The organism is Streptomyces sp. NPDC088147, from assembly GCF_044741565.1.
GTDB lineage: Bacteria > Actinomycetota > Actinomycetes > Streptomycetales > Streptomycetaceae > Streptomyces.
The window spans coordinates 227,385-342,727 of sequence record NZ_JBIUSY010000002.1 but is presented as its reverse complement, the minus strand read 5'-3'; the positions used below and the strand labels follow the sequence as shown (position 1 = coordinate 342,727).

Sequence of the window (115,343 nt, the reverse complement as noted above, 5' to 3'; positions counted from 1 at the left end):
ACACGGCGTCGGGCAAGCGCCACCAGGTGCGCTGTCTGGCGTCCCGGCCGTCGGCCGCCGTCAAGGCGCAGGCATGGGCGCAGGTCGTCGAGTCCGACGCGCTGTCGAACGCGCTGGCCGAGGCGACGATCGCCGGTTTTTCCCGGCCGGGCCAGCGGGAGTTGCTCGCGCCGTACGCCGCGAAGTACTTCGCGGTGATCGAGCGGGTGTGGGCCGAGCGCTCGATCCAGATCGGCATGGATGTGGTGCGCGGGCTGTTCCCCGGGCTCCAGGGAGACCGCAGGACCCTGGACGCGGCGACGGCCTGGCTGGACACGCACCAGGACGCGGCCCCCGCCCTGCGCAGGCTGGTGCTGGAGGCGACGGACGATCTGGCGCGCGCGCTGCGCGGTCAGGAATGCGACGCGGCGTGCGGCCCGGCGGCGGCCGGCTGACGGCATATGAGCGTATGGGCGGGCCCCTGATCGGCAGTCGAACGCCCTTACTTTAGGACGATCTTGTCCTGTTTTGCCGACAAACGGGTCACAGGGGTTAGAGGGACGCCTGAGTAGGGGGAGACACCGGGACATGAACAACAACACCCCGGTCTCCCCCCGCCCCCTCAGCCACCTCTCCGACGACGCCCGGAGTCGTGTGCTCTCGCTCGCGCAGCTGCGTGAGCGCGGTGTCCCCGGTGGGCGGGCCACCGCTCAGTGCCGGCCCGGCGGCCCCTGGCAGCAACCGCTGCCGGGGGTCTTCCTGTTGCACGCCGGGCCGCCGACCGCCGACGAGCGGCTCCGGGCTGTACTGCTGTACGCGGGGCGGCCGAGCGCGGAGAGCTCACGGGGTGTACCGGCCCAGCCCACCTCCGCGCCCTCGCCCTCGTCCGGGTCCGGATCGGGGTCCGCGTCGGCGGCTTCCGTGTCCCCGTACGGCGCGGTGATGCTCACGGGGCTGGCGGCGCTGGCGCTGTACGGATTCTCGTCCACTCCCCCGGTGCTCTCGCTGGACCGGATCGATGTGCTCGTACCGCGCACCCGGCGGCTGCGGTCCACGGGGTATGCCCAGTTGATCCGGGCGCACTCCCTGCCGCGCCCCGAGCGGATCGACGGGATGCCGGTGGCGCCCGTGGGACGCGCGCTGGCCGACGCGGTGGCGGAACTGTCCGACGCGGATGCCGTCGTCGCGCTGCTGACCGAGGCGGTCCGCGCCGGGCACTGCGAACCGGCCCTGGTGGTACGGGAGCTGAGCCAGTCCGGGCTGCTCGCGCGGCGGCATGTGGTGGACGCGGTGGACTCCCTGCTCGCCGAGGGGCGGACGCTGGCCGAGGGCCGGCTGTACGAACTGGTGCGGGTGTACGGGCTCCAGGAGCCGCTGTGGAACGTGGATCTGCGGCTGCCCGGCGGGCCGTACCTGGGCGCCGTGGACGCCTACTGGCCGGACCAGGCGGTCGCCGTCGAACTGGACACCAGGGCGCCGAGGCCGGGCGGCCGGGACGAGGACCGGACGGACGACGAGGACGAGTTGTGGTCGGCGGCCGTCCGTAAGCGCGAGCATCTGGAGCGGCTCGGGATCACGGTCGTCCATCTCACGCCCAGGAAGCTGCGGGAGGCGCTGGATCAGCAGGCGACGGTGGTCCGTACGGCCCTGATGGCGGCGAACGACCGGGATCCGGCCGCCCAGGTGGTCATCCTGCCGAGATGAACGACGCGGCGAGGGGGCGGGCGCGCCGGAGTCGGCTCCGGCGCGCGGCCCTCAGCCCCGGCCCGGCCCTCCGGCTCCCCGGTATCGGCGCGGATTTCGCCCCATTGGTCCCCGGTGGCGCAGGCGCACCACTGGCGGGTGTCCGCCATGACTGAAACTCGCCCCTGACAACCCTCCACAAAACCCTGTCTCTTACGAAAAGCTGAGCGGTCATCCGGTACCGAATTCCGGACTGTCTCTTTCACGACGCAGGGATGCTGATGACCTCCGAATCCGAGAGCTCCATATCCGGGCCGAGACGCGTGGCCAGGGTCGCGGCGGCCGCCGGTCTGGTGGCCGCGCTGATAGCCACCGGCGCGGTGCCCGCCTTCTCCGCGACGGGCGCCGATGACCCGGCCGCCCCCGTCAAGTCGTCCTCCGGTTCCGGCGCCTCCGACAAGCTCGGGGCGGCCGACGCCGGTCTGCTCGCCAAGGCGAAGGCCAAGGGCGAGAAGAACATCACCATGATGGTCGCCACCGCACCGGGGGCGACCGAGCAGGTCGCCGGTCAACTGGACGCCGTCGCGGGCGCCGTGGTCGGCAACACGAACGACAAGCTCGGCTACGTACGGGCCACGCTCCCCACCGCCAAGGCGGACGCCGCGATCAGGGCGGCCCAGAAGCTCTCCTCCGTCCATGGCATCGATCTCAACCAGGAGATCGCGCTGGACGACCCGAGGCCCGCCGCGGACACGGCGAAGGCCGCGAAGGGCGCGAGCGGTTCGGCCGCCAAGAAGTACCCGGCGCCGAGCAGCGAGACCCCGGCGAAGAACCCGTACAACCCGTCCTTCGAGACCGGCGCGGTGGACTTCGTCAAGAAGAACCCGAAGGCCGACGGCCGCGGGGTCACCATCGGCATCCTGGACTCGGGTGTCGACCTGGGCCACCCCGCGCTCCAGAAGACCACCACCGGCGAGCGCAAGATCGTCGACTGGGTGACCGCCACGGACCCGGTGTCCGACGGCGACGGCACCTGGCGCCGGATGGACACCGCGGTGTCGGGTCCGTCCTTCACGGCCGACGGCCGTACCTGGAAGGCTCCGGCGGGCTCGTTCAAGTACCGCGCGTTCCGCGAGGACGCCACCCTCGGCGGCGAGATGGCGGGCGACCTCAACCGTGACGGTGACACCACCGACACCTGGGGCGTGCTCTACGACCCGGCCAAGGGGACCGTACGCGTCGACCTCAACAACGACGGCAACTTCACCAACGACACCGCCATGAAGCCGTACAAGAACGGCTTCCAGGTCGGCTACTTCGGCACGGACGACCCGGCCACCTCGGTGGTCGAGCGCATCCCGTTCGTGGTCGAGATCCGCAAGGACGTCGTCTACAACGCCGCGGGCGCGAAGTCCGACTTCGTCAACATCGGTGTCATCGAGGGCGCGCACGGCTCGCACGTCGCCGGGATCACCGCCGCCAACGGCCTGTTCGGCGGCAAGATGAACGGCGCCGCCCCCGGCGCCAAGCTGGTGTCCTCGCGCGCCTGCTCCTGGAGCGGCGGCTGCACCAGCGTCGCGCTGACCGAGGGCATGATCGACCTCGTCGCCAACCGCGGTGTGGACATCGTCAATATGTCGATCGGCGGTCTGCCGCCGCTCAACGACGGCAACAACGCCCGTGCCCAGCTGTACACGCGGCTCATCGACACGTACGGCGTGCAGATCGTGATCTCGGCCGGCAACGACGGTCCGGGCACCAACACCATCAGTGACCCGGCCCTGGCCGACAAGGTCATCTCCGTCGCCGCGTCGATCTCCAAGGAGACCTGGGCCGCCAACTACGGCTCCGGTGTGACGACGAAGTACGCGCTGCTGCCGTTCTCGGCCCGCGGCCCCCGCGAGGACGGCGGCTTCACGCCGACCCTCACCGCTCCGGGCGCGGCCATCAACAGCACCCAGACCTGGGCCCCCGGCGGCCCGGTCGCCGAGGCGGGCTACCAGCTGCCGCCCGGCTACTCCATGCTCCAGGGCACCTCGATGGCCTCCCCGCAGGCCGCGGGCGCGAGCGCGCTGCTGCTCTCCGCCGCCAAGCAGAAGCGGATCAGCCTCACCCCCGCCACCCTGCGGACGGCGCTCACCAGCAGCGCCACCAAGATCGCCGGTCTCCAGGCACATGAGCAGGGCGCCGGTCTGATCGACGTCGAGGGCGCGTGGAAGTCCATCCAGAAGGGCGCCACCGCCCATGAGTACACGGTCAAGGCCCCCGTCGACACGGCCCTCGACCAGCTCCTGAAGACCCCGGGCTTCGGCACCGGTCTGTACGACCGCGAGGGCGGCCTGAAGGCCGGCAAGAGCCGGACGTACGACATCACCCTCACCCGGACCACCGGCGCCAAGGGCGCGCTGGAGCACCGGCTGAAGTGGAAGTACGACGACAAGACCTTCCGGCTGCTCGGCAGCGACCGGATCAAGCTGCCGCTGAACCAGCCGGTGACCGTGACCGTGCAGGCCAGGCCCGGTTCCGCCGGGGTGCACAGCGCGATCCTGGAGGTCGACGACCGCCGTACGGAGGGCGTGGACAAGCAGGTCCTCACCACCGTGGTCGTCTCGAAGGAGCTGGCCAAGCCCGCGTACGCGTTCTCGGCGTCGGGCTCGGTGCAGCGCAACGCGTCGAAGTCGTACTTCGTGACGGTGCCCGAGGGCGCGAAGACCCTGGAGGTGGCGCTCGGCGGACTGGCCAAGGACAGCCAGACCCGGTTCATCGCCATCAGCCCGTACGGCGTGCAGATGGAGGACAGCTCCACGATCTTCTGCTACCCGAACTACCCGAACCCGGCCAACACCTGCCGCCCGGACGTGCGGTCGTACCAGGACCCGCAGCCCGGCGTCTGGGAGATCGAGGTCGAGTCGCGCCGTACGTCGCCGCTGCTCGACAACACGTACACGCTCGACACGACGCTGATGGGCACGGTCTTCGACCCGGCGGTCACCACGATCCCCGAGGCGAAGATCGGCACCCCGGCCCCGGTGTCCTGGAAGGTCACCAACGGCTACGCGGCCCTCGACGGCACGCTCGGCGGCGGCTCGCTGGGCTCGGCGAAGGTCTCCCGTCCGACGATCGCGGACGGCGAGCAGCAGGTGACGACCGTCACCATCGGTGCGGGCGTCGAGCGGCTCGACGTGGCGATCGGCGGCACGACCGACACGGGGGCCGACCTCGACCTCTATGTCGAGAAGGACGGCCGGACCCTCGGCCAGTCCACGACGGCCGGCTCGGCGGAGTCCGTCAGCCTGGCCAACCCGGCGGCCGGTACGTACACGATCAGCGTCGACGCCTACGCGGTCCCGGCCGGGTCCACGGCGTACGACTACCGCGACGTGTACTACTCGGACTCGCTCGGCTCGGTCGAGGCGGACGGTCCCGTCAAGCTCGCCAGTGGTGCTTCGGCGCAGGTCGCGGCCGAGGTGCTGGTGAAGAGCGCGGCCCCGGCGGGCCGGCAGTTCTTCGGTGAGGTCCAGCTGCTCAACGCGCGCGGCACGGCCGCGGGCACCGGCAGTGTGATCATCGAGAGCGTCACCCCGTAACGGGACGTACCGTAGGAAGCCGAGAGGCAGCACCAGGGGGCGGGCGTCCGTACGCGGGCGCCCGCCCTTTCTGCCCGCCTCTCCTGTGTCCTCCGCCCGTACGCCCCGTCTTGTCCGCCCCCTGGACAATGGATTGGACAAGCCGCCCCGGGACAGACGCATGATGAAGCGGGACATGTGCCCGGGACAGTCGCGAATGAAGGAGCCCCAGTGAAGGTCGGAATCGTCGGAGCCACCGGTCAGGTCGGCACAGTCATGCGCAGGGTCCTGGCCGAGCGGAGCTTCCCGGTCACCGAGCTGCGGCTCTTCGCGTCCGCGCGGTCCGCGGGGTCCGTCGTCGAGTGGCAGGGCACGGCGATCACGGTCGAGGACGCGTCCGGCGCCGACTACTCCGGGCTCGACATCGTGCTCTTCTCCGCCGGCGGCGCCACCTCGAAGGCGCTCGCGGAGAAGGTCGCCGGCCAGGGCGCCGTCGTGATCGACAACTCCTCCGCCTGGCGGCGTGACCCCGAGGTCCCGCTGGTCGTCTCCGAGGTCAACCCGCACGCGATCAAGAACCGGCCCAAGGGCATCATCGCGAACCCGAACTGCACCACGATGGCCGCCATGCCCGTGCTGCGCCCGCTGCACGCCGAGGCCGGGCTGACGGCGCTGGTCGCCACCACTTACCAGGCCGTGTCCGGCTCCGGCCTCTCCGGTGTGGCCGAGCTGCACGGCCAGGCGCAGAAGGTCATCGCCGAGGCCGACCGGCTCACCCACGACGGCGGGGCCGTCGACTTCCCCGAGCCCGGCGTCTACCAGCGCCCCATCGCCTTCAACGTGCTCCCGCTCGCGGGCTCCGTCGTGGACGACGGCTCCTTCGAGACCGACGAGGAGCAGAAGCTCCGCAACGAGTCCCGCAAGATCCTGGAGATCCCGGAGCTGAAGGTCTCCGGGACCTGTGTCCGGGTGCCGGTCTTCACCGGCCACTCCCTCCAGGTCAACGCCCGCTTCACCCGCCCGATCAGCGTGGAGCGCGCCTATGAGCTGCTGAAGGACGCGCCGGGGGTGGAGCTGTCCGAGATCCCCACGCCCCTCCAGGCGGCCGGCAAGGACGCCTCGTACGTGGGCAGGATCCGGAACGACGAGACCGCGGAGAACGGTCTGGCGCTGTTCCTCTCCAACGACAATCTGCGCAAGGGCGCGGCGCTCAACGCCGTCCAGATCGCGGAGCTGGTCGCGGCCGAGCTCAAGGGCTGAGCGGTCCGCTCACCCCAGCGGTACAGGCGGGGCGGGATGCCCCGCGGACGAGCCGTGCCGCCCGTACGAGCCGTACGGGCGGCACAGGCGGTACAGGCGGTACGGGGATCCCGCCGTGCCGGATCCGGCGCCGGGGACGGCGCGGCGCCGCTCAGCCGGTGCGGCGATCAGGCGGTGGTCAGGCGGTCAGGGTCAGGCGCGGCGAACCTCGAAATGGAAGCAGCCGAACTCCACCGCGCGCACATGCACCAGCGCGACCTCGGGATCGGCGAAAGCCTCGTCGAACGCGTCGTCGAATGCCGTGTCGACCGCCGTGCCGGCTGCCGTGCCGACCCCCGCGGCGGCGTTCTCCGGAAGCTCCAGAAGCCGGCCACCGAGGATCCGGCCCTCGGCGCTGTAGCGCCGCACGGTGCGCAGCGCGCCGGGCCTGGCATACGGATAGCCCCCGTCGGCCGGTCCCCCGCACTCCTCGGCGTGGATGAAGACCGGCCCCTGTTCGTCGTACGCGCCCGGCTGGGCCCAGCTCTCGGCGGCCCAGCGGCGCAGCGGGGCGTACGAGACGAGCAGCAGCCTCTCCCCGCTCCGGCTCGGCCGCAGACAGCAGCGCAGCGGCGCGCCGCCCTCCTCGTCGGTGAACGGGGCACGGGTGTGGCCCGAGTCGTCGGTGTCGCGCAGTTCCTTGAGCGCGGCGGGGGTGATGGGGCGTGCGAGATGGTTCGTCATGGGTTCAGCGTCGCGTGGCCACCCGCCCGTGACCGGCGGTTTCCGGACCTCGCGCTGACCTGCCGCGCACGCCGGTTTACTGCCGGGCGTCGAGCCCCGTCCGCGTGGAAGGATGGGCCCAAACGTCACGAACCGAGGAGATGACCCGGGTGCCTGGCACAAATCTGACCCGCGAAGAGGCGCAGCTGCGCGCACGCCTCCTCACCGTGGACTCGTACGAGATCGATCTCGATCTCAGCGGCGCACAGGAGGGCGGCACCTACCGGTCCGTGACCACGGTGCGCTTCCGGAGCGCGGAGGCCGGGGCGGAGACCTTCATCGATCTGGTGGCGCCCGCGGTGCACGAGGTCGTGCTGAACGGCACATCCCTGGACGTCGCCGCCGTCTTCCGGGACTCGCGGATCGCGCTGACGCATCTGCACGAGGGCCCCAACGAGCTGACGGTCGTCGCGGACTGCGCCTACACCAACACCGGCGAGGGGCTGCACCGCTTCGTCGACCCGGTCGACGAGCAGGCGTATCTGTACACGCAGTTCGAGGTGCCGGACGCGCGGCGGGTGTTCGCCTCGTTCGAGCAGCCCGACCTGAAGGCGACCTTCCAGTTCACCGTGAAGGCGCCCGAGGGCTGGACCGTCGTCTCCAACTCGCCGACGCCGGAGCCCAGGGACCACACCTGGGTCTTCGAGCCGACGCCGCGCATCTCGTCGTACATCACCGCGCTGATCGTCGGTCCGTACCACTCGGTGCACAGCTCGTACGAGAAGGACGGGCAGTCCGTGCCGCTGGGCATCTACTGCCGGCCCTCGCTCGCCGAGTATCTGGACTCGGACGCGATCTTCGAGGTCACCCGGCAGGGCTTCGACTGGTTCCAGGAGAAGTTCGCCTACGACTACCCCTTCGCCAAGTACGACCAGCTGTTCGTGCCGGAGTTCAACGCGGGCGCGATGGAGAACGCGGGCGCGGTGACGATCCGCGACCAGTACGTCTTCCGCTCGAAGGTGACGGACGCGGCGTACGAGACGCGGGCCGAGACGATCCTGCACGAGCTGGCGCACATGTGGTTCGGCGATCTGGTCACCATGGAGTGGTGGAACGATCTGTGGCTGAACGAGTCGTTCGCCACGTACACCTCGATCGCCTGCCAGGCGTACGCGCCGGGTTCGAGGTGGCCGCACTCCTGGACCACGTTCGCCAACTCCATGAAGACCTGGGCCTACCGGCAGGATCAGCTGCCCTCCACGCACCCGATCATGGCGGACATCCGCGATCTGGACGATGTGCTGGTCAACTTCGACGGCATCACGTACGCCAAGGGCGCGTCCGTGCTGAAGCAGCTGGTCGCGTACGTCGGCCAGGACGAGTTCTTCAGCGGCGTGCAGGCGTACTTCAAGGCGCACGCGTTCGGGAACACCCGGCTGTCCGATCTGCTGGGCGCGCTGGAGGAGACGTCCGGGCGCGATCTGAAGACCTGGTCGACGGCGTGGCTGGAGACGGCCGGCATCAATGTCCTGCGCCCGGAGATCGAGCTGGACGCCTCGGGCCGGGTGACCTCGCTCGCCGTACGGCAGGAGGCGCCGGCGCTGCCGGCCGGGGCCAAGGGCGAGCCTGTGCTGCGCCCGCACCGGATCGCGATCGGCTGCTACGACCTGGACGGGAACGGCAAGCTGGTCCGTACGAGCCGGATCGAGCTGGACGTGGAGGGCGAGCGCACGGAGGTGCCGTTCCCGGCGGACACGCCGCGCCCGGCCGTCATCCTGCTCAACGACGACGACCTGTCGTACGCGAAGGTCCGCCTCGACGAGGAGTCGCTGCGGGTCGTCACCGAGCACCTCGGCGACTTCCAGGAGTCGCTGCCGCGCGCGCTGTGCTGGGCGTCGGCCTGGGACATGACCCGCGACGGCGAGCTGGCCACGCGCGACTATCTGGAGCTGGTGCTCTCGGGCATCACGAAGGAGTCGGACATCGGGGTGGTGCAGTCGCTGCACCGCCAGGTGAAGCTGGCGCTCGACCTGTACGCGGCGCCCGCGTGGCGCGAGGCGGGACTGACCCGGTGGACGGACGCCACGCTGGCGCATCTGCGGGCGGCCGAGCCGGGCAGCGACCACCAGCTGGCGTGGGCACGCGCGTTCGCGGCGACGGCGCGTACGCCGCACCAGCTCGACCTGTTGCAGGGCCTGCTCGACGGTACGGAGACGATCGAGGGCCTGGCCGTCGACACCGAGCTGCGCTGGGCGTTCGTCCAGCGGCTCGCGGCGGTGGGGCTGCACGACGAGGAGGAGATCTCGGCGGAGTACGACCGCGACCGTACGGCGGCGGGCGAACGCCACGCCGCCGCGGCCCGTTCGGCGCGTCCGCTGGCCGAGGCGAAGGCGGAGGCATGGGCGTCGGTGGTGGAGAGCGACAAGCTGCCGAACGCCCTCCAGGAGGCGGTGATCAGCGGGTTCGTCCAGACCGACCAGCGTGAGCTGCTGGCCCCGTACGCGGAGAAGTTCTTCGCGGTGGTCGGAGAGGTCTGGGAGTCGCGCTCGCACGAGATGGCCCAGCAGATCGCGGTCGGTCTGTACCCGGCGCTCCAGGTCTCCCGCGCCACGCTGGACGCGACGGACGCCTGGCTCGCCTCGGCGGGCCCGAACGCGGCGCTGCACCGGCTGGTCTCGGAGTCGAGGTCGGGCGTCGAGCGCGCGCTGAAGGCGCAGGAGGCGGACGCGGCGGCGGCCGTCGCGTAGCCGAGCGGGTCCGGAGGCGGGCGGGGCCGGGGCGGGCTTGCGGGGCCGTTCCCCGGCCCCGCCCGGCTCCGGCTCCGTCTCCGGCCGCTTCCGTCGGACGCCGGCCGATCGGCCGGTCACGCCACGCACAGAAGCGCCGTCCGGCACACGAGGTGCCGGACGACGCCCAGGAAGTCCCGGTGGGTCAGGCCTGCTTGCGCGACTTGTCGAGCACCATCACCAGACCGGCGATGATGCCGAAGATCACCAGCGGCGCGACCACGAACAGGCCGAGGGTCTCGCCCACACTCAGGCCGGGACCCGGGTCGTCGCCGTCGTCACGGGTCAGCGCGAGCGCCGGGGACGACATGAGCAGCATCATCAGCGTCGTACCGGTCGCCAGGGCGCCGGCGCGCAGAGCGTTCTTCTTGTCCACGGTGCAAACGTAGCGAACCCGTCCGCGGGCCGCGCGCCCGGGGTGCCGTAGGGCCTGTCTTCAAAGGAACGCCGTCCGCCCGGAGGGCGGGCCCGGCGGCGTCCGGTGCGTGCGATCGCACGGCGGAGGGTCGCCCCCGTACTGGACGTACTGGGGTGATCCCGACAATGCCGCGAGCGTGCGTGCCGGGCGTCGCCGGGCAGCCGGGACTTCGACGACAGGGCCTACGTCTCAGTGGTCGCGCAGGGTCTCCATCAGTCCGTGCAGCCGGGGCGAGGCGGCCAGTTCCTCCAGGCTCATCGGGCGGCCCTCGGCATCGGCCACCGGCAGCCGCCAGTTCGGGTACTGGTTCCAGGTGCCCGGCAGGTTCTGCGGCCGGCGGTCACCGACCGCGTCCGGCAGCCAGACGCCGATCATCCGCGCCGGTGTGAGCGTCAGGAAGCGGTAGAAGGCACGGATCTCCTCCTCCTCGTCCCCGTCGCCCCCGGGCAGGAGTCCCAGGCGCGCGAGCGCGCCCAGCCACTCCGCGATCTCCGCCTGCTCCTCCGACCGCTCCTGCTCCAGCGGGCGGGTGAGCAGACCGAGCCGGTGGCGCAGCTCCGCGTACTCGCCGGTGAGCCGGGCCGCCGTGGGCGGCAGATCGTGGGTGGTGACCGTGGCCACACAGCCCTCGCGCCAGCTCTCGGGCGGCAGCGGCCGTCCCGTACCGTCCCAGTCGCGCTCGAACCAGAGCACGGATGTGCCGAGCACCCCGCGCCGCTGGAGCGCCTCGCGTACGCCGGGCTCGACCGTGCCCAGGTCCTCCCCTATGACGACGGCGCCCGCGCGGTGCGCCTCCAGGGCGAGGACCGCGAGCATCGCCTCCGCGTCGTAACGGACATACGTTCCCCGGGTGGGGTCCTGCCCCTGGGGCACCCACCAGAGCCGGAACAGCCCCATCACATGGTCGATCCGCAAGGCCCCCGCGTGCCGCAGCAGGCCCTGGAGCAGCCCGCGGAACGGGGCGTACCCGGACGCGGCCAGCACATCGGGGCGCCACGGCGGCAGGCCCCAGTCCTGGCCGAGCGCGTTGAAGGCGTCCGGCGGCGCGCCGATCGAGATGCCCGCGGCGAAGGCGTCCTGCTGGGCCCAGGCGTCGGCGCCGCCCGGGTGCACCCCGACGGCGAGGTCGTGGACGATCCCGACGGACATCCCGGCGTCCCGTGCCGCCTGGGACGCCGCCGCCAGCTGCTCGTCCGTCAGCCAGGCCAGCCGGCAGTGGTAGTCGATCCGGTCGAGCAGCTCCCGGCGGGCCGCGGCCGTCTCGGCGGAACGCGGATCCCGCAGCGCCTCCGGCCAGTCGTGCCACTCCGGGCCGTGCACCTCGGCGAGGGCGTACCAGGTGGCGTGGTCCTCCAGGGCGCGGCCCTGCGCGGCCAGGAAGTCCCAGTAGGCGGCGCGCCGCCCGGGGCCGAGCGGGACCGTGTCCAGGATGTCCAGGGCCGCGCGCTTGAGCGCCCACACGGCGTCGCGGTCGATCAGCGCGCCCGCGTCCGGGGTCTTGTCGAGGACGGACTCCCGCAGGGCCGCGGCCCGTTCCCCCAGCGCGTCGAGGCGCGCGCGGTCGGATCCCCGCACATACGCGTACTCCGGGACGTCCTCGATCCGCAGATGCACCGGGTCCGGGAAGCGGCGCGAGGAGGGGCGGTACGGGGAGGGGTCGGTCGGATCGCCCGGTACGGCGGCGTGCAGCGGGTTGATCTGGACGAATCCGGCCCCCAGGGTCCGGCCCGACCAGCCGGCCAGCTCGGCAAGGTCGCCCAGGTCGCCCATGCCCCAGGAGCGGGCGGAGAGCAGGGAGTAGAGCTGCACCAGGAAGCCGTGGGTACGGGCGGGCGGGCGCGGCACCAGGGCGGGGGCGACGATCAGCACCACCCAGGCCGTACGCCCGTCGGGTGCCTCGACGGCCAGCCGGTGCACCCCGAGCGGCAGCTCCGCCCAGGCGGCGGGCTCCGCGGGGGCGGAGTGCGGCAGCTCCACCGACTCGCCCTCCTCCGTCTCCACCCGGAGCACCGAGCCCGGCGGAAGCGCGGTCAGGGCGGGCGGCAGCTCGGGCGGCGGCGGGGCGGCGGCATGAAGGGGGCTCGCGGGCTCTCCGGGGGCGTCCGGGGCATCCGGAGCGCTCGGGGCGTCGTCCCGGGTGGTCCACAGCACCAGCGTCGCGGGCAGCAGCCGTCTCGCCTCGGCGGACTCGGCGTCCCCGAGCGCGTCGTCCACCGCTTCGGGCGTGGACGCGTCGACGCCCAGCGCGGCGAGCACCGAGACCACGGTGTCGTCGGGGACCGGGACGGTGACGCCCGGGGAAGGTGAGTACGCGGTGGCGACACCGTGCAGCTCGGCGAGCCTGGCCAGACCCATACGCACTCCGTTCGGAAGGTCAGACTCCGGGGTACTCCGTGCCACCCGCCGTGCCGGGAGCGGTCGGCTCGCTGGTCAGCGGGGCGACGCCGGCGAGCGGGGGCTCGCTGGTGAGGGGTGCCGCGTCGGCGAGCGGGGGCTCGCTGGTCAGGGGTCCCGCACCGACGCCGCCGAGCGGGGGCTCGCTGGTCAGCGGGGCGGGCTCCGCCTGTTTGGAGAGGGCGGAGAGCAGAAGCTGTGCGGATGCGGCCATGACGGCGCCTCCAAGGAACAGGGAACAGGTCACAGCAGCCCTACCCAGCGGGCGGAGCCGCAGACGTGTACGCCCTGTAAACGTGTGTCGAGTCACGATCCGTTCCCCGTGCGGCAGTTGAAGGTCCTGCCTATCACAAACGGGCATTTGCGACACAACGGCCACGCGCATTGACACCTTCACCACGGGGTGGTGGGCTCGGTGCCGCTCGACGGCTCGCTTGTCGGGACTCCGGCGGGACGTGGGCGGTGCCAAGAAGCGAAACCAGTGAGCATGAGGGGACGAGGCATGCAGCTCGGGCGCAGGAAGCGGACCGCGACCGCTGTCACGGTCGCCGTGATCGGCGGACTCCTCGGCACCGCGCCGAGCGCGCTCGCCGCCCCTCAGGACCCCCGGTCGCCCACGGCCACCACCCCGGACCGCGAGGCCGGGACGGCGGTGCCCGCGGTCTGGCCACGGCCCCAGACGATCAGGGCGGCCGGGAGCGCGGTCACGCTCGGGGACGAGGTGACCGTCGTCGCCGGCGCGGAAGCCGACACCTACGCCGTACAGGCACTGGCGGATCTCCTGCGCGCGGCCGGCGTCCGTACCGTCCGCGTCACCGCGCCCGCCGGGCCCTCCGGAGAGCCGCCCGCCGGGCGCGGGCCCGTGGTGCTCGCCGGGGGCAGCGGCGCGCGGAACGCGTTGCGCGCCCTCCGCGCACCCGAACGCGCCGACCTTCCGTCCGGCGGCTACCGGATCGCCGTGGGCACCGTCGCGGGCCGCGGGACGGTCGCTCTGGACGGCGTCGGCGAGGACGGCCTCTTCCACGCGGCGCAGACCCTGCGCCAGTTGATCGTGCGCCGGACGGCGGACCGGCCGGCCGTGCCCGGCGTGGTCGTGCGCGACTGGCCCGGCACCGCCTTACGCGGCACGACGGAAGGGTTCTACGGGCGGCCCTGGGACCACGGGCAGCGGCTGGCGCAGCTCGACTTCATGGGGCGCACCAAGCAGAACCGGTACCTCTACGCGCCGGGCGACGACCCGTACCGCCAGGCGCGCTGGCGTGATCCCTATCCGGCGGCGCAGCGCGCGGAGTTCCGCGAGCTGGCGGAGCGCGCCCGGCGCAACCACGTGACGCTCGCCTGGGCCGTCTCCCCCGCCCAGTCGATGTGCATGACCTCGGACACGGACCTCAAGGCGCTCATCCGCAAGATCGACGCGATGTGGGCGCTGGGCGTGCGCGCGTTCCAGCTCCAGTTCCAGGACGTCAGCTACAGCGAGTGGCACTGCGGCCAGGACGCGGAGACCTTCGGCTCGGGGCCGGGCGCCGCGGCCGCGGCCCAGACCCGGGTCGCGAACGCGGTGGCCGGGCATCTGGCGGACCGGTACGGCGGCGCGGAACCGCTCACGGTCATGCCGACCGAGTACTACCAGGACGGCGCCACGGACTACCGCACGGCGCTCGCCGACGCGCTCGACGCGCGGGTGCGGGTGGCGTGGACGGGCGTCGGGGTCGTGCCGCGCACCATCACGGGCCGCGAACTGATGGGCGCGCGTGCCGCGTTCAGGCACCCGCTGGTCACCATGGACAACTACCCGGTCAACGACTACGAACAGGGCCGGCTCTTCCTCGGCCCGTACACCGGCAGGCAACCCGCCGTGGCGAGCGGCTCCGTCGGGCTGCTCGCCAACGCGATGGAGCAGGCGTCGGCGTCCCGTATCCCGCTGTTCACGGCGGCCGACTACGCCTGGAACCCGCGCGGCTACCAACCGCAGGAGTCCTGGCGTGCCGCGATCGACGATCTCGCGGGCGAGGACGAGGAAGCCCGCGAGGCGCTGGGCGTGCTCGCGGGCAATGACGCCTCGTCGATCCTCAGCCCGTCGGAGTCGGCGTATCTGAAGCCGCTGCTGGACGCGTTCTGGCGGTCCCGTACGGCCACGGACGCGACGGCCGGGACCGCCGCGGCGAGCAGGCTGAGGGCCGCGTTCTCGGCGATGCGCGAGGCCCCGCGGCGCCTCTCGGGGACCGCGGACGGCCGGCTGGACGACGAGGTGCGGCCCTGGCTCGACCAGCTCGCGCGGTACGGCACCGCGGGCGAACTGGCCGTCGACATGCTCCGGGCCCAGGACCGCGGCGACGGCGCGGCGGCGTGGCGGGCCTCGGTGGCCCTGGAGCCACTGCGCGAGGCCGCGGAGGCGAGCCGCGTGACGGTCGGCGAGGGCGTGCTGGGGCCGTTCCTGGAGCGGGCGGCCAAGGAGTCGTCGGCCTGGACGGGAGCGGACCGCGCGGCGGGACGCACCGAGGCGACAGGCGGTACGGGCGGAGGCGTCGCCCAGGACTCGCGGACCTACACCGTCGAGCTGGGGCGGGCCAGGCCCCTGGAGGCGGTCAACACGATGGCCGAGCCCGGCACGGGCGCCGGAGCGACCGTCGAGGCCCGGATCCCCGGCCAGGGCTGGCGCGCCCTGGGGCCGCTCTCGACGAGCGGCTGGACCGAGTCGGACGCGAAGGGGCTGAAGGGGCAGCGGGTCGACGCGGTACGGATCGCCTGGTCCGGTGCGGGCGCCGGGCCCGGAGGACCCGGCGGCTCCACGCCGTCCATACGGCATGTCGTGCCCTGGTTCGCCGACGAACCGCGGGCCAGCCTCGACCTGCCGCGCGGCGAGGCGAACGCCCAGATCGGCGGGGAGCCGAAGACGGTCGAGGCGCGTGTCGCCGCGCAGCGCCCCGGCGAGGTGCGCGGCGCGCTCACGGCGAAGCCGCCTTCCGGCATTCGGGTGACGGTGCCCGAGGAGACGACGGTTCCGCGCGGCTCCCGCAGGAAGATCCCCGTCCAGGTGAGTGTCCCCGCGGGCACCCCGGCCGGTACGTACGAGGTGCCGCTCGCCTTCGCCGGCGAGGAGCGCACGCTCACGGTGCGCGCCTCCCCCGTCACCGGCGGCCCGGATCTGGCGCGTACGGGCACGGCCTCGTCGTCCGGGGACGAGACCCCCGACTTCCCGGCCGCCGCCGCGGCCGACGGCGATCCGGCCAGCCGCTGGTCCTCCCCCGTGGAGGACGGCGCCTGGTGGCAGGTGGAACTGGCACGGCCGGCCAGGGTGGGCCAGGTGGTGCTGCACTGGCAGGAGGCGTACGCGACCCGCTACCGGATCCAGGTCTCGGCGGACGGGCGCACGTGGCGGACGGCGGCGGTGGTGACGGACGGCGGGGGCGGGCGGGAGGCGCTCGGGATGGACGCGAGGGACGCGCGGTTCGTGCGGGTGCAGGGGGAGGGACGGGCGACGCGGTTCGGGTACTCGCTGTTCGCGGTGGAGGTCTACGCGGTGGCGCCTCCCGGCTAGGGATCGTGGGTGCGGTGCGCCGTCCGGCGGGGGTGCGGGGTGGTGCGGTACGCCGTTGTGGTGCCGGGGGCCGCCAACCCGCCGCACGGCTGGAGGTCGGGGGTGGGGTGCCGATTCGTTCCGGGTGCTGTCTTTCCGGCGGCGAGTGAGCCGAAGGGCGCGCCGCTGTCGAAAGGGAGAGCGCGCGGAGGTTCCCGAGGTACGAGGGAATCGAGCACGGTCGACCGTCGACAGGGGCTCAAAGCGCCCGGAGGCGAACCGAGCCCTCAAAAAAGAGGCCGCGCGGCGGTGCGGAAACGTCCGCGCTCACGTCTGTCTTGTGCGGGCTGCCCCGCCTCCCGCGCCCCGGGGGACGGGGCAGCCCTAAGAAACCCTGGGCGCGTCGATGCGGGCCACCGCGTCCTCCGCGCCGTACGGCTGGAGGTAGGGCATCCAGCGTGGGTCGCGGTGGCCCGTGCCGATGATGCGCCAGGCCAGGCCCGACGGCGGGGCGGGCTGGTGGTTGAGGCGCCAGCCCAGTTCCCGCAGGTGGCGGTCCGCCTTGACGTGGTTGCAGCGGCGGCAGGCCGCCACCACGTTGTCCCACCGGTGCTGTCCGCCGCGGCTGCGCGGGATGACGTGGTCGACGCTGGTTGCGACGCCACCGCAGTACATACAGCGACCGCCGTCACGGGCGAAGAGCGCGCGGCGGGTCAGCGGAACGGGCCCCCGGTAGGGGACCCGCACGAAACGCTTCAGCCGTACGACGCTGGGAGCCGGGATGACGCGGGTTTCGCTGTGCATGAAGGCGCCGGATTCCTCGAGGCAGAGTGCCTTGTTCTCCAGGACGAGGACGAGCGCGCGGCGGAGCGGTACGACGCCGAGCGGCTCGTACGACGCGTTGAGGACCAGGACATGCGGCACGGATGCCTCCTTGTACGCCGGCGGCACGTGGCTCGCGCCGGGACGATCTGTTCTCAGTCTCTCCTCATGCCTGGTCGAAACGCCACCACGTGCAGGTAACGGGCCATGAGTGTTTTCGACCACAAGACGGCCCCCGCCCCGCGCACAGGCCCGCGCGGGGCGGCTGGGCGGGCCGTGGGCGGCATACGTGAGGCGCGTCTCTCCGGCCGCCGGAGCACCGGTCGGGCCGGACTGCCCCGTTAGTGTGGTGGGACCGCCCCGGCAACACCTGGAGGTTTCCGCCGTGTCCTGGTCCGCCCCGTTGGCCGCCGGCCCGTCGTCCGACTCCGTCACGCTCGACGAGGCCGCGGACCGCGCCAACAACGCCGCGAGCTGGGTGCAGGAGAACTGGGCCACCTGGCTGGGCACCGGGCTGCGGATCGTGCTGATCCTGGTCATCGCGCTCGTGCTGCGTCATGTGATCCGCCGGGCGCTGACCAAGCTGATAGACCGCATGAACCGCAGCGTGCAGGCGGTGGAGGGCAGCGCGCTCGGCGGGCTGCTGGTGAACGCGGAGCGGCGCCGGCAGCGTTCCGAGGCGATCGGGTCGGTGCTCCGTTCCGTCACGTCGTTCCTGATCCTGGGCACGGCGGCGCTGATGATGCTGGGCGCGCTCAACATCAATCTGGCCCCGCTGCTTGCCTCGGCGGGCGTCGCGGGCGTGGCGCTGGGGTTCGGTGCGCGCAATCTTGTGACGGACTTCCTGTCGGGGGTCTTCATGATCCTTGAGGACCAGTACGGCGTCGGGGACACCATCGACGCGGGGGTGGCGTCCGGCGAGGTGATCGAGGTCGGTCTGCGGGTCACCAAGCTGCGGGGCGACAACGGCGAGATCTGGTACGTGCGCAACGGCGAGGTGAAGCGGATCGGCAACCTCAGCCAGGGCTGGGCGACGGCGGGTGTCGATGTGATGGTGCGGCCGACGGAGGACCTGGAGAACGTCCGTACGGTCATCGCGGGGGTCGCGGAGAAGATGGCCAAGGACGACCCGTGGAACGAGCGGCTGTGGGGCCCGGTCGAGGTGCTGGGGCTGGACGCCGTCCTGCTGGACTCGATGACGGTGCGGCTCTCGGCGAAGACGATGCCGGGCCAGGCGCTGGGGGTGGAGCGCGAGCTGCGCTGGCGGATCAAGCGCGCGTTCGACGAGGCGGGCATCCAGATCGTCGGCGGCCTTCTCCCGGCGGCGGAGACTCCTGCCGCGACGGCGGACCCCGCCGCGGGGGTCTCCGCCCCCTCGGCGCTGGCGAGCCCGACGTCCCCGCAGTCCCTGGCGGCGGCCCCGATCACGCCGCCCGCGAACCTCGCGAAGTAGCGCCTTTCCCCTCCGCCCCCGCAGGTAACGCTTTGGTTGCCGCGGGGGTGTCTTGTGCCGGAGAGTATTGACGCCTTCGTGGCGTCCGGCCTACTTTCCTCCCACCCGATAGGAAACTTTCCTAACAGTATCGGGAGTGAGCAGGGGAAGGGCAGGTGTCGAGTCCGTGACCGATGTGACCGGATCACCCACTCCATCGCCGGGGACACCCCGTGTGCTGCGGGCCATGAACGACCGGGCCGCGCTCGATCTGCTGCTGGCCCACGGCCCGCTCTCGCGGACCCGGATAGGCAAGCTCACCGGCCTCTCGAAGCCGACCGCCTCCCAGCTGCTCGCCCGTCTCGAAGCGGCCGGTCTGGTCGTCGCCACCGGGACCACCGAGGGGCGGCCGGGGCCCAACGCCCAGCTGTACGCGGTCAACGCGCGCGCCGCGTACGCCGCCGGGCTCGATGTGAGCCCGCGGCGGATCCTGGCCGCCGTCGCCGATATCACCGGAACGACCGTCGGGGAGTTCGAACTGCCCACCCCGGGGCGCCGCGCCGACAGTGTCGTCCGTCAGGTCACGGACGCACTGGAGGGGGCCGTGAAGGCCGCCGGTCTCGCCGTGGCCGACGTGCGCCGGGTGGTGATCGGTACGCCCGGCGCGTTCGATCCGTCCACCGGCCGGCTGCGCTACGCGTCCCATCTGCCCGGCTGGCACTCCACCACGCTCCTCGACGAGCTGGCCGCGGCCCTGCCGATGCCCGTCGAGTACGAGAACGACGTGAACCTCGCGGCCGTCGCCGAGCAGCGCCTCGGAGTGGCCCGCGGCGACGAGGACTTCGTCCTGCTGTGGAACGAGGACGGCCTCGGCGCCGCCCTGTTCATCGGCGGGCGGCTGCACCGCGGCTTCACCGGCGGCGCCGGCGAGGTCGGCTTCCTGCCGGTCCCCGGCACCCCGCTGGTACGCCAGGTGGTCCGGGCGAACAGCGGTGGTTTCCAGGAGCTCGCGGGCGCCCAGTCCGTGCCGCGGCTCGCGAAGTCCCTCGGCATCGACACCCCGGAGACGCCGTACGCCGAGGTCGCGGCCGGGCTGCTGACCCGGGCCGCCGCCGGGCACGAACGGGACGACCGGCTGGCCGAGCTGCTGCGGCTGTACGCCCAGCGGCTCGCCACCGGTCTCGCCTCGGTGACCGCCGTACTCGACCCCGAGCTGATCGTCCTCGCGGGCGGGGTGACCGCCGCCGGCGGTGAGCCGCTGCGCGCCCTCGTCCAGGCGGAGCTGGCCGAACTGGCCGCGTCCCGCCCCCGGCTCCTCATCGGTGGGGTCCAGCACCGTCCCGTCCTGCGGGGCGCGCTGGAGAGCGCCTTGTCGACCACGCGCGACGAGGTCTTCGACACCGCCCGCTGAACGCCAACCGCCGAAGATCGCCCGTCCGTCCCCTTCCGCCGCCCCCCGCACCCCCCGTATCTCCCTTACCGACCCCCGTACCCACCACCGGGAGTACCGCCATGCTCAGAAACCGTCGTCTCGCCGTCTCCGCCGTCGCGGTGGCCGCGATATCCGTTCTCGCCACCTCGTGTACCGGGCAGTCCGGCGCCGACGCGTCCGACGATCCGAACGCCAAGACCTCCATCACCTTCTGGCACGGCTGGAGCGCGCCCGCCGAGGTGAAGGCCATCCAGGCGAACATCGACCGGTTCGAGAAGGCCCATCCGAACATCACGGTGAACGTCGTCGGCAACATCAATGACGACAAGCTCAACCAGGCGCTGCGCGCGGGCGGTTCCAAGGGGCCGGATGTGGTGTCCTCCTTCACCACCTCGAACGTCGGCAAGTTCTGCTCGTCGGGCGCCTTCGCCGACCTGGACCCGTTCATCCAGAAGTCCGGGCTGGACCTGGAGAAGACGTTCCCCAAGGTGCTGCTGGAGTACACGCAGTTCGAGGGCAAGCGCTGCGCGCTGCCGCTGCTCAGCGACGCGTACGGGCTCTACTACAACAAGGACGCCTTCGAGAAGGCCGGGATCGCCTCCCCGCCGAAGACGATGTCGGAGCTGGCCGCCGTCGCCAAGAAGCTGACGAAGCCCAAGGGCGACAGCTACGAGCAGGTCGGTCTGATGCCGACCTACCACGGCTACGAGACGGTCGTCGACCACTACATGTCGAGCTGGGACCACGCGTACTTCGACAAGGACGGCAAGTCCAACATCGCGAAGGACCCGGCCTTCGCCAAGATGTTCACGTACCAGAAGAAGCTGGTCGAGGACCTCGGCGGCTACGGCAAGCTGGAGAAGTTCCGCTCCACGTTCGGTGACGAGTGGGGCGCCAAGCACCCGTTCCACACCGGCCAGGTCGCCATGCAGCTGGACGGCGAGTGGCGGCTCGGCATGGCCGAGGACGCCAAGGTGCCGTTCGAGATCGGTGTCGCGCCGATGCCGGTGGCGGACGACGAGGCGGACAGCTACGGCAAGGGCTTCCTCTCCGGCACGATCATGGGGATCGCGCCGCAGAGCAAGAAGCAGAACGCCGCGTGGGAGCTGGTGAAGTACATGACGACCGACACCGAGGCGGTCGTCCAGTTCGCCAACGGCATCCGCAATGTGCCCTCGACGCTGGAGGCGCTGAAGTCCCCGGGCCTGAAGTTCGACCCGCGCTTCAAGACCTTCCTCGACATCGCGCAGCACCCGAAGTCCAACACCCCGCCGGCCGCCATCAACGGCTCGACGTACCAGCAGACGCTTCAGGACTTCGGGTACCAGTACGAGCAGGGCAAGGTGAAGGATCTTCAGGCGGGTCTGGAGAAGACCGCCCAGCAGATCGACCGTGACATCGAGCAGGCCAAGTAGCGGGCCGGGACGCCACCGATGTCCACGCACACGCTCCGTTCGAAGCGCCGCAGGTCGGCGCTTCGGACGGCGGCGTTCATGTCGCCCTGGTTGATCGGCTTCACCGTCTTCTTCGCGTATCCGCTGATCTCGACCGTCTACTTCTCCTTCATGAAGTACGACGGCTTCAACTCGCCCGTCTGGAACGGTCTGGGGAACTGGTCGTACGTCTTCGACGACTACCCGATGTTCTGGCCGTCCCTGCGCAACACCCTCTGGCTCGTCGTGATCATGGTGACGTGCCGGGTGGTCTTCGGACTCGGCGTCGGCCTGCTGATCACGAAGATCAAGACGGGGACGGGGATCTTCCGCACCCTCTTCTATCTGCCGTATCTGGCGCCGCCGGTCGCCGCGACGCTCGCGTTCGTCTTCCTGCTCAACCCGGGTACGGGACCGGTCAACACCATTCTCGGGGACCTCGGCCTGCCGACCCCCGGCTGGTTCAACGACCCCGGCTGGTCCAAGCCCGCGCTCACCCTGCTGGCCGTCTGGGGCATCGGCGACCTGATGGTGATCTTCATGGCCGCGCTGCTCGACGTGCCGAAGGAGCAGTACGAGGCGGCCGAGCTGGACGGCGCGTCGGCCTGGCACCGCTTCCGGTACGTGACCCTGCCGAACATCTCGCCGATCGTGATGTTCGCCGTGGTCACCGGCGTCATCTCGGCGATGCAGTACTACTCCCAGCCGCTGGTCGCGGGCAAGGTCGCCTCCGGCGTCATCGGCGGCTCCGGGCAGCAGTTCGAGCCCGGGTACCCGGACAAGTCCACGCTGACCCTGCCGCAGCTGGTCTACAACCTGGGCTTCCAGCGCTTCGACTACGGCGCCGCGTGTGTGGTCGCGCTCGTGCTGTTCGCGCTGGCCATGGCCTTCACGGCGCTGCTGATGCGGCGGCGCGGCGGACTGATCGGATCGGGTGACTGAGATGACACAACTCCTCGGCCGCCCCGGCTCGCCGACGACGACCGCGCCCGGCGCGCCCGACCGCACGCCGGCCGCCCGCGCCGCGCGCCGCAAGGCGCTGCTGCACTGGATCGCCGTGCACTCACTGGGGGTCGCGGCCGCGCTCTTCTTCGTGCTGCCGTTCGTCTTCCTCTTCCTGACCTCGGTGATGAGCGACCAGCAGGCGCTCACCCGCGATCTGACCCCCAACTCCTGGGAGTGGGGCAACTACGCGAAGGTGTTCCACACCCCGGGCTTTCTGACCTGGTGGAAGAACACCCTGCTGTACGCGGGGCTCGGCACCGTCCTGTCGGTGCTCTCCTCGATCCCGGTGGCGTACGCGCTCGCGAAGTTCCGCTTCCGCGGCCGGCGGTTGTCGCTGATGCTCGTCATCTCGATGATGATGCTGCCGCCCCAGGTGATCATCATCCCGATGTATCTGTTCTGGGCGAAGCAGCTCGATCTGTCGGGCTCGCTCTGGCCGCTGATCATCCCGATGGCGTTCGGTGACGCGTTCTCGATCTTCCTGCTGCGCCAGTTCCTGCTGACGATCCCCAACGAGTACCTGGACGCGGCGAAGGTCGACGGCTGCGGCGAGTTCCGTACGCTGATCAGGGTCGTCCTGCCGATGGCCAGGCCCGGGATCGCGGCCGTCGCGCTGTTCCAGTTCTTCTACGCCTGGAACGACTACTTCGGCCCGCAGATCTACGCCTCGGAGAACCCGGCCGCCTGGACGCTCAGTTACGGCCTGGAGTCCTTCAAGGGCGCGCACCATACCGACTGGAATCTGACCATGGCCGCGACCGTACTGGTCATGGCCCCTGTGATCCTCGTGTTCTTCTTCGCCCAGAAGGCGTTCGTCGAGGGAGTCACACTGACCGGAGTGAAGGGCTGAGAACCATGAAGCTCGCCGTGGTAGGCGGAGGATCGACCTACACACCCGAACTCATCGACGGATTCTCTCGGTTGAGGGACACCCTGCCGATCGAGGAACTCGTCCTGGTCGACCCCGCGGCCGACCGTCTGGAACTGGTCGGGGGGCTGGCCCGGCGCATCTTCGCCAAGCAGGGCCATCCCGGCCGTATCACCACCACCTCGGACGTGGACGCGGGCGTCGCCGGCGCCGACGCGGTACTGCTCCAGCTGCGGGTCGGCGGACAGGCCGCGCGCAACCAGGACGAGACCTGGCCGCTGGAGTGCGGCTGCGTCGGACAGGAGACGACGGGCGCGGGCGGTCTCGCCAAGGCGCTGCGCACGGTCCCGGTGGTCCTCGACATCGCCGAGCGGGTGCGGCGCGCCAACCCCGACGCGTGGATCATCGACTTCACCAACCCGGTGGGGATCGTGACCCGGGCGCTGCTCCAGGCCGGTCACAAGGCCGTGGGACTGTGCAATGTGGCGATCGGTTTCCAGCGCAGGTTCGCGAAGCTGCTGGACGTCGCGCCCTCCGACGTCTACTTGGAGCATGTGGGGCTGAACCATCTGACCTGGGAGCGCGGTGTACGGCTCGGCGGCCCCGACGGCGCCGATCTGCTGCCCAAGCTGCTGGCGGAGCACGGCGACTCGCTCGCCGCCGATCTGCGGCTGCCGCGCGCGGTGCTGGACCGGCTCGGGGTCGTGCCCTCGTACTATCTGCGCTACTTCTACGCGCACGACGAGGTCGTACGGGAGCTGCGGACCAAGCCGTCCCGCGCCGCCGAGGTGGCCGAGATGGAGAAGCAGCTGCTGGAGATGTACGGCGACCCCACGCTGGACGAGAAGCCCGAGCTGCTGTCCAAGCGCGGCGGCGCCTTCTATTCGGAGGCGGCGGTGGATCTGGCCGCCTCGCTGCTGCGCGGCGGCGGCAGCCCCGTCCAGGTGGTGAACACGTACAACAACGGCACGCTGCCGTTCCTGGCGGACGACGCGGTGATCGAGGTCCAGGCGCGGGTGGACACCTCGGGCGCGGCGCCGCTCCCGGTGTCCGAGCTGGATCCGCTGTACGCGGGCCTGATCGCGAATGTCACGGCGTACGAGGACCTGGCGCTGGAGGCCGCGCTGCACGGCGGCCGGGACCGGGTCTTCAAGGCGCTGCTCGCACACCCGCTGATCGGTCAGTACGAGTACGCCGAGGCGCTCACCGACCAGCTGATCGCCCACAACCGGGAGCATCTCGCGTGGGTGTGAGCGTGGCGGTGAGCACAGCCGGCGAGACGGTGGGGCGCGCGAGCGTCCTGGCCGTCGACGCCGGGAACAGCAAGACCGATGTGGCCGTGATCGGCGCCGACGGCTCGGTGCTCGGCACGGCCCGCGGGGGCGGCTTCCAGCCGCCGGTCGTCGGGATCGAGGCGGCGGTCGACGCGCTGGCGGTGACGGTCGCCGAGGCCGCCTCGGCGGCGGGGCTGCCGGAGCGCGATCTCGTCGGCCATGTGTCGGCCTGTCTCGCCAACGCCGACCTCCCGGTCGAGGAGCGGGAGTTGGCCGAGGCCGTGCAGGCGCGCGGCTGGGGGCGTACGACAGAGGTGCGCAACGACACCTTCGCGATACTGCGCGCCGGGCTGCCGAGCGGCGCGGAGCCGCGGGGCGTGGCCGTCGTCTGTGGCGCGGGCATCAACTGCGTGGGCATGCTGCCGGACGGCCGTACCGCGCGGTTCCCCGCGATCGGACGGATCTCCGGTGACTGGGGCGGCGGTTCGGGTCTCGCGGAGGAGGCCCTGTGGTTCGCGGCGCGGGCCGAGGACGGCCGCGGCGAGCCGACGGAGCTGGTGCGGACGCTGCCCGGCCATTTCGGGCTCGGCTCGATGTACGAGCTGATCGAGGCGCTGCATCTGGGTCATATCCCGTTCACGCGCAGGCATGAGCTGACGCCGGTGCTGTTCGCGACGAGCGCGGCGGGCGACGCGGTGGCCCACTCCGTGGTCGACCGGCTGGCCGAGGAGGTCGTCGTCCTGGCCGCGGTGGCGCTCGGCAAGCTCGGGCTGCTCGACGAGGAGGTGCCGGTGCTGCTGGGCGGGAGTGTCCTGGCGGCCCGTCATCCGCAACTGGACGACCGGATCGCGGAGTTGCTCGCGGCCAGGGCGCCCAAGGCGGTCATCGGCGTGGTGACGGCGCCGCCGGTGCTGGGGGCCGCGCTGCTCGGTCTCGACCAGGTGGGGGCGGGCGCGGAGGCGCACGCCAGGCTCGGGGCGCATTACGCCTGACCCGGGCCGCCCCATGAGGCGCGGACGGCCACGCGGACTCCGGGCCGTCGCACCCGTACGAAAGCCCCGTGAACGGGAACCGCTCACGGGGCTCCGGCGTATTCATGAGGGGGAGACGGCGGGAAGACGGCGGGGGACCGGCCCGCCGCGGCCGACGCGGGAAGGACAAGATCCAGTCAATCCTGGTGTAGTTGTCAGTACCTCCGGCCATACTGCTGACCTGGAGTTGTCCCCCGGCCCGCAGGGGGCGGGCCGCCGTCGTCCATGACCAAGGGGGAGGTCACGTGACAAACCCGTCGAATGTGCGCTCCGCGCCACCGTCGGCTCCGCCGCACGCGCCCACGCGGCCGCCGATGCCGCCGTCGGCCGCGCCGCCCGGCCAGGTGCCCGCGCGCCGGGCGGCGTGGGCCGAGACCGCGGAGCGGCTGCGCGCCGCCGCGACGACCGAGCCCGGCCGGCTGCGGATCATCGGCGCGGCCCTGGCCCTGCTGGTCGTGGCCTTCGGGGCGGTGACGGCCTGGGAGGCGTCGGACCGGTTCACCGCCGCCGATGACGTGGTGAACCGCAGTCAGCCGCTGAGCGTGGACGCGGCGGACATCTACCGCTCGCTGGCCGACGCCGACACGGCCGCGGCGAGCGGCTTCCTGGCGGGCGCGCCGGAGCCCGCGGATGTGCGCGAGACGTACAGCACGGACATCACGACGGCGTCGGGGCTGCTGATCACGGCCGCCACGCACACGGACGACAGCGGTGAGTCGGGCCGCCAGATCGCCACGCTCAACGAGGGACTGCCGCGCTACACCGGCCTGATCGAGCAGGCCCGCGCCTACAACCGGCAGGGGCTGCCGCTGGGCGGCGCCTATCTGCGGTACGCGAACCAGCTGATGAGCAACGAACTGCTGCCCGCCGCCGAGAAGCTGTACGCGGCGGAGACCGACCGGCTCGCGACGGACAACGACGACGCGCGGCTGTGGCCGTTCGTCTCCACGGCGCTGGGGGTGCTGGCGTTCGGCGCTCTCTTCTGGGCGCAACGGCGCAACTACCTGCGGACGAACCGCGTGTTCAACCACGGCCTGCTCGCCGCCACCGCCGCCGCCACGGTCCTGCTGCTCTGGCTGGCCGCCGCGCAGACCGTCGCGCGCGCGGAGCTGGACAACGCGAAGACGCACGGCCAGGCGTCGTTGGAGGTCCTCAACGACGCGCGGATCAACTCGCTCAAGGCCCGCGCGAATGAGAACCTCACCCTGGTCGCGAGGGGCGCCGTCCTCAACGAGGACAACAAGGACAAGTACGAGACGGATTACAACACGGGCATGGACAAGCTCAGCGTCGCGCTCGGCAGGGCCGAGGGGCTCGCCGACAACAGCGACGGCCGTACGCCGGTGAAGGACGCGATCGCCTCGGTCGCGGAATGGCGCGAGCGCCACGCCCTGGCCAGCAAGGCCGACAAGACCGGTGACTACAAGACCGCGCTGGCGCTGGTGATCGGGTCGAAGGACCCCACGGCGGCCGGGGCGAAGGGCTCCACCGGCGAGTCCTTCCGCCAGGTGGACTCGTCGCTGAAGCTGGCGATCGATCTGGAGCAGAAGGAGTTCGACACCTACGCCTCGGACGGTCTCGGCGCGCTGAACGGTCTGGCGATCGGGGCCGGCGCGCTGGCGCTGGTGGCCGCGGCGGGCGCGATCCTGGGGATCGGCCGCAGGCTTTCGGAGTACCGGTGAGAGGGGGAGGGATGACCTCGACGGACAGGCCGCGCCGGTCCCGCGGCCCCGGCCCGTTCCGCGGGCTCCGCGGCTGGGGCGGAGTCTCGGCCATGGCGGGCGCCTGTGTGCTGACGGCCTCGGTCACCCTGCTGCCGCTGACCCGTACGACCTCGGAGGAGACGGAGCGCTCCGAGCAGCGCATCGCCACGGCCGTGCCCGCGAAGGCCGACGACTGCCCCTCCCCGGAGGCCAGTCTCCGGCCCGTCGACGACAACAACGCCCCCGGCGTCAAGGCGATCAGAGACCGTACGGGTGATGACCGCAAGCTGATCGTGGGAGTCGACCAGAACAGCTACCGCTGGGGTGCCCGCAACCCCGACACCGGCGATCTGGAGGGCTTCGACATCGATCTGGCGAAGGCCATAGCGGCGGACATACTGGGCAGTCCGGACGCCATCGTGTTCCGTACCATCCCCACCAACCAGCGGACCGAGGCGCTGAAGAGTGGCACGGTGGACCTGGTCGTCCGGACGATGACGATCACCTGCGACCGGCTCGAGGACGTCTCCTTCTCCACCGCCTACTTCCAGACGGGCCAGCAGATACTGGTCCCGAAGGGGTCGGCCATCAAGGGATACGACACATCCCTGGCCGGGAAGCGGGTCTGCACGGCCGAGGGTTCGATCGCGAACGAGACACTGAAGAGCGAGTCGTTCGGCGCGATATACGAGGACGCGAATGAGGGGAAGCCTTCGGACAAGGACCAGTTGACGGTGCCCAACCAGCTCGACTGCCTGGTCCGGCTCCAGTTGGGCGAGGTCGACGCGCTGATGACGGACAACGCCCTCGCGGCCGGCCAGGCGGCCCAGGACCCGGCGGTCGAGCTGCGCGGGAAGCCGCTCAAGCCGGAGTACTACGGTGTCGCCGCCAAGCTCGGCAACGACGATCTGGTGCGCCGGGTGAACCACGTGCTGGAGGAGTACCGCGCGGGCGGGCCCAACAGCCCCTGGATGACGTCGTACAAGCGGTGGCTGGCGGCGGGGCTGCCGGGCATCACGAAGCCGCCCACAGCCGCCTACAAGGACTGACGGGCCGAGAACCGAGGTCCGAGGCCGAGGGCCGACGACCCGCGGACACGCGGTGCGCCGGCCGGCGTTCCGGCAGGGCCGAAGATGACGAGCGGAGAGGTGAGCGATGAGCGTCACGGGTTCCTTCCCCGACTCGACGGGGAGGCCACCGGGACCGGTGATGGACCGGGACGAGGTGGACCGCGCCCTGTCACGCCTCGAAGCGGAGTACGAGGCGATCGAGACCTCGCTGCTCGCCCTCCAGGACCACGCGGGCCGCAGACTCCTCGAAGGCGCCGACCTGACCGGTGTCACCAAGGACCGCTGGGCCGCCGCCGAACTGTCGATCACGCTCCTGTGGACGTACTTCGACAGCTACACCGCGGCGCTGAACAGGGCCCGTGAGGCACGCGCCAGACGGCGCTGGCCCCATCGCGACGACCTGCTGGAGCTGACGGAGACGCTGCGCGGCCGCGGTGTCGTGGTCGCGGGCGCCGCGGGACAGCTGCCCGCGTCCCTCACCGGCCCGGCGAAGCTCTCCGAGCGCTTCACGCTCGCGGAGCTGGTGGCCAGGATGAACGAGCTGTACGCGTCGTCCCTGGACATGGTCGTGGCCGCGGACTCGGTGTGGTCCGCGCTGCCCGCACGCATCGATCTGCTCTCCGCGGAGCTGCGGCGCACCCGCTCGCTGGCGCACTCCGTCGGCGTACGGCCCGGCGAGCATCCGGCCGGCGACGATCTGGAGTCGATCACTCAGGAACTGAGCACGCTGCGCGACCAGGTGATCTCCGATCCGCTGGCGTTCTGGCGGCCCGGCCCCGGCAGTTCGGCGCCCGGCGGCGGCCGTCCCGACACCGAGCGCTACGACCGGGCCGCCCGCGCGCTGGAGGACGTACGGCGCGAGATCGAGGCGGTCCTGCGGGTGCGCCAGGACTCCGAGGAACGGCTGATGCGGCTGCGGGACGTACTGTCGCGCGCGGACCGTACGCTCACCGAGGCCCGGTCGGCCCGCGGCGAGGTGCTGGCGAAGATCGCCGCCACCGAGGTGCCCGCGGTGAGCGGTCCGCCGACGGCCCTCCAGGAACGGCTCTCGACCGCCGCCGAGTACCGCAGACACGCGCAGTGGCACCGGCTCTCGCCGCTCCTGGAGTCACTGGAGCGGGACGCCGAGGACGAGCTGCTGCGGGCCCGCGAGTCCTTGACGGCGGTCACGGCACCGCTCGCGGTCCGCGCGGAGCTGCGCGGCCGGCTGGACGCGTACAAGGCGAAGGTCGCCCGGCACGGACTGGCCGAGGATCCGGTGCTGATCGAGCGGTACGACGCGGCGCGCCGGATGCTGTGGAGCGCGCCCTGTGATCTGCGCGTGGCCGAGGAGGCGGTGCTGCGCTATCAGCGGGCGGCGGCGGACGTGCTGGTCCCCCGCGGGCCCGGCTCCGCCGGCCACAGGGGGGACACATGACGGAGCGGTGCGCGGTGACGGGCCTGACCTGCGGGCGGTCAGGACCCGGGGGACGGACGAGGGAGCGGGACGCGACGGAGATGCCGGCGTCCACGGGTCGACGGGGGGACAGATGAGCGGGACGAACGCATGCCAGCGCCCCGGCTGCGAGGGTTCGTACGAGGACATGGGCGGCGGTGAGCTGTACTGCGACACCTGTGGTCTGGCGCCCGTCGTCTCGCCCAACGGCTCGCTGTCCTCGCCGCCCACCGGCATCACGGGCGGCGGCCGGAGCAGCGGTTCCGGCCGTGGCGCGTCCTCGCGCTCGTCGTCCGGCTCCTCCGCACGGGCCTCCTCGCGGAGCTCCTCACGCTCGTCCACGTCCCGGCGCTCGGTCTCGGGCCGCCTCTCGCGCACGCTGTCCGGGCGGCTGTCGACCCAGTCGGTGTCGGTCCGCAGCTCCGGCTCGTCCACGGCCGCGTCGGGCCGTAACCGCCTCGGCGCGGGCCTCGTCTCCGTACCGGACGTGCCGCGCCCCGACCCGCGCTCCGCGGTGATGGACCATCCGGAAGTGCCCGAGCGCAAGCGGTTCTGCTCGCGCTCGGACTGCGGTGCGCCGGTGGGCCGTGCGCGCGGGGACCGGCCGGGGCGGACGGAAGGGTTCTGCACCAAGTGCGGGCACCCGTACTCGTTCGTGCCGAAGCTGCACGAGGGCAATATCGTGCACGGCCAGTACGAGGTGGTGGGGTGTCTGGCCCACGGCGGTCTCGGCTGGGTCTATCTCGCGATCGACCGCGCGGTCTCGGACCGCTGGGTGGTGCTCAAGGGCCTGCTGGACACCGGCGACCAGGACGCCATGGAAGCGGCGATCTCCGAGCGCCGCTTCCTCGCGGAGATCGAGCACTCCAACATCGTCCGTATCTACAACTTCGTGGAGCATCTCGACCAGCGGACCGGCTCCATGGACGGCTACATAGTCATGGAGTACGTCGGCGGCAAATCGCTGAAGGAGATCGCCAACGAGCGGCGCACCGCGGCGGGCAGGCGCGATCCGCTGCCGGTGGAGCAGGCGTGCGCGTACGGGATCGAGGCGCTGGAGGCGCTCGGCCATCTGCACAGCCGCAATCTGCTCTACTGCGACTTCAAGGTCGACAACGCGATCCAGACCGAGGACCAGCTCAAGCTCATCGACATGGGCGCGGTCCGCAGGACGGACGACAACGAGTCGGCGATCTACGGCACCGTCGGCTACCAGGCGCCCGAGGTCGCGGAGGTCGGCCCGTCGGTGGCCTCCGATCTCTACACGGTCGCCCGCACCCTGGCGGTGCTGACCTTCGATTTCCAGGGCTACACCAACGTGTTCGCGGACTCGCTTCCGGACCCGGAGCACATCGAGGTCTTCCGGACGTACGAGTCCTTCTACCGGCTGCTGGTCCGCGCGACGGACCCGGATCCGGCGCGCCGGTTCTCGTCGGCGCAGGAGATGGCGGAGCAGCTGACGGGCGTGCTGCGGGAGGTGGTGGCGCTACAGACGGGGCGTCCGCGTCCGTCGCTGTCGACGCTGTTCGGTCCCGAGCTGCGGGTCACGGACACGGAGCTGTTCGCGGAGCTGACCGAGGAGGTCTCACGGCTGGGGGCGCGTCCCGAACGGGCCCGGGGAGGCGGTCTGTTCGGCCGACGCGCCAGAACGGAGGCGGCGGGGCCCGCTCTCGCGGGCGGCGACGGGACGGGAGCCGCGCCGGTCCTGCCGCCGGGCGCCGGGGCCGGGGCGGTCGCGCTCCCCGCGCCGGGCGCACGGCCCGGCGTTCCAGGGGCCGGTGGGCTCGCCCCGGCGGCCCCGCCGTATCTGCCGGCGCCCCGCGCGGAGGCGGCCCCGGGCACGGCGGGCGTCCTCGGTACGAGCACCCCGGGTACGAGCGCCGCGGGTACGACGACGGGATCTGCGGGCGCCGCGGGCCCCGGTGTGCCCCGGCTCGCGCCGCTCGACACCCGGGCGATCGCGCTGGCGCTGCCCGTACCGAGAGTCGATCCGAACGATCCGAACGCCGGATTCCTCGCCGGTCTGCTGGCCTCGGCCCCCGCCGAGCTGATCACCGCGCTGGCCGCCGCCCCCGCCGACTCCGTCGAGCGCGGACTGCGCGAGCTGCGCGCCCGGCTGGAGATGGGGGAACTGGCCACGGCCGCCGCGTCGTTGGCCGCTCTGGAGGAGCGGCGTCCGGATGACTGGCGGGTCGTCTGGTACCGGGGCGTCGCCTCGCTCTCCACGGGCGACCACGAGACCGCGGCGCTCTCCTTCGACGCGATATACGACGCGTTCCCCGGCGAGCCGGCCCCGAAGCTGGCGCTGGGCGTCTGCGCCGAGGTGCTCGGCCAGCTGGACAACGCCGCCGAGTACTACCGTCTCGTCTGGACGACCGACCCGAGCTATGTCAGCGCGGCGTTCGGTCTCGCCCGGGTGCAGCTGGCCGCCGGTGACCGGGCCGGTGCCGTACGGTCCCTGGAGTCCGTGCCCGAGGCATCGATCCACTACACGGCGGCGCGGGTCGCGGCCGTACGGGCCAGACTGCGGGAGCGCGGCGCGCGGGCGGCGGCCGTCGGCACCGGCCAGGAGCCCCCGCTGATCGACGATCTGACGGCGGCCGCCCATCAGGTCTCCGCGCTCCAGCAGTTCGGTCTGGACGCGGTGCGGCGCGAGCGGTTGTCGACAGAGGTACTGGGGACGGCCCTGGACTGGGTACTCTCCGGTAGTCCCGGCTCCCGTCCGGTGCGGGCCGTACTGCTCGGCAGCGAACTGGACGAGCGTGGGCTGCGTTTCGGACTGGAACGCTCCTACCGGGTACTCGCCCGGCTCGCTCAGCGCGGCGAGGAAAGGATCGAACTGGTGGAGCGGGCCAACCGTTTCCGCCCCCGGACGTGGGTGTGATTGATGTCCCAGAAACCCAAGTCGGCGCAGCTGCCGACCTGCCCCAGCTGCGAGGAGCCGCTGGAGTCCGGCGACCTGTTCTGCGGCGCGTGCGGTTACGACCTGTCGGTCGTGCCACCGCGCCCGGACGACAGACCCACCCTCGTGATGAAGGGCGTGGGACCGGCGGAGCCCGAGGCCAGGGTGCCCGACAGCACGGTGCCCGACGCCGCGGCGGGCGCTCCGGCGGCGGGCGCTCCGGCGGCCGGTGCTCCGGCGGCCGGTGCTCCGGCGGCCGGTGCTCCGGCGGCCGGTGTGGAGTGGCCCACGGTCACCGGGACCGACAGTTCCGGCACACCCGCGCCTCTGCATCTGCCGGAGGAACTGGTGGGGCTGGAGTCGAGCGGCTCACGGCTGCCCGCCCATCCAGGTGACTTCGAGCTGCCCGCGCCCGCCGCGCCCGCGGCCGTGGTCTGGGACAGCGCGGCGCGCGACTACGCGAACCAGGAGAGTGCGGGCCAGGAGAACACGAACCAGGGGACCGCGGGCCCGGAGGGCACGAACGAGGAGAGCGCCCGCCCGGAGAGCCCGAACCCGGACGCCGCCGATCCGCGCACCGTGGACCCCGGCGCCGTACTGTCGCCCGGCGGCAAGCTCTGTGTCGCCTGCCGGGCCGGACGGGTCGACACGGACGGCTACTGCGAGAACTGCGGACACGCCCAGCCGCGTGAACGCGACCATGTGGAGCAGGAGTTGGGCGCGGTGGCGGCCGTCAGCGACCGCGGGCTGCGTCATCACCGCAACGAGGACGCGTTCGCCGTGTCGTCGGCCGCTCTGCCGGACGGCTCCCCCGCCGTGGTCGCGGTCGTCTGCGACGGCGTGTCGTCCGCGACCCGCCCCGACGAGGCCTCGGCCGCGGCGGCCTCCTCGGCGAACGAGTCCCTGCTGGCCGCGCTGGAGCGCGGGACGCATCCGCAGCAGTCGATGCACGACGCGATCGTCGTCGCGGCCGAGGCGGTCAACGCCCTCGCCACGACCCCGGGCGGCGGGATGGAGCACGACCCGCACCGCCACCAGAACGCCCCCGCGTGCACCATCGTCGGCGCGGTGGTCGCGGGCGGCCTGCTGGTCGTCGGCTGGATCGGCGACAGCAGGGCGTACTGGATCCCGGACGACCGCGGCGGCCCGCCCGCCCGGCTCACCGAGGACGACTCCTGGGCCGCGCAGATGGTCGCGGCGGGCCTGATGAACGAGGCGGAGGCGTACGCGGACGCCCGCGCCCACGCCATCACCGGCTGGCTCGGCGCCGACGCGTACGAACTGGAGCCGCACACCGCCTCGTTCAAGCCGGACCGCCCCGGTGTGGTGGTGGTCTGCACGGACGGTCTGTGGAACTACGCGGAGGGCGCCGACGAGATGGCCAGGGCCCTGCCGGCCGACGCGGCGCGACGGCCGCTGCACGCCGCCCAGGTACTGGTCGGGCACGCGCTCGACGGCGGGGGCCACGACAACGTAACAGTGGCGGTGCTGCCGTTCGCCCTGCCACCGCAAGGGGCAGGATCCGCCTACAACTCGGCGTGATTCCCGCTCTGCCCGCTCTCGATCACGCATGCCCCAGAACTGACCGATTACTGATCAATTGAAGATCTTTTACTGCCCCTTTCACTGACTTGTCTCTGCTGTGTGGAGCGTCAAGGAGCCGATACAGATGGCGAACTTCTCCAAGTCGAACGTGCCGCAGTTCTCCGTCGACGTGTACCAGAACGAATACCTGCCGGAAGGCGGGCGCGAGGTCAGCGCGATCGTCACGGTCACCTCGACAGGGGGCGGCACCACCGGCGGAGTGCCACTGGCGGGAGCCTCGTCCACACCCTCCGTCCTTCCCGGGTACAGCCCGAACGCGGCCGTGGTGATCATGGTCGACTGTTCGGGGTCCATGGACTATCCGCCGACGAAGATGCGCAACGCGCGCGACGCCACGGCCGCGGCCGTCGACACCCTGCGCGACGGCGTCGCCTTCGCGATCGTCGGCGGTACGCATGTGGCGAAGGAGGTCTACCCGGGCAACGGCAGACTCGCGGTCGCCGACAGACAGACCAGAGCCCAGGCCAAGGAGGCGCTGCGCCGGCTGAGCGCGGGCGGCGGTACGGCGATCGGGACCTGGCTCCGGCTCGCCGACCGGCTGCTGGCCACGGCCGATGTCCCCATCCGGCACGGCATCCTGCTCACCGACGGGCGCAACGAGCACGAGGCGCCGGAGGATCTGAGGGCCGCGCTCGACTCCTGCGCGGGACGGTTCACCTGTGACGCCCGCGGTGTCGGCACGGACTGGGAGGTCAAGGAGGTCACGGGCATCGCCTCCGCGCTGCTCGGGAGCGCCGACATCGTCGCCGATCCGGCCGGCCTGGCCGCGGATTTCACCACCATGATGGAGAACGCGATGGGCAAGGAGATCGCGGATGTGGCGCTGCGGATGTGGACACCCGTCGGCGTGGAGATCACCTTCGTCAAGCAGGTGGCGCCCACGGTCGAGGACCTGACCGGCCGGCGCACGGAGGCGGGGCCGCGGGCCGGGGACTATCCCACCGGGTCCTGGGGCGACGAATCGCGCGATTACCACGTGTCTGTACGGGTTCCGGAGGCCGGTATCGGCCAGGAGATGCTGGCCGCGCGGGTCTCGCTGATCCTCCCCTCGCAGGGCGGCGGAGCCCCCGAGGTGCTGTCGCAGGGGCTGGTACGGGCGGTGTGGACGGACGACATGGCGGCCTCCACCTCGATAAACCCCCAGGTCGCGCACTACACGGGTCAAGCCGAACTGGCGCAAGTCATCCAACAGGGTCTGGATGCGCGTAAGTCGGGCGATTTCGACGGCGCGACCGCGAAACTGGGACGTGCGGTGCAGCTCGCCGCGTCGTCGGGCAACGCCGATACCGCGAAATTGCTTTCGAAGGTGGTGGACGTCGTCGACGCGGCGACAGGTACTGTGCGACTGAAGGCGAAGGTCGCGGACGCGGACGAGATGACACTCGAAACGCGTTCCACCAAGACCGTTCGCGTCAAGAGGTAACCGCTTAACGAAGCACCCGCGTCACGAAGTACCCGCGTCACGAAGCATCCGCGTAGCGAAGAGTCCGCGGCACGGAGACACAGAGAACGGCGGCCTGCGGGCCGGACGAGGAGAGGGGGAAGCGCCGACATGCCGACCTGCCCGAACGGACACCAGTCGGGTTCCGACGACTGGTGCGAGGTCTGCGGCCATCGCATGGCCGGTCCTGGCGCTCCCACGGGTGCCGTACCACCGCCGCCTCCCCCGCCGCCGCCCGCGCCCGGCTACGGCTATCCGCCGGGGCCCGGCCCCGGCGCCACCGCCCAGGCCGAACTGTGCCCGCAGTGCCGCACTCCACGCGAGCCGATGGCTCCGTTCTGCGAGGAGTGCCGCTGGAACTTCCTGACGAACACGGCGACGTCGTACACCCCGCTGGCCCCGCAGCCGGGCCCCGGTGGCCCCGGTGGCACCAGCAGTCCCATTCCCGGGCTGAACCTGCCGCCGGGCTTCCAGGCCCAGCAGCCGCCCCGGCCGCACGATCCGTACGAGTACCAGAGTTCGCGGCCCTCGCAGCTGAACCGGCCCGCCGAACCGCTGTCGTCCGAGCCGGCGTCGCCGCACTCGCCGCCTCCGCCTCCGCCGTCGCCCTCGCCGCAGAGCCCGCACCACCAGCAGGGACCGCCGCCCCCGCCGCCGTATCAGCAGCAGGGGCCGCCGCCTCCGCCCGCCTTCCAGCAGCAGTCCGCCGCCCCGCGGTCGCCCTCGCCCGCGCGGCCGGCCGGTGACGACGACTGGATGCTGCCGCCGCCCTCGGGCATGTCGGCCCCGGCCCAGCCTCACGCTCCCCAGGTCCCTCAGGCTCCTCAGGCCCCCCAGGCTCCGCACTCACAGCAACAGTCGCATTCGTCACAGCAGTCGCAGCAGTCGCAGCCGCACGCACCGGCGCAGGTGCCCCAGCAGCACGACCCGATGCGGCAGTACCAGCAGGCGCCGGCCGGCTGGACGGCGGTCATCGGCCCCGACCGTGAGTACTTCATGGCGATGATGCAGCGCAGCGGCCCCGAGGCCACCGGGCTGAATCTGCCGGCGTACTCCCCCGAGCAGCGTCTGCCGCTGGCCGGGAACCAGGTCTCGATCGGCCGCCGCAGGCACTCCACAGGCGAGTCGCCGGAGATCGACCTGTCCGTCCCGCCGGAGGACCCGGGCGTCTCGCACCAGCACGCGATCCTGGTCCACCAGCCGGACGGCAGCTGGGCCGTGGTCGACCAGAACTCGACCAACGGCACCACGCTCAACGGAGCCGAGGATCCGATACAGCCCTATGTCCCCGTCCCGCTCAAGGACGGCGACCGGGTACATGTCGGCGCCTGGACGACGATCACGATCCGCCGGGGCTGACGCCACCCGGGCTCAGGGGCCATACGTACGGCCCCGCCGGGTCGTCCAGCCAGGCCCACTGGCGGCCGGCGGTGAGGGTGACGCCGAACCGTTCCCGCTCCGGGTGGCGCTCACGCTCCCACAGGGAGAGCGCCTCGTGCGGATCCAGGCTGCCCGAGGTCAGGGTCAGCAGGAAGCGGAAGAGTTCGTTCTCGCTCGCGCGCCTCGGCAGTCCGCCGAGGGGCCGGCGTGCCAGGGCCGTGCTCCCCGGCACGCCCCGCAGCGGTACGAAGTAGGCGGCGGTGTTCAGGAAGTGCCCCTCCGCGCAGGTGCCGCGCTCTCCTTCGCCGCGCCCTCTCCCGCCACCCCCCTGTGCGCCGTTCCCGTGGGCAGCCTTCCCGACCCGGAGGCTGATCAGCCCGGTGGCGAGCGGCGCCAGGATCCGCGCCCCCGGCCGGCACTGCGACAACCAGGCCGTCGGCACCGACGGCAGGGTGCAGGTCGCGATGATCCGGTCGAACGGAGCGCGCTCCGGGCAGCCGCGCCCGCCGTCACCGGTGATGACGGCGGGCCGGTAGCCGGCCGCCGCGAGATGGCTGCGGGCGGACTCGGTGATCTCCGGGTCGACATCGACGGTGGTGACGAGTTCGTCGCCCAGCCGGTGACAGAGCAGGGCCGCGTTGTAGCCGCTGCCCGCGCCGATCTCCAGGACGCGGTCCCCGTCCCGTACGTCCAGCTCCACCAGCATCCGGGCCATCAGCGAGGGCTGGCTGCTGGACGAGATCAGCTCGCCGTCGCGCACCCGGGTCGCGAGAGGCCCGTCCACGTACGCCCCGCGCAGCCAGCGCCGGCGCCGCACCGGGTCGGGGTCGCCCCTCCACAGCCGGTCGTAGCCACCGGGGCGGCCGACGAAGTAGTACGGCACGAAGAGATGGCGCGGAACCGCCTCGAACGCCTCCCGCCAGGCCGGGTCGTCGAGCGCCCCGGTCACCGCGATCTCCCGGATCAGCCCGGCGCGTGCGTCGGCGACATCCGCCTCGTCCGGCCCGTACACGTCCTCCCGGTGTGCACCCATCCCTCCACTGTCCTGGGTGAGCGGCCGGGAAGCGAGTGGGCCTTGGCATCTGCGCGCCAGTATTCGGACAGCCGCTGTAAGGGGGTCGTGGCGGGTGGTCCTAGGGCCGAGGTCCTCCGCCGGTCCGTCTGAGACCATGGACAGGTGAACGAGATTCCGCGGGGCACGCTTCAGGAGCAGACCTTCTACGAGCAGGTCGGCGGCGAGGAGACCTTCCGGCGCCTGGTCCACCGGTTCTACCAGGGGGTGGCCGAGGATCCGCTGCTGCGGCCGATGTACCCGGAGGAGGATCTGGGCCCCGCCGAGGAGCGGCTCGCGCTCTTCCTGATGCAGTACTGGGGCGGCCCCCGCACCTACAGCGACAACCGGGGCCACCCCCGGCTGCGGATGCGCCACGCTCCGTTCACGGTGGACAGCGCCGCGCACGACGCCTGGCTCAAGCACATGCGGGTGGCCGTCGAGGAGCTGGGGCTCTCCGAGGCGCACCAGCGGCAGCTGTGGGACTACCTCACCTACGCCGCCGCCTCCATGGTGAACGCCGCGGGCTGACCTCCTCCGCGATGTCCTGACGTCGATGTCCTGACGTCGATGTCCTTACGCCGTTGTCCTGACGCCGGTCCCTCCACGCCGGTCCCCCGAGGCCCGGTCCCGTTCCGGTCCCCGGGCGTGCGGTTCAGACCGGGGTGACGGTGAGACCGCCGATCCCCGCGCGCCGTAGCGCGATCGAGCCGTACGGCGTGCGGAGCCGGAGCCAGCCGCCCGACTCCAGCAGCGCCACCGGCTGTTCCTCGGCGGGCGCGGCGGCCGGCACCATGGCGCGGACGGGCCGCAGGAACCCCAGTGACTGCGCGGCGTGCACGGCCCGCAGTGGCAGAGGCGTGTCGCCGAGGGTCCGGGACCAGATCTCCCGGCCGATCCGGTCCCGTTCCGTACGGGTCCTGTCCCCGGGCGTCAACCGCTCGTCGCGGGAGCGGAATTCGGCGACGGCGACGGCCAGCGCACCGCGCATGGCGTCCGTGCCCGGCAGCCCCGGCACCTGCCGCCAGCCGCCGCGCGGTGGCAGCACCCCGGCCCACGGCGGGCCGGTGACAGCCGCCGGGACGGCCGCGCTGCCCGCCGCCTCGTCGATCGACTCGAGGAATTCCCCGGCGGAGACGGTGACATCGAGCGTGTACGGCGCGGCGAGCCTGGCCGTACGGATCGCGAGCACCTCGAAGGACGCCGGCCGGCCGAAGACGGCGAGCGCGCCGCCCCCGGCCTGGAGCCGTACGGCGGCGGCGCGGTCGTAGTGGATCAGCCGGGCGAGGAAGGCGCCGAGATCGGCCGCCTCCCGCGCGTCGGCGAACTCCACTGTCCGCTCGGGCGTCGTCATGCCGCGAGCGCGTCCTTGTCCCCGGCGTCCCGCGGGCTCTCGGCCCTGCCGGTGGCGGCCTCGTCGTCGAGGTACTTCCGGAGATACATCTTCTCCTCCTCGGTGATCCGCCGGGGCCGCCCTGCCGCCAGGTCGTACGGCACGACGACCGTCGAGGCCCGTACGTAGACCTGGCCCTCGTCCTTGATCTCGTACGCGATCGTCAGCGACGCGGCGTTGATCTTCGTCACCCACGACTCGATGGTCACCGGCTCGTGCCGGTGGACCAGCGGCCGCTTGTAGTCGATCTCGTGCCGGGCCACCACGGACCCGCCGGAGAAGGACGGCGAGCCGTCCCCCGGCGCCAGCCGGAACATGAAGTCGATACGGGCCTCTTCCAGATAACTGATGAAGACCGCGTTGTTGACGTGCCCGAAGGCGTCCATGTCCGACCAGCGCAGCGGGCAGCTGTAGTAGTGGCGGGCCATCTCAGCCTCGCGTCAGCTTCTTGTAGGTGGCGCGGTGCGGACGGGCGGCGTCCGCGCCGAGCCGCTCGACCTTGTTCTTCTCGTACGACTCGAAGTTGCCCTCGAACCAGAACCACTTGGACTCGCCCTCGTACGCCAGGATGTGCGTGGCGACCCTGTCCAGGAACCACCGGTCGTGGGAGACGACCACGGCCGCGCCGGGGAACTCCAGCAGCGCGTTCTCCAGCGAGGACAGCGTCTCGACGTCCAGGTCGTTCGTCGGTTCGTCGAGGAGCAGCAGGTTGCCGCCCTGCTTGAGGGTCAGCGCCAGGTTCAGCCGGTTGCGCTCACCGCCGGAGAGCACACCGGCCGGCTTCTGCTGGTCCGGGCCCTTGAAGCCGAACGCGGAGACGTAGGCGCGCGAGGGCATCTCGACCTGGCCGACGTTGATGTAGTCCAGCTCGTCGGAGACGACCGCCCACAGCGTCTTCTTCGGGTCGATGTTGTCACGGCCCTGGTCGGCATAGCTGATCTTGACGGTGTCGCCGACCTTGATGGAGCCGGAGTCCGGCTCCTCCAAGCCCTGGATCATCTTGAAGAGCGTGGTCTTGCCGGCGCCGTTCGGGCCGATGACCCCGACGATGCCGTTGCGCGGGAGCGAGAACGACAGGTCGTCGATCAGGACCTTCTCGCCGAACGCCTTGGAGAGGTTCTCCACCTCGACGACGACGCTGCCGAGCCGGGGGCCCGGCGGGATCTGGATCTCCTCGAAGTCCAGCTTCCGCATCTTGTCGGCCTCGGCGGCCATCTCCTCGTAACGGGCCAGTCGGGCCTTGGACTTGGCCTGGCGCCCCTTGGCGTTCGACCGCACCCACTCCAGCTCGTCCTTGAGCCGCTTGGCGCGCTTGGCGTCCTTCTGGCCCTCGACCTTGAGACGGGCCTGCTTGGTCTCCAGGTACTTGGAGTAGTTGCCCTCGTAGCCGTGGAGACGGCCGCGGTCGACCTCGCAGATCCACCCGGCGACGTTGTCGAGGAAGTACCGGTCGTGGGTGACGGCGACGACGGTGCCGGGGTACTTGGCGAGGTGCTGCTCCAGCCACTGCACGGACTCGGCGTCCAGGTGGTTGGTGGGCTCGTCGAGGAGCAGCAGGTCGGGGGCTTCGAGCAGCAGCTTGCAGAGCGCGACGCGACGGCGCTCACCACCGGAGAGGTTGGTGACGGGCCAGTCGCCGGGCGGGCAGCCGAGCGCGTCCATGGCCTGTTCGAGCTGGGTGTCCAGGTCCCACGCGTTGGCGTGGTCGAGGTCCTCCTGGAGCTTGCCCATCTCCTCCATCAGCGCGTCGGAGTAGTCGGTCGCCATCAGCTCGGCCACTTCGTTGAAGCGGTTGAGCTTGCCCATGATCTCGGCGGCGCCGTCCTGGACGTTCTGCAGCACGGTCTTGGACTCGTCGAGCGGCGGCTCCTGGAGGAGCATGCCGACGGTGTATCCCGGGGAGAGGAACGCGTCGCCGTTGGACGGCTGCTCCAGACCCGCCATGATCTTCAGCACGGTGGACTTACCGGCGCCGTTCGGACCCACCACACCGATCTTCGCGCCCGGCAGGAAGCTCAGCGTCACATCATCGAGGATGACCTTGTCGCCGTGCGCCTTACGCGTCTTGCGCATCGTGTAGATGTACTCAGCCAAGAGAAACCGTCCGGCAATCGAGAAGGGCCAATGTGCGGCTCCGCCGCGTGAGGGCAGATACACGCCATCTTGCCGCATGTCCATCCCCCGATGGAAACCAGTACCGCTCCCCGGACCGCTCCCGGGCCGTTCTCACGGCCGTGGCCCCCGGCACGCGGGTGCGTGCCGGGGGCCACGGGCTGCGAGGTCTCACTCAGCGCGAGACGTCCCTCACTCTCCGGGAGCCGAGGGCGTGGCGGCGTTCTTCTTACGAAGAAGGAACACGGCACCGCCGCCGAGCACCACGAGCGCGATCGCGACGCCCGCGATGACCGGGGTCGCACTGGAGGAGCCGGTCGCCGCGAGGTTGTCCGTGGCGGCCGCGGAGGAGCCGCCGGCCGAGGCCGGGAGCGGCTGCGAGGACTCCTGCTGGGTCACGGGGCCCGAGTCGCTGGTGGTCAGGCAGTCCAGGACGCCCTTGAAGTTCTGTGTGAACCCCGCGGGCCCGGTGATGGTGAAGTCGTACGCCTCGTCCTCGCCGACCGGGACGGTGACGGTCTTGGACTCACCCGCCGGGACCGAGTACTCGGTGCCCTTGAGGTCGAAGACGAACGGTTCGTCGCCCTTGTTGGCGGCGGTGATGTCGACGCCGCCCGCGGCGCAGTTCTTCTGAGCGGTGACGGCGGGGATCGCGCCCTGCTCCGCCCAGGTCCCGGTCGCCGTCGCCGAGACCGTGGACTCGCTGGACCCGGCCAGGATCTGCGTCTGGCTCTTGGTCACCCCGGCGAAGGCGCGGCCGACCGGTACGGAGGTGGTGGCCTGCACGCCGAGCGAGGCGGTGCCGTCGGAGGCGTCGGACGGGACGTCGAAGTACAGCTGCGTCCCGTTGGCGGCGGTGGTGACCGGGGCGCCGTCCTTGTCGGTGATCCTGACGCCGCTGGCGGCGGCGTCGGCGGGCGGCGTGACGGTGACACCGGCGGCGTCGGTGCGGACCGTGATCGGGCCGAGCTTCTCACCGGCCTTGCCGGAGACGGCGCCGGGCTCGAGTGTGAGGGACGCCTTGGGCTCGGCGGCGTCCTGGGCGCTCTTCTCCAGCCAGTCGGCGAGCTTCTCGGCCGCCGGGTCGCTGGCGTCGACATCGGCGCTGTCCGAGTAGCGCCAGATCGCGACCTGGGTGCCCGCCGCCGCCGTCTTCTCGGTGAGGGGCCCGGTCTTCGCGCTCTGGGCGAGTGCCGAGAGGTCGTCTATCTGCGGGTAGGAGTGCTCCAGGATCCAGCGGATCTTGCCGGCGTTCTTGTTGGCGCCCAGCGAGGTCTGGTTCCAGGGGGTCTCCAGGTATTTCGCCTGGTCCTGTGTGGGGTTGTGGATATCGATGCAGTACGTCTTGAGCTTGCCGCCGCCGTCCACGGTCATCTCGAACAGTCCGGCGGGGAGTTGCTGGTCCTTGCCGTCGCTGTGGAGCACGGCGCCGTCGTAGGTCTTCAGTCCGTCGAGGGTGGCCGCGGCGCCGCCCTGGTGCTGGGGGACCTCGTCGGCGGTGGCCGCGCCGGCGCCGGCCACCGAGCCCATGGCCACCAGTCCCGAGACGAGTACCGCGGCGGCGAGACGGGCGGCGCCCCGCTTCCGTACGGATGACGCTGATATCGCAGAAAACACAGAATTCCCCTTCGGGCGAGATTCTTCCGCGTTGAACGCGTGGGGGGATGCCTCGCCAGCAGACTCAAGTGCCCCGTGGGTACTCGCGAATCCTATGGACGGCACGAACCGCCGGAGTCCACTCAAGCACTCTGATAACCGTTCCGAATCGGAATCGTTATCGACACTCCGGCAGAACTATGCAATGCACACGAGTATATCGACATGTCTCCACAACCCACGCTCAGGGAACGGCAGTCGACGCCGCGACGAGCGGGCGGGCGGGTGCCGCGCCCGGCGCGCGAAGAGGTGCCGCCCCCGGCGCCCGAGCGGGTGGCGCGTCCGGCGTCGCCTCCACCGTCCCGTCCGCCGTCGCCTCCGGCACGGGGAACCGCCCCTGCTCCGGCCCCCGGATCCGTCCCCGCCCCTCCCCCTCCGTCGCCGGACTGTGACGCTCCGTCAGGGACGGAGTCGCCCTGGTCACACGTCTGAACGCGGCGGTCCCACGCGTCAGATCGTGACCGACCGCGACCGCGTCGATCTCCGCGGACGTCCGGCGCTGCCCTTCCCGTTCGTCCTCCCGCACCCGCAATCGGCCGTGCACGACGAGCGGCTCACCGACGGAGACCGAGGCGGCCAGATTCGCTCCCAGCGTCCGCCACGCCCATACCGTGTAGAAGCTCGTGGGCCCGTCCGTCCAGCTGTTCTTCTGCCGGTCCCAACGGCGCCCGGTCACCGCGAATCGGAACCGGGCCACCCCGCCCGTGACCGTCTCCCTGAATTCCACGCCTGTCGCGACGTTCCCCACCACGGTTACCACGGTGTCGCTCATAACGTCCCTCCCCGTCCGGCTGCATTGACTGATCCCATGCTGGACCGGATGGAAAGAATGCGCTGAGGGCTGTGGATTACCCGCCGGTTGTGGAAAACCCCGTCATCCGTTTCATCCGCCCGTACGCGACACGGTCACGTACTGCTCCCGCACCTCCCGGTAGCGCATCAGCTCCCCCGAGATCGGATCCAGCACCCTCGCCCTCCCGCAGGCCGCCGCCGCCTCGCGCAGCCGCCGCTCGGCGTCCTGCCCGTACCGTCGCGCCGGCCCCATCGCGGCCGCCCCGCACGCCCACTCCACGAACGGCCCGCCGATGATCCCGGCCAGCATCACCAGCACCGGCGGCAGCAGCCCCGGTTCCAGCACGCCGACGATCTGCCCCACCAGCCACAGCGCGCCGTAGATCTGGAGCAGCGTCATGGACGCCTGCGCCAGCACGGCGGCGGGCCACCAGGCGGGCCGCGGCGGCCGGCTGCTCGGGGTAGCCGCCGTCACCGCCAGCTCGTCCAGCGCCTCCGGCAGCCCCTCCGCGCCCCGCGCCGCCGCCTCGCGCACGGAGTGCGCCCAGGGCGCGGGCAGTCCGGCGGACGCCTCCTCCGCCACCGTACGTACGGCCTGTTCGACCCGCTGCCGTGCCGTCAGCTCCTCCTCCACGACCTCCGGGGGCCGCTGCGTCTGGCCGCCGGGCATCCGCGTCGACTCGTACCACCGCCACAGCCGCAGCCAGGGCGTTCCGCACGCGCGCCCCGCGTTCCTGCGCCAGGCGCGCTCCGCCGCCTCGCCCGCGGCCACCGCGCCGACCGCCCAGGCCAGCCGGTCGGCGAACTGCTCACGGGAACGCTCGCCGAGTCCGGCACGCCCCTCGGCGACATACGCGGACCGCAGCCGCCACGCCGCCGCGTCCACATCGGCGGAGAGCCGCCGTTCCGCCGCGCTCCGCTCCTGTACGAACCGCCCCAGCAGCTCGCGCAGTTCGCCCACGCCGTGCCCGCTGAGCGCCGAGACCGCGAGGACGGTGGCGCCGGGCTCGCCGTGTTCGCCCAGGGCCATCCCGTCCTCGTCGAGCAGCCGGCGCAGATCGTCGAGCACCTGGTCGGCGGCGTCGCCGGGGAGCCGGTCGATCTGGTTGAGCACGACGAAGGTGATCTCCGCGTGGCCGGCGAGCGGCCGCAGATAGCGCTCGTGCAGCGCGGCGTCCGCGTACTTCTCGGGATCGACGACCCAGATCACCGCGTCCACGAGCGCGAGCACCCGGTCCACCTGCTCGCGGTGGCGGACGACGGCCGAGTCGTGGTCGGGGAGGTCGACGAGGACCAGGCCGTGCAGTTCCTCGTCGCCGTCCCCGCCCGCCAGCGGCTTGCGCCGCAGCCGCCCCGGGATGGCCAGCCGGTCGAGCAGCCCCGCGGCGCCGTCGGACCAGACGCAGGCGATGGGGGCGGAGGTGGTGGGCCTGCGCAGGCCCGTCTCCGAGATCGGCACCTCGGCCAGGGCGTTGAACAGCGTCGATTTGCCGCTGCCCGTCGCTCCCGCGATGGCGACGACGGTATGGCGCGAGGAGAGCCGCTGACGGGCGGACGCCTCGTCCAGGACGCGCCCGGCCTCGGCGAGTACGGACCCTTCGAGCCGCGTCCTCGACAAGCCCACCAGCTCGCCCAGGGCGTCGAGACGTACCCGCAGAGAGCCGCCGTACGCGCCCCCGATCGGGGTGTGGACCTCGGAGTCGTCGGAACCGGCCCCCAGCGTGCCGTCGAGGCCGTCCAGCCCGCCGAAGCCGTCCAGGCCGCCGAGGCCGTCCGGGGAGCCCTTCCCGTTGGCACGGCGGGCGATCAGCCCGTCGTCCCAGCTGCCGGCGGAGGGGCCGGTTCCGTCGGAGCCGGTCCCGTCGGGGGCGGACACGAAGACATCGGACTCGAAGGCGTCGGACGGGGAGGCGGCGGCCGGGGAGGCGGCGGACTCGGAGGCGGCGAACGCGAACCCCTCGTCGGCCCTTCGTGGCTCCAGGGTCTCGTCGTCGGGCTCCAGGATCTCGACGGGCTCCCCCGCCCCATCAGGCTCCCCGGATTCGCCGGATTCCCTGGATTCACCGGATTCCATCGATTTAGCTGATTTCATGAATTTCACGGGCTTCATGAATTTCGCGAGCTTCGCGGACTTCCCTGGCTCGGTGACTTTCTCGGCTCCCTCCGCCCCATTCTCAGGAGTCCTGGAAGCCTTATCCGTCTTAACGGCCCTTTCAGCCTCATCAACCTCATTGGCTTCGCTGGCCTCACCAGCAACACCAGTCACCTGAGACACGTCGCTCACCTTTTTTCCCTCTGGAGTACGGACAGCGCGGCGATCAACTCGGACTGCGGCTCGGGGGTGACCTCAAGCGCGTCGAGGGGCGCCAGCCGCCGGTCGCGCTCCCCGTGCAGCACGCGATCGATGTACGTCGTCACCAGCTCGCCGCCCCGGTCGCGCAGCCGCAGCGCCGCGTGCGCCCCGACCCGTTCCGCGAGCCGCTCCCCCGCGAGCCGGGCCCGTCTGCCGCCCAGCAGGGCCGCCGCGAGCAGCGCCGCGACCGTCTCGGCGTCGGGCGCGGGCGTCCGTTCGAGCTGGCGCACCTCCTCCTCGGCCAGTTCCTCGAGGACGCGGCGCCAGCGGCGTACGGCCATCCCGACCCGTTCCGCCGCCTCCCCGTCCGGGCCCGGCACCGGCAGCGCCCCGGCGGCCGGCTCGCGCTGCCACGCCTCCCCCACCCGCTCCTCGGCGGCGGCCACCGCGCACTGGAGGAGGGCGCCCAGGCTCTCCACCAGCGAGTCGAGCAGCTCCCGCGCCGAGCTGTCCCGGGGATAGCCGCGCCAGCGCGTGCGCGCGTCCCCGGCGAGCACGGCCCCGCGCTGGAGCTGTCTGCGTACCCGCTCGCCCTCGGCCGCGTAGGCGTCCTCCACCGCGCCCGTCAGCCGCACGGCGGCGGCGTACTGCGCGGCCACCGCCCCCGCCAGCTCCGGCATCCGCGCGTTCAGGGAGTCGATGACCCCGGCCGCCGTACGCACCAGGGCCTGCTGACGGGCCGCCGGGTCCTGCACCCGGTGCGCGAGCCAGGCGAGCAGCGGCGCGACGGCGGTGGTGGGCAGCAGGCCCCGTCCCGCGCCCGCGGACTCGGGCAGTTCGGGGATGGTGAAGCGCGGTACGTCACCGAGCCCGGCCCGGGTCAGCAGCGCCGCGTACTGCCGCGAGACCTCGTCGATCACCTGGTGCGGCACCCGATCGAGGACGGTCACCAGCGACGCGTCGTACTCCTTCGCGGTACGAAGCAGATGCCAGGGCACGGCGTCCGCGTACCGGGAGGCGGTGGTCACCATGACCCACACGTCCGCGGCGCAGATCAACTCGGCGGCCAGCAGCCGGTTGTCCACCACGAGCGAGTCGATGTCGGGCGCGTCGAGCAGCGCGAGCCCGCGGGGCAGAGCGGCGGCGGTGTCGATACGCAGCGCGCTCTGCTCCACGGGCACCGTCCCGTCCGCGCCGACTCCCGCGTCGTCCTCCTGCTGCGGCAGCCATACGCGTGTCAGATGCGGCAACACCCGCATCCCGGCGAACCAGTGGTGGTCCTCGGGGTGGCAGACCAGTACGGGGGTGCGTGTGGTGGGCCGCAGCACCCCCGCCTCACTGACCCGCCGCCCCACAAGGGAGTTGACGAGCGTGGACTTCCCGGCGCCTGTGGACCCCCCGACGACCACGAGCAGGGGTGCTTCGGGGTCCCTGAGCCTGGGCAGCAGGTAGTCGTCGAGCTGCGCGAGCAGCTCGGCCCTGGTCTGCCGGGCACGCGGCGCCCCGGTGAGAGGCAGTGGAAGACGCACGGCGGCGACACGGTCGCGCAGTGCGGAAAGTGCGTCGAGCAGCTGGGGCCGTACGTCCAAGGTCACCACATGCGAAGAATGCCCAATTTTGGAGCCTTTTTGAAGCGTATGGACATCTCTGCGCGCCGATCACATACTCGGGACAGACGGGACGAGTGGGGCACAGGCATAACGACTGCACAACACCCGGGGCGCCGAGGGCCAAAAGCGATGCGTGAATCGCACCTGCCTGCGATTATCGGTTCGCTTCACTGAACCTCCACAACGTGCCACGGGCGTGAAGCAACCGGGTCAAGGGGATCGGAGCCCTATCCTTGTCCCGGCAACGTCATGGAACTACCCAACCGGGGCTCCAGGTCACCGAGGCCACCACCCGGCCCCCGTAGCTCAGTGGATAGAGCAGGTGCCTTCTAAGCACTTGGCCGCAGGTTCGAGTCCTGCCGGGGGCGCTTTTCTACGCGCGGTGCACGGCCCTCCCTCAGGGAGGGCCTTTGCGCAGGTCAGCGCAAATCTAGCGGGCACGCTGTAGCGACGCCGTAAACGTCGACAGCGCAGGTGCGGGGCACCGGCGCGGGCGACACGGCGTTCGGGGCGCACCGCGCGCCGCTGTCAATTGCTCCCGGCGGGCAGGGTGCTTGGCATGGCCGGCAGGTCGCTGTGGAGCCGGGAGAAGATCCGTTCGTGGGCCGGGGTGAAATGCCGGCGCCAGACACCCACCTCCAGGTCGTCGCCGTCGCCGGAGCGCGGGGAGGGCAGATCCGGGGAGAGGGAATCCGGGGAGAGGGAGGGGTGTCCGGTGGCGTGCAGCAGGCGGGTCACGGCCTCTTCGCGGGCTTCGGCGGTTCCGCCGTGGGCGGGGCCCGCGAGTTCCTCATGACTGATCACGGTCACCGCCGGGTGGCGCGCCAGCCATTGGCAGCGGCGGGCCTCCTCCATGCCGGGGAAGGCGGGGTCGGTCAGCGCGAGGGTGATTCTGGCGTCCATGGTGGGCAGGGCGCTGACGATGTCCCGGTAGATGAGGTGGTCGGGGAGGGATCCGACGCGCTCCGCGGGCCCGGAGAGCAGCCGGATCTGGCTGATGATCCGGTCCCGCACATCGCGGTGATGAAAGATGACCGGCGGCTGCTTGTCCGCGTGCCAGGCGCGCAGGAAGCCGGCCTCGGCCCGCTGGAGGTCGAGGCTCGTGACGTACCAGCAGCCCCGGCCCGGCAGAAGACGGTGCAGTTCGCCGTCCGGTACCCGGCCCAGACGTCCTTCGAGCGCGGGATCCATGGGGGAGACGAGGGTGACCGGCTGGCCCAGGCGCGTCCACCACACCCGCCACAGCGCGCTGACCGCTTCCTGGAAGGCCGACTTCAGCTCGTCCCGCTCTTCGTCCCGCCGCCGCAGCAGCCGTACGGCCCGGTCCTGTCCGTAGGAGGCCACCAGCAGGGGATAGACCTCACCGGGACCGGGACCGGGACCCGAACCGGGCTCGTCGCCCGCGGGCCGGACACCGCTCATCGTCCCGTAGGAGGAGTAGCCGAGAGCGGCCGTGAACTCCGTCAGCAGTGGAGTCCCGCTGCCACGCGGTGAGACGACGATCAGTTGGGGCGCGGCCATGGAACATCTCCTCCGGGGAAGGACGAGGGCGGAAGTCTCAGGCGACCGTGAGCACGGCCGCGGGTGCCTTGCGGGCGAGCAGGAGGTCCTCGTAGGCGTGGTGCGCCCGCGTGCTGATACGAGGGTGCAGGAGCGTGGCCGCTCGGGCGTGCTCGCCGGTGTCCACGAGGGCGCGTGCGAGGGTGTCCTGAACGATCTCGCGCTCCACCCGGACGCCGCCGAGCCGTTCCGTCCGCTCGCTCAGGCCGGTCAGGAGGTCCACGGCCGCCGCCGTCCGGCCGGCGGTGATCTCGGCCAGCGCCCGGACGACCGGGGCCAGTACGTACTGGTAGTCAGGCCGTTCGTCGCGCGCCGCCCGGTGGGCCAGGGCGCGCAGATCGTCGGTGGCCGCCTCGACCGCAAGCGCCAGGGCGAGGTTGAACGTATGGAAGACCTCGGCCATCCCGCCGGGAGCCGCCAGCAACTCCCGTACGTGCGCGAGGTCGCAGCGGCCGGCGGGCGTCTGCCCGGCCAGCAGCAGCCGCCAGTTGGTCGCCGAGCGCATGCCCACGTCGGCGCGGCCCAGCACCTCGTCCGCCCGACGGCGTGCGTCCGCGAAATCGCCGCAGGCCAGCGACTGCAACGCGGCATGCCAGTTGAGGTGTTTGAACTGCATGGCCTCCGGGTCGGCCGCCAGCCACGTGTCGAGGAAAGCGGTGGAGGCGGGACCGGCGCCCTGTTCGTGTTCGGCGTGGGCGCGGGCATGGGCCGCCGGCCCCGAGCGCGGGAACAGGGCCAGCGCCCGGTCGGCGAGTTCATGGGCTTCCTCGGCGCGGCCCTGCTCCGCCCGTACCCAGGCCAGCCGGCTCGTCCACGTCCAACTCTCCGGGCCTGACAGCGTGTACTGCTCCTCGGCCAGCGCATCGCCCCGCGCGCGGTATCCGTCCTCGCCGTAGGCGTGGAAGGCGTCGAGCATCAGTCCGGCCACCTCGTCACCGGGCCACCGCGCGAAGTGCGCGAGCAGGTGATCGGCCGTCATCCGGTACTGGCGATGCGTGTGGAGGAACACGCCGTACACCAGGCTCATCGACCGCGCGTCCGCACTCCGCGCGTCCTCGTGGGCGACCGTCAGTTCGTCCCGCGGTTCCGCGTCGCTCAGCGCGTCGCCGGTGGCCAGCACCAGCAACGCCCGTGCCACACCGAGCCGGGGGCGTTCGGCCACCCACCGCCGCAGCGACGGCACGGCGCGCCCGCTGAGCGCCGCCAACTCCCGCACCGGAACGTCCCGCATCGATACGCCTGCCACCGAACGCCTCACGATCGCCCCTCCTCATTCGGTCAGGAGTCAGTAGGCTGCCCGGATCAGAACGGTGCAGATGATGCCGCTGTTACCGCAGTGGTTACGCGGCAGATCCAGCGGAAGAGCGGCGTGATTCCCGCTCACCGCACCGGCCCCGGCCACCGTGCCGCCTGCCGTGTGCGCCCCGCCGCCCTGGTTGGCGCACGTATTGCCGAACGTCGCGTTCCCGATACCGACCACATTGGCGTGCGCCGCCCCGGCCGGCACCAGCGCGGCCCCCAGCACCGTTCCCACCGCGGCCGCCCGCCGTCCTGCTCGCCGGGCACCGCCGTTTCCGTCCCCCACGCCCTCGTTCACCGGACGCTCTTCGATCAATCGCGTATGCACAGCGCTCCGTCCTCGCGGCAGCGTTCGGCCACGGCCGACACCTGCTCAGATCACACCCGGGGGTCAACCGGGCCTCTCCCGGTAAACGAGGTCCCATCCTTCAGGGCACGTAACGCGGAAGGCTCTTCTCGGGACGTACGGGATGGACGGGACGCCACCGAAGAGGCCCCTCCCGGACCCGTCGGCCCAGGGCCCGTCCACTGACGCGGCACGACCCCGTAGCCCGCTGCCTGGCTGACAGCGGGCTACGAGGAACGGTCCAGTGCGCCGAGCCGACGCGGGTGGGGGGAGCCGGGCTCGCGCACTGTCGCGGGTCGTCAGGGACTCAGCGGCCGGGGGCCACTAGAGACCGACGTTGAAGCTCCCCTTGGCCTCGGTCGAGTAGTAGGTGCGGCTGCCCTTGAACTCGGCGATGTAGCCGGACGCCGCCGCGGTGGCCATGAGCTGGGGGTCGCTGATCTGGGTGCCGGTGTCGAACGACGCCTTGCCCTGGTCATTGGTCCGCGCGGAGCCGAGCTCCTGTCCGCCGGTGGCGACATAGAAGTGGATCAGCTGATCCGGGACTCCCTGGCCGTCACCGTCGGTGAGGACCGCCTCGACCTTCGCCCTCGCCTTGCCCTGGAGCGCACTGCCCTTCACCGTGTGCGCTTCGAGGAACGTGGACTTCTTGGGCCGCGGGGCCTCGGGGTCGACCGGCTGCTGCGGGGGGTAGTACCCCTGCTGCGGCGGGTAGTAGCCGGGCGGCGGCTGCTGGGGCGGGTAGTACCCGGGCTGCGGCTGGTAGTAGCCGGGGGGCGGCGGCTGCTGCGGCTGGTAGTAGCCGGGCGGCGGGGGCTGCGGCGGGTAGTACCCGGCCGGCGGCGGCTGCTGGGGAGGGTAGTAGCCGGGCGTCGGCTGTGACATGGGAAAACTCCTCATGATCAAGTGCGATGGAACGTCAGCTGAGCTGTCACACGAAGGCCGGTTTCGGCCTGCCCGCACAGACTGCCCTCAAAAATCCGCCACCAGCCGCAAACCGTCACGCACCCCTCGGACGAGTGGCGTCGTTCGATTGCGTGCGCGGAACGCCCGCGAGGATGATCGGCGATCGTGGACCATATCTCGTTGAATGTTCATGAACTAACCGAAAACTGGACGCTGTTGGAGCACGAGCGCGAACTCGTGTCCGGCAAACGCGGCCCCACGCGGCTCGGGTTCGCCGTGCTGCTCAAGTTCCATACGCGCTACGGCCGGTTTCCCCGCGCCCGGTCCGAAGTGCCCGACCGGGCGGTGGACTTCCTGGCCCGGCAGGTACGGGTGCCCGCCGCCGAGCTGGACTCCTACGACTGGACGGGCCGCACGATCGAGTACCACCGCGCCCAGATCCGGCGGCACTTCGGCTTTCGCGAATGCACCGTCGCGGACGCGGAGGAGGTGACGGCGTACCTGACCGAGCATGTCGCGCGCGAGGAACGCCGGCCGGAGCGGGTGCGGGCGGAACTGCTCGCGCGCTTACGCGCCCAGAGCATCGAGCCGCCCACGCCCGGCCGCTGCGACCGGATCGTCAAAGCCGCCCTGCGGGCGGCCGAGGAGTCCCTGACGGCGTGGATCTCCTCGCGACTGACCGCGGCGAGTGTCAGGCGGATCGTTTCTCTGGTGGACGACGGCGACGCGGTGCGCGACGACACGGCGGACAGCAGGAACGAATCGCCTCCATCAACAGCAACAGCAACAGCAACAGCGATCGGACTGACGGAGACCGGACTGAGGGAGACCGGACTGAGGGACATCGGGCTGAGGGACATCGGGCTGAGGAAGATCAAGGAGGCTCCGGCTCCGGCTCTGGCTCTGGCTCCGGGCGATCTCGACCGGCGGGCGATGCTCGTGGAGATCGACAAGCTGCTCGCGATCCGGGCGGTGGAGCTGCCGCCGGACCTGTTCGGCGGCATCGCGCCGGCCGTGGTGGCCGGGTGGCGGGCGCGGGCCGAGGCGGAGTCCCCCTCCCGTCTGCGGACGCACCCCTTGCCACTGCGAGTGACACTGCTGGCCGCCCTGCTGCACCAGCGCGAACGGGAGATCGCCGACTCGCTGGTGGAGCTGCTGATCTCCATATCGGGACGCGGACCGGGCCGGAAGAGAGCGCCGGGAGACGCCGCGAGAGGCTGATCGGGCGACATACCTTCTGACGGAGCGACGCTCGTGGGCGCGCGGGCCCGTCCCGCCGCCCGAGCGCCGTCCCTGGTCACGGCGCGTACGGGCAGGGCCGGGGCGCCGGCCCGGTCGTATCGTGGAGAACGTGGCGGGCCGCCCCGGGGGGCACAAGGGGGCCTCGCGACACGCCCCGGTCGCCGCGCTCGCGTCGGTACGTCCGCTCTGGTGGGTGGTCTCCGCGCTGCTGGTGGCTGCTGCCGTGGTGGTCGCTCTCACCCGGCGCCACGAGCTGGTCACCGCCGTTCATCTCATCGATGACGTACGGCTGCCCCGGCTGCTGGTCGCCGCCGGGTTCGAGGCCGCTTCCCTGGCCTGTCTGGCCGCTGTGCAGCACTGGCTGCTGCGCGCGGGCGGTGCGCGGATCCGGTTCCGGGTCGTCGGCGCCGTCGTGCTGGCGGCCAATGCCATCGCGGGGGCGCTGCCCGGTGGGGCGGCGTTCGCGGCGGCGTGGGTGTTCCGGCAGTTCCGGCGCCGGGGCGCGGGGCAGGTCCTCGCCGGGACCGTACTGGTGATCGCGGGACTGCTGTCCGGGCTGAGCCTCTTCGTCCTCCTGATGGCCGGCGTACTGGCGGCCGGTTCATCGGGCCCGGTGGCCGGGGCGCGGCCCGTGGTCGTCGGGCTCGCCGCGGTGGGGGTCGTGGTGGGGGGGATGGCGGCCGGACTGTTCCGGTTTCCCCGGGTAAGGCGCCGGGCCCGGCGCCTGTGGCAGCGGATCGGACTGCGTTCCCGGCGGCTGTGGGACATCGAGCGGGCGCTGTCGCGGCTGGTCCGTCAGATCCGTACCACCAGGCCGGGGGTACGCCCGTGGCTGTGGCCGTCGTCACTGGCCGTGCTCAACTGGGGCTTCGACCTCGCGTGTCTGGTCGCGTGCGTGTGGAGTCTCGGGATCGCCGTACCGTGGCACGGCATTCTCGCGGTCTACGCGCTGACGCAGTTCGCGGGAAGTCTGCGGCTCACGCCGGGCGGTCTCGGCGTGGTCGAGACGAGTCTCACGGCGCTGCTCGTGCTGTACGGACTGAGCGCCGAGCAGGCGATCGCCGTCACCCTCCTGTACCGGGTACTGAGTTACTGGGCACTCCAGCCGGTCGGCTGGGCGAGCGGGCTGGGTCTGACGCTGAGCCGCGGCCACGCCGGAGCCGGTCCCGAGGCCGGTACCGAGGCCGGTACCGAGGCCGGTACCGAGGCCGGTACCGAGGCCGGTACCGAGGCCGGTACCGAGGCCGGTACCGAGGCCGGTACCGACGACGGGGCTGACCCCAGCAAGGGGCCCGACGGCGAATCCGACCCCGGCAGCCGCTCCTGATCCGGGCATCCGACCTGGTCATACCTCTCAAGATGCCCGAATCCACCCAGTGCGGCTACGCTTTATGCGGTGGCTTGACCGAACGACAGGCCGGACCGGTGACAACGCCCCGTCCGGCATCCCGCGCCACCGGCAGGATCGGCCGCCCCGGCCGCCATCGACGCCTCCCGGGCCCGAGCCGGGGCCCTCCTCCCACAGGAAGAGGAATCGAAACATGAAGTCCTCCCGCATCCGTCGTACCGTCGTGTCCGCTGCCGCCGTGGTGGCCCTCCCGGTCTCCCTGGGTGTCATGGCACCCCAGGCCTTCGCGGACCCCGGCACCCCCACACCGCCGAGCGCGCCCGTGACACCCAGCACACCCACATCGCCCGGCGAGTCCACCTCACCCGGCGGGTCCACGTCGCCCAGCGCCTCCGCGTCGCCGAGCGAGTCGACGTCTCCGAGTACGTCCACCTCGCCCAGCCCCTCGACCTCGCCGAGCAGGACCGCGGTGCCCAACCCGGCCGTCCCGTTCGGCCCCGGCTGCTCGTCGATCCCGAAGACCGGCACCGGCAGCCTCGCCCAGATGGCCACGGAGAAGGTGGCGACGGCCATTTCCCACAACCCGGACTTCACCACGTTCCTCTCCCTGGTGAAGAAGGCCGGACTGACGGACAGGCTGAACACCGCGAAGGACATCACGCTCTTCGTGCCCACCAACGAGGCGTTCAAGAAGCTCTCGACGGCGCAACTCGACCAGATCAAGAACAACGAGGCGCAGCTCAGGAAGGTCGTGAAGTACCACGTGGCGGAGGAGAAGGTCGCTACCGACCTGCTCCCCAACGGCGTCTTCTCGACCTGGGAGGGTACGACCCTCTCCACCTCGGGGTCCGACCGTACGTTCAAGGTGAACGACACGGCGAAGATCCTGTGCGGCAACATCAAGACGGAGAACGCCACGGTGTACACCATCGACACCGTGCTGACGCCGAAGTAGGGCCCTGCCTGGCCTTACGCACGTCTCGGACCTCCACTTCCCGCCGCCCCCTTTCCGCACCGGAGAGGGGGCGGCGGGAAGAACCGTTCCTCTTTTCACGCATGGGCGGAATTACTGGGGGAAGACGGCTGCCTGGAGGTTGATAAACATGGTTCCCCTGCTACTCGTTCTTCTGCTCGCCCTGATCCTTTTCGGTGCGGGTTTCGCACTCAAGGCACTGTGGTGGATCGCCGTCATCGTGCTGGTCGTCTGGCTGCTGGGCTTCCTGGTGCGCCCGACGGCGACAGGAGGGAAGCGCGGCCGCTGGTACCGGTGGTAGACAGACGGCGACGCCGCTCGACCCGGCACGGAATTACGTGACGGAATCGCGCGACGGAGTCGTGTAACGGAAATGGGCGGGCCCGCCGAACGGGCCCGCCCATCCGCTGTTTTGAAGGTGCCTCAGACCGCGTCAGATGTGCGTCAGATTCCGGCCGAGGCCATTTCGATCGCGGAGCGGTAATTCAGCGCGGTCGCCTTCACACAGACGCCGTACGTCCGGTCTTTGGTGACCACGAGGAAGTAGTCGCGCAGGTTCTTCCAGTAGTTGACGAGATAGCCCAGCCCCGGAATGAACCCGGCGGGCCGGGGAACGAGAGCGAAGGCCTCGGAGCACTTCAGGATCTCGCCGGTGGCCGTCGAGAGAATCGCCGCCACATCGCTGTTCATGTTCCAGCCGGCCGCCAGCGAGTCATTCCAGATGGCGCCGGCGATCTGCCGGAGCCGTTCCTGCTCCTCCGGCGTGGGGTCGCTGCTGAACGTGACGCCCCCCGACGTCACGACGCGCGCGGCCGGCGCCTCGGTCGTCCCCGCCGCCGCGTGGGCCGCCCCCGCCGTGCCGACGGACAGGACCGCCCCGGCGGCGATCAGCGCCACCGCCGACGTCCATCGGGATAATCTCCGCTCAATCATCTTCTCCGCCTCTCCCCTACAGCCGACACGAGGTCCGTAGTGGCCCTCGCCGGACGCTGTCGCGCCGAGCCTCCCGTTTCGCCCCCGGGCCGTCAACGGAGCAGATCAAGCCGCGTGGCAGTCCCCGACAGCTCGAACGCCTGTTCTATGATTCCCCCGGTGCACCCCGTTACACGCCCTTGATCAGGGCCGTTGTCCGGGCGCCCATCCCAACGCCCCGCGCTCCGGAGGAATCATGCGACCTGTTCCCGCCCCCGCCCGTCTCGCTCCCGTCCCTCTTCCCGCGCATCCCGTGCGTCCCGCCCTCCCCACGCTTCCCGTCCTTCCCGTCCTCCCCTTCGCGGCCCCCGCGGATCTGTCATCACGACCGTCACCGAGGTGGGGCGCATGAGTCACGGTCACGCCAAGCCTCTGCCGCCGTCGCTGCGGGAATGGGCGGAACGCGTCGTCGGGCCACTCTCCGCCGTACAGGACGCGTCACACCCGCGCGCGTCGTCACGCGTGTGGGATGTCACCGGCAGTCGCGGCCGGCGCTTCTTCATCAAGCAGTCGGCGAGCGCCTCGTTCTACGAACGGGAGACCTTCGGATACCAGTCGGCGGTACCCGCCCTCGGATTCGGCCGCGCCCCGAGGCTCGTGGAGACCGACGCCCGGCAGCTCGCCCTGCTGCTGACCGCCGTACCGGGCACCCCCGTCTCGCGGCTCACCCTCCCCGGCCCGGAACACCGCTCCGCGCACCGGCAGTTCGGGGCCCTGCTGCGCCGTCTGCACGGCACGGACAAGATGCCGGGCGCCGGACGGCGAGAGGCCAGGACCGCGCTGGAGCGGCTGGCCGACGACGCCGAGACCCACCTCGCGCGCGCCACCGACCTGATGTCCGTGAGCCGGCGCGCGCTCGTACGCCGCGCGGCCGACCACGTACGGAAGCTGACCGATCTCCTCGCCCCCGCCCATATCCACGGCGACGCCCAGGAGCGCAACGCCCTGTGGACCGGCCCGGCGCTACCGGGTCAGCGGACACCGGGACAGCAAGCGCCCGGACAGCGGACACCGGGGCAACAGGCGCCGGTCCGGCAGGCGCCGCGGCAGGCGCCGGGGCAGGCATCGGGACGGCAGGTGCCGGGACAGCTGGCGGTCATCGACTTCGAGCGGTCCCGTTACGCCCCCGCCGTACAGGACTTCGTCCGGCTGGCCTGCGGCCCCTGGCAGGGCCGCGACGATCTGCGCGCCGCGTTCTTCCACGGGTACGGCCGCCCGCTGACCGACGCGGAGCGCCAGGCGCTGCCGTGTCTGGCGGCGCTCGACGCCGCGAGCTGTCTCGCGTACGGCCCGGACCATGGCGAGCACGATGTCACGACCCGGGGGCTCCGTACGCTGGCCCGCCTGGAGAACGGCGCCTGGGGGACGTTCGTATGACCGGACGGCGCGCACGTACGTCCGGACCGCGCGCACGCGGCGCACGCCTCCGCTACGGCTTGCGCGCCACGCCCGCGTAGATCGAGACCGCCGCGTCGGTGACGTCCTCCTCCGGTTCGCCCTCCGGGCGCCAGCGGTGCGGCACCGCGAGGCCGGGCTCGATGAACTCCAGCCCCGCGAAGAAACGGAGGACTTCGCTCCGGGAGCGCACCTGAGCGGGGATACCGCCGCGGTGGTAGACACCGATCACCCGCTCCCACATCTCCGGGGCGAAGTCCGGAGTGCAGTGGGAGAGGACCAGGTAGCTCCCGGAGGGCAGCGCGTCGAGCAGACACCCGACGGTCTCGTACGGACGGAACTCGTCCGGCACGAAGTGCAGCAGCGCGTTGAGGGACAGCGCGACCGGGCGCGTCAGATCGATCGTCTGCCGCAGCCGCTCCGACTCGATGATGGTCTTCGGGTCCCGGACATCGGCGTGGATGTACGCGGTACGGCCCTCGGGCGTACTGCGCATCAGGGCCTCGGCGTGCCGGAGGACGATCGGGTCGTTGTCCACATAGACGACACGGGAGTCCGGGGCGGCCGCCTGGGCTATCTGGTGGAGATTGGGCCGGGTCGGGATACCCGTACCGATGTCCAGGAACTGCCGGATACCGGCCTCGGACGCGAGCCAGCGGGTCGCCCGGTGCATGAAGTGACGATTCGTCTGGGCGCAGATCTTGACGGTCGGGAAGACCGACTCGACGGAGGCCGCGGCCACTTGGTCGGACTCGTAGTAGTCCTTGCCACTGAGATAGAAGTCGTACATCCGGGCGGGGTGCGGCTTGCTGGTGTCGATCTCGTCTACCGACGGGTGGTCGAGGTCCGTCATGCGGGGCCGTCCAATTCTTGCTCGTGGGGGGTTGTCGGGGGGCTGGGGTTGTCCGAAGGGGGCTGGGGGGTGTCCGGAGGAGGGGTGACCGTGGGGAGCGTGGCCACGGGAAGCGGTGCCTACGGGAAGCGGTGACCAGCAGGAGACGGTGACCGGCAGGAGAAGGTGACCACAGGACTACAGGACTACAGGAGGAAGTCGGCGAGACCGTTCTTGGCGCCGGCGACGAAGTCGGCCATGGCGGCCGCGGTGCAGATCAGGGTCGGCCCCGACGGGTCCGCGGACTGGCGGATCGCGACATGCTCGCCGTCCACCTTCTTCGCCTCGACGCAACTGCCGCCGTTGGGACCGCTCCATGGCTTCTCCCAGCCATCGGTCCCCAGTTCGTCGGCCGGCATACCGTTGAAAATCTCCCGCATTAGAGCTCCTTGCGTATCCCCAGGAGAAAAGCTCTGGTTTCGTCAACGGGTGCCGCCCGAGCGGACATATTGTCCAGGACTTCCAGATAGGCGGCGATATCGGGGCGCTGATCCATATAGACGGCGCCGGTGAGATTCTCGGTATAGACGACATCGGGCAGTTCGGGCATGTCGAACCGGAAGAGATGGAACGGTCCGAACGCTCCGAGGTGCGGGCCGATCGCGAACGGCATGATCTGGAGGGTGAGGTTGGGGAACGCGGTGGCTTCCAGCAGCCGGTCGACCTGCGCCCGCATCACCTCCGGATCGCCGACGGGTCTGCGCAGGACCGCTTCTTCCATCAGGATCCACAGAAAGGGCGCGTCCGCCTTGGTGAGCAGCTGCTGACGCTTGACGCGCAGCGCGACGCGCCGCTCCAGCTCCTCGGCGTTACGGTGCGCGCCCACCCGCAGCACGCCACGCGCGTACTCCTCTGTCTGCAACAGGCCCGGCACGTAGTGGGGTTCGTACGTCCTGATCAGGCTGGCCTGGTCCTCCAGGCTGATGTACGCGCTGAACCAGCCGGGCAGCGCGTCGCGATAGCGATGCCACCAGCCGGGTTTGTTGGCGACCTTGACCAGCTCGGTGAACTCCTCGGCCTCGCTCTCCGTGACTCCGTACGCCTGCAACAGCAACAGGACATAGGGGAGTTTGAGGCTGACCTCGGAATTCTCCATACGCCGAATGGTGAGCGGAGCGACGTCCAGGACTTTCGCCGCCGCCTCGCGGGACACCCCCGCCTTCTCACGAAGCGCCCCGAGCCGCTTGCCCAGAACGATACGCAGGACGGTGGGCGCGGTACCCGGACGAGCCTCACTCATGCGGGGTCTCCTGACGTCGACTCATCTCACAAAGTCTGACAGGTGACCGGCGCTCTATCCAGAGAGATGTGGAGCATTGTGAAATTATCAGAACGATCAGTTGCGGCCTGTGAGCGTCAGCGCTCATAGTGAACGCGTGGCTCACATCACGGATCACCGTGCACACAAGCAACCCCAGCCCCCCGCCGGGGAGTTACAGGCGCGTGCTCGGCACCCCTGGGGTGCCTGGTGTGCCTCGGTCGGCCGACAGGACGAAGCAACCGACTCCGGCCTCCGCGCACGTACGCACTGTCACGACGTCTACGGTCATGACACGTACGGACACGACACGTATGGGCACGAGTCCTACGGACGCGACGCGCACGGACATGACACGTACCGGCACGAGGCGCACGGACACGAGGCGCACGGACATGACGTGCACGGACATGACGCGCGCGGACACGACGTACGCGATCACGGCCGGCATCTCGCGCACAGAAGCGCTTTCACGCTGCCCGGCAGACGGGACTCCGTCGCCAGAGCGCGGCACTGGCTCCGTGATGAGCTTCAGCGGTGGAGACTGCACACGGACCTGTGCGACGTCGCGGTCCTCGTCCTCTCCGAGCTGTTCACCAATGCCGTGCTCCACACAGCCAGCGCGCTGGTCAGCTGTGAGGTGCGGCTCCTGACCGAGCACGTACGGCTCGACGTCCACGACCAGGGCGCACGGGACGGGGCGCCCAGCCCCCGCAACCCCGACTACCGCGCGGAGAACGGGCGCGGGCTGCTGCTGGTGGAGAGTCTGGCCGAGGCGTGGGGCGTCGGTTCCCGCGAGGGCGGGGTGGGGCGCACGGTATGGGCGATGCTCCCGCTCGGTCACGGGTCCGGCATCTGAACGGCCGGTCGGGCCGAGGGCTGTCACCGGCCCGACCGGCAGTACAGGGGTCTGCCGGTCGGGCCGGCTCAGCCGTCGCCAGTGAGCGGCCCGACCCGTTACGCGAGAGCGGCGCCCACCACCAGCGCGAAGGCGGCGACGGAGAAGAGCGTGCGGACGAGGTGGAACGTGTTCCACCGGGACTCGAAGGCGGCGCGCGCCACGCCGTCGGGTGAGGAAGTCGCCGATGCCAGCGCGTTGTTGAGCGGGACGTTGCCGCCGATGGTGACCAGATGGTTGAGCACGGCGCAGACCAGTCCGGCCACCAGGAGCCAGCGCTGAGTGTCCGAACGCCCGTCGACGGGTATGGCGAGCGCCGCGGCCGGGAACGCCACCACGGCCAGGAAGGTCAGCAGGAAGACCGGGCGGGGCACGTACTCGTTCACCCGGCGCATGGCTGCGACGAACTGCTCGTCGCTCAGCCGGCCCAGGGCGGGCATGATGCCGGTCTGGAAGATCAGGAAGTACCCCGCGAACAGACCCGTGGAGATCACGGCGAGGGCGAGCAGCAGAGTGGCCATGCGCACATCATGGCGCACGGAAAGGCCGCCAGGGCAGGGTTCTTGAACGGTTCTCGATCACACCCATCGATCGCCGTCGATCACCCAGACTGCGCGAATTTGGGCCGGTTGTGGAGGCTCTGGCATGGAGTCGCCACTCTCCGTACTGACACTTGTCACGGTGAGCAATGATGTGCGTACATGGAGTGGCGTACGGCTCCGAGGGGATGGCGGGGGTGGTCAGCCGTGGCAGATGTTTCGGGTTCTGTGCTCAACAGGTCGACATTGCCGGTGGGCGGAGCGCGGGAGGACGTGGTGGACACGCCTCATCCGCCCGGCCGGCCGATCCAGGGTGTGCGGGAGGTGACGGCGACGCTGACCGCCCTGGTCCGTTCCGCCCGCCGGGAGCTGTTGATCTTCGATGATCCGGGCAGTTGTCTGGGGCAGTGCATCCCGGAGCAGTTCCTCGAGTTCGCCGGCGCCTGTGTCCGAGCGGCGGGTGAGCAGAGCTGGCACGACAGCGGCCCGGGAGGCAGAGCGCGGGGGCGGTCGAGTGCGGTCGGCGTCCGCAGGATCGTGCCGCGCCACGGGCTCGCCGGGCTCTCGTACCCACTCCCCCGCGATCTGCCCGGCCGGGCCAGACAGACGGACTCCATCCCGTTCAAGATGATCCTGGTGGACCGGTCGGTCGCCGCGGTCCCGCTCGATCTCCAACTCCACTACCACGGGCTGCTGTTGATCCGCGATCCGGTGGTCGTCCAGGCCCTGGTCCGTACGCACCAGACGTGGTGGGACACCGGCGAGGAGCTGCCGACGGCCGCGGTCCCCTCGCCCGGGGGCCTGCCGGGACATCTGCGGCCCGTTCTGGAGGCGCTGCTCGCCGGGCTGACCGACGAGACGGCGGCGACGCGGCTGGGCATGTCGAGCCGTACGTACAGCCGCCGGGTGGGCGATCTGCTCACCGCCCTCGGCACGACGAGCCGCTTCCGGGCGGGTGCGGAAGCGGCTCGACGGGGGTGGATCTAGAAGAGATCGGATCTGGACCTAGGAAACGACGTCCTTACGGGCGAAGCCCCGGAAAGCCAGCGCGAACAGCACCACGGCATAGGTCACCGAAATCGCCGAGCCCTTCACCATGCCGCTCCACTCCAGCTGTGGCTGGAGCGCGTCCGCCCAGGCGAACTGCCAGTGCGCCGGCAGGAAGTCCCGCCAGGAACCGAGCGCCGTCACGGCGTCCAGCACGTTACCGATGATCGTCAGCCCGACCGCCCCGCCGACCGCGCCCAGTGGTGCGTCGGTCTTGGTGGACAGCCAGAAGGCGAGGCCGGCGGTCACCAGTTGGGAGACGAAGATGAACGCGACGACGAGTGCCAGCCGGGGCAGCGCGTCGGCGGTGGCCAGGGAGCCGCCCGTCGGCAGTTGGAGCGGCTTCCAGCCGTACGCCGCGGTGCCCGCCGCCAGGGCGACCAGCGGGAGCAGCAGCATCGCCGCCGCGCTCATACCGAGCGCCACCGCCAGCTTGCTCCAGAGCAGCCGGGCCCGGGGCACGGGCGCGGCGAGGAGATACCGCAGCGAGGACCAGCTCGCCTCGGACGCGACCGTGTCCCCATGGAACAGTGCGACGGGCACCACCAGCAGAAAGCCCGCGGAGACGAACAGGCAGGTGGCCGCGAAGTTGGCGCCGGAGGCCGTCGCGGTGTCCATCAGGTTCACCCGGTCGTTGTCACCATCGCCGCCCGGGGTGCCGCCGATCGCGAAGGCCACGATGAGGACGAAGGGCAGGACGCCGAGCACGACACCCATCGCCAGCGTCCGTCTGCGCTTCAGCTGCCGCAGCGCCTCGACCCGCAGCGGCAGGGTGCGCCCGGCCCGGTAGCCGGGGGCCGATTCCATCAGCGCGCTCATGCGGAGCCTCCTGAGATCAGGGTGAGGAACGCGTCCTCCAGGCGGTGGTGCGGTCCGACGCCCGTCAGCGGGACATCCAGCCGGATCAACTCGGTGACCAGCGCGTTGGTGCTCGCCCCGTCGAGCCGTACGAGCAGGCCGAGTCCGTCGTCCGTGCGGACCGCCGAGCCGATGCCCGCCAGCGCGGCGATCTTCTCGACGACCGGCTCCGGCATCCCCTCGGCGGTGGTGACGAGCAGGGTGTCGCCCGCGCCGGTGATCTCCGCGACCGGGCCGGCCTGGACGAGCTGCCCACGGTGCATGACGACCAGATGCGTACAGGACTGCTCGACCTCGGAGAGGAGGTGGCTGGAGACGATCACGGTCCTGCCCCCGGCCGCGTACTTGATCATCACGTCCCGCATCTCGCGGATCTGGGGCGGGTCGAGACCATTGGTCGGTTCGTCGAGGATCAGCAGATCCGGCATGCCGAGCATGGCCTGGGCGATCGCGAGCCGCTGTCGCATGCCCTGCGAGTACGTGCGTACGGCCCGCGCCAGCGCGTCGCCGAGCCCGGCGATCTCCAGGGCCTCCTCGATATGGGAGTCCTCGGCGGGCCGGCCGGTGGCCTGCCAGTACAGCTCCAGGTTGGCCCGGCCCGACAGATGCGGCAGGAAGCCCGCGCCCTCGACGAACGAGCCGACCCGGGAGAGCACCGGAGCACCCGGCCTGATGGCGTGTCCGAAGACCCGGATCTCGCCCGCGTCGGGGCTGATCAGCCCCATCAGCATGCGCAGGGTGGTGGTCTTGCCCGCTCCGTTCGGGCCGAGGAGACCGAGGACCTGGCCCTTCTCGACCTGGAAGGAGAGATCACGGACCGCGTAGCGGTCGGCGGCCCCGGCGTACCGCTTCGTCAGGCCGGTGATCCGCAGCGGCACCTCGGCGAGCGCGGGATCGGGCGCGGGCGCGCTGGTGCGGCGCCGGGCGGTGAGCAGCAGTGCGGCGGCGATCAGTACACCGGCGGCCGGCAGCCCCCAGGTCCACCAAGGCAGTGCGGTGGATCCGGCGGTGAGCGCGGGCACGGTCGGTACGGTCAGCGGGCCGTCGACGGAGACCCGGTAGGTGGCGGGGGCGGCCGGTGAGGCGTAGCCCAGGTCGGTGGCGGAGAGGACGACCCGGAGCCGGTGTCCCGGCACGACCTGGTGATCCACGGCGGGCAGCGTGAGCTCCACCGTCTTGCCCTTGCCCGCGTCCTCGACCCGTACGGGCGAGACGAGCTGCGAGGGCAGTACCTGCTGGCGGCCGTCGGGCCCGACGTCGTACACCTTGGCGAAGAGCACCGCGTCCCCGCTGTCGGAGCTGACGGTGGCCCGGATGGTCGGCGAGCCGGTGATCCGCAGCGACCGGTCGAGGGGTGCGGAGTCGAAACGCGCGTGCTGTCCGGGGAAGTCCAGGGAGAGCCCGACGCCGAGGGAGGAGAGCTGGGAGAGTCCGCCGCCGACGCCCGGTACGGCGGAGATGGCCGGCGGGCTCCCGCCCGCCGGGTTGGCGAAGGTCTGTGTGCCGCCGCTGAGCGGGACGCTGGTGGTGCCGCTCCCCAGGCCGGGATAGCGGTCGCTGCTCGCACCCCGCAACAGCGCCCGGCCATTGGTGGAGTCGACGCCTCCGGTCCGGCTGACGCGGAACGCGGGCCCGGTGTCCGCGCCCTTGTCGTCCTTGAGATAGCGGTCGAACCAGGAGGTGATCCGGCCCTGGAGGCGGCTGGTCTCCGGGTCACCGCCGTCGTGTCCGCCCGCCGTCCAGTCGACGTCGACGGGTGCGCCGTTGGCGCTGATCGCCTTCGCCATCGCGTCGGCCTGGCCGAGCGGGAAGAGGGAGTCGGTCTGGCCCTGGACGATCAGCGCGGGCACGTCGATACGGTCGCCGACAGCGGACGGGCTGCGCTCTTCCAGGAGCTTACGGGCGGCATCGTCCGGTATGCCGGAGACGGCGACCCGCTGGTACATGTCGCAGAGTTCCTTCTGGAACGTCTCGCAGCCGCCGCCGGTGGAGAAGAAGATCCCGGCCCAGAGCTTCTTGAAGACGCCGTCGGGGAAGAGCGCGTCGGCGAGGTTCCAGTACGTGATCAGGGGGGCGATCGCGTCGACCCGCTTGTCGTATCCGGCGGCGAGGAGCGAGATGCCACCACCGTACGAGGCGCCGGTCACCCCCACCCGGGGGTCGCCCTTCGCGTCGAGCCGCACCTCGGGCCTGGCGGCGAGCCAGTCGATCATCCGCGAGACGTCCTTGACCTCGTGGTCGGGGTCGTTGAGCCCGATCTCACCGGTGGACTTCCCGAAACCGCGCGCCGACCAGGTCAGCACCGCGTACCCGTCCCGGGCGAGTTTCTCCGCCTGGGCCCGTACGTCGTCCTTGCTGCCACCGAAGCCGTGCCCGACCAGCACCGCCGGCCGGCGCCCGCTGCCCGCGGTGAAGTAGGAGGTGTCGATCCGGGCGCCGTCCATCGACAGCACCTGGTCCGTGCGGTGCACGGCGGGCGCACCGTCCGAGGCGACGGCGGTCCAGGTCCCGGCTCCGACGAGCACAGCGGCTACGCCGAGGCCCGCGAGCCATCGCGCGCGCAGCCGAAACCGGCGGGGGGTTCGTAGCTCCATGCTTGAACCCTAAACGGGCCCCGGCCCCGGCCGTACGGACACCGGTCGGAACTCGAAGGCATCCCGGCGTAGTACGGATGGCCCCGCCGTACACCAGACGCGGTATGCGGGCCCCCGGCCCGACCCCGGCCCGACCCCGGCCCCCGCGCCCCGGGTGGTGCCCCGACCTGACCCCGACCGGGCCCTCAGGTCAGAGTGATCTCCGGGTTGTAGAGGTCCAGCCAGATCGCCAGGTCCAGCGTCCGTTCCAGGCCGCGGCGCGATGCCTGGGTGATCTGCGGCGTGTCGCGCTCCGTCACGCGTCGGATCCGGTCGGCGTCGACCAGGTCGAAGACCCGGTGGGACGGTTGGGAGAGCAGGTCCTTGGCGTATTCCTGGAGGGCCACGGCGTACTTCGGGTCCTGCGTGGAGGGGTAGGGGCTCTTCACCCGGTCGTACACCGACTTCGGCAGCAGGTCCGCCGTCGCCTCGCGCAGCAGGCTCTTCTCCCTGCCGTCGAAGGACTTCAGGGACCACGGGGCGTTGTAGACGTACTCGACGAGCCGGTGGTCGCAGAACGGCACCCTGACCTCCAGGCCGACGGCCATGCTCGCGCGGTCCTTGCGGTCCAGCAGGATCCGTACGAAGCGGGTCAGGTGGAGATAGCAGATCTTGCGCATCCGGTACTCGAAGTCGCTTTCGCCGCTGAGGCGTTCGATGTCGGCGACGGCCGTCGCGTAGCTGTCGCGCAGGAAGTCCGGCAGGTTCACGGCCGCGCTCACATCGGCACGCAGGACGTCCGCGTCGTCGCCGAAGTGGTCGGCGAGGCGTACCAGCCACGGGAACATCTCCGCCTGCCTCGCCTCCTCGTCGAAGAACTGGAGGTATCCGCCGAAGACCTCGTCGGCGGATTCGCCGGAGAGCGCGACGGTCGAGTGCTTCCGGATGGCCCGGAAGAGGAGGTAGAGGGAGGAGTCCAGGTCGCCGAAGCCCATGGGGAGGTCGCGGGCCCGGATCATCCGGCCGCGTACCTCGGGGTCGGCCAGGGTCTGGGAGTCGAGCACGATGTCCTGGTGGTCCGTGCCCGACGCGCGCGCGACGTCGTGGACGTACGGGGTGTCCGGCGTCGTGCGCAGTTCGTCGGCGACGAAGTTCTCGGTGCGGCCGACGAAGTCGACGGAGAAGCTGCGGACGCGCTCGCCGGTCTCGGCCAGTTGACGCGCGGCCAGCGCCGTCATGGCGGAGGAGTCGAGGCCGCCGGAGAGAAGCGTGCAGCGCGGTACGTCGGCGACGAGCTGGCGCCGCACGATGTCGTCGAGGAGGGTGCGTACCCGCGCCACCGTGGTGTCGCGGTCGTCGGGGTGCGGGCGGGTCTTCAGCGACCAGTAGTCCTGCCGTCGCAGGCCGCTCCGGCTCAGGGTCAGTACGGTGCCGGGCTCGACCTCGCGCATTCCGTCCCACACGGCGTGGCCGGGCGTTTTCACGAAGGCGAAGAGTTCGCGCAGTCCGTCCAGCCGGACGCGGGCGCGGGCCAGCGGGTTGGCGAGGATCGCCTTGGGCTCGGAGCCGAACAGCACACCGTCGGGGGTCGGATAGTAGTAGAAGGGCTTGATGCCCATCCGGTCGCGGATCATCACGAGCGTCTCGTCGCGGCCGTCCCAGATCGCGAAGGCGTACATGCCGTTGAGGCGTTCCGCCATGGCCGTGCCCCACTCCTGATAGCCGTGCAGGACGACCTCGGTGTCGGAGTCGGTGATGAACCGGTGGCCGCGGCCCGCCAGTTCGCGCCGCAGTTCGGTGAAGTTGTAGGTCTCGCCGGAGTAGACGAGCACCAGAGGGCCCTGCGGGGTGTCGAGCGTCATGGGCTGACGGCCGCCCGGCAGGTCGATGATCGCCAGCCGGCGGTGGCCGAGGGCCGCGGGGCCGCTGATCCAGGTGCCGCGGTCGTCGGGGCCCCGGCAGGACATGGTTTCCGTCATCGCATCCAATGTCCCGGACGCGGAACGCAGATCACGGTCGAAGGAGACCCAGCCGGTGATGCCACACATGTGTGTCCTCCTGCTTCCGATCCCAGGCCGGAGCGCAGGTCAGAGACCGTGGACAAGCCTGGGGTTCACGGCAGGACGGGGCACCGGGCCAGATCAGTTGTATCCAGCACCTATGTAACGAGCGTGAGTCATACGACTGCGCTCGGTCAACGCGGTCGCCCGTCACCCGGTTACGCGAAGCGGGCGCTTTCAGCCGTACGCCGCGAAAGGTAATGAACCCGTCTGGACCCCGTCCGGACCGGGATCCGGGGCACCGTCAGGGCCGTGGCGGTGCCGCGCACCGGAGAGGGCGGCACGATCAGGCCACGGGCAAAGACTTCATCAACCGGCCGCCGCCGTGCGGGAGGGCGAGCGAACGGGCGGGCAGGCGGGCGGGGCAGGGGTGCGGGCGCGGGCACGGTGAACGCCCGTGGCCCGTACGACGCGGGACGTCGTACGGGCCACGGTTGCGCCCGGGGGCCGGGAGCGGTGTGTCAGTGGTTGCGCGGGAAGCCGAGGTCCACGCCCGCCGGGGCCTCGGACGGGTCCGGCCAGCGGGTGGTGACGACCTTGCCGCGCGTGTAGAAGTGCACGCCGTCGTTGCCGTAGATGTGGTGGTCGCCGAAGAGCGAGTCCTTCCAGCCACCGAAGGAGTGGTAGCCGACGGGCACCGGGATCGGCACGTTCACCCCGACCATGCCGGCCTCGATCTCCAGCTGGAAGCGGCGGGCGGCGCCGCCGTCGCGGGTGAAGATGGCCGTGCCGTTGCCGAAGGGCGAGGCGTTGATCAGATCGACGCCCTCCTCGTACGTTTCCGTACGCAGCACGACCAGTACCGGGCCGAAGATCTCGTCGCGGTACGCGTCGGAGTCCGTGGAGACCTTGTCGAGCAGCGAGAGCCCGATCCAGTGGCCGTCCTCGAAGCCCTCGACCGTGTGCCCCGTACCGTCCAGGACGACGTCGGCGCCCTGGGCCGCCGCACCCGTGACATAGCCGGCGACCTTGTCGCGGTGGGCCTTGGTGATGAGCGGGCCCATCTCGGAGGCCGGGTCGTTGCCGGGACCGATCTTGATCTTCTCGGCGCGCTCACGGATCTTGGCGACCAGTTCGTCACCGATCGCGCCCACCGCCACGACCGCGGAGATCGCCATACACCGCTCACCGGCGGAACCGTAGGCGGCCGAGACCGCCGCGTCCGCGGCGGCGTCGAGGTCCGCGTCCGGCAGGACCAGCATGTGGTTCTTGGCGCCACCGAGCGCCTGGACGCGCTTGCCGTGGGCGGAGGCCGTCGTGTGGATGTGGCGGGCGATGGGGGTGGAGCCGACGAACGAGACCGCCGCCACATCCGGGTGCGCGAGCAGCGCGTCCACCGCGACCTTGTCGCCGTGCACGACATTCAGCACACCGTCGGGCAGCCCGGCCTCGGCGGCCAGCTCCGCCAGCAGGTTCGCCGCCGAGGGGTCCTTCTCGCTGGGCTTGAGTACGAAGGTGTTCCCGCAGGCCACCGCCAGCGGGAACATCCACATCGGCACCATCGCCGGGAAGTTGAACGGCGTGATGCCCGCGACCACGCCCAGCGGCTGACGGATCGAGGAAACATCGACGCGGCTGGAGACCTGGGTGGACAGCTCGCCCTTGAGCTGTGTGGTGATCCCACAGGCCAGCTCGACGATCTCCAGGCCCCGGGCGACCTCGCCGAGCGCGTCCGAGTGCACCTTGCCGTGCTCGGCGGTGATCAGCGCGGCGATGTCGTCGCGGCGGGCGTCGAGCAGCGCGCGGTAGCGGAAGAGGATGCCCGTGCGCTGGGCGAGGGACGAGGTCCCCCAGGTGGCGTACGCGGCCTTCGCGACGGCGACCGCGCTGTCCACCTCCTCGGCGGAGGCGAGCGCGACCTGCGTGGTGACGGCGCCGGTCGCCGGGTCGGTCACCGGGCCCCAGTTGCCGGACGCGCCCTCGACGGTCTTGCCACCGATCCAGTGGTTGACGGTCTTCATTCCGTTTGGCTCCTTCACAGCTGGCGGCGGCGGGCGGCTACGTGCCGGTCGTACTGCTCACGGGCCTTGACCGCGGACGGGCGTGTCGCGGTCTCGGCCACGGGGACATCCCACCACGCCTGGGCCGGAGGGACGCCCGACACAGTGTCTGCCGTTTCGGTCTCCACATAGACACATGTGGGAACGTCGGCGGCGCGCGCCTCGGCCAGGGCTTCACGCAGGTCACGAACCGTCTTGGCACGGATCACCCGCAAGCCGAGGGAGGCCGCGTTGGCGGCGAGATCGACGGGCAGCGGGGCGCCGGTGTAGGTCCCGTCGTCGGCCCGGAAACGGTAGGCCGTGCCGAACCGTTCCGCGCCGACCGTCTCGGACAGGCCGCCGATGGAGGCGTAGCCGTGGTTCTGGAGGATCACGGCCTTGAACGGCAGTCGCTCCTGGACGGCGGTGACGATTTCGGTGGGGTTCATCAAATACGTACCGTCACCGACCAGCGCCCAGACCGGCCGGCCCGGCGCCGCGAGCTGCACTCCGATGGCCGCCGGGATCTCGTAGCCCATACAGGAGTAGCCGTACTCGACGTGGTACTGGTCGTGGGAGCGGGCCCGCCACAGTTTGTGGAGGTCGCCGGGGAGCGATCCGGCCGCGTTGATGACGATGTCCTCGTCGGTGACCAGGGCGTCGAGCGCGCCGAGGACCTGGGCCTGGGTGGGGCGTACGAGATCCTCGTCGGCGGTGAACGCGGCGGTGACGCGGTACTCCCAGCGCTCCTTGTCCTCGGTGTACTCGGCGGCGTACGCGGGCGCGACACGGTGGCCCACGAGCCCCGCGGCGAGCAGTTGCAGGGCCGTACGGGCATCCGCCACCAGCGGGTCGGCCGCGAGCTTGTGGGCATCGAAGCCGGTGACATTGATATTGAGGAAGTGGACGGCGGGATTCGAGAAGAGCGTGCCGGACGCGGTGGAGAAGTCCGACCAGCGGGTGCCGACGCCGATCACCAGATCGGCGGTCCTGGCCAGTTCATTGGCGGTGGCCGTGCCGGTGTGGCCGATGCCGCCGACCTCGCAGGGGTGGTCGTACGGCAGTGCCCCCTTGCCGGCCTGGGTGGCGGCGACCGGAATACCGGTCTCCGCGGCGAACGCGGCGAGCACGTCCTCCGCCCCGCTGTAGTGCACTCCGCCGCCCGCGACGAGCAGAGGACGACGGGCTTCCCGTACCAGCCGTACCGCCTCGGCGAGTTCGTCGGGATCGGGCGCCTGACGGCGGACTCGCCAGACGCGTTCGGAGAAGAACTCCTCCGGCCAGTCGTACGCCTCCGCCTGCACGTCCTGGGGCAGGGCGAGGGTGACGGCCCCGGTCTCGGCGGGGTCGCTGAGCACGCGCATCGCGGCGAGCGCGGCCGGGATGAGCGCCTCGGGGCGGGTGACACGGTCGAAGTACGTGGAGACGGGCCGCAGGGCGTCATTGACGGAGATGTCGCCCGCGCTGGGCAGTTCGAGCTGTTGCAGGACGGGGTCGGCGGGACGGGTGGCGAAGGTGTCACCGGGCAGCAACAACACGGGGAGGCGGTTGATGGTGGCGAGAGCCGCACCGGTGACGAGGTTGGTGGCGCCGGGGCCGATGGAGGTGGTCACGGCATGGGCGGACAGGCGGTTGCTCTGGCGGGCATAGCCGACGGCGGCGTGGACCATGGCCTGCTCATTGCGTCCCTGCAAGTACCTCATCTCCGAGGCGGACTCGACAAGGGCTTGGCCGATACCCGCCACGTTGCCATGGCCGAAGATGCCCCAAGTGGCGTTGATCAAACGCTGCTTGTGGCCGTCCCGCTCGGTGTACTGCCGGGACAGGAAGCTGATCAGCGCCTGGGCGACGGTAAGACGGCGCGTACTCATCGGGAGTCCTCCTCGGCTGCGGGTGCGGCCGCGCCTGCGGCGCCTGGCGTGACGTCTGCGGCCCCGGGCTCCACGGCCGCGCGGCTCACGGCAGCGGGGTTCGCGGCCCCGCCCGGCTCCGCGGCCGGGCGTTCGGGCTCGGACCCGGCCGACGCCGCCTCGTACAGCGGCAGCCGGGGGTCGACGGCGAGCCCCGGCCACGTGTCCCGGATCCAGCCGTGGTCGGGGTGGTCGCTGATCAGCCACTCCCGCGACTCCCCCGGCCCCGCCATCACATTGAGGTAGTACATGTCGCGGCCGGGCGAGGCGATGGACGGGCCGTGCCAGCCGTCCGGGATCAGGACGGTGTCGCCCGTACGGACCTCGGCGAGGACGTCCGTCCCGCCGGGGCGGGAGGGCGAGACCCGGTGATAGCCGAGGCCGTCGCCGTCGATCTCGAAGTAGTAGATCTCCTCCAGCTCGGACTCGACGCCCGGCCGGTGCTCGTCGTGTTTGTGCGGCGGGTACGACGACCAGTTGCCGCCCGGGGTGAGCACCTCGACCGCGATGAGCCGGTCGCAGGCGAAGACCCCCGCCGCGCCGAAGTTGTTGACCTGGCGCGAGCAGCCGCCCGCGCCGCGCAGCTCGACCGGAACCTCCGGCGCGGGGCCGTAGCGAGCGGGGAGTCGTCGCTCGCACTTCGCTCCTGCCAGGGCGAAGCGGCCTCCCGCACCGGAGGCGATCTGTGCGTGGGCATCACGCGGCACGTACGCGAAGTCCGTGACTCCGCTGAACACGCTTTCCCTGCCCCGCAGTTCAAAGAGTTTGCCCTCCGTGCCCACCGTGCAACCGCCGGTGAGCGGAAGAACGATCCACTCGCTGTCCCCGGCGGCCAGCTCGTGCGTACCGCCGGGCGGGAGCTCCAGGACGCGCAGGCTGCTGTGTGACCAGCCGGCCCGCCGCGGATCGATGTCGAGGGCGTACGGGCCCGACGCGGCGCTGCCCGCGGGTACGTACCGGCCGTACGGTTCGTGGTTGGTCGTCATGAAGTCTCCGTACCCCCTAGAGCAGACCCACGGCCGTATCGACGGCACGGGCCACATCCCCGTCGACCGGATAGAGCAGTGAACGGCCGACGACCAGTCCCCGGACGGTGGGCAGTTGCAGCGCCTTGCGCCATTTCTCGTACGCGCCCTCCTGATCGCCCCCGATCTCGCCGCCCAGCAGGACGGCCGGGAGTGTCGAGGTCTCCATCACCCGGGCCATATCGTCGGGGTCCTGGGTAACGGGAACCTTCAGCCAGGTGTACGCGGAGGTACCGCCCAGTCCGGAGGCGATGGCGATCGAGCGCGTCACCGCGTCCGCGCCCAGATCGGTGCGGAGCCGGCCGTCCGCGCGGTAGCAGATGAACGGCTCGACGAAGACCGGCAGGCGGCGTTCGGCCATGGCGTCGACGGCGCGGGCGGTGGAGTGGAGGGTGTCGAGGGAGCGCGGGTCCTCGTAGTCGATACGGAGGAGCAGTTTGCCCGCGTCGAAACGGAGCCTGGCGAGGTCCTCGGGACGGTGTCCTGTGAAGCGGTCGTCGAGTTCGAACGCGGCGCCGGCCAGCCCGCCGCGGTTCATCGAGCCGACGACGACGCGGTCCTCCAGGGCACCGAGGAGCAGCAGGTCGTCGAGGATGTCCGCGGTGGCCAGGACGCCGTCGACACCGGGCCGGGACAGCGCCAGACAGAGCCGCTCCAGCAGATCGGCGCGGTTGGCCATGGCGAGGCGCTGGTCCCCGACAGCCAGGGCGCCGCGGGCCGGATGGTCGGCCGCGATGATCATCAGCCGGCCGCCGGCGCGCAGCAGAGGGCGACGGGTACGGCGGGCGGCGGCCTCGGCGACGGCCTCGGGGTGGTGCGTACGCAGCCGGACCAGCTCGGACACATCGACGCCGTTCATGAGAGGGCCTCGGGGGATCGCGCCGAGGAACGCCCGGTGGACGGCGTGGTGGACGGCGCCGTGGCGGGTTCCGGCGGGGGATCCTCCGCCGGGACCCGCCCGTCCGCGAGCGTCCGCGTGACCTCGTCGTCGTACGGCATCGCGGACGAACAGGCGAGGCGGCCCGCGACGATGGCCCCGGCGGCGTTCGCGTACCGCATGACGCGCTCCAGATCCCAGCCGGCGAGCAGTCCGTGGCAGAGGGCGCCGCCGAACGCGTCCCCCGCGCCGAGTCCGTTGACGACATCGACGGGGACGGGCGGCACCTCGGCCCGGGTGCCGTCCCGGTGGACGGCGAGCACGCCCTTGGGGCCTTGCTTGACGACGGCCAGCTCGACCCCGGCGGCGAGCAGAGCCCGCGCGGCGGCATGGGGTTCGCGCTCGCCCACGGCCACTTCGCACTCGTCGAGATTGCCCACCGCGACGGTGGCGTGCCGCAGCGCCCGCGCGTACACCGCACGCGGCTCCGCACCGTCCGGCTCCGCGCCTCCCGGCTGCGCGCCGTCCGGCTCCGCGCCGTTCGGCCAGAACATCGGCCGCCAGTCGAGGTCGAAGACGGTGATCCCCGACTTTCCGCGCGCTTCCAGCGCCGCGAGGGTCGCCGTTCTGCTGGGCTCCGCGCACAGGCCGGTGCCGGTCATCCAGAAGATACGGGCCGAACGGATGGCGTCCAGGTCCAGTTCGTCCGGGCGGATCTCCAGGTCCGGGGCCTTGGGCAGCCGGTAGAAGTAGAGCGGGAAGTCGTCCGGGGGGAACACCTCGCAGAAGGTGACCGGGGTCGGATACTCGTCCACCGCCGTCACCCAGCGGTCATCGACCTCGAACTCCCGCAGCGCCTGGTGCAGATAGTCCCCGAACGGGTCCCTGCCGGTACGGGTGATGACGGCGGTACGCCTGCCGAGCCGGGCCGCCGCGACGGCGACATTCGTCGCGGAACCACCGAGGAACTTCCCGAAGGTGTCGACCTGAGCCAGCGGGACCCCGGTCCGCAGCGGATAGAGGTCCACCCCGATCCTGCCCATGGTGATGACGTCGTACGGCTCAGGCATGCGCGTCCCTTCGGTTCGCCGGTCACTCCGACGTCACTCCCACATCCACGTCGCTCCCCGATCTAATGCCCGCCTCCGAGCCCTGTCAATGTTTTGTCCTGACATTCGGACGAAGGGGTTGACACTCTTTCCGCACGACCGGAAAGCTGACCGGTATGACCTCTTCCGTACCCACGTCCAACCGCATCCGGGTCGGGTCGGCCCCCGATTCCTGGGGCGTGTGGTTCCCCGACGATCCCCAGCAGGTTCCCTGGCAGCGTTTCCTCGACGAGGTCGCCGAGGCGGGCTACGAGTGGATCGAGCTGGGCCCGTACGGCTATCTCCCCTCCGATCCCGTCCGGCTGGGCGAGGAGACCTCCCGGCGCGGGCTGAAGGTCTCCGCCGGAACCGTCTTCACCGGACTGCACCACGGCCCCGCCGTCTGGGAGAAGACCTGGGCGCACGTCGCGGACATCGCCGCGCTCACCCGGGCGATGGGCGCGGACCATCTGGTCGTCATCCCTTCGTTCTGGCGCGACGACAAGACCGGGGAGGTGCTGGAGGACCGGACCCTGACGCCGGAGCAGTGGCGCGATCTGGCGGCGCAGACCGAGCGGCTCGGCCGTGAGGTGCGGGACCGGTACGGGCTGCGCATCGTCGTCCATCCGCACGCCGACACCCATATCGACAGCGAGGAGAACGTCAGCCGCTTCCTCGACGCGACCGATCCCGATCTGGTCTCGCTCTGCCTGGACACCGGCCACTACGCCTACTGCGGCGGTGACAGCGTCAAACTGATCGAGACCTACGGGGAGCGGATCGGCTATCTCCATCTCAAGCAGGTGGACCCGGAGATCCTCGCCAAGGTCGTCGCGGACGAGGTGCCGTTCGGGCCGGCGGTCGGCCGCGGGGTGATGTGCGAGCCGCCGGGCGGCGTTCCCGCGCTGGAACCGGTACTCACCGCGGCGCGGCGGCTGGATGTGGACCTCTTCGCCATCGTCGAACAGGACATGTATCCGTGCCCTCCCGACAAGCCGTTCCCGATCGCCGCACGCACCCGCCGTTTCCTGCGGAGTTGCGGCGCCTGACCCAGGCGATGGCGGTACGGAGCGGGGCCGGCGCCTGTGACGCGCCTGACGTCACACAACTCCCGTGCGCAGCCACGCCACATGGGGTCCACGCGCCGCATGAAGTGCACGCGTCATATGTGCCACATGCGCCACAAAGATCCCTCTACCGTCACACATATCTCGATTACACGGTCCTTCCGTCACAGGGAGGTGACAAATCCACCCTCTCCATCACTCTGTGTCGCTCGATGGGCACAGGCTGGGTGATCACCAGCGTCGTGCCGCAGCTCCCCCGACGGCCCACCGGCCTTCCTGCGGCGGACGCGGGGAGGTAGCCACTGATGACGGACAAAAGGCTCTGGTCCTACAAGGAGATCGCGGCGCACATCAGGGTGCAGCCGGACACCGTCCGCTCGTACCGCAAGCACGGACTGCTCCCGCCGCCCGACCATGTGGAGAACGGAAAGCCCTACTGGTACGCGGACACCGTCCGCGCCTGGGTGGCCCAGCGTCCCGGTAACAGAAGCAACAGAGGCTGAGCGACCGGGCGACCGTGAGCCCGCCGTGGGCCCGTACCGATCCGGTACGGGCCCACGGCCCCCGTTCCATCCCTCTTGCCCGCCCCCGTTCCGCACGGTCCCGTTACGCACGGCCCCGTTCGGCACGACCCCGTTCGGCACGGCCTCATTCCGCTCCGGTCAGACGCTCGCTGTGTCCCGGTCCCGGTCAGAGGGCTCGGTCCGCGCCGGATCTCGCGCGTCCCCTTCGGCGGCCGGCTTCGACTCGTCCTCGCTCAGCCCGAACCGGTCATGGAAGCGCCGCAGCGGCCCGGGAGCCCACCAGGTCGCCCTGCCCGTCAGCTTCATCACCGCGGGCACCAGCAGGCTGCGGACCACCATCGCGTCCATGAGCACGGCGAGCGCGATCCCGAGCCCCAGCATCTTGGTGTTGGTCACCCGGGAGGTGCCGATGCCCACCATGACCACCGCGAGGATCACGGCCGCCGCGGTGATCAGTCCGCCGGTGCGCCGGAGGCCGAAGGTCACCGCCTGTTCGTGATCGCCGCCTCGGTCGTACTCCTCCTTGATCCGGGAGAGCAGGAAGACTCCGTAGTCCATGGAGAGCCCGAAGGCGACACAGAACATGAGGACCGGCAGGGTCGTCTCGATGTCGCCGGTGGCGGTGAAGCCGAGCAGCCCGGAGAGGTTGCCGTCCTGGAAGACCCAGACGACCGCCCCGAACATCGCCGTGAGACTCAGGGCGTTGAGCACGACCGCCTGGACCGGTATCAGCACACTGCCGGTGAGCAGGAAGACCAGCAGCAGGGTCACCACCACGATGATGGCCACCGCCCATGGCAGCCGGTCGGCGATCGCGTCCTTGGAATCGACCAGGACGGCGGCGGTGCCGGTCACCGACGTGTCGAACGCGGCCGGTTCCGCGCGGATGTCCCGGACGAGTCGCTGGGCCTCCTGACCCACCGCCTCCCCCTCGGCCCGCACCGTGAAGTACCCGTGTTCGCCCGAGACGACGGGGCCGTCGACCCCGAGCGCCCCCGGCAGAGCCGCTATCCGGCCGCGGTAGTCGGCGTATTCGGCGGGCGTGGCAGCGCCCTCCACGAACACCTCCAGGCCGCCGCCGGGGCTGCCGGGGAACCCGTCCCGTATCTCCTCCTGGACCACCCGGGAATCGGCGCTCGACGGCAGTTGCCGGTAGTCGGCGGTACCGAACGTGGCCCCCAGGAAGGGCAGTCCGAGCACGACCAGCCCGGCCGCCGTGGCGAGAGCGAAGACCGGCGCCCGGCGCATCACCAGCGCGGCCATCCGACCCCAGCCGGCCCCCGGCTCGGCGGACGCGCCCGCGGTTCCCGATCCGTCGCGTGTCCCGGGCTTCCGCCGCCGGCGCAGCAGCACCCGCAGATCCAGCGCGTTGACCCGATGGCCCAGCAGCATCAGCGCGGCCGGCAGCAGTATCAGCGCGGCAGCCGCCGCCAGCAGCACCACCGCGATGCCGGCATAGGCGAAGGAGCGCAGGAAGTACTGGGGGAAGACCATCATGGCCGCCAGCGACACCGCCACGGTCAGCGCGGAGAACAGCACCGTCCGCCCGGCGGTGCGCAGCGTGATGCCCACGGCGTCCCGTACCTCGGCGCCCTCGGCCAGCTCCTCGCGGAACCTGCGCACGATGAACAGGGCGTAGTCGACGGCCAGTCCGAGCCCCAGGGCCGTGGTGAGGTTCTGCGCGAAGACCGAGACATCGGTCAGTTCGGTGATCCCGCGCAGCACCGCGTTCGTCCCCAGGATGGCGACGATGCCGAGCCCGAGCGGCAGGAGGGCGGCGATCGCACTGCCGAAGACCATCACCAGCAGCACCAGCGTCACCGGCAGGGCGATCAGCTCGGCCCGCAGCAGATCCTCCTGGATGATGTCCTGCATCTCGTGCTGTACCGCGACGGGTCCGCCGAGCGAGACCTCCAACGGCCCGTGCGTGCCGCGGAATTCCGGCGCTATCCGGTCCAGGGCCTTCGCGGCCGTTGTCTCGTCGCCCTCGATCCTCGCCGCGATCAGCGCTTCCCCGCCGTCCTCGGCGCGCAGCGCGGCGGACCCGGTCCCCCAGTAGGACCCGACCCCGGTGATGCCCGGCTCAGCCGCGAGCCGGTCGGTGAGGCGCTTGGCCTCGGCGGCCACCGCGGGGTCGTCCACGCTCCGGCCGCCGCTGTCCACGAGCAGCAGCAGATTGGGCTGAGAGGCCGGGAACTCCCGCTCCAGCGCCTGGGTCGCGTACGTCGACTCGGCGTCCGGATCCGCCCAGCCGCCGCTTCCCATCCGGTCGGCGACCCCGCTCCCGGCGAAGACGGCCAGGGCCGTGATCACCAGCGCGACCAGGAGCGAGAACCGCGGCCGCGCGGTGACAAACCGGGTCCATCCCCCAAGACTCGGTCCAGTATTGACTTCGGACATGGTGCGGTGTCCCCTTCACCGTGACCCGCGGCACGGGTCAGTCATTGCCATAGAATAGACAAACACGAGTCATCGCTCGCATTAATCAATAATGCGAGCTGTCGCTCGCGTTTGTCAACCGATCCAGGAAAGCCGGGGATTCACATGCCGGAGGCCAAGAACGGCAGCGAGAACGGAACGGGAAAGCCGCGCCGCCGCCAGGCCCGCGGCGAGCGCCGCATCGCCCAGCTCCTCCAAGCGGCGGCCAACGTCTTCTGCACCACCGGCTACACCGCGGCGAGCACCAACTCCATCGCCCGCGAGGCAGGCGTCTCCCCGGGCACGCTCTACCAGTTCTTCCCGAACAAGGAAGCCATCGCCGTCGAGCTGGGCGATCATCTGCTGACCCGCTGGCGCGCCACCTACGGCCACGCGTTCACCCCGGCCCATCTCGAACTGCCGCTGGACCAGCTGCTGGACGCCGTCCTCGACCCGCTGATCCAGTTCAACTTCGAGAACCCCGCCTTCAACGTCCTCATGCACGGCCCGGACATCCCCGGCCAGGTCGCCCGGGATCACGACGCCCTGCACTCCTCCATGCTCACCAGGGTCGAGGAAGTCCTCGCCGGCTACCTCCCCAGCACGCCGGAGCCCGACATCACCCGGGTCGCACACACCGTCTTCGCCGTGTTCAAGGCGGGCATGGATCTGATCCTCGCCGTGGAGCCCGCCGAACGGGACGCGTACATCGCCGAGCTGAAGGCGGTGCTCTTCCGCTACCTGTGTCCGCTCGTCGGGGATCTCCACGACGGCTCCGACCATCAGGACCGGGTTCGGTTTCATACCCCCTAGGGGTAGGGTCGTAGGTGCTGGGACGCCAAGCGGCCCATGCGCGCCCCTGGCGTACCACCACCCGCCCCTACGTCAGCCCCGAAGAGGAGAAACACCATGACCGCCGAGACGAAGAACCAGGTCACCACCGTCTACCAGGTCACAGGTATGACCTGCGGCCACTGCGAGGGGGCCGTCTCCAGCGAGATCTCGGGGATCGCGGGCGTCACATCCGTGGAGGCCACGGCCGCCACGGGACGCGTGACCGTCGTTTCCCAGGCCCCACTGGACGAGGAAGCCGTGCGCGCGGCCGTCGACGAGGCCGGTTACGAACTGGCCTGAACACGCCCGCCCCCACGATCGGAGGCACGAACCCGCCCGCTCCTCCGTTTATGTGGTTAGCACCTTCTATGCGCCTGCGGTCCTTCACATGCACCACAAGACCTTCACAAAGAGATCTAGATCACATAGATTGAGGGGTAACCATTAGGTCGACTCGCGAGTCTAAGAGGACGATGCCAGAGAACGTCTTGGGGGACGTTTGATGGGATCGTGTGAGATGTCTTGGGGGACGTCTCATGCACGCGATTGGCCGGGGCACGTGCACCGGGGAGCTTTGAGCGGCCCTCCCGTACGTACCCCGGTCCGACCGCCAGTAGCCGTTGATGGTTACGGCAGACGCCCGGCCCGGATCCCGTGGGGGGAATCCGCTCCGGGGATATGGAAAGCGCCCCGTTCGTCGACCCGTGGGGGGATCGGCGGCGGGGCGCTTTTCGCTGCGTACACCCGGCGTGGACGGATGCGCAGTACAAGCGAGCGCGCCGGGCCGCAAGGGGCCCGGGGCGCGGGAAGCGTGGGTCAGCGGGACTCGACCGGGACGAAGTCGCGCAGGACCTCGCCGGTGTAGATCTGGCGCGGACGGCCGATACGGGAGCCCGGCTCCTTGATCATCTCGTGCCACTGGGCGATCCAGCCGGGCAGCCGGCCGAGCGCGAAGAGCACGGTGAACATCTCGGTCGGGAAGCCCATGGCCCGGTAGATCAGACCGGTGTAGAAGTCCACGTTCGGGTAGAGCTTCCGCTCGACGAAGTAGTCGTCGGCGAGCGCGTGCTCTTCGAGCTTGAGCGCGATGTCGAGCAGCTCGTCGGACTTGCCGAGAGCCGAGAGGACGTCGTGCGCCGCCGCCTTGATGATCTTCGCCCGAGGGTCGAAGTTCTTGTAGACGCGGTGCCCGAAGCCCATGAGCTTCACACCGTCTTCCTTGTTCTTCACCTTGCGGATGAAGGAGTCCACATCGCCGCCGGAGGCCTGGATGCCCTCGAGCATCTCCAGCACCGACTGGTTGGCGCCACCGTGCAGCGGGCCCCACAGGGCGCTGATGCCGGCGGAGATCGAGGCGAACATGTTCGCCTGCGAGGAGCCGACCAGGCGCACGGTGGAGGTCGAACAGTTCTGCTCGTGGTCCGCGTGCAGGATCAGCAGCTTGTCGAGAGCGGAGACCACGACCGGGTCCGGCACATACTCCTGCGCCGGGACCGAGAAGGTCATCCGCAGGAAGTTCTCGACGTACCCGAGGTCGTTGCGCGGGTAGACGAAGGGGTGCCCGATCGACTTCTTGTACGCGTACGCCGCGATCGTGGGCAGCTTGGCGAGCAGCCGGATCGTGGAGAGATGGCGCTGCTTCTCGTCGAACGGGTTGTGGCTGTCCTGGTAGAACGTGGACAGCGCGCTGACCACGGAGGACAGCATCGCCATCGGGTGGGCGTCGCGCGGGAAGCCGTCGTAGAACCGCTTGACGTCCTCGTGCAGCAGTGTGTGCTGGGTGATCTCGTTCTTGAACGAGGCCAGCTGGTCGACCGTCGGCAGCTCGCCGTTGATCAGCAGATACGCCACCTCGACGAAGCTGGAACGCTCCGCCAGCTGCTCGATCGGATAGCCGCGGTAGCGCAGGATGCCCTGTTCGCCGTCGAGATAGGTGATCGCGGACTTGTAGGCGGCGGTATTGCCGTATCCACTGTCCAGCGTCACCAGACCGGTCTGAGAACGGAGCTTCCCGATGTCGAAGCCCGTATCGCCGACGGTGCTGTCGATCACCGGGTAGGTGTACTCGCCGTCGCCGTACCGCAGTACTACCGCGTTGTCGCGTTTCTCGCTCACGTCATCCCTCACCGACGTAGTGCCTCTTCTTCGAGGTGCCCTGACTGTCTCTACCATCCCCCATTTGGCTCAGGAGAGTGCACTCGGGGTCGACCTTTAGGCCTTTTGGCGGCACTCAGTGCCGCCAACCTACTCATCCTGCCCCCTTCGCCCCAGTTGTGGGAAGCCGAGATGCCGAAAGTCCCGTCAGCCGATGGCCGAGCGCCGTGAAACGTCTACCCGCGGAGACCGTGCGTACCGCCTGTCCTATGGCCTTCCGGGAGCCGACCAGCACGACGAGCTTCTTGGCGCGGGTGACCGCCGTGTAGAGCAGATTCCGCTGGAGCATCATCCAGGCACCGGTGGTGACCGGAATGACCACGGCCGGATACTCACTGCCCTGGGAGCGGTGGATCGTCACGGCGTACGCGTGCGCCAGCTCGTCCAGCTCGTCGAAGTCGTACGGCACCTCCTCGTCCTCGTCCGTCAGCACCGTCAGCCGCTGATCGTCCATGTTGAGGGAGGTGACGACGCCGACGGTGCCGTTGAAGACGCCGTTCTCCCCCTTCTCGTAGTTGTTGCGGATCTGGGTGACCTTGTCGCCGACGCGGAAGACCCGGCCGCCGAGCCGCTTCTCGGGTAGATCGGGCCTGGCGGGGGTGATGGCCTGCTGGAGCAGTGCGTTCAGCGCACCCGCGCCGGCCGGGCCGCGGTGCATCGGCGCCAGCACCTGCACATCGCGCCGCGGGTCGAGACCGAATTTGGCGGGAATCCGATGGGCCGCCACCTCGACGGTCAGCCGCCCCGCGTCCTCCGTCTCCTCCTCCACGAAGTGGAAGAAGTCGACGAGGCCCTGCGTGATGGGCGGTACCCCGGAGTTGATGCGGTGGGCGTTGGTGACCACCCCCGACTGCTGGGCCTGCCGGAAGATCCGGGTGAGCCGGACGCGCGGCACGGGACCGTTCTCGGCCAGCAGATCGCGCAGGACCTCGCCGGCCCCGACCGAGGGAAGCTGGTCCACATCCCCGACGAGCAGCAGATGCGCGCCCGGCGCCACGGCCTTGACAAGCTTGTTGGCCAGCAGCAGATCGAGCATCGACGCCTCGTCGACCACCACCAGGTCGGCGTCCAGCGGACGGTCCCGGTCGTACGCCGCGTCCCCGCCCGGCTTGAGCTCCAGCAGCCGGTGGACGGTGGACGCCTCGGCCCCGGTCAGCTCGGCGAGCCGCTTGGCCGCCCGTCCGGTGGGCGCCGCCAGCACCACCTTGGCCTTCTTGGCCCGCGCCAGCTCCACGATCGACCGGACCGTGAAGGACTTGCCGCAGCCGGGACCCCCGGTCAGAACGGCGACCTTCTCGGTGAGCGCGAGCCGGACCGCCTGCTGCTGCTCGGGGGCCAGCTCGGCGCCCGTACGGCCCGCCAGCCAGGTCAGCGCCCGGTCCCAGGCCACGTCCTGGAAGGCCGGCATCCGGTCCTCTCCCGTGCGCAGCAGCCGCAGCAACTGGGCGGAGAGGGACAGCTCGGCGCGGTGGAAGGGGACCAGATAGACGGCGGTGACCTCCTCTTCGCCGCCGTCCGGCCCCGGCACCCTCTCCCGTACGACCCCCTCGTCCTCCGCGGCCAGCTCGGCGAGGCACTCGATGACCAGGCCCGTGTCGACCTGGAGCAGCTTCACGGCGTCCGCGATGAGCCGCTCCTCCGGCAGGAAGCAGTGGCCCTGATCGGTGGACTGGGACAGGGCGTACTGGAGCCCGGCCTTGACCCGCTCCGGGCTGTCGTGCGGGATACCGACGGCCTGGGCGATCCGGTCGGCGGTCAGGAAGCCGATCCCCCAGACGTCGGCCGCCAGGCGGTACGGCTCGTTCCTGACGACGGAGATCGAGGCGTCCGCGTACTTCTTGTAGATGCGGACGGCGATGGAGGTCGAGACGCCCACCCCCTGGAGGAAGACCATGACCTCCTTGATGGCCTTCTGCTCCTCCCAGGCGGCGGCGATCCGCTTCGTCCGCTTGGGGCCGAGACCGGGGACTTCCACGAGCCTCTTGGGCTGCTGCTCGATGATGTCGAGGGTGTCCAGGCCGAAGTGCTCGACGATCCGGTCGGCGAACACGGGGCCGATGCCCTTGATCAGACCGGATCCGAGATAGCGGCGGATGCCCTGGATCGTGGCCGGCAGGATCGTGGTGTAGTTCTCCACCGTGAACTGCTTGCCGTACTGGGGGTGCGAGCCCCAGCGGCCCTCCATGCGCAGTGACTCGCCCGGCTGCGCGCCCAGCAACGAGCCGACCACGGTGAGGAGATCGGCACCACGGCCGGTGTCGACGCGGGCGACCGTATAGCCGTTCTCCTCATTGGCGTACGTGATCCGCTCGAGGACTGCTTCGAGCACAGCGGGATTGGACATGATCCGACGCTACCGCCAGGCTCCGACATCACGGCCGGCCTGTGGACAACTACCCGCCTGTGGAAACCTACTAGGGGCCCGGTCCACTGGACCGGGCCCCACGCGCGCCCCCTCAACAGAGCCTTCCTGATCCCCCCGGATCCCTCCCCCGAAGGCCCTGTCGACGTATACGACTCACGTCACCCCGGAAGGGTTGCACGATTCCTCTGCGTAATTTTCCGGGTTCGCGGCCGGGCCTCCGCGGATCACCGGAGACAGCGGCGCGGCCACCGCACGGAGCGCGCCGGAGGCCACGCATACCGGGTCATACGTCTCTGTCCGCACCTGATCCGCGCCGACCGCGTACCGACGGACATGTCGCGGTCCCCCGGGGAACGCCTCCGCGCTCCCCGGGGGACGCCTCTATGGAGCGCGCCGCGAAGATCGCGCCTATAGAGCGTGTTGTACGTACCGTTCGATGACGTCGGTGAGCAGTTCCACGCCGTCCCGCGCCCACAGTTCGTCGTTGAACAGCTCCACCTCGATCGGGCCGGCATAGCCCGCCGCGTCGACCCGTTCCCGCCAGACGCGCATATCGACGGCGCCGTCCCCGATCTGGCCACGGCCGTTGAGCACCCCGGCCGGAAGCGGCGTCGTCCAGTCGGCCAGTTGGAAGGTGAAGATCCGCGAGGCCGCGCGGGCGACGGCCGCGGGCGCCCGGTCGTCCCACCAGATGTGGTAGGTGTCCACGGCCACCCCCACCTGATCGGCGGGGAACCGTTCTGCCAGGTCAAGCGCCTGGTCGAGGGTGGAGACCACACAGCGGTCGGCCGCGAACATCGGGTGCAGGGGCTCAATGGCGAGCCGTACCCCGCGCTCCGCCGCGTAGGGGGCCAGTTCGCCCAGGGCGTCCGCGATCCGTTCGCGCGCCCCCGGGAGGTCCCGGCTTCCCTCAGGGAGCCCGCCGGAGACCAGGACGAGGGTGTCCGTGCCCAGCGCCGCGGCCTCGTCGATCGCCGCGCGGTTGTCGGCCAGCGCCTCGGCCCGCCGTACGGGGTCGACGGCGGTGAGGAAGCCGCCGCGGCAGAGCGTGGTGACCGCGAGGCCCGCGTCCCGTACGAGCTTGGCGGTGGCCTCGATCCCGTACGCCTGGACGGGCTCGCGCCACAGCCCGACCCCTGGCACACCGAGATGGACGCACGCCTCGGTCAGCTCGGGAAGCGACAGCTGTTTCACCGTCATCTGGTTGATGCTGAAGCGCTTCAGCTCCGCCATGGGCCGATCGGTCACTGGTCCACTCCGTACACGCTCAGCAGGGATGCCATCCGAGCCTCCGCCACCGCCGGGTCGGGGAACAGACCGAGCCCGTCGGCCAGTTCGTACGCCCGCGCCAGATGGGGCAGCGAACGGGCCGACTGGAGGCCGCCGACCATCGTGAAATGGTCCTGGTGTCCGGCCAGCCAGGCGAGGAACACCACACCCGTCTTGTAGAAGCGGGTCGGCGGCTGGAACAGATGCCGGGACAGCTCCACGGTCGGATCGAGGAGTGCGCGGAAGCCCTTCGTGTCACCGGTGTCCAGGACGCGTACGGCTTCCGCGGCAAGCGGCCCCAGGGGATCGAAGATCCCGAGCAGGGCGTGGCTGAAGCCCCGTTCGTCACCCGCGATCAGCTCGGGGTAGTGGAAATCGTCGCCGGTGTAGCAGCGCACGCCCTTGGGCAGTGCGCGGCGCAGCTCGACCTCCCGCCGTGCGTCCAGCAGGGAGATCTTGACGCCGTCGACCTTGTCCGGATGCTCGGCGATGACCTGGAGGAACGTCTCGGTGGCCGCGTCGAGGTCCGTACTGCCCCAGTAGCCCTCCAGCGCGGGGTCGAACATCGGGCCGAGCCAGTGCAGCACGACCGGTTCCGTCGCCTGCCGCAGGAGATGCGCGTAGACGGTGAGGTAGTCGTCGGGGCTCTTCGCGGTCGCCGCGAGGGCCCTGGAGGCCATCAGGATGGCCTGCGAGCCGGTCTCCTCGACGAGCGCCAACTGCTCCTCGTAGGCGGCCCGGACTCCGTCCAGGGAACCGGAACCGTCTGTTCCAGGGGTCAGTTGGTCGGTGCCCACGCCACAGGCGATCCGGCCGCCCACCGCCTTCGCCTCGGCGGCGGAGCGGCGGATCAGCTCGGCCGCGCCCGCCCATTCCAGGCCCATGCCGCGCTGCGCGGTGTCCATGGCCTCGGCGACACCGAGGCCGTGCGCCCAGAGATGGCGGCGGAAGGCGAGAGTGGCGTCCCAGTCGACGGCGGCGGGCGCGTCGGGGCTGATGTCGGCGTACGGGTCGGCGACGACATGGGCCGCGGAGAAGACCGTACGGGAGGCCAGGGGCGCCCCGCCCGCACCGAGGCGGGCGGGCTCGGAGCGAGGCGTGTACGTACGCGATCCACCGCCGGGGGAGGGCAGTCGGAGGGTCACAGCGACAGCTCCGGTACGTCGAAGCGGCGGCCCTCCGCCGAGGACCGCAGCCCCAGCTCGGCGAGTTGCACACCGCGCGCGCCCGCGAGCAGGTCCCAGTGGTACGCCTCACCGAGCACCACATGGCGCAGGAACAGCTCCCACTGCGCCTTGAAACCGTTGTCGAACTCGGCGTTGTCCGGCACTTCCTGCCACTGGTCGCGGAAGGACTCGGTGGCGGGCAGATCGGGGTTCCAGACGGGCTTGGGGGTGGCGCTGCGGTGCTGGACGCGGCAGCGGCGCAGACCCGCGACGGCCGAGCCGTGTGTGCCGTCGACCTGGAACTCGACCAGCTCGTCGCGGTTGACCCGGACCGTCCAGGAGGAGTTGATCTGGGCGACCGCTCCGCCGTCCAGCTCGAAGATGCCGTAGGCGGCGTCGTCGGCGGTCGCCGCGTAGGGCTTGCCCTGCTCGTCCCAGCGCTGCGAGATGTGGGTGGCGACATGCGCCTGGACGGTGGTGACCCGGCCGAACAGCTCGTGCAGGACGTATTCCCAGTGCGGGAACATGTCCACGGCGATGCCGCCGCCGTCCTCGGCGCGGTAGTTCCAGGAGGGGCGCTGGGGGTCCTGCCAGTCGCCCTCGAAGACCCAGTAACCGAACTCTCCCCGCACGGAGAGGATCTCGCCGAAGAAGCCGCCGTCGATGAGGCGCTTCAGCTTGAGCAGACCCGGCAGGAAGATCTTGTCCTGGACGACGCCGTGCCTGATCCCGGCGTCACGGGCCAGCCGGGCGAGGTCGAGGGCGCCGTCGAGATCGGCCGCGGTCGGCTTCTCGGTATAGATGTGCTTGCCGGCGGCGATCGCCTTCTTGATGGCCTCGACCCGGGCAGAGGTGACCTGGGCGTCGAAGTAGATGTCGATCGTGTCGTCCGCGAGGACGGCGTCGAGATCCGTGGACCATTCGGTGAGGCCGTGCCGCTCGGCGATCTCCCTGAGGGCGTGTTCGCGGCGGCCCACGAGTACGGGCTCGGGCCACAGCACCTCGCCGTCCCCGAGGTCCAGCCCACCCTGCTCGCGGATCGCGAGGACGGAGCGGAGCAGATGCTGCCGGTATCCCATCCGCCCCGTGACGCCGTTCATGGCGATCCGCACTGTCCTGCGTGTCACGAAGTTCCCTCCATATAGCCGTAGCAAGCGCTTTCTATCAGGTAAGAAGCTAGCCTGCGACAGCGAACCGGACAAGAGCCCGAGGCTCATCCCGCACCGATCTCACTCCGCACCACCCCGATCCCCCTCGTCCCCTCGGAGGAAAGCGATGACAGTCACCCTGGCGGATGTGGCGGCCCGCGCCCGGGTGTCACCCGCCACCGTCTCCCGCGTACTGAACGGCAACTATCCGGTCGCCGCCGCCACCCGGGAGCGCGTGCTGCGCGCGGTGGACGATCTCGACTACGTGCTCAACGGGCCCGCGAGCTCACTGGCCGCCGCCACCTCCGATCTGGTCGGCATCCTCGTCAACGACATCGCGGACCCGTTCTTCGGGATCATGGCGGGGGCGGCGCAGACCGAGATCGGCGGCCAGGAGGGCACCGGCCGGGCGGGCGGCGAGAAACTCGCCGTCGTCTGCAACACCGGTGGCTCGCCCGAGCGTGAACTCACCTATCTGACCCTGCTCCAGCGCCAGCGGGCCGCGGCCGTCATCCTCACCGGCGGAGCGCTCGAAGACCCGGGCCACATCGCGGCGATGACCACGAAGCTGGCGAAACTCGCGGACGCGGGGACGCGGGTGGTGCTGTGCGGACGCCCGCCGCTGCCGGGCAGCGACGCGATCGTGGCTTCGCTGGCCTTCGACAACCGCGGGGGCGGGCGGCGGCTGACGGAACATCTGCTCACGTTGGGGCACCGGAGGATCGGCTACGTCGCGGGCCCGCTGGAGCGGACGACGACCCGGCACCGGCTGGAGGGGCACATGGCGGCGCTGGCCGCCGCGGGGCTGGGGGATCCGGCGCCGTCGGGCGCGGAACGGGGCGTGGGCTCCGGAGAGGGCTCCGGAGAGAGCCACGGAGAGGGGCGGCCGGGGCACGAGGGACAGGAAGGGCGCGGGGCGCGCGGGGGGCGCGGGGGGCACGAGGAGCTGATCGTGCACGGTCCCTACAGCCGCCGGGCGGGGTACGAGGCGACGCTGGAGCTGCTGCGCCGCGCACCGGATCTGACCGCCGTGGTCGCGGCGAATGACACGGTGGCGCTGGGGGCGTGCGCGGCGGTACGCGACCAGGGGCTGCGCATTCCGGAGGACGTCTCGGTGGCGGGCTTCGACGATCTGCCGTTCTCGGTCGACGCGACGCCGGCGCTGACGACGGTGCGGCTGCCGCTGCACGAGGCGGGGGCGCGCGCGGGCCGACTGGCGATGGGCACGGAGACCCCACCACCGGGCGGGATCGCCACGATCACGGCCGAGTTGATGGCACGGGCGTCGACGGCGCCGCCGCGGGCGACCGAGGGCCGGGGGCGGGCCGACTGACCAGCCGAACCATTGAACCGGTGAACCGCTGAACCGCCGATCGGACGGGGCGGGTGGCGGGGCGGGTGCCTCCCGTGAGCGGCGGGGGGCGCGTGCCGGGGCGGGTGGCGAGCTGACGCCAATGTACGGATCGGGCCTTGCCGCGCCTCGACGGGCCGACGTAGCGTTGACTCAGTCAAAGAAAAGGTCCGGGGGTGGATCATGGCCGTCCAGGAAATCCGCGCGTTCAACCGCTTCTACACGAATCTCATCGGGGCGCTCGACTACAGCAAGCACCTCTACACCCCGTACACGCTCACCGAGTCACGGGTGCTGTACGAGCTGGCGCACGCGCCGCGCACCGACGCCGCCGACCTGCGGGTCGAGCTGTCGCTGGACGCCGGCTATCTGAGCAGGCTGCTGACGAAGTTCGAGAAGGACGGGCTGGTCGGACGCGCGCCGTCCGAGCGGGACTCCCGGCGGCAGCGGATAACGCTCACCCAGCAGGGGCGCGAGGCCGCGGCGCTGCTCGACGAGCGGTCACGGGAAGCGGTGGGCTCGCTGCTCGCCCAGGTCGAGCCGGCGCAGCGGCCCCGGCTCGCGGACGCGATGCGGACCGTGCGGGACATCCTCGGCGCCGACCGCCGGGCGGAACCCCACCGCGCGGAGCCGGTCCTGCGCGATCCGATGCCGGGCGAGCTGGGGTGGATCGTGCAGCGCCACGGCGCCGCGTACGCCGCGGAGTACGGCTGGAACACCGAGTTCGAGGGGCTCGTCGCCCGGATCGTCGCGGACTTCGCGGAGGACCACGATTCCCGGCTGGAGCGGGTCTGGATCGCCGAGCTGGACGGCATCCCGGTGGGGTCCGTGATGTGCGTGCGGGACGACGCCCCGGAGGTACGGGACGAGGCCCCGGTCACCGCGCGGCTGCGCCTGCTGCTGGTCGAGCCCGGTGCCCGGGGTCACGGACTCGGGAAGCGGCTGATCGGGACGGTGGTGGATTTCGCGCGCGGGGCGGGGTATCAGGAACTGACGCTGTGGACGAACGATGTCCTCGCCGCCGCCCGCACTCTTTACCAGCACGCCGGATTCACGCTGGTCTCCGAGACACCGCACCACTCGTACGGAGCGGATCTGGTCGGCCAGGACTGGCGGCTCCCTCTCGGGACAGGAGCCACCTCAAGCCAGGAAGGGATACGACCGTGAAATTCGCCTTCTCCACCCTTGGAGTACCGGGCCTGCCCATCCCCGATGTCCTCGCGCTCGCCGCCGGGACCGGCTACCAGGGGGTGGAGTTGCGCGCCCATCCGGAGGAGCCGGTCCACCCGGGCATCGGGCCGGGCGAACGGGCCACGGTGGTCGACGAGTTCCAGCGCGCCGGAATCGAGATCCTGACGGTCGCGGGGTACGTGCGGGTGGCGAAAGCCGACGCCGACGAGGAGCGGCTGCGCCAGGAACTGGACGAACTGCTCTGGCTGGCACGGGATCTGGGCGCCTCCTTCATCCGTGTCTTCCCGGGCGGCGGCGACCAGCCCGCGGCCGAGGCCGACGCGACGGCCGCGCGACGGCTGGCCGCTGCGGCCGAGCTGGCGGCGGACTTCGGCGTACGGATCCTGCTGGAGACGCATGACTCGCACCGCACGGGTTCGGACGCGGCCCGGGTGCTGGGACCGGTGGGGCACAAACACGCGGGGGCGCTGTGGGATGTGATGCACACCTGGCTGGGCGGCGAGGCACCCGCCACCACGTACGCGGCCCTCTCCCCGTACCTCGGCTATGTCCAGGTGAAGGACATCGCTTCGGCGGAGGACACGACGCCGCTGGCGCTGGGAGCGGGTGTGCTTCCCCTGGGCGAGTGCCTGGCATTGCTCGACGACGACAGCTGGGTGTGCTGGGAGTACGAGAAGCGCTGGTATCCGGAGGCAGCGGAGCTGCCGGGACTGCTGGCGGCGGGACGGGAGCATCTGGAGGCGCTGATCGCGGAGAACCGCCACAGCTGACGGAGCCCGCGTGGGAAAGCTGAGGTGAGGGCGGGCAGCGGCGAGAGGCAAGGGTGAGGATGCAGCGGCGGTGTGACGTCGGGCGTCGGCATCAGGACCGTGTCGGTGAGCACCCCGGCGCCAGGGGTCCGGCGGGGCCGTTCGTGGCAGGGGCGGAGGGGGAGGTGGCGGTGACAGTGGCGGAGGCGGAGGCGGAGGCAGAAGCCAACTCGGCGGAGGCAGAGGCAGAGGCAGAAGCCAACTCGGCGGAGGCGGAGGCAGACGCGGCGGGTGTCGGCTCGGCAGCAGCCGCCTCATCGGACACCGGCTCGGCGGGGAGGTGTGTGGCGGGGAGCGGTGTGGCGGGGCCCCTGGTGCGGGACAGCGAGGTGAGGGCCACTCCCCCGACCAGCAGCGCCGCCGCGCACCAGCGCAGGGGGCTGACGGACTCGCTCAGCAGCAGCGCCGCCGACGACATCCCGAAGACCGGGACGAGCAAGGAGAAAGGTGCGACGGACGAGGCGGGATAGCGGCGCAGCAGAAAGCCCCAGGCGCCGAAGCCGAAGACGGTCGTGACCCAGGCGACGTAGAGGATGACGCCGATGCCGGTGCCGTCCAGGGCGCGCAGCGCGGCCAGGTCGGCGTCCGGGCCCTCGAACAGCAGCGAGAGACCGAGCAACGGCAGTACGGGGACGGCCGACACCCACACCATGAAGTTCAGGGCGTCCGGCGGGGACGCCTTGCGGGTGAGCACATTGGAGACGCCCCAGCAGGCCGCGGCAGCGATGACCAGCGCGAAGGCGAGCAGCGGGCCCGAGGTGCCCTCGTCGACCGCCGCCACAGCGATCCCGGCCAGCGCGACAGCCATGCCCAGCAGCCGTACGCCGCCGGGCCGTTCACCGAGGGCGACCGCCGCGAACAGGGCCGTGAAGACGGCCTGGATCTGGAGGACGAGCGACGAGAGACCGGCCGGCATGCCCTGGTCCATGCCGACGAAGAGCAGTCCGAACTTGGCCACACCCAGCACCAGTCCGACCCCGATCACCCACTTCCAGGCGACCTTCGGCCGGCCCACAAAGAAGACCGCGGGCAGCGCCGCCGCCAGAAAGCGCAGTGCGGAGAAGAGCAGCGGCGGGAAGTGACCGAGCCCGACCTCGATGACGACGAAGTTCACTCCCCAGACGGCGGTGACGAGAACGGCGAGAGCGATATGAGTGGTGCGCATGCACCGAGGATCATCGGACCGGACTATGTAGCACCAGCGCGGATTTCTTCATGGTGGAATTCAGCGTTGCTTATGATTCTCCGAAAAGCTCCAGGAAAGGGGGCAGCGATGCTCGATCTGGCCAGGCTGCGCGCACTGCACGCCGTCTCCGTCCACGGTTCCGTGGCCGCGGCGGCCGCGGCTCTCGGCTATACGCCCTCGGCCGTGTCCCAGCAGATCACCAAGTTGGAGCGGGAGACCCGTACGACTCTGCTGGAGCGGCGCGGGCGAGGCGTGGCGCTCACCGACGAGGCGCGCCATCTCGCCTCCACGGCTGAGGAGTTGCTCGGGATAATGGAGCGCGCCGAGACCACGCTGGAGGAGCGCAGGGGAAAGCCGACCGGGCAGCTCGTCGTCGGGGCGTTCGCTTCCTCGGCCCGCGGGCTGCTCCCCGGTGTCCTGGCGGAGCTGGCCGCACGGCACCCCACCCTCGATGTCCGGCTGCGGGAGATCGATCCGCATCTCTCCATCGATCTGGTGGCCCGCGGGGCGATCGATCTGGCGGTCGCGCACGACTGGGACATCGCGCCGCTGCCCGCCCCCGAGGGCGTGGAGCAGGCGATCATCGGGGACGACCTGTGCGATGTGCTCGTACCGGCGGCGCATCCGCTGGCGGGGCGGCCGTCCGTCCGGCGGGAGGACCTGTCGCGACAGCGCTGGATCTGCCAGCCGCCCGGGACGGTCTGCCACGACTGGCTGACGCGTACGCTGCGCGCGGCCGGCTGCGAGCCCGATCTCGCGCATCAGGCCGAGGAGAGCCACACACAGCTCGCGCTGGTGGCGGCGGGGCTCGGTATCGCCATGATTCCGCGCCTGGGGCGCGGGCCGCTGCCCGAGGGGGTACGCGCGATCACGCTCGACCCCGTACCGATACGCAGGCTGTACGCGCTCTGGCGGACGGGCGCGGCCAGACGTCCGGCGGTCACGGCGACCGTGGAGACGTTGCGGCGGCACTGGCCGGCGGTCGCCGCCGCCTGAGTCCCGCCCCTTACCGAAGGCCGGGCGCCTCACCGCCGAGCCCCGCGCCTCACCGCCGGGCCGGGTCCCGGCCGTCGCGGCTCGCAGGTGCTGTCCGTGGCGCGTCTCTTGACTGGCAGTTACTTTCCGGATATCCGTAAATCTTGGAAGTTTCCTTCACTTTCCTCGCAGCGCACGGCCGGAAGGAGCACCAGTGCACGACCGGACCATCTCCAGACGCGCCCTCCTCACCGCAACCGCCGTAGCGGCGGCGGCTGTTACCACCGCCGCCGTTCCCGCGGCCGCCGCCGTCCCCCCGCCCCACGAGCGAGCCCCCGACCGGCTCCCCCTCGACCGCCGCGACCCCCTGGACCGCCGCGCTCGCCTGCGCCGCCTCATCAGCCGTATGAGCCTGGAGGAGAAGGTCGGCCAGCTCTTCGTCATGCGGGTGTACGGCCACTCCGCCACCGCGCCCGACCAGGCCGACATCGACTCCAACCTCGCCGAGATCGGGATCCGCACGGCCGCCGAGCTGATCTCCACGTACCACGTCGGCGGCATCATCTACTTCGCCTGGGCACACAACACCCGTGATCCGCACCAGATCGCCGGCCTCTCCAATGGCATTCAGAAGGCCGGACTGGCCCAGCGCGTCCCCGTGCCCCTGATCATCGCCACCGATCAGGAGCACGGCATCGTCGCCCGGATCGGTGAGCCCGCCACGCTGCTGCCGGGCGCCATGGCGCTCGGCGCGTCCCGTTCGCACTCCGACGCCCACGAGGCCGCCCGGATCGCGGGCACGGAGCTGGCCGCCATGGGCATCAACCAGAACTACGCGCCCGACGCGGACGTCAACGTCAACCCGGCCAATCCCGTCATCGGCGTCCGGTCCTTCGGCGCCGATCCGCAGGCGGTGGCCGGGATGGTGACCGCCCAGGTCAAGGGGTACCAGAGCGCCGGTATCGCCACCGCGGCCAAGCACTTCCCGGGTCATGGCGACACCAAGGACGACAGCCACTACGCGCTGCCCACCATCCACCACACCCGCGCACAGTGGGCGGAGCTGGACGCGCCGCCGTTCCGGGCCGCGATCGCCGCCGGTGTCACCTCGATCATGACCGCGCACATCGTCGTCCCCGCCCTCGATCCGAGCGAGGACCCGGCGACCCTCTCGCACCCCATCGTCACCGGCGTGCTCCGCGAACAGCTCGGCTACGACGGCCTGGTGGTCACCGACGCGCTCGGGATGGCGGGCGTACGGCAGAAGTACGGCGACGACCGGGTGCCCGTCCTCGCGCTGAAGGCGGGCGTCGACCAGTTGCTCAATCCGCCGGATCTCCGCGTGGCGTGGAACGCCGTCGTGGCCGCGGTCAAGGGGGGCGAGCTCAGCGAGCGGCGCGTCGAGGAGTCGGTCCTGCGCATCCTCGAACTGAAGGACCGGCTGGGGCTGTTCCGCGGTGATCCCTATGTCTCGCCCCGGGACGTGGACCGCGAGGTCGGCACCCGGGCGCATCTCGCCGCCGCCGACCGGATCGCCGAGAACACCACCACCCTGCTCGCCAACGAGCGCGGACTGCTGCCCCTGAGCCGTCGCCGGGAGAGGAATCTGCTGGTCGTGGGCGCCGATCCGGCCTCGCCCTCCGGGACGACGGGTCCGCCGACCACCGTGCTGGCCACCGCCCTGACCCAACTGGGCTTCACCGCCACGGCCCTGTCCACCGGTACGGCACCCACCGCGGCGCTCGTCGCGGCGGCGGTGGAGGCCGCGCGGGGCAAGGACGCGGTGGTCGTGGCCACGTACAACGTCTCGGCCACCAGCACGCAGCGCACGCTGGTGAGCGCGCTGGCCGCGAGCGGCGTTCCCGTCGTCGCGGTCGCCATCCGCAATCCGTACGACATCGCGTGGCTGCCCGGTGTCACCGCGTCCCTCGCCGCCTACTCATGGACGGATGTCGAACTGCGGGCCGCGGCACGGGTGATCGCGGGCCGGGCGCGTCCCAGGGGCCGGCTGCCGGTGCCGGTGCAGCGCGCGGACGATCCGACGCGGGTGCTGTATCCCGTCGGCCACGGACTGGGCTACTGACCACAGCCGGCGCCGGCACGGGAGACGCGCAGTGCCCGCCGTTCACGAGGCATCGAGTCCCATGAACGGCGGGCACTGCGGGCACTACGGGCACCGCGCGCGCACTACGGGCACCGCGCGCGCACTGCGGGCACTGCGGGCACGGCGCGGGCACCGCGGCAACGGCGGGCGGCTCGGAGAGCCGACGCGCTACGGCCTCAAGGTCTGCTGCCGCTCCACCTTCTGGCGGTCGAGCTTGGAGTCGAACGGAGCCAGCGGCTTCGCCTTCGACTCGTCCTTCTGCACGGCGGCCGGAGCGACGCCCGCCCAGGCCAGGATCCGGGCCGTGGCCTTCGCCTGCTCGTCCGGGACCAGACCCGCGACATTGGCGCCGTGGTTGGCGCCCGGCGCGACATACACATAGCTGTCACGCGCGCCGCTGCCGAGGCGGAACCGTTCCGCGCCCCACGGGTCGTTCTGGCCGTACACGAACAGCATCTGGTTCGCGTGGTGGCGGACCCAGTTGTCGACATCCGGCATCGTCAGCGGGTTGAACCTCATGGGGATGTCGCGCGGTACGAAGTTCCGCGGCGGCTGGTATCCGTACCGGCTCAGATTGCCCAGGTGCGGCTGCTTGATGTCGGGCGAGCCCAGCTGTGTACCGGCCTGGTAGTAGTACGGCGTGTACGTCGTCAGGCCCTGGTCCGTGTAGGCGGAGAAGCCGGAGATCGTGTCGACGGTGTCGTAGATCTCCTGGTCGGAGACGGTGGCCGCCGGGATGGTGTCGCAGTCGGAGAGCAGGCTGTACTGCCAGAAGCCCCAGACGAAGTCGAGCACGGTGGCCTCGTAGGCCTTGTCGAGCGTGCCGATCGTGTGGAACGTGGCGCCGTTGGCGTCCGCCCACTCCTTGAACTTCTTCTCCAGCGGCTCGCGCCGGATCAGCGCCTCGCGCTGCACGGCGTTGAGCTTGTCGCGGCACTCCTTGGTGCCGACGCGCTCGAAGAACCGGTCGTACGCGGAGTCCTCTGTGTTCCACACGTCATTGGGCGCGACGTACGCGACGACGCCGTCCATGTCGCGCGGGTAGTAGCGCTCGAAGTACGTGGCGGTCATACCGCCCTTGGAACCGCCCGTGGAGAGCCAGTTCTTGGGGTAGATCTTCTTCAGCGCGGTGAAGATCCGGTGCTGGTCACTGGCCGCCTGCCAGATGTCCAGCTTCGACCAGTCGGCCGGCTGCGGGCGCGACGGGGTGAAGAAGCGGTACTCCATCGACACCTGGTTGCCGTCGATGATCCGGGTCGGCTCACTGCGGCTCGGGGTGGTGGAGACGTTGTAGCCGCCGGTGAAGAAGACCGTGGGCCGGCTGGTGTCCTTGTGCAGCAGCGTGACGCGCTGCTGGAACGTGCCCTTGGACGGCTTCCGGTGGTCCACCGGCTGCGTGTAGTTGAGAACGAAGTAGCGGTATCCCTCGTAGGGCTTCTCCTGGATCAGGCTCATCCCCGGGATCGCGAGGATTCGGTCCTTGATGTCGGTGGTGTCGGCGGCGGTCTTCTGGTCCGCACTCCGATCGGCGGCGGTGGCCGCGCCGGCTGTCGCCACCGTGCCTATGACCAGCACGAACGACAACACCCATCTCAGCGCCTTGCGCATTCACACTCCCTGTGTTCATGACAGACGCCGTGAACCTAGCCCGGTCACCGTCCGAACCGCCAGTCCTCTTGACCGTTTTATCCCGCCGGGCTCCCGCGCAATCCTCAGCAGAGGATCCAGCCCGTCGAGCCCTTCTTCCCCGAGACGACGCCCGTGGCCCGTACACAGCGGTTCAGCGCGTGCACCGTGACCGGGCCGGCCCGGTGGGTGTAGTCGCCGCTGTCCACGACCGGGTTGCCGCCGCGCGGCTGGAGGCTGACCGACATCGCGCGCCTGGTCCCCGGCTTCTTGGCGACGGTGACCGCGCAGGCGTAGCCGCGGTTCTTGTAGACCCGCAGCTCGCCGGTGGCGAAGCCGACCGTCTTCTGCGGCCGGCCCGAACAGACCGACGCGGCCTCGGCTCCTGACGCACCGGGACCGGCCAGCACCGTGGCTCCCCCGGCGGCCAGGACCACCAGACAGTGCAGCAGTGCTCTGCTGATCCTGGTTCCACTCCCGGCCGCCCCAGCCGAACCGAACACGAATGCCCCCCATGACTACTCGGGTGTACATCCGTACGACGCCTGGGGAGCCAGGACGGTTGCGGAACCGCGCCCCGTGCGCCCCCGTACACCCCCGCGCAACCGGCACAACCAGTCACAATCGAACACAACCGGACACCGCGTCACCGCACCGCCGCGGGCTCCTCCTCGCCGATGAAGCTGCTCCACAGCCGGGTGTACCGGCCGTTCAGCGCGAGCAGTTGCTCGTGTGTGCCGTCCTCCACCACCCGGCCGTGGTCCATCACTATCACCCGGTCCGCGCGGGCCGCGGTGGTCAGCCGGTGGGCGACCACCAGGGTGGTACGGCGGCCGGTGAGCCGGTCGGTGGCCTGGTTGACCAGCGCCTCGCTCGCCAGGTCCAGCGCGGCGGTCGCCTCGTCGAGCAGCAGAACGTCCGGGTCGACCAGTTCGGCGCGGGCCAGGGCGATCAACTGGCGCTGTCCGGCGGAGAGATTGCGGCCGCGCTCGGCGACCGCGTGCAGATAGCCGCCGTCCAGGGTGGCGATCATCTCGTGGGCGCCGACCGCGCGGGCCGCGGCCTCCACCTCCGCGTCGGTCGCCTCGGGGCGCCCGTACGCGATGGCGTCCCGGACCGTACCGGCGAAGAGATACGCCTCCTGCGGTACGACGCCGAGCCGGTGCCGGTACGCCGTCAGATCCAGCTCGCGCAGATCCGTACCGTCCGCCGTCACCCGGCCCGCGGTCGGGTCGTAGAACCGCGCGACCAGCTTGACCAGCGTGGACTTGCCCGCGCCGGTCTCACCGACGAAGGCGACGGTCTGGCCGGCCGGTATGCGCAGATCCACCCCGGTCAGCGCGGCCTCAGCGCCTCCGGCGATGCCGCTCGCCTCGAAGCCGCTCCCCTCCAGGCCGCGTTCCGCCGAGCCGCTTCCCGCCGAGCCGGTCCCTTCGACGCCGCTTCTCTCGACGCCGCTTCTCTCGACGGCGCTTCTCTCGACGGCGTCTCCGTCGATGCCGCCTCCGTACGAGAACTCGACGCCCTCGAAGGCGATCTCACCGCGCAGCGACAGCACGTCCAGCGGCGCCTTCGGGGCGGCCGTCGACGTCCGCTCCCGCAGCAGCTCCTGGATCCGGCCCAGCGAGACGGTCGCCTGCTGGTAGCCGTCGAAGACCTGCGAGAGCTGCTGCACCGGCGCGAAGAACAGATCGATGTAGAGGAGGTACGCGACCAGCGCGCCGGTCGTCAGCGTGCCCGCCTCCACCCGCCCCGCGCCCACGATCAGCACGGCCGCCGCGGCCACCGAGGAGAGCAGCTGGACGAAGGGGAAGTAGACCGATATCAGCCACTGGCCCCGTACCCGCGCCGAACGGTAGTGGTCGCTGCGGGCTGCGAAGCGCGCGCCGCCGTCCTTCTCGCGCCGGAACGCCTGGACGATCCGGAGCCCGGACACGGACTCCTGGAGGTCCGCGTTGACGACGCTGATGCGCTCGCGGGCCAGTTCGTACGCCTGCACGCTCTTGCGGCGGAAGAAGTACGTACCGACGATCAGCACGGGCAGGGTCGCGAAGACCACCAGCGCCAGTTCCACATCGATCACCAGCAGCGCCACCAGGATGCCGAAGAAGGTGACGACGGAGACGAACGCGGTGACGAGCCCGGTCTGCAGGAACGTCGACAGCGCGTCGACGTCGGTCGTCATACGGGTCATGATGCGGCCCGTCAGCTCACGCTCGTAGTAGTCGAGCCCGAGCCGTTGGAGCTGCGCGAAGATCTTGAGCCGCAGCGCGTAGAGGACACGTTCGCCGGTGCGGCCCGTCTTGCGGATCTCGCCGGTCTGCGCCGCCCACTGGACGAGCACGGTCAGCAGACCGAGCGAGGCGGCCGTCCAGACGGCGCCGAGGGCCAGTTGCTCGACGCCCTGGTCGATGCCGTGCCGGATGAGGACCGGGAGCAGCAGGCCCATGCCCGCGTCGACCGCGACGAGCGCCAGGCTGACCAGCAGCGGCAGCCCGAACCCGCGCAGCAGCCGGCGCAGCCCGTACGCCTCCTCGGCGGCCACGGCGCGCGCCTCGTCGATCGCGGGCAGGTCGGTGGCCGGGGGCAGCGCCTCGACCTGGGCGAGCAGTTCGGGTGTGGCGCCGGGGGCCGCGGAGTCCGACGAACCGCCGCCGGGCGCCTCGTCCCGTTCCCACAGGGCGGGGGTGACACCACGCTCGGCGTCGAACTCCGCGTCGATCTCGGCCTGGAGGGCGCGGGCGTCCGCCACGGACCCCGGAGACTCCAGGGACTCCAACGACTTCGGCGACTCCATGGACTCAAGAGGCTCAAGGGACTCCGGCGACTCGGCGGACGCAGGGGATCCGGCGGACGCAGGGGATCCGGCGGACGCCTCGGGCTCGATCACCCCCGTCTCGCCCCCGGTCCCGGCCCCGGACAGCGCCTCGACGGCGACCGCCGTGTGACCGGGCGAGACCCCGCCCAGTTCGTCCGGCTCGGTCAGCAGCCGCCGGTAGAGGGCGGAGCGCCGCTGGAGTTCCTCGTGCGTCCCGACGTCGGCGAGCCGGCCGCCGTCCAGTACGGCGATACGGTCCGCCAGTCCGAGGGTGGAGCGGCGGTGGGCGATCAGCAGCGTCGTCCGGCCGGCCATCACCGCGCGCAGCGCGTCATGGATCTCGTGCTCCACCCGGGCGTCCACGGCGGAGGTGGCGTCGTCGAGGACGAGCAGCCGCGGGTCGGTGAGGATGGCCCGCGCGAGCGCGATGCGCTGGCGCTGTCCGCCGGAGAGCGTGAGGCCCTGCTCGCCCACCTTGGTGTCGTAGCCGCCGGGCAGTTCCGAGATGAAGCCATGGGCCTGGGCGGCGCGGGTGGCCCGGAGGATCTCCTCCTCGGTGGCGTCCGGCTTTCCGTAGGCGATGTTGGCCCGAACGGTGTCGGAGAAGAGGAAGCTGTCTTCCGGTACGAGCCCGATGGCGGCCCGCAGCGAGTGGAGGGTCAGCTCGCGCACGTCATGGCCGCCGACGAGGACCGCGCCGTGCGTCACGTCGTAGAAGCGGGGCAGCAGCAGCGAGACCGTGGATTTGCCGCTGCCGGACGAGCCGACGACGGCGACGGTCTCGCCCGGCCGCATCTCCAGCGAGAACCCTTCGAGAACGGTCCGCCCGTCCTCGTACGCGAACGAGACGTCGTCGAACTCGACCGATGCCTCGGCGTCCGCCGGCAGCTCCTTCGTACCGTCCTGAAGGGTCGGTTCCGTGTCGATCAGCTCCAGCACCCGTTCCACCCCGGCCCGTGCCTGCTGACCGATGGTCAGCACCATGGCGAGCATCCGGACGGGGCCGACGAGCTGGGCGAGATAGGTGGAGAAGGCGACGAACGTGCCGAGGGTGATCTGTCCCCGGGTGGCCAGCCAGCCGCCGAGCGCCAGCATCGCGACCTGCCCCAGCGCGGGGACGGCCTGGAGGGCGGGGGTGTAGCGGGCGTTGAGCCTGATGGTGCGCAGCCGCCCGGCGAACAGCTTGCGGCCCGCGTCGCGGAGCTTTCCGGTCTCCTGGTCCTCCTGGCCGAACCCCTTGACCACGCGTACGCCGGAGACGGCCCCGTCCACGACCCCGGCGACCGCGGCGGCCTGCGACTGGGCGTACCAGGTGGCGGGGTGCAGGCGGGTGCGGCTGCGGCGGGCGATGAACCAGACGGCGGGGGCGACGGCCAGCGCGATCAGTGTCAGCGGCGGCGACAGCCACGCCATGATCACCAGGGATATCAGGAACAGCAGCACGTTGCCGATGGTCATCGGCAGCATGAAGAGCAGGCCCTGGATGAGCTGGAGGTCGCTGGTGGCGCGGCCGATGACCTGGCCGGTGGAGAGCGTGTCCTGACGCCGCCCGTCGAGCCGGGCGATCGTGTCGTACATCTCCGTACGCAGATCGTGCTGGACGTCGAGCGCGAGCCGTCCGCCGTAGTAACGGCGGACGAAGGTGGCGGCGTAGACGGCGAGGGCCGCGACGATCAGCAGACCGGTCCAGACGAGGAGGGAGCGGTCACCGCCCCCGATGACATCGTCGATGACGACCTTGGTGATCAGCGGGACGAGCGCCATCACCGCCATCCCGGCGAGCGAGGACCCGAGGGCGAGCACCACGTTGCGCCGGTACCGCCACGCGTATCCCGTGAGCCGCCGTGCCCACCCCTGCTCCGCCGCCGCCACTGAGTGCCTCCCGATCGACCTGATCTGCCGGAAGGCACCAACGCGGGCCGTCGCGGATTTCATCCCTCCGCAACAGATACCGGTCCGTGGTCGCAGACGCACCAGCAGTTGGTCCTAGGACCTCGCCGCCGGGATCTCCGTCTCCGGGCCCCGGACAGGAGGATCTAGGCGCCGGCCCTCGCGAGGTCCTTGTGGACTGCCCTGGCGACGGCCTGGATGGTGTTGATGCCGTCGTTCATCGTCTTGTCGTCGTAGGTGAGGACGGTGATCGTGTAGTCGTGGCCCTTGCCCGTGAACGCGCCGATGCTGTGCACGCGCCAGCCGTGGGTGGACCGCTGGAGCCAGCCGTTCTTGAGCTGGACGGTCGCGGTGGCCGGGGCGCCCGCCGGTACGCCCCAGCGCTGGGACGTCACGACCTTGCCCATCCGGTCCAGGATGAAGGCGCGCGAGGCGGCGCCGAGCACGGTGTTCTCCCCGGTGATCAGGGACAGCAGTCGCCTCTCGTCCTGCGCGGTGATCTGGGTGAGGCCCCAGGAACCCTTCGCGCCCGGGACGGTCCCGGTCATCCCCGCGGCCTTGAGGAAGCCCTTGACCTTCGTCGGGCCGAGCTGCTTCCACAGCGTGCTGGTCGACGCGTTGTCCGATCTGGTGATCATGGCCGTGGCGAGATCGGTCTCACGCCCGGTCAGCTTGCGGTGCGTCTTCCGCGCGTCCCAGAGCAGCGTCGCGAGGACAGTGACCTTGACCACACTGGCGGAGTCGTACTGCTGCGTGGCGTGCAGGGCGCAGCGCGTGCCGGTCGTGCGGTCGTGGACCGCGAGGGCCGTGGTGGACTTCCGGCCCTTGAGCGACGCGGTGATGTCCCTGGTCAGCTCGGCGCCGAGCCCGGCCTTGTCCGAGGTGCAGGTGACGGCCGGAGCCGCCGCGGCGGCGGGCACCGTTCCCGCGGTCACCGGCACGAGTACGCCCACCGCCAGGGCGGCGGCGAGCGGGCCCCGGGCACGCCGGGACTTTCGCTGGTGCGTCATGAGGGATTCCCGCCCCTGGAGCGTCGGCGAGCGCGCTCCGCGCGGCGCGCCCGCCGACCATGATGCACACGTACGGGTGAATGGTTGTACGGCCGAATGGTGTCGCGATTGTCACAACTGTCGGTCTTGCCGCAACCGTCCCGCCGGACGCCACCGACGCCCCCGGACATCACCGACTGCCCCGGACACCGCCGACTCCCCCGGCCGCACCCGTGGGCTCCGGTCAGAGATCGGTCAGAGATGGGTCGGGGCGAACATCCTGAGCAGGGCGGGGAGAACGACCACCGACGGGCCCGGTGCCGCGAGCGCCCCGGCGAGGTCCTCGCGCAGGGACTCCGGGGTGGTACGGACCGCCGGGACGCCGAAGGACTCGGACAGCGCCACGAAGTCCGGGCGCGACAGCTCCGTACCGGTCGCTTCGCCGAAGGCGTCCGTCATGTACTCGCGCAGGATCCCGTAGCCGCCGTCGTCCACGATCAGCCATGTGACCGGCAGGTCGTACTGGCGGGCGGTGGCCAGCTCCGCGAGCGAGTACATCGCGCCGCCGTCGCCCGAGACGGCGAGGACCGGTTTCGTACGGTCGGCCGCCGCCGCGCCCAGGGCGGCGGGGAACGCGTAACCGAGACCGCCCGCGCCCTGGCCGGAGTGCATCGGGCCCGGCCAGGCGGACCAGGCCCAGTAGGCGAGGATCGTCATGTCCCAGAAGCTGGGGGACGCGGCGGGCAGCGCGTCGCGTACGGAGGCCAGCACTTGCTGCTCCAGGGTGAGGTCCTGGGCGGCGATCCTGGCCCGTACCTTCGTCAGGACCGTACGGACCGACTCGGCGCCCGCCGGGTCCCGGCGCTCGCTCACCGCGTCCAGCAGCGCGGACAGCGCGTTGCGGGCGTCGGCGTGGATGCCGAGGGCGGGGTGGTTGGACTCCAGCTTGCCGAGGTCCGCCTCGATCTGGATCACCCGGCCGCGCGGGCGGAACGTGTGGTAGTTCGAGGAGAGTTCGCCGAGCCCGGAGCCGACCACCAGCAGGACGTCCGCGTCTTCGAGGAAGTCCGTGGTGTGGCGGTCCTCCAGCCAGGACTGGAGCGAGAGCGGATGCTCCCAGGGGAAGGCGCCCTTGCCGCCGAAGGTGGTGACGACCGGCGCGGCCAGCTTCTCGGCGAGCGCGCGGAGCTTGCCTCCGGCGTCGGCGCGGACGACTCCACCGCCCGCGATGATCGCCGGGCGGGCGGCGTTCGACAGCGCGTGGGCGGCCACGGCGGTCAGTTCGGGACGGGGCAGCAGCTCGCGCGGGGTCGCGTCCATGGCGGTGACGACCGGCAGGGACGTCCCGGCGAGGAGGACGTCCTGCGGGATCTCGACCCAGACCGGGCCGTGCGGCGCGGTGAGCGCGGATTCCCAGGCGGCGGCGATCGCTGACGGGATCTGGGAGGCGGCGCGGACGGGGTGCACGGACTTCACGATGTCGCGGAAGGACGCCTGCTGGTCGCGGAGTTCATGCAGATAGCCGTGCCGGCCGCCGCCGAGCCCCGCCGACGGGATCTGGCTGGAGATCGCGAGGACGGGCGCCGAGGCGGCGGCCGCCTCCTGGAGCGCGGCGAGCGAGGTCAGGGCGCCGGGGCCGGTGGAGAGCAGCAGCGGGGCGACCTCGCCGGTGACCCTGCCGTACGCGTCGGCGGCGAACCCCGCGTTGTTCTCGACACGGAGGCCGACGTACTGGAGCGAGGACCGGCGCAGGGCGTCGAACATCCCCAGCGCGTGCTGTCCCGGCAGCCCGAACACGGTGGTGGCGCCGAGCCCGTACAGCGTCTCGACGACCAGGTCACCGCCGTTGCGCCCGGCGGGTGGCGCCAGGGCGGCGGCGGTCTGTCCGGGGGTGAGGGGCCGGGGCCCGTGGTCGTGATCGTGGTCGTGGGTCACTTCGTCGCCTTCCCCGCGGCGATCTGCCGGGACATGATCGTCGTCAGTTCGTACGCCGTGTGGGAGGCGGCGACGGAGGTGATCTCGGCGTGGTCGTACGCGGGCGCGACCTCGACGACATCCGCCGAGACCACATTGCAGGAGGCCAGTCCCCGCACTATTTCGAGGAGTTCACGGGAGGTCAGCCCGCCCGCCTCGGGCGTGCCGGTGCCGGGCGCGTGCGCCGGGTCCAGCACATCGATGTCGATGGAGATGTACAGCGGACGGTCCCCGATGCGCTGCCGCAGCTGGTCGGCGATCTCGTCCACGCCCCGGCGCATCACATCGGCGGACGTGACGATCCCGAAGCCCATCCTGGCGTCGTCGTCCAGGTCCCGCTTGCCGTAGAGCGGGCCGCGCGTACCGACGTGCGAGAGCGCCTCCGTATCGAGGATGCCCTCCTCGACGGCCCGGCGGAACGGCGTCCCGTGCGTGTACTCGGCGCCGAAGTAGGTGTCCCAGGTGTCCAGATGGGCGTCGAAGTGGAGCAGCGCGACCGGGCCGTGCCGCTTCGCCACCGAGCGCAGCAGCGGGAGCGCGATGGTGTGGTCGCCGCCGAGCGTCATCAGACGCGCGCCGGTCCCGAGCAGTTCGTCGGCCGCGGCCTCGATGGTGTCGACGGCCTCGTTGATGTTGAACGGGTTGGCGGCGATGTCCCCGGCGTCCGCGACCTGCGCGAGGGCGAACGGGGAGGCGTCCTGGGCCGGGTTGTACGGGCGCAGCAGGCGCGACGCCTCCCGGATCGCGTTTCCGCCGAAGCGGGCGCCGGGACGGTAGGAGACGCCGGTGTCGAAGGGGACGCCGACGACGGCGACATCGGCGGTGCCGACCTCGTCGAGCCGGGGCAGCCGGGCGAAGGTGGCCGGGCCCGCGTACCTCGGGACGCGGGACGAGTCGACCGGGCCACGTGGGCCGCCGTCGCGGCTCCCGTCGCCGGTGACCTGGGAAGTGACCTGGGGTTCGTTTCCGTTGCCGCTCATCGTCGGGCCTCTCCGGGTAGTGCTCGCGCGGCTCTGCGCGGCTCCGCGCCGCTGTGCGGCGCTGCGTACCGATACATGTCGCTGTGTGATGCTCTGTCAAGAATGGACCGGCCCACGGACAGTGGGCCGGTCCGGGTCGTGCGCCGCCCGCCCTCAGCCCACGGGAAGGGCCGGCTCGGACGGGGTCCCGGGGCTCTCGTCGTCCGCCTCACCCGCGAGCCGGCGCCGCCACGCGGCCAGCACCGCCTCGTCCGTCGGCCGGGTCGCCAGGCTGACGATCAGATAGGCGGCCAGCGAGGACAACAGCCCGTAGTAGACGGGCTCGTTGGCGAGGATGCCGTACGCCGCCATCAGCCCCACGACGGCCCCGCCACCGACGATCACGCCGGCCAGCGCGCCGTACACCGTCCCGCGCTTCCAGAGCAGACCGCCGAGGATCGGCACCAGCAGTCCGCCGACGAGCAGGTTGTACGCGACGGTGAGCGCCTCGACGACATCGTTGAGCGCGATCGCGATGGCGATGACGCCGATCCCCATGATCAGGATGAACAGCCGGTTGCCCCTGACCTCGTCGTGCTCGGCGCCGCCCGGTCCGCCGTCCGCGCCGCCGCCCCGGCCGCCGACCCTCCGCAGCCGCGACCAGATGTCGTTGTTCGCGACGGTCGCACAGGCGATCAGCGCGCCCGAGGAGGTCGACATCACGGCCGCGAGGGCGGCGGCCAGCACCAGCCCCCGTACGCCCATGGGCAGTTCGTCCTTGACGATGGTCGCGAACGCGTCGTCCGCGCTGCCCAGATTCGGGTAGAGCACCTTGGCCGCGGTCCCGATGACCGCTCCGGCCAGCGCGTACACCAGGCAGTACGTACCGGCGACGGTGCCGCCCCAGCGCGCCACCTTGTCGCCGCGCGCGGTGAACACCCGCTGCCAGATGTCCTGTCCGATCAGCATGCCGAAGGTGTAGATCAGCACATAGGTGAAGATCGTCTCGCCGCCGATGCCGAACGGCGCGAAGTACTCGTCCGGCAGCTGCGCCCTCATCTCGCTGAACCCGCCCGCCTTGACCACCGCGATGGGCAGCAGGAGCAGCAGCACCCCGACGGTCTTGACGACGAACTGCACCATGTCGGTGAGCGTGATGGACCACATGCCGCCGAGCGTCGAGTACGCGACGACGATGGCCCCGCCCAGGATGATCGCGACAGTGCGGTGCAGATCGAAGAGGACGTCGAAGATCGTGGCGTAGGCGATGGTCGAGGTGACCGCGAGCATCAGCGTGTACGCCCACATCACGATGCCCGAGATGACCCCGGCCCGGCCGCCGTAGCGCAGATCGAGCATCTCGGAGACGGTGTAGACCTTCAGCCGGGCGATCCGCGCGGAGAAGAAGACGGAAAGGGCGAGCAGGCCGAGGCCGATGGTGAAGACCATCCAGGCGCCGGAGAGCCCGTGCTTGTAGCCGAGGCCGACCCCGCCGATCGTGGAGGCGCCGCCGAGGACGATCGCGGCCATCGTGCCGGAGTACATCCAGGGGCCCAGCCTGCGGCCCGCGACCAGGAACTCGCTCTTGGACTTGGCGCGGCGCATGCCCCACCAGCCCATGGCCAGCATGCCGGCCAGATAGACGACGATCACCGCGTAATCGACAGCCATGGGCTTCCTCCGTCTCGACTCACACTCTTCATCCCGCGTTCTTGTGGGTCATGACGGTAGGTGGCCGGAAAGCATCGCTGAAGTGTACGTTTCATCCACTCCGCAGACGAATGACGGATGGAACATCCATGACGAACCCCACCGCGCGCCCCGCCGCTTCCCCGCCCACCCCGCCGATCCCGCTGGCCGCGCTGCTCGCGGACCGGGATCTCGGGCTGCGCCGGATCGCCGGGCCGCCGGACGACGGCTCCCAGGTGGTGCACTGGGTGCACACCTCGGAGATGGCGGATCCGTACCCGTACCTGCTCGGCGGGGAGCTGCTGCTGACCGCCGGTGTCCAGCTCAGCGACGCGTACGCGGACGAGTACGCGGCGCGGGTGGTCGAGGCGGGCGCGGCGGCGCTCGGTTTCGGGGTGACGCCGGTGTACGACACGGTGCCGCCCGCGCTTGTCGAGGCATGCGACCGGCACGGCCTGCCGCTGCTCGAAGTACCGCCGCGTACCCCGTTCACCACCGTCGCACGCGGGGTGTGGCGGCTGATGGCGGAGGCACGCCACCGCGAGCTGCGCCGGGTGACCCAGGCACAGCAGGGTCTGGCGGCCGCCGCCGCGCGCCAGGACCCGGTGCCCGCCGTGCTGCGGCAGCTGGCGGTGCGGCTGGGGGGCCGCGCGGTGCTGTTCGCGCCGGACGGCGCGGAGCTGCACACCACGGGCCAGGCTCCGTCGCCCGGGGTCCGTACGGCTCTCGCGCGGCTGGCCCGGGTGGTACGCGGCGGACCGGCGTCGGCCACCGACACCGCCCAGGGCGCCCATCTCGCCGCCTACGCGCTCGGCGGCGGACAGGGCCTCGTCCTCGGCGTGGCCACCGGCGGACGGGAGGCCGGGGACCACACGGTCACCGGCGTCGCCGTCGTCCTGCTGTCGCTGCTCACCGCGCCCCATCAGAGCGCGGCCGAGGCGGGCCGCTCGGCGGCGCTCGTACGGATGCTGCTCGGGGCCACGCCCGCCGAGGCCGCGCCGCTGCTCGGACCGGGGCCGTGGAGCGTGGTCCACGGGCGCGGCGGCTCCACGCTCTTCGCGGCGGGCGCGCTGGCGGCGGCACTGGGCAGCGCGCTGGTCGAGACGGACGGCACCACGACCCGGGTCGTCACCGACCGCGAGGTCACCGCCCGGCCGGGCTGGACCCTGGGCGTCAGCGAGCCGGTGGAACCCGCGGAACTGGCCGCCGCCGACGCCCGCGCCGGGCGCGCGCTGCGCCGCGCGGAGGCCACCCGCACCCCGCTCGTACACCACCACGGGGAGGGACTCACCGGCCTGTTCGCCCCCGAGGAGGCCGCCGCCCACGCCCGTGCCCGTCTCGCGCCGCTCGCCGGCTCCCCCGCCCTGGCCGAGACGCTGCGCGTCTGGCTCTCGCTGCACGGCAGCTGGGACCGTACGGCGGTGGCCCTGGCCGTCCACCGCAACACCGTCCGCCAGCGGATCGCCCGCTGCGCGACCCTGCTGGACACGGACCTGGACGACGCCGACGTACGGATGGAGCTGTGGTTCGCGCTGCGCTGGGCGTGACCGCGCGGGCCGGTTCCGCGGCTCGCGTCCGCGGACCCCGCCCGGCCGGCGAGCCGACCGTTCCCGGGGCCTGGACACCGGAACGAACCGCCGGGTAACTTGGATGAGCAAGCGCTTAGCCACGACGGGGAGGCACTCCAGTGCGCCGTACTGTCTACAACGAGGACCACGAGGCGTTCCGGGAGACCATCCGCGCCTTCATCGAGGCCGAGGTCGTCCCCGTCCACGACGAGTGGTACGCGGCGGGGCAGGCGCCCCGCGACTTCTACTACCAGCTCGGCGAGCTGGGCATCTTCGGCATCGAGGTGCCCGAGGAGTACGGCGGCGCGGGTGAGGAATCGTTCAAGTTCCAGGCGGTCATCACCGAGGAGTGCGCACGCGCGGGTGTCTCCTTCGGCGGCTCCGGGGTCCATGTCGCGCTCTGCCTGCCCTACTTGAAGGCGTACGCCACCGACGAGCAGAAGAAGCGCTGGCTGCCGGACTTCGTCAGCGGCCGGGCGATGTACGCCATCGCCATGACCGAGCCGGGCACGGGCTCCGACCTGGCCGGCATGAAGACCACCGCCAGGCTCTCCGAGGACGGCACGCACTACGTCCTGAACGGCGCGAAGACGTTCATCACCGGCGGCGTGCACGCGGACCGCGTGATCGTCTGCGCCCGTACCGCCGCCCCGACCGCCGAGGACCGCCGCCACGGCATCTCGCTGCTGGTCGTGGACACGGCGTCCGAGGGGTACGCGGTCGGCCGCAAGCTCGACAAGCTGGGGCTGCGGATCTCCGACACCGCCGAGCTGTCCTTCACCGACGTCAAGGTCCCGGTCGAGGATCTGCTCGGCGAGGAGAACAAGGGCTTCTCCTACCTCGGCCAGAACCTGCCGCAGGAGCGGCTGGGCATCGCCGTCGGCGCGTACGCGCAGGCCGCCGCGGCGGTCCGGTTCGCGCAGGCGTACGTCCAGGAGCGGACGGTCTTCGGCAAGAGCGTCGCGTCGTTCCAGAACACGAAGTTCGAACTGGCCGCGTGCAAGGCCGAGGTGGACGCGGCGGAGGCCGTCGTCGACCGCGCGCTGGAGGCCCATGACCTGGGCGAGCTGTCCGCGGCAGAGGCCGCGTCCGCGAAGCTCTTCACCACCGAGGTCGCGCACCGCGTCATCGACAAGTGCCTCCAGCTGCACGGCGGCTACGGCTATATGAACGAGTACCCGATCGCCCGGCTGTACGCGGACAATCGCGTCAACCGGATCTACGGCGGCACCAGCGAGGTCATGAAGATGATCATCGCCAAGTCGATGGGTCTGTAAGAAGTCGAAGGGCCGCGGGAAGGGGCGGGGCGGGCCGGTCCGGCCGTACGGTCAGAGCAGGCCCGCCTCGTTCAGCAGGTAGGCGGTCATCGGGTCGTAGAAGCGCGGGTCCGTGACATGGTCGTCCAGCGGGACGGTCACCTCCAGCGTGCCTTCCGCCTCGGCGATGAAGAGCGCCGGGTCGTTGCAGTCCGCGTATCCGACCGAGTCCAGTCCGCGCTGGCCCGCGCATCCCGCCCAGCCGTGGTCCGCGACCACCAGATCGGGCTGTGGTCTGCCCTCGCGCTCCAGACCGTCCAGGATCGCCCGCATCGGCTCCGGCGAGTGCGTGTGCCAGAGGGTCGCGCCGCGCTCCAGCATCGCGATGTCCGCGAACTGGAAGACCATGCCCTCGTCGGCGGTGAGCCCGCCCGGGATCCGTACGATCTCGCAGCCCGCGGCCCGCAGGGCGTCCGCGGTCTGGCGGTGCACGTCCAGCAGCCCGCCCGGGTGGCCGGTCGCGAACAGCACGCGCTGCTTGCCCGCGGCGGCCTTGCGCAACCGGGCGGCCAGCCGCTCCAGGCCGTCCACGGTCAGCTCGGGATCGATGGTGTCCTGACCGGCGCGGTGCTCCGGGTCGTCGCTGACCCCGCACCGCTCGGCCATCACGGCGAGCACGTCCTGCTCGTCGGTCCAGCGGTCCCCCAGCTCCAGGCCCAGCCAGTAGTGGCGGTCGCCATTGGCCAGCTTGCGGTAGTGGGAGAGGTTGTTGTCGCGGGGGGTGGCGACATTCCCGGCGATACGCGTTCGGACGAGATGGTCGACAAGGGCGGCACGGCTCGGTATCGGCATGAACCCATTGTGCCGTCCGACCCGCGCGCCGCGCCGGGTGTCCCGGTTCCCGGACTGTCTTCGGCCGGTCTTCGACCAGCCCGGACTCCGGCGGGCGCCCGTCGGCGTGCGGCGGCGGGCCTCACCCGCGACCGGCGGCGCCCTCCGGGTCGCCGGGCGTCCCCCGGCTCGCCCCTGCCGCCGGGCCTCTTCCTGCCGCCCGCCCTCCGCCGCCCGCCCTCTGGCTACCGCTACCGCCCGGCCTCACCCGTATCGCCCAGCGCGGCGAACGCGCCGTGCGCCAGGCGGCGCAGCAGGGATTCCGTCGCGGCGCGGCCCGGGAGGCCGCCGCCGGGTGAGCCGAGGTGCGGTGTCGAGTTCAGCAGGCCGAAGACCGCGTGGACCGCGCCGCGCGCCTGGGATTCCGGGACGGCCGGGTACAGCTCCCGTACGACCGTGACCCACAGCTCCACGTACTGGCGCTGGAGCTGGCGCACCAGCTTGCGGTCGCTGTCCCTCAGACGGTCCAGCTCGCGGTCGTGGAGGGTGATGAGCGGGCGGTCGTCCAGGGCGAAGTCGATATGCCCGTCGATCAGCGAGGCCAGAACGGCGGCGGGGTCGCCGGCCGCGCCCGCGCCCCGTACGCGCAGCTTCCCGCCGTCCAGCAGCCGTCCGCTGATGCCGACCAGCAGTTCGGCGAGCATCGCGTCCTTGCCCGCGAAATGGCGGTACAGACCGGGCCCGCTGATGCCGACGGCCGCCCCTATCTCGTCGACACCGACGCCGTGGAACCCACGCTCGGCGAAGAGGCGCGCGGCCTCGCTGAGGATCTGCTCGCGGCGGGTCGGGGCCGCGGTCCTGGTGCTCATGGGAAATCATTCTAGACAGGGCCGTTAGCGGTCGTTAACCTGGAGGCGTCACGTTAACGCTCACTAACGCAGCACGCACCGACACGGCACGCACCGACACAGCGCGCACCACCACACCGCACGACCACACCAGTAAACCCAGCGAGGGGGGCTACGAGCGATGCGGCAGGCACCAGTCCTGGCGAGCGCCGCCGATCCGGCGTCCGAGGCATGGCGGGCCAACGAGGCGGCCCATCAGGAGCTGGCCGACGGCCTGCGCTCGCGGCTCGTCGCCGCGCGCCTCGGCGGCGGCGAGAAGGCCCGCGCCCGGCACACCGCGCGCGGAAAGCTGCTCCCGCGCGACCGGGTGGACACCCTCCTCGACCCCGGCTCGCCCTTCCTGGAGCTGGCGCCGCTCGCGGCCGAGGGGATGTACGGCGGAGCGGCCCCGGCCGCCGGGGTGATCGCCGGGATCGGCCGGGTCAGCGGGCGCGAGGTGGTGATCGTCGCCAACGACGCCACGGTCAAGGGCGGTACGTACTACCCGATGACGGTGAAGAAACACCTCCGCGCCCAGGAGGTGGCTTTGGAGAACCGGCTCCCCTGTGTGTATCTGGTGGACTCCGGCGGCGCCTTCCTGCCGATGCAGGACGAGGTCTTCCCCGACCGCGACCACTTCGGCCGGATCTTCTACAACCAGGCCCGGATGTCCGGCGCCGGCATCCCGCAGATCGCCGCGGTGCTCGGCTCCTGCACGGCGGGCGGGGCGTATGTCCCGGCGATGAGCGACGAGGCCGTGATCGTCCGCGGGCAAGGCACGATCTTCCTGGGCGGCCCGCCGCTGGTGAAGGCGGCGACCGGTGAGGTCGTCACGGCCGAGGAGCTGGGCGGCGGCGAGGTCCACTCCCGGGTCTCGGGGGTCACCGACCATCTCGCCGAGGACGACGCGCACGCGCTGCGCGTCGTCCGCACGATCGTCTCGACGCTCCCCGCGCGCGGCCCGCTCCCCTGGTCCGTCGAGCCGGTGGAGGAGCCGAAGGCGGACCCCGCCGGGCTGTACGGCGCGGTGCCGGTGGATTCCCGTACGCCCTACGACGTCCGCGAGGTGATCGCGCGGCTGGTCGACGGCTCGCGGTTCGCCGAGTTCAAGTCCGAGTTCGGTACGACGCTGGTCACCGGCTTCGCGCGGATCCACGGCCATCCGGTGGGCATCGTCGCCAACAACGGCATCCTGTTCTCCGAGTCCGCCCAGAAGGGCGCGCACTTCATCGAGCTGTGCGACCAGCGCGGTATCCCGCTGCTCTTCCTCCAGAACATCTCGGGCTTCATGGTCGGCCGGGACTACGAGGCGGGCGGGATCGCCAAGCACGGCGCGAAGATGGTGACGGCCGTCGCCTGCGCGCGGGTGCCGAAGCTGACGGTCGTGGTCGGCGGTTCGTACGGCGCGGGCAACTACTCGATGTGCGGCCGGGCCTACTCCCCCCGCTTCCTGTGGATGTGGCCCAACGCCAAGATCTCGGTGATGGGCGGCGAGCAGGCCGCCTCGGTGCTGGCCACCGTCAAGCGCGACCAGATCGAGGCGCGCGGCGAGGAGTGGCCGGCCGAGGACGAGGAGTCCTTCAAGGACCCGATCCGCGCGCAGTACGAGACCCAGGGCAACGCCTACTACGCGACCGCGCGCCTGTGGGACGACGGCGTCATCGACCCGCTGGACACCCGCCAGGTGGTGGGTCTGGCCCTGACCGCGTGTGCCAACGCCCCGCTGCCCCCGAGGGACAGCGCGGCGCCCGGCTTCGGCGTCTTCCGGATGTGAGGGTGGGAATGTTCGACACCGTTCTGATCGCCAACCGCGGCGAGATCGCGGTCCGCGTCATCCGTACGCTGCGGACCCTGGGCGTGCGCTCGGTCGCGGTGTTCAGCGACGCGGACGCGGACGCCCGGCATGTGCGGGAGGCCGACACGGCGGTACGGATCGGGCCCGCCGCCGCCGCCGAGAGCTATCTGCGCGTCGACCGGCTGCTGGAGGCGGCGGCCCGCACCGGCGCGGAGGCGGTCCACCCCGGCTATGGCTTCCTCGCCGAGAACGCCGGCTTCGCGCGCGCCTGCGCGGACGCGGGGCTGGTCTTCGTCGGCCCGCCCGCGCCCGCCATCGCCCTGATGGGCGACAAGATCCGCGCCAAGGAGACCGTACGGGCCGCCGGGGTCCCGGTGGTGCCCGGCTCCTCCGGCGGCGGACTGAGCGATGACCAGCTGGCGGAGGCGGCGCGCGGGATCGGGATGCCGGTGCTGCTGAAGCCCTCGGCGGGCGGCGGCGGCAAGGGCATGCGGCTGGTGCGGTCCGAGGCGGCGCTCGCCGAGGAGATCGCGGCGGCCCGGCGCGAGGCGCGCTCCTCCTTCGGGGACGACACGCTCCTGGTGGAGCGGTGGGTGGACCGCCCGCGCCATATCGAGATCCAGGTCCTGGCGGACGGCCGGGGGAACGTGGTGCATCTGGGAGAGCGCGAGTGCTCTCTCCAGCGCCGCCACCAGAAGGTCGTCGAGGAGGCGCCGTCCGTCCTGCTGGACGAGGCGACCCGCGCGGCGATGGGCGAGGCGGCGGTCCGGGCGGCGCGCTCGTGCGGATACACGGGCGCGGGGACGGTCGAGTTCATCGTCCCCGGCGGTGACCCGTCGTCGTACTTCTTCATGGAGATGAACACCCGCCTCCAGGTCGAGCATCCGGTGACCGAGCTGGCGGTGTCGGTCGGAGGCAGGCGCGGCCTGGATCTGGTGGAGTGGCAGCTGCGGATCGCCTCCGGCGAGGAACTGCCCTTCGGCCAGGGCGACATCGCGTTCGAAGGCCACGCGGTGGAAGCGCGCGTCTGCGCCGAGGATCCCGCCCGCGGCTTCCTGCCCTCCGGCGGTACGGTCCTGGCCCTGCGCGAGCCGGAGGGCGACGGCGTACGGACCGACTCGGGCCTCTCCGAGGGCGCGGATGTCGGCAGCGCGTACGACCCGATGCTCTCCAAGGTCATCGCGTACGGCCCCGACCGCGCCACGGCCCTGCGCAGACTGCGCGCGGCGCTCGCGGAGACGGTCACGCTCGGGGTCCCGACGAACGCCGGGTTCCTCCGCAGACTGCTGGCCCACCCCTCGGTGGTCGCGGGCGAGCTGGACACGGGTCTGGTCGAGCGCGAGGCGGCGGGGCTGCTGGCGGAGACGGTCCCGCCCGAGGTGTACGCCGCCGCGGCGGCGGTCCGCCGGG

The 115,343-nt window shown here is 71.2% G+C and carries 87 protein-coding genes and 1 tRNA gene (2 of these 88 cut by a window edge); 42 read left to right on the top strand and 46 right to left on the bottom strand.

Translation table 11 applies throughout. The features are described from left to right. The 4 genes from pepN (ACIOGX_RS06825) to ACIOGX_RS06810 form a co-directional block, all read left to right on the top strand. Positions 1-434 carry the final stretch of an aminopeptidase N gene (gene pepN, locus ACIOGX_RS06825; protein WP_401910933.1) on the top strand. The gene continues 2,254 nt to the left of window position 1, outside the view, so only the last 434 of its 2,688 coding nucleotides appear in the window; its start codon lies off the left edge, out of view; the stop codon is at positions 432-434. 133 nt (positions 435-567) lie between these two features. Continuing rightward, complete coding sequence (locus ACIOGX_RS06820) at positions 568-1,683, top strand: hypothetical protein (protein ID WP_356508339.1); 1,116 nt, start codon at positions 568-570, stop codon at positions 1,681-1,683. A 254-nt stretch (positions 1,684-1,937) separates the two neighbouring features. Next, positions 1,938-5,249, top strand: coding sequence for a S8 family serine peptidase (locus tag ACIOGX_RS06815; RefSeq protein ID WP_401910930.1), 3,312 nt, complete (start codon positions 1,938-1,940; stop codon positions 5,247-5,249). A 210-nt stretch (positions 5,250-5,459) separates the two neighbouring features. Next, entirely contained in the window at positions 5,460-6,488 is a 1,029-nt protein-coding gene (locus tag ACIOGX_RS06810; RefSeq protein WP_356508343.1) for an aspartate-semialdehyde dehydrogenase, read from the top strand. A gap of 192 nt (positions 6,489-6,680) precedes the next feature. Here the strand turns inward: ACIOGX_RS06810 and ACIOGX_RS06805 are convergent, their stop codons facing one another. Further along, positions 6,681-7,211: a DUF1203 domain-containing protein gene (locus ACIOGX_RS06805; RefSeq protein WP_401910927.1), complete on the bottom strand. Its 531-nt coding sequence runs from the start codon at positions 7,209-7,211 to the stop codon at positions 6,681-6,683. A 149-nt stretch (positions 7,212-7,360) separates the two neighbouring features. On the opposite strand from ACIOGX_RS06805, the gene pepN (ACIOGX_RS06800) reads away from it, so the two are divergent. Beyond that, positions 7,361-9,937: an aminopeptidase N gene (pepN, locus tag ACIOGX_RS06800; RefSeq protein WP_401765165.1), complete on the top strand. Its 2,577-nt coding sequence runs from the start codon at positions 7,361-7,363 to the stop codon at positions 9,935-9,937. A gap of 184 nt (positions 9,938-10,121) precedes the next feature. Here pepN (ACIOGX_RS06800) and ACIOGX_RS06795 read toward each other — a convergent pair whose 3' ends face one another. The 3 genes from ACIOGX_RS06795 to ACIOGX_RS06785 form a co-directional block, all read right to left on the bottom strand. Then, positions 10,122-10,352, bottom strand: a complete 231-nt coding sequence (locus ACIOGX_RS06795; RefSeq protein WP_129771144.1) for a hypothetical protein — start codon at positions 10,350-10,352, stop codon at positions 10,122-10,124. A 231-nt stretch (positions 10,353-10,583) separates the two neighbouring features. Next, positions 10,584-12,749, bottom strand: a complete 2,166-nt coding sequence (malQ, locus tag ACIOGX_RS06790) for a 4-alpha-glucanotransferase (RefSeq protein WP_401765161.1) — start codon at positions 12,747-12,749, stop codon at positions 10,584-10,586. Between the two features lie 19 nt (positions 12,750-12,768). After that, a complete protein-coding gene (locus tag ACIOGX_RS06785; RefSeq protein WP_356508351.1) occupies positions 12,769-13,002 on the bottom strand; it encodes a hypothetical protein in 234 nt (77 codons plus the stop codon). 288 nt (positions 13,003-13,290) lie between these two features. Here ACIOGX_RS06785 and ACIOGX_RS06780 point away from each other — a divergent pair, with 288 nt between their 5' ends. After that, positions 13,291-16,326 carry a beta-N-acetylglucosaminidase domain-containing protein gene (locus ACIOGX_RS06780; RefSeq protein ID WP_401910923.1) on the top strand — a complete coding sequence of 1,012 codons (3,036 nt, stop codon included), beginning with the start codon at positions 13,291-13,293 and terminating at the stop codon, positions 16,324-16,326. Between the two features lie 363 nt (positions 16,327-16,689). On the opposite strand, the gene ACIOGX_RS06775 is transcribed toward ACIOGX_RS06780, so the two are convergent. Continuing rightward, positions 16,690-17,229 (bottom strand): HNH endonuclease, encoded by a 540-nt coding sequence (locus tag ACIOGX_RS06775; protein WP_356508355.1) that lies wholly within the window; start codon positions 17,227-17,229, stop codon positions 16,690-16,692. A gap of 283 nt (positions 17,230-17,512) precedes the next feature. Here ACIOGX_RS06775 and ACIOGX_RS06770 point away from each other — a divergent pair, with 283 nt between their 5' ends. The 14 genes from ACIOGX_RS06770 (at position 17,513) to ACIOGX_RS06705 (ending at position 37,117) form a co-directional block, all read left to right on the top strand. Then, positions 17,513-18,580, top strand: coding sequence for a mechanosensitive ion channel family protein (locus ACIOGX_RS06770; protein WP_356508357.1), 1,068 nt, complete (start codon positions 17,513-17,515; stop codon positions 18,578-18,580). A gap of 226 nt (positions 18,581-18,806) precedes the next feature. Next, positions 18,807-19,970 (top strand): ROK family protein, encoded by a 1,164-nt coding sequence (locus tag ACIOGX_RS06765; protein WP_383960010.1) that lies wholly within the window; start codon positions 18,807-18,809, stop codon positions 19,968-19,970. A gap of 101 nt (positions 19,971-20,071) precedes the next feature. Continuing rightward, positions 20,072-21,406 carry an ABC transporter substrate-binding protein gene (locus ACIOGX_RS06760; protein WP_401910919.1) on the top strand — a complete coding sequence of 445 codons (1,335 nt, stop codon included), beginning with the start codon at positions 20,072-20,074 and terminating at the stop codon, positions 21,404-21,406. Positions 21,407-21,424: 18 nt separating this feature from the next. Next, positions 21,425-22,366: a sugar ABC transporter permease gene (locus ACIOGX_RS06755; protein WP_356508363.1), complete on the top strand. Its 942-nt coding sequence runs from the start codon at positions 21,425-21,427 to the stop codon at positions 22,364-22,366. 1 nt (position 22,367) lies between these two features. After that, positions 22,368-23,279, top strand: a complete 912-nt coding sequence (locus ACIOGX_RS06750) for a carbohydrate ABC transporter permease (RefSeq protein ID WP_401910915.1) — start codon at positions 22,368-22,370, stop codon at positions 23,277-23,279. Positions 23,280-23,284: 5 nt separating this feature from the next. Beyond that, positions 23,285-24,550 carry a 6-phospho-beta-glucosidase gene (locus ACIOGX_RS06745; RefSeq protein WP_401765145.1) on the top strand — a complete coding sequence of 422 codons (1,266 nt, stop codon included), beginning with the start codon at positions 23,285-23,287 and terminating at the stop codon, positions 24,548-24,550. A 2-nt stretch (positions 24,551-24,552) separates the two neighbouring features. Next, positions 24,553-25,563, top strand: coding sequence for an N-acetylglucosamine kinase (locus ACIOGX_RS06740; RefSeq protein ID WP_387011645.1), 1,011 nt, complete (start codon positions 24,553-24,555; stop codon positions 25,561-25,563). A gap of 353 nt (positions 25,564-25,916) precedes the next feature. Continuing rightward, the gene (locus ACIOGX_RS06735) at positions 25,917-27,284 is read left to right on the top strand and encodes a hypothetical protein (protein ID WP_383960564.1); all 1,368 of its coding nucleotides are present in this window, start codon (positions 25,917-25,919) and stop codon (positions 27,282-27,284) included. Positions 27,285-27,295: 11 nt separating this feature from the next. Continuing rightward, complete coding sequence (locus tag ACIOGX_RS06730) at positions 27,296-28,354, top strand: glutamate ABC transporter substrate-binding protein (RefSeq protein WP_356508370.1); 1,059 nt, start codon at positions 27,296-27,298, stop codon at positions 28,352-28,354. A gap of 106 nt (positions 28,355-28,460) precedes the next feature. After that, a complete protein-coding gene (locus ACIOGX_RS06725) occupies positions 28,461-29,792 on the top strand; it encodes a hypothetical protein (RefSeq protein ID WP_356508372.1) in 1,332 nt (443 codons plus the stop codon). Between the two features lie 112 nt (positions 29,793-29,904). Further along, positions 29,905-32,694, top strand: coding sequence for a tetratricopeptide repeat protein (locus ACIOGX_RS06720; RefSeq protein WP_401910911.1), 2,790 nt, complete (start codon positions 29,905-29,907; stop codon positions 32,692-32,694). 3 nt (positions 32,695-32,697) lie between these two features. Beyond that, positions 32,698-34,254: a PP2C family serine/threonine-protein phosphatase gene (locus tag ACIOGX_RS06715; RefSeq protein ID WP_401910908.1), complete on the top strand. Its 1,557-nt coding sequence runs from the start codon at positions 32,698-32,700 to the stop codon at positions 34,252-34,254. Positions 34,255-34,381: 127 nt separating this feature from the next. Further along, complete coding sequence (locus ACIOGX_RS06710; RefSeq protein ID WP_401765133.1) at positions 34,382-35,740, top strand: VWA domain-containing protein; 1,359 nt, start codon at positions 34,382-34,384, stop codon at positions 35,738-35,740. A 129-nt stretch (positions 35,741-35,869) separates the two neighbouring features. Continuing rightward, positions 35,870-37,117, top strand: a complete 1,248-nt coding sequence (locus ACIOGX_RS06705; protein ID WP_401910906.1) for an FHA domain-containing protein — start codon at positions 35,870-35,872, stop codon at positions 37,115-37,117. On the opposite strand, the gene ACIOGX_RS06700 is transcribed toward ACIOGX_RS06705, so the two are convergent. Next, on the bottom strand, positions 37,098-38,171 hold the full coding sequence (locus ACIOGX_RS06700) for a methyltransferase domain-containing protein (protein ID WP_384762990.1): 1,074 nt from the start codon (positions 38,169-38,171) through the stop codon (positions 37,098-37,100). The genes ACIOGX_RS06705 and ACIOGX_RS06700 overlap by 20 nt on opposite strands. Positions 38,172-38,315: 144 nt before the next feature. Between ACIOGX_RS06700 and ACIOGX_RS06695 the strand changes: the two genes are divergently transcribed. Continuing rightward, positions 38,316-38,720, top strand: coding sequence for a globin (locus ACIOGX_RS06695; protein ID WP_356508384.1), 405 nt, complete (start codon positions 38,316-38,318; stop codon positions 38,718-38,720). A 124-nt stretch (positions 38,721-38,844) separates the two neighbouring features. Here the strand turns inward: ACIOGX_RS06695 and ACIOGX_RS06690 are convergent, their stop codons facing one another. The 7 genes from ACIOGX_RS06690 to ACIOGX_RS06660 form a co-directional block, all read right to left on the bottom strand. Beyond that, positions 38,845-39,543: a hypothetical protein gene (locus tag ACIOGX_RS06690; protein WP_401910902.1), complete on the bottom strand. Its 699-nt coding sequence runs from the start codon at positions 39,541-39,543 to the stop codon at positions 38,845-38,847. Beyond that, on the bottom strand, positions 39,540-40,010 hold the full coding sequence (locus ACIOGX_RS06685) for a thioesterase family protein (protein ID WP_356508388.1): 471 nt from the start codon (positions 40,008-40,010) through the stop codon (positions 39,540-39,542). The genes ACIOGX_RS06690 and ACIOGX_RS06685 overlap by 4 nt, the downstream gene beginning before the upstream one ends. Position 40,011: 1 nt before the next feature. Then, a complete protein-coding gene (gene ettA, locus ACIOGX_RS06680) occupies positions 40,012-41,676 on the bottom strand; it encodes an energy-dependent translational throttle protein EttA (RefSeq protein ID WP_129771163.1) in 1,665 nt (554 codons plus the stop codon). A gap of 210 nt (positions 41,677-41,886) precedes the next feature. Continuing rightward, positions 41,887-43,311 carry a Cys-Gln thioester bond-forming surface protein gene (locus ACIOGX_RS06675; protein WP_401910899.1) on the bottom strand — a complete coding sequence of 475 codons (1,425 nt, stop codon included), beginning with the start codon at positions 43,309-43,311 and terminating at the stop codon, positions 41,887-41,889. A gap of 223 nt (positions 43,312-43,534) precedes the next feature. Beyond that, complete coding sequence (locus tag ACIOGX_RS06670; protein WP_401910896.1) at positions 43,535-44,122, bottom strand: single-stranded DNA-binding protein; 588 nt, start codon at positions 44,120-44,122, stop codon at positions 43,535-43,537. A 111-nt stretch (positions 44,123-44,233) separates the two neighbouring features. Beyond that, the gene (locus ACIOGX_RS06665) at positions 44,234-46,252 is read right to left on the bottom strand and encodes a GTPase (RefSeq protein WP_401911999.1); all 2,019 of its coding nucleotides are present in this window, start codon (positions 46,250-46,252) and stop codon (positions 44,234-44,236) included. 170 nt (positions 46,253-46,422) lie between these two features. Continuing rightward, complete coding sequence (locus ACIOGX_RS06660) at positions 46,423-48,024, bottom strand: dynamin family protein (RefSeq protein ID WP_401911997.1); 1,602 nt, start codon at positions 48,022-48,024, stop codon at positions 46,423-46,425. Between the two features lie 316 nt (positions 48,025-48,340). Between ACIOGX_RS06660 and ACIOGX_RS06655 the strand changes: the two genes are divergently transcribed. Continuing rightward, positions 48,341-48,413 (top strand) — tRNA-Arg (locus tag ACIOGX_RS06655). Positions 48,414-48,573: 160 nt separating this feature from the next. On the opposite strand, the gene ACIOGX_RS06650 is transcribed toward ACIOGX_RS06655, so the two are convergent. The 4 genes from ACIOGX_RS06650 to ACIOGX_RS06635 form a co-directional block, all read right to left on the bottom strand. Further along, on the bottom strand, positions 48,574-49,566 hold the full coding sequence (locus ACIOGX_RS06650) for a hypothetical protein (protein WP_401910893.1): 993 nt from the start codon (positions 49,564-49,566) through the stop codon (positions 48,574-48,576). 37 nt (positions 49,567-49,603) lie between these two features. After that, complete coding sequence (locus tag ACIOGX_RS06645) at positions 49,604-50,863, bottom strand: hypothetical protein (protein ID WP_401910890.1); 1,260 nt, start codon at positions 50,861-50,863, stop codon at positions 49,604-49,606. Between the two features lie 27 nt (positions 50,864-50,890). Next, a complete protein-coding gene (locus ACIOGX_RS06640; protein WP_401910888.1) occupies positions 50,891-51,232 on the bottom strand; it encodes a chaplin family protein in 342 nt (113 codons plus the stop codon). Between the two features lie 342 nt (positions 51,233-51,574). Beyond that, positions 51,575-52,135: an Ig-like domain-containing protein gene (locus tag ACIOGX_RS06635; protein WP_356508404.1), complete on the bottom strand. Its 561-nt coding sequence runs from the start codon at positions 52,133-52,135 to the stop codon at positions 51,575-51,577. Positions 52,136-52,321: 186 nt separating this feature from the next. Between ACIOGX_RS06635 and ACIOGX_RS06630 the strand changes: the two genes are divergently transcribed. The 4 genes from ACIOGX_RS06630 to ACIOGX_RS06615 all read left to right on the top strand — a co-directional run bounded on the left by ACIOGX_RS06630 (position 52,322) and on the right by ACIOGX_RS06615 (position 56,020). Then, entirely contained in the window at positions 52,322-53,377 is a 1,056-nt protein-coding gene (locus ACIOGX_RS06630) for a DUF4158 domain-containing protein (RefSeq protein WP_401910885.1), read from the top strand. 130 nt (positions 53,378-53,507) lie between these two features. Then, a complete protein-coding gene (locus tag ACIOGX_RS06625; protein WP_401910882.1) occupies positions 53,508-54,725 on the top strand; it encodes a YbhN family protein in 1,218 nt (405 codons plus the stop codon). Between the two features lie 214 nt (positions 54,726-54,939). Beyond that, entirely contained in the window at positions 54,940-55,701 is a 762-nt protein-coding gene (locus ACIOGX_RS06620) for a fasciclin domain-containing protein (protein ID WP_384762954.1), read from the top strand. Between the two features lie 148 nt (positions 55,702-55,849). Further along, positions 55,850-56,020 carry a hydrophobic protein gene (locus ACIOGX_RS06615; protein ID WP_356508412.1) on the top strand — a complete coding sequence of 57 codons (171 nt, stop codon included), beginning with the start codon at positions 55,850-55,852 and terminating at the stop codon, positions 56,018-56,020. 143 nt (positions 56,021-56,163) lie between these two features. On the opposite strand, the gene ACIOGX_RS06610 is transcribed toward ACIOGX_RS06615, so the two are convergent. Next, positions 56,164-56,616 (bottom strand): hypothetical protein, encoded by a 453-nt coding sequence (locus ACIOGX_RS06610; protein ID WP_356508414.1) that lies wholly within the window; start codon positions 56,614-56,616, stop codon positions 56,164-56,166. A gap of 423 nt (positions 56,617-57,039) precedes the next feature. On the opposite strand from ACIOGX_RS06610, the gene ACIOGX_RS06605 reads away from it, so the two are divergent. Then, on the top strand, positions 57,040-58,068 hold the full coding sequence (locus tag ACIOGX_RS06605) for a phosphotransferase enzyme family protein (protein WP_401910877.1): 1,029 nt from the start codon (positions 57,040-57,042) through the stop codon (positions 58,066-58,068). Between the two features lie 52 nt (positions 58,069-58,120). On the opposite strand, the gene ACIOGX_RS06600 is transcribed toward ACIOGX_RS06605, so the two are convergent. The 3 genes from ACIOGX_RS06600 to ACIOGX_RS06590 form a co-directional block, all read right to left on the bottom strand. Further along, positions 58,121-58,939, bottom strand: coding sequence for an SAM-dependent methyltransferase (locus ACIOGX_RS06600; RefSeq protein ID WP_401910874.1), 819 nt, complete (start codon positions 58,937-58,939; stop codon positions 58,121-58,123). A gap of 185 nt (positions 58,940-59,124) precedes the next feature. Then, positions 59,125-59,358, bottom strand: a complete 234-nt coding sequence (locus ACIOGX_RS06595) for a DUF397 domain-containing protein (RefSeq protein ID WP_401765094.1) — start codon at positions 59,356-59,358, stop codon at positions 59,125-59,127. Further along, entirely contained in the window at positions 59,358-60,218 is an 861-nt protein-coding gene (locus ACIOGX_RS06590) for a helix-turn-helix transcriptional regulator (protein WP_356508421.1), read from the bottom strand. The genes ACIOGX_RS06595 and ACIOGX_RS06590 overlap by 1 nt, the downstream gene beginning before the upstream one ends. A 418-nt stretch (positions 60,219-60,636) precedes the next feature. Here ACIOGX_RS06590 and ACIOGX_RS06585 point away from each other — a divergent pair, with 418 nt between their 5' ends. Continuing rightward, positions 60,637-61,095 (top strand): ATP-binding protein, encoded by a 459-nt coding sequence (locus ACIOGX_RS06585; RefSeq protein WP_401765090.1) that lies wholly within the window; start codon positions 60,637-60,639, stop codon positions 61,093-61,095. Between the two features lie 98 nt (positions 61,096-61,193). Here ACIOGX_RS06585 and ACIOGX_RS06580 read toward each other — a convergent pair whose 3' ends face one another. Continuing rightward, complete coding sequence (locus ACIOGX_RS06580; protein ID WP_356508425.1) at positions 61,194-61,655, bottom strand: anthrone oxygenase family protein; 462 nt, start codon at positions 61,653-61,655, stop codon at positions 61,194-61,196. A gap of 294 nt (positions 61,656-61,949) precedes the next feature. Between ACIOGX_RS06580 and ACIOGX_RS06575 the strand changes: the two genes are divergently transcribed. After that, positions 61,950-62,660, top strand: a complete 711-nt coding sequence (locus ACIOGX_RS06575) for a DNA-binding response regulator (RefSeq protein ID WP_240045880.1) — start codon at positions 61,950-61,952, stop codon at positions 62,658-62,660. An 18-nt stretch (positions 62,661-62,678) separates the two neighbouring features. Here ACIOGX_RS06575 and ACIOGX_RS06570 read toward each other — a convergent pair whose 3' ends face one another. The 8 genes from ACIOGX_RS06570 to iolC all read right to left on the bottom strand — a co-directional run bounded on the left by ACIOGX_RS06570 (position 62,679) and on the right by iolC (position 75,072). Then, a complete protein-coding gene (locus ACIOGX_RS06570) occupies positions 62,679-63,539 on the bottom strand; it encodes an ABC transporter permease (protein WP_356508427.1) in 861 nt (286 codons plus the stop codon). Next, positions 63,536-66,103 (bottom strand): alpha/beta fold hydrolase, encoded by a 2,568-nt coding sequence (locus ACIOGX_RS06565; protein ID WP_401911994.1) that lies wholly within the window; start codon positions 66,101-66,103, stop codon positions 63,536-63,538. The genes ACIOGX_RS06570 and ACIOGX_RS06565 overlap by 4 nt, the downstream gene beginning before the upstream one ends. 254 nt (positions 66,104-66,357) lie before the next feature. Continuing rightward, positions 66,358-68,199, bottom strand: a complete 1,842-nt coding sequence (gene asnB, locus ACIOGX_RS06560; protein ID WP_356508429.1) for an asparagine synthase (glutamine-hydrolyzing) — start codon at positions 68,197-68,199, stop codon at positions 66,358-66,360. A 473-nt stretch (positions 68,200-68,672) separates the two neighbouring features. Beyond that, positions 68,673-70,172, bottom strand: coding sequence for a CoA-acylating methylmalonate-semialdehyde dehydrogenase (gene mmsA, locus ACIOGX_RS06555; protein ID WP_356508431.1), 1,500 nt, complete (start codon positions 70,170-70,172; stop codon positions 68,673-68,675). Positions 70,173-70,186: 14 nt separating this feature from the next. After that, on the bottom strand, positions 70,187-72,061 hold the full coding sequence (gene iolD / locus ACIOGX_RS06550) for a 3D-(3,5/4)-trihydroxycyclohexane-1,2-dione acylhydrolase (decyclizing) (protein WP_383960445.1): 1,875 nt from the start codon (positions 72,059-72,061) through the stop codon (positions 70,187-70,189). After that, positions 72,058-73,086: a 5-deoxy-glucuronate isomerase gene (gene iolB / locus ACIOGX_RS06545; RefSeq protein WP_401910865.1), complete on the bottom strand. Its 1,029-nt coding sequence runs from the start codon at positions 73,084-73,086 to the stop codon at positions 72,058-72,060. Before iolB ends, iolD begins: the two co-directional genes overlap by 4 nt. 16 nt (positions 73,087-73,102) lie before the next feature. Further along, positions 73,103-73,984: a deoxyribose-phosphate aldolase gene (locus tag ACIOGX_RS06540; protein ID WP_356508437.1), complete on the bottom strand. Its 882-nt coding sequence runs from the start codon at positions 73,982-73,984 to the stop codon at positions 73,103-73,105. Further along, the gene (gene iolC / locus ACIOGX_RS06535) at positions 73,981-75,072 is read right to left on the bottom strand and encodes a 5-dehydro-2-deoxygluconokinase (protein WP_401910861.1); all 1,092 of its coding nucleotides are present in this window, start codon (positions 75,070-75,072) and stop codon (positions 73,981-73,983) included. Before iolC ends, ACIOGX_RS06540 begins: the two co-directional genes overlap by 4 nt. A gap of 155 nt (positions 75,073-75,227) precedes the next feature. Between iolC and ACIOGX_RS06530 the strand changes: the two genes are divergently transcribed. Next, a complete protein-coding gene (locus ACIOGX_RS06530) occupies positions 75,228-76,139 on the top strand; it encodes a sugar phosphate isomerase/epimerase family protein (RefSeq protein ID WP_401910858.1) in 912 nt (303 codons plus the stop codon). Positions 76,140-76,462: 323 nt separating this feature from the next. Continuing rightward, entirely contained in the window at positions 76,463-76,660 is a 198-nt protein-coding gene (locus ACIOGX_RS06525) for an AlpA family transcriptional regulator (RefSeq protein ID WP_030352509.1), read from the top strand. A 159-nt stretch (positions 76,661-76,819) separates the two neighbouring features. Here ACIOGX_RS06525 and ACIOGX_RS06520 read toward each other — a convergent pair whose 3' ends face one another. Then, the gene (locus ACIOGX_RS06520; protein ID WP_401910855.1) at positions 76,820-79,081 is read right to left on the bottom strand and encodes an MMPL family transporter; all 2,262 of its coding nucleotides are present in this window, start codon (positions 79,079-79,081) and stop codon (positions 76,820-76,822) included. Positions 79,082-79,225: 144 nt separating this feature from the next. On the opposite strand from ACIOGX_RS06520, the gene ACIOGX_RS06515 reads away from it, so the two are divergent. Beyond that, complete coding sequence (locus tag ACIOGX_RS06515) at positions 79,226-79,912, top strand: TetR/AcrR family transcriptional regulator (RefSeq protein WP_356508444.1); 687 nt, start codon at positions 79,226-79,228, stop codon at positions 79,910-79,912. 96 nt (positions 79,913-80,008) lie between these two features. Further along, positions 80,009-80,233, top strand: a complete 225-nt coding sequence (locus ACIOGX_RS06510; RefSeq protein ID WP_383960462.1) for a heavy-metal-associated domain-containing protein — start codon at positions 80,009-80,011, stop codon at positions 80,231-80,233. 516 nt (positions 80,234-80,749) lie between these two features. On the opposite strand, the gene ACIOGX_RS06505 is transcribed toward ACIOGX_RS06510, so the two are convergent. The 5 genes from ACIOGX_RS06505 to ACIOGX_RS06485 all read right to left on the bottom strand — a co-directional run bounded on the left by ACIOGX_RS06505 (position 80,750) and on the right by ACIOGX_RS06485 (position 88,014). Next, the gene (locus tag ACIOGX_RS06505; RefSeq protein WP_030352513.1) at positions 80,750-82,048 is read right to left on the bottom strand and encodes a citrate synthase; all 1,299 of its coding nucleotides are present in this window, start codon (positions 82,046-82,048) and stop codon (positions 80,750-80,752) included. Between the two features lie 133 nt (positions 82,049-82,181). Further along, positions 82,182-84,431, bottom strand: a complete 2,250-nt coding sequence (locus tag ACIOGX_RS06500) for an ATP-dependent RecD-like DNA helicase (RefSeq protein ID WP_356508448.1) — start codon at positions 84,429-84,431, stop codon at positions 82,182-82,184. A gap of 429 nt (positions 84,432-84,860) precedes the next feature. Beyond that, positions 84,861-85,685: a sugar phosphate isomerase/epimerase family protein gene (locus ACIOGX_RS06495; RefSeq protein ID WP_401911992.1), complete on the bottom strand. Its 825-nt coding sequence runs from the start codon at positions 85,683-85,685 to the stop codon at positions 84,861-84,863. 11 nt (positions 85,686-85,696) lie between these two features. Then, positions 85,697-86,866 carry a dihydrodipicolinate synthase family protein gene (locus tag ACIOGX_RS06490; protein WP_401910851.1) on the bottom strand — a complete coding sequence of 390 codons (1,170 nt, stop codon included), beginning with the start codon at positions 86,864-86,866 and terminating at the stop codon, positions 85,697-85,699. Continuing rightward, a complete protein-coding gene (locus ACIOGX_RS06485; protein WP_356508452.1) occupies positions 86,863-88,014 on the bottom strand; it encodes a Gfo/Idh/MocA family oxidoreductase in 1,152 nt (383 codons plus the stop codon). Before ACIOGX_RS06485 ends, ACIOGX_RS06490 begins: the two co-directional genes overlap by 4 nt. A 148-nt stretch (positions 88,015-88,162) precedes the next feature. On the opposite strand from ACIOGX_RS06485, the gene ACIOGX_RS06480 reads away from it, so the two are divergent. The 3 genes from ACIOGX_RS06480 to ACIOGX_RS06470 all read left to right on the top strand — a co-directional run bounded on the left by ACIOGX_RS06480 (position 88,163) and on the right by ACIOGX_RS06470 (position 91,347). Then, positions 88,163-89,368 carry a LacI family DNA-binding transcriptional regulator gene (locus tag ACIOGX_RS06480; RefSeq protein WP_401910849.1) on the top strand — a complete coding sequence of 402 codons (1,206 nt, stop codon included), beginning with the start codon at positions 88,163-88,165 and terminating at the stop codon, positions 89,366-89,368. A gap of 201 nt (positions 89,369-89,569) precedes the next feature. Beyond that, the gene (locus ACIOGX_RS06475) at positions 89,570-90,553 is read left to right on the top strand and encodes a GNAT family N-acetyltransferase (protein WP_401910847.1); all 984 of its coding nucleotides are present in this window, start codon (positions 89,570-89,572) and stop codon (positions 90,551-90,553) included. After that, positions 90,550-91,347 carry a sugar phosphate isomerase/epimerase family protein gene (locus ACIOGX_RS06470; protein ID WP_401910845.1) on the top strand — a complete coding sequence of 266 codons (798 nt, stop codon included), beginning with the start codon at positions 90,550-90,552 and terminating at the stop codon, positions 91,345-91,347. The genes ACIOGX_RS06475 and ACIOGX_RS06470 overlap by 4 nt, the downstream gene beginning before the upstream one ends. 91 nt (positions 91,348-91,438) lie before the next feature. On the opposite strand, the gene ACIOGX_RS06465 is transcribed toward ACIOGX_RS06470, so the two are convergent. After that, on the bottom strand, positions 91,439-92,551 hold the full coding sequence (locus ACIOGX_RS06465; RefSeq protein ID WP_401910842.1) for an EamA family transporter: 1,113 nt from the start codon (positions 92,549-92,551) through the stop codon (positions 91,439-91,441). A gap of 108 nt (positions 92,552-92,659) precedes the next feature. On the opposite strand from ACIOGX_RS06465, the gene ACIOGX_RS06460 reads away from it, so the two are divergent. Both ACIOGX_RS06460 and ACIOGX_RS06455 read left to right on the top strand, forming a co-directional pair. Next, entirely contained in the window at positions 92,660-93,568 is a 909-nt protein-coding gene (locus ACIOGX_RS06460) for a LysR family transcriptional regulator (RefSeq protein ID WP_401910840.1), read from the top strand. Between the two features lie 193 nt (positions 93,569-93,761). Beyond that, positions 93,762-95,630 carry a glycoside hydrolase family 3 protein gene (locus tag ACIOGX_RS06455; RefSeq protein WP_401910838.1) on the top strand — a complete coding sequence of 623 codons (1,869 nt, stop codon included), beginning with the start codon at positions 93,762-93,764 and terminating at the stop codon, positions 95,628-95,630. A gap of 189 nt (positions 95,631-95,819) precedes the next feature. Here the strand turns inward: ACIOGX_RS06455 and ACIOGX_RS06450 are convergent, their stop codons facing one another. From ACIOGX_RS06450 to ACIOGX_RS06420, 7 genes are all read right to left on the bottom strand, one after another. After that, on the bottom strand, positions 95,820-97,259 hold the full coding sequence (locus ACIOGX_RS06450) for a S28 family serine protease (protein WP_356508466.1): 1,440 nt from the start codon (positions 97,257-97,259) through the stop codon (positions 95,820-95,822). Positions 97,260-97,363: 104 nt separating this feature from the next. Beyond that, positions 97,364-97,780, bottom strand: a complete 417-nt coding sequence (locus tag ACIOGX_RS06445; protein WP_383960492.1) for a hypothetical protein — start codon at positions 97,778-97,780, stop codon at positions 97,364-97,366. A 143-nt stretch (positions 97,781-97,923) separates the two neighbouring features. Further along, complete coding sequence (locus tag ACIOGX_RS06440; protein ID WP_401910835.1) at positions 97,924-101,967, bottom strand: ABC transporter transmembrane domain-containing protein; 4,044 nt, start codon at positions 101,965-101,967, stop codon at positions 97,924-97,926. Positions 101,968-102,131: 164 nt separating this feature from the next. Continuing rightward, positions 102,132-102,995 (bottom strand): serine hydrolase, encoded by an 864-nt coding sequence (locus ACIOGX_RS06435; protein WP_401767497.1) that lies wholly within the window; start codon positions 102,993-102,995, stop codon positions 102,132-102,134. A gap of 234 nt (positions 102,996-103,229) precedes the next feature. After that, positions 103,230-104,909, bottom strand: a complete 1,680-nt coding sequence (locus tag ACIOGX_RS06430) for a thiamine pyrophosphate-binding protein (protein WP_401910833.1) — start codon at positions 104,907-104,909, stop codon at positions 103,230-103,232. Beyond that, complete coding sequence (gene speB, locus ACIOGX_RS06425; protein WP_401910831.1) at positions 104,906-105,928, bottom strand: agmatinase; 1,023 nt, start codon at positions 105,926-105,928, stop codon at positions 104,906-104,908. The genes ACIOGX_RS06430 and speB overlap by 4 nt, the downstream gene beginning before the upstream one ends. 153 nt (positions 105,929-106,081) lie before the next feature. Next, positions 106,082-107,578, bottom strand: coding sequence for a sodium:solute symporter (locus tag ACIOGX_RS06420; protein WP_356508476.1), 1,497 nt, complete (start codon positions 107,576-107,578; stop codon positions 106,082-106,084). A gap of 128 nt (positions 107,579-107,706) precedes the next feature. On the opposite strand from ACIOGX_RS06420, the gene ACIOGX_RS06415 reads away from it, so the two are divergent. Beyond that, positions 107,707-109,143 (top strand): PucR family transcriptional regulator, encoded by a 1,437-nt coding sequence (locus ACIOGX_RS06415; protein WP_401910827.1) that lies wholly within the window; start codon positions 107,707-107,709, stop codon positions 109,141-109,143. 140 nt (positions 109,144-109,283) lie between these two features. Beyond that, positions 109,284-110,441, top strand: coding sequence for an acyl-CoA dehydrogenase family protein (locus tag ACIOGX_RS06410; protein WP_383960508.1), 1,158 nt, complete (start codon positions 109,284-109,286; stop codon positions 110,439-110,441). Between the two features lie 51 nt (positions 110,442-110,492). On the opposite strand, the gene ACIOGX_RS06405 is transcribed toward ACIOGX_RS06410, so the two are convergent. Both ACIOGX_RS06405 and ACIOGX_RS06400 read right to left on the bottom strand, forming a co-directional pair. Further along, complete coding sequence (locus ACIOGX_RS06405; protein ID WP_401910824.1) at positions 110,493-111,272, bottom strand: phosphatase; 780 nt, start codon at positions 111,270-111,272, stop codon at positions 110,493-110,495. Positions 111,273-111,502: 230 nt separating this feature from the next. Continuing rightward, positions 111,503-112,120 carry a TetR/AcrR family transcriptional regulator gene (locus ACIOGX_RS06400; protein WP_356508480.1) on the bottom strand — a complete coding sequence of 206 codons (618 nt, stop codon included), beginning with the start codon at positions 112,118-112,120 and terminating at the stop codon, positions 111,503-111,505. Positions 112,121-112,280: 160 nt separating this feature from the next. Here ACIOGX_RS06400 and ACIOGX_RS06395 point away from each other — a divergent pair, with 160 nt between their 5' ends. Both ACIOGX_RS06395 and ACIOGX_RS06390 read left to right on the top strand, forming a co-directional pair. Next, complete coding sequence (locus ACIOGX_RS06395) at positions 112,281-113,912, top strand: carboxyl transferase domain-containing protein (protein WP_129771273.1); 1,632 nt, start codon at positions 112,281-112,283, stop codon at positions 113,910-113,912. Between the two features lie 8 nt (positions 113,913-113,920). Next, positions 113,921-115,343, top strand: the 5' portion of a protein-coding gene (locus tag ACIOGX_RS06390) for a biotin carboxylase N-terminal domain-containing protein (protein ID WP_401910821.1). It continues 551 nt past the right edge of the window; the window shows 1,423 of its 1,974 coding nt (coding positions 1-1,423); its start codon is at positions 113,921-113,923; its stop codon lies off the right edge, out of view.

Excerpts from the sequence above, each read along its gene's own strand:
- ACIOGX_RS06620 (WP_384762954.1), top strand. The coding sequence starts at position 54,940 with ATGAAGTCCTCCCGCATCCGTCGTACCGTCGTGTCCGCTGCCGCCGTG.
- ACIOGX_RS06730 (WP_356508370.1), top strand. The coding sequence starts at position 27,296 with ATGACCTCGACGGACAGGCCGCGCCGGTCCCGCGGCCCCGGCCCGTTC.
- ACIOGX_RS06405 (WP_401910824.1), bottom strand. The coding sequence starts at position 111,272 with ATGCCGATACCGAGCCGTGCCGCCCTTGTCGACCATCTCGTCCGAACG.
- ACIOGX_RS06805 (WP_401910927.1), bottom strand. The coding sequence starts at position 7,211 with ATGACGAACCATCTCGCACGCCCCATCACCCCCGCCGCGCTCAAGGAA.
- ACIOGX_RS06685 (WP_356508388.1), bottom strand. The coding sequence starts at position 40,010 with ATGGCCCGCCACTACTACAGCTGCCCGCTGCGCTGGTCGGACATGGAC.
- iolC (WP_401910861.1), bottom strand. The coding sequence starts at position 75,072 with ATGCCTGAGCCGTACGACGTCATCACCATGGGCAGGATCGGGGTGGAC.
- ACIOGX_RS06520 (WP_401910855.1), bottom strand. The coding sequence starts at position 79,081 with ATGTCCGAAGTCAATACTGGACCGAGTCTTGGGGGATGGACCCGGTTT.
- ACIOGX_RS06465 (WP_401910842.1), bottom strand. The coding sequence starts at position 92,551 with ATGCGCACCACTCATATCGCTCTCGCCGTTCTCGTCACCGCCGTCTGG.
- ACIOGX_RS06785 (WP_356508351.1), bottom strand. The coding sequence starts at position 13,002 with ATGGCCGCATCCGCACAGCTTCTGCTCTCCGCCCTCTCCAAACAGGCG.
- ACIOGX_RS06590 (WP_356508421.1), bottom strand. The coding sequence starts at position 60,218 with ATGAGTGAGGCTCGTCCGGGTACCGCGCCCACCGTCCTGCGTATCGTT.
- ACIOGX_RS06605 (WP_401910877.1), top strand. The coding sequence starts at position 57,040 with ATGAGTCACGGTCACGCCAAGCCTCTGCCGCCGTCGCTGCGGGAATGG.
- ACIOGX_RS06570 (WP_356508427.1), bottom strand. The coding sequence starts at position 63,539 with ATGAGCGCGCTGATGGAATCGGCCCCCGGCTACCGGGCCGGGCGCACC.
- ACIOGX_RS06700 (WP_384762990.1), bottom strand. The coding sequence starts at position 38,171 with ATGGGTGCACACCGGGAGGACGTGTACGGGCCGGACGAGGCGGATGTC.
- ACIOGX_RS06780 (WP_401910923.1), top strand. The coding sequence starts at position 13,291 with ATGCAGCTCGGGCGCAGGAAGCGGACCGCGACCGCTGTCACGGTCGCC.
- ACIOGX_RS06515 (WP_356508444.1), top strand. The coding sequence starts at position 79,226 with ATGCCGGAGGCCAAGAACGGCAGCGAGAACGGAACGGGAAAGCCGCGC.
- ACIOGX_RS06670 (WP_401910896.1), bottom strand. The coding sequence starts at position 44,122 with ATGAGCGACACCGTGGTAACCGTGGTGGGGAACGTCGCGACAGGCGTG.
- iolD (WP_383960445.1), bottom strand. The coding sequence starts at position 72,061 with ATGAGTACGCGCCGTCTTACCGTCGCCCAGGCGCTGATCAGCTTCCTG.
- ACIOGX_RS06415 (WP_401910827.1), top strand. The coding sequence starts at position 107,707 with ATGACGAACCCCACCGCGCGCCCCGCCGCTTCCCCGCCCACCCCGCCG.
- ACIOGX_RS06725 (WP_356508372.1), top strand. The coding sequence starts at position 28,461 with ATGAGCGTCACGGGTTCCTTCCCCGACTCGACGGGGAGGCCACCGGGA.
- ACIOGX_RS06755 (WP_356508363.1), top strand. The coding sequence starts at position 21,425 with ATGTCCACGCACACGCTCCGTTCGAAGCGCCGCAGGTCGGCGCTTCGG.
- ACIOGX_RS06735 (WP_383960564.1), top strand. The coding sequence starts at position 25,917 with ATGCCGCCGTCGGCCGCGCCGCCCGGCCAGGTGCCCGCGCGCCGGGCG.
- iolB (WP_401910865.1), bottom strand. The coding sequence starts at position 73,086 with ATGACGACCAACCACGAACCGTACGGCCGGTACGTACCCGCGGGCAGC.
- ACIOGX_RS06400 (WP_356508480.1), bottom strand. The coding sequence starts at position 112,120 with ATGAGCACCAGGACCGCGGCCCCGACCCGCCGCGAGCAGATCCTCAGC.
- ACIOGX_RS06420 (WP_356508476.1), bottom strand. The coding sequence starts at position 107,578 with ATGGCTGTCGATTACGCGGTGATCGTCGTCTATCTGGCCGGCATGCTG.
- ACIOGX_RS06710 (WP_401765133.1), top strand. The coding sequence starts at position 34,382 with ATGGCGAACTTCTCCAAGTCGAACGTGCCGCAGTTCTCCGTCGACGTG.
- ACIOGX_RS06460 (WP_401910840.1), top strand. The coding sequence starts at position 92,660 with ATGCTCGATCTGGCCAGGCTGCGCGCACTGCACGCCGTCTCCGTCCAC.
- ACIOGX_RS06595 (WP_401765094.1), bottom strand. The coding sequence starts at position 59,358 with ATGCGGGAGATTTTCAACGGTATGCCGGCCGACGAACTGGGGACCGAT.
- ACIOGX_RS06580 (WP_356508425.1), bottom strand. The coding sequence starts at position 61,655 with ATGGCCACTCTGCTGCTCGCCCTCGCCGTGATCTCCACGGGTCTGTTC.
- ACIOGX_RS06815 (WP_401910930.1), top strand. The coding sequence starts at position 1,938 with ATGCTGATGACCTCCGAATCCGAGAGCTCCATATCCGGGCCGAGACGC.
- ACIOGX_RS06480 (WP_401910849.1), top strand. The coding sequence starts at position 88,163 with ATGACAGTCACCCTGGCGGATGTGGCGGCCCGCGCCCGGGTGTCACCC.
- ACIOGX_RS06765 (WP_383960010.1), top strand. The coding sequence starts at position 18,807 with ATGAACGACCGGGCCGCGCTCGATCTGCTGCTGGCCCACGGCCCGCTC.
- ACIOGX_RS06600 (WP_401910874.1), bottom strand. The coding sequence starts at position 58,939 with ATGACGGACCTCGACCACCCGTCGGTAGACGAGATCGACACCAGCAAG.
- ACIOGX_RS06615 (WP_356508412.1), top strand. The coding sequence starts at position 55,850 with ATGGTTCCCCTGCTACTCGTTCTTCTGCTCGCCCTGATCCTTTTCGGT.
- ACIOGX_RS06750 (WP_401910915.1), top strand. The coding sequence starts at position 22,368 with ATGACACAACTCCTCGGCCGCCCCGGCTCGCCGACGACGACCGCGCCC.
- ACIOGX_RS06530 (WP_401910858.1), top strand. The coding sequence starts at position 75,228 with ATGACCTCTTCCGTACCCACGTCCAACCGCATCCGGGTCGGGTCGGCC.
- ACIOGX_RS06635 (WP_356508404.1), bottom strand. The coding sequence starts at position 52,135 with ATGTCACAGCCGACGCCCGGCTACTACCCTCCCCAGCAGCCGCCGCCG.
- ACIOGX_RS06540 (WP_356508437.1), bottom strand. The coding sequence starts at position 73,984 with ATGAACGGCGTCGATGTGTCCGAGCTGGTCCGGCTGCGTACGCACCAC.
- ACIOGX_RS06760 (WP_401910919.1), top strand. The coding sequence starts at position 20,072 with ATGCTCAGAAACCGTCGTCTCGCCGTCTCCGCCGTCGCGGTGGCCGCG.
- ACIOGX_RS06450 (WP_356508466.1), bottom strand. The coding sequence starts at position 97,259 with ATGCGCAAGGCGCTGAGATGGGTGTTGTCGTTCGTGCTGGTCATAGGC.
- ACIOGX_RS06435 (WP_401767497.1), bottom strand. The coding sequence starts at position 102,995 with ATGACGCACCAGCGAAAGTCCCGGCGTGCCCGGGGCCCGCTCGCCGCC.
- speB (WP_401910831.1), bottom strand. The coding sequence starts at position 105,928 with ATGAGCGGCAACGGAAACGAACCCCAGGTCACTTCCCAGGTCACCGGC.
- malQ (WP_401765161.1), bottom strand. The coding sequence starts at position 12,749 with ATGGGTCTGGCCAGGCTCGCCGAGCTGCACGGTGTCGCCACCGCGTAC.
- ACIOGX_RS06500 (WP_356508448.1), bottom strand. The coding sequence starts at position 84,431 with ATGTCCAATCCCGCTGTGCTCGAAGCAGTCCTCGAGCGGATCACGTAC.
- ACIOGX_RS06525 (WP_030352509.1), top strand. The coding sequence starts at position 76,463 with ATGACGGACAAAAGGCTCTGGTCCTACAAGGAGATCGCGGCGCACATC.
- ACIOGX_RS06705 (WP_401910906.1), top strand. The coding sequence starts at position 35,870 with ATGCCGACCTGCCCGAACGGACACCAGTCGGGTTCCGACGACTGGTGC.
- ACIOGX_RS06510 (WP_383960462.1), top strand. The coding sequence starts at position 80,009 with ATGACCGCCGAGACGAAGAACCAGGTCACCACCGTCTACCAGGTCACA.
- ACIOGX_RS06720 (WP_401910911.1), top strand. The coding sequence starts at position 29,905 with ATGAGCGGGACGAACGCATGCCAGCGCCCCGGCTGCGAGGGTTCGTAC.
- ACIOGX_RS06650 (WP_401910893.1), bottom strand. The coding sequence starts at position 49,566 with ATGGCCGCGCCCCAACTGATCGTCGTCTCACCGCGTGGCAGCGGGACT.
- ACIOGX_RS06715 (WP_401910908.1), top strand. The coding sequence starts at position 32,698 with ATGTCCCAGAAACCCAAGTCGGCGCAGCTGCCGACCTGCCCCAGCTGC.
- ACIOGX_RS06665 (WP_401911999.1), bottom strand. The coding sequence starts at position 46,252 with ATGAAGCCCGTGAAATTCATGAAATCAGCTAAATCGATGGAATCCGGT.
- ACIOGX_RS06745 (WP_401765145.1), top strand. The coding sequence starts at position 23,285 with ATGAAGCTCGCCGTGGTAGGCGGAGGATCGACCTACACACCCGAACTC.
- asnB (WP_356508429.1), bottom strand. The coding sequence starts at position 68,199 with ATGTGTGGCATCACCGGCTGGGTCTCCTTCGACCGTGATCTGCGTTCC.
- ACIOGX_RS06690 (WP_401910902.1), bottom strand. The coding sequence starts at position 39,543 with ATGACGACGCCCGAGCGGACAGTGGAGTTCGCCGACGCGCGGGAGGCG.
- ACIOGX_RS06395 (WP_129771273.1), top strand. The coding sequence starts at position 112,281 with ATGCGGCAGGCACCAGTCCTGGCGAGCGCCGCCGATCCGGCGTCCGAG.
- mmsA (WP_356508431.1), bottom strand. The coding sequence starts at position 70,172 with ATGAAGACCGTCAACCACTGGATCGGTGGCAAGACCGTCGAGGGCGCG.
- ACIOGX_RS06495 (WP_401911992.1), bottom strand. The coding sequence starts at position 85,685 with ATGGCGGAGCTGAAGCGCTTCAGCATCAACCAGATGACGGTGAAACAG.
- ACIOGX_RS06475 (WP_401910847.1), top strand. The coding sequence starts at position 89,570 with ATGGCCGTCCAGGAAATCCGCGCGTTCAACCGCTTCTACACGAATCTC.
- ACIOGX_RS06820 (WP_356508339.1), top strand. The coding sequence starts at position 568 with ATGAACAACAACACCCCGGTCTCCCCCCGCCCCCTCAGCCACCTCTCC.